The 110097-nt window shown below is 68.6% G+C and carries 115 protein-coding genes and 1 other RNA gene (2 of these 116 only partly in view); 69 read left to right on the top strand and 47 right to left on the bottom strand.

Annotated elements, in window-relative coordinates; all coding sequences use genetic code 11:
* On the top strand, positions 1-363 hold the 3' end of the coding sequence (locus QTI45_RS01410; protein WP_286371322.1) for a SpoVR family protein. 1161 nt of this gene lie to the left of the window's left edge; the window shows 363 of its 1524 coding nt (coding positions 1162-1524); the start codon falls outside the window, past its left edge; its stop codon occupies positions 361-363.
* 12 nt (positions 364-375) lie between these two features.
* Here QTI45_RS01410 and QTI45_RS01405 read toward each other — a convergent pair whose 3' ends face one another.
* From QTI45_RS01405 to aroQ, 3 genes are all read right to left on the bottom strand, one after another.
* Positions 376-1014 carry a DNA-3-methyladenine glycosylase I gene (locus tag QTI45_RS01405; protein WP_286371321.1) on the bottom strand — a complete coding sequence of 213 codons (639 nt, stop codon included), beginning with the start codon at positions 1012-1014 and terminating at the stop codon, positions 376-378.
* A 61-nt stretch (positions 1015-1075) separates the two neighbouring features.
* The gene (locus tag QTI45_RS01400) at positions 1076-2188 is read right to left on the bottom strand and encodes a mandelate racemase/muconate lactonizing enzyme family protein (RefSeq protein ID WP_286371320.1); all 1113 of its coding nucleotides are present in this window, start codon (positions 2186-2188) and stop codon (positions 1076-1078) included.
* Entirely contained in the window at positions 2185-2640 is a 456-nt protein-coding gene (aroQ, locus tag QTI45_RS01395; protein ID WP_286371319.1) for a type II 3-dehydroquinate dehydratase, read from the bottom strand. The genes QTI45_RS01400 and aroQ overlap by 4 nt, the downstream gene beginning before the upstream one ends.
* Before the next feature lie 65 nt (positions 2641-2705).
* Here aroQ and QTI45_RS01390 point away from each other — a divergent pair, with 65 nt between their 5' ends.
* The 4 genes from QTI45_RS01390 to QTI45_RS01375 are packed head-to-tail and all read left to right on the top strand — an operon-like array spanning position 2706 to position 6067.
* The gene (locus QTI45_RS01390; RefSeq protein ID WP_286371318.1) at positions 2706-3812 is read left to right on the top strand and encodes an S-(hydroxymethyl)glutathione dehydrogenase/class III alcohol dehydrogenase; all 1107 of its coding nucleotides are present in this window, start codon (positions 2706-2708) and stop codon (positions 3810-3812) included.
* A gap of 7 nt (positions 3813-3819) precedes the next feature.
* Entirely contained in the window at positions 3820-4731 is a 912-nt protein-coding gene (locus QTI45_RS01385) for an alpha/beta fold hydrolase (RefSeq protein WP_286371317.1), read from the top strand.
* A complete protein-coding gene (fghA, locus tag QTI45_RS01380) occupies positions 4728-5597 on the top strand; it encodes an S-formylglutathione hydrolase (RefSeq protein ID WP_286371316.1) in 870 nt (289 codons plus the stop codon). The genes QTI45_RS01385 and fghA overlap by 4 nt, the downstream gene beginning before the upstream one ends.
* Positions 5594-6067 (top strand): MarR family winged helix-turn-helix transcriptional regulator, encoded by a 474-nt coding sequence (locus tag QTI45_RS01375; RefSeq protein WP_286371315.1) that lies wholly within the window; start codon positions 5594-5596, stop codon positions 6065-6067. Before fghA ends, QTI45_RS01375 begins: the two co-directional genes overlap by 4 nt.
* Before the next feature lie 19 nt (positions 6068-6086).
* On the opposite strand, the gene QTI45_RS01370 is transcribed toward QTI45_RS01375, so the two are convergent.
* Together QTI45_RS01370 and QTI45_RS01365 are read right to left on the bottom strand one after the other, a co-directional pair.
* Complete coding sequence (locus QTI45_RS01370) at positions 6087-7304, bottom strand: aromatic ring-hydroxylating dioxygenase subunit alpha (RefSeq protein WP_286371314.1); 1218 nt, start codon at positions 7302-7304, stop codon at positions 6087-6089.
* Between the two features lie 20 nt (positions 7305-7324).
* Positions 7325-8320 (bottom strand): Bug family tripartite tricarboxylate transporter substrate binding protein, encoded by a 996-nt coding sequence (locus tag QTI45_RS01365; protein ID WP_286371313.1) that lies wholly within the window; start codon positions 8318-8320, stop codon positions 7325-7327.
* 96 nt (positions 8321-8416) lie between these two features.
* Here QTI45_RS01365 and QTI45_RS01360 point away from each other — a divergent pair, with 96 nt between their 5' ends.
* Entirely contained in the window at positions 8417-9025 is a 609-nt protein-coding gene (locus QTI45_RS01360) for a 3'-5' exonuclease (RefSeq protein ID WP_286371312.1), read from the top strand.
* A gap of 1 nt (position 9026) precedes the next feature.
* Here the strand turns inward: QTI45_RS01360 and QTI45_RS01355 are convergent, their stop codons facing one another.
* Positions 9027-9530, bottom strand: coding sequence for a gluconokinase (locus QTI45_RS01355; RefSeq protein WP_286653320.1), 504 nt, complete (start codon positions 9528-9530; stop codon positions 9027-9029).
* A gap of 91 nt (positions 9531-9621) precedes the next feature.
* On the opposite strand from QTI45_RS01355, the gene QTI45_RS01350 reads away from it, so the two are divergent.
* From QTI45_RS01350 to QTI45_RS01340, 3 genes are all read left to right on the top strand, one after another.
* Entirely contained in the window at positions 9622-12822 is a 3201-nt protein-coding gene (locus tag QTI45_RS01350) for an efflux RND transporter permease subunit (protein WP_286653319.1), read from the top strand.
* A 69-nt stretch (positions 12823-12891) separates the two neighbouring features.
* Entirely contained in the window at positions 12892-14109 is a 1218-nt protein-coding gene (locus QTI45_RS01345; RefSeq protein ID WP_286371309.1) for an efflux RND transporter periplasmic adaptor subunit, read from the top strand.
* On the top strand, positions 14106-15599 hold the full coding sequence (locus QTI45_RS01340; RefSeq protein WP_286653318.1) for an efflux transporter outer membrane subunit: 1494 nt from the start codon (positions 14106-14108) through the stop codon (positions 15597-15599). Before QTI45_RS01345 ends, QTI45_RS01340 begins: the two co-directional genes overlap by 4 nt.
* Here the strand turns inward: QTI45_RS01340 and QTI45_RS01335 are convergent.
* Positions 15550-16644, bottom strand: coding sequence for a PA0069 family radical SAM protein (locus QTI45_RS01335; protein WP_286653317.1), 1095 nt, complete (start codon positions 16642-16644; stop codon positions 15550-15552). The two genes, QTI45_RS01340 and QTI45_RS01335, sit on opposite strands and share 50 nt — an antisense overlap.
* A 173-nt stretch (positions 16645-16817) precedes the next feature.
* Here QTI45_RS01335 and QTI45_RS01330 point away from each other — a divergent pair, with 173 nt between their 5' ends.
* Positions 16818-17603, top strand: coding sequence for an AP2 domain-containing protein (locus QTI45_RS01330; RefSeq protein ID WP_286653316.1), 786 nt, complete (start codon positions 16818-16820; stop codon positions 17601-17603).
* Positions 17604-17778: 175 nt separating this feature from the next.
* Positions 17779-18135 (top strand): DOPA 4,5-dioxygenase family protein, encoded by a 357-nt coding sequence (locus QTI45_RS01325; protein ID WP_286371305.1) that lies wholly within the window; start codon positions 17779-17781, stop codon positions 18133-18135.
* Positions 18136-18148: 13 nt separating this feature from the next.
* On the opposite strand, the gene QTI45_RS01320 is transcribed toward QTI45_RS01325, so the two are convergent.
* Positions 18149-18805 carry a glutathione S-transferase gene (locus QTI45_RS01320; protein WP_286653315.1) on the bottom strand — a complete coding sequence of 219 codons (657 nt, stop codon included), beginning with the start codon at positions 18803-18805 and terminating at the stop codon, positions 18149-18151.
* A gap of 104 nt (positions 18806-18909) precedes the next feature.
* Between QTI45_RS01320 and QTI45_RS01315 the strand changes: the two genes are divergently transcribed.
* The gene (locus QTI45_RS01315; protein WP_286653314.1) at positions 18910-20130 is read left to right on the top strand and encodes a polyhydroxyalkanoate depolymerase; all 1221 of its coding nucleotides are present in this window, start codon (positions 18910-18912) and stop codon (positions 20128-20130) included.
* Here QTI45_RS01315 and QTI45_RS01310 read toward each other — a convergent pair.
* A complete protein-coding gene (locus QTI45_RS01310; protein WP_286653313.1) occupies positions 20127-21041 on the bottom strand; it encodes a LysR family transcriptional regulator in 915 nt (304 codons plus the stop codon). The genes QTI45_RS01315 and QTI45_RS01310 overlap by 4 nt on opposite strands.
* 82 nt (positions 21042-21123) lie before the next feature.
* Between QTI45_RS01310 and QTI45_RS01305 the strand changes: the two genes are divergently transcribed.
* Both QTI45_RS01305 and QTI45_RS01300 read left to right on the top strand, forming a co-directional pair.
* Positions 21124-22218, top strand: a complete 1095-nt coding sequence (locus QTI45_RS01305; protein ID WP_286653312.1) for an adenosine deaminase family protein — start codon at positions 21124-21126, stop codon at positions 22216-22218.
* Positions 22215-23210, top strand: coding sequence for a Bug family tripartite tricarboxylate transporter substrate binding protein (locus QTI45_RS01300; RefSeq protein ID WP_286653311.1), 996 nt, complete (start codon positions 22215-22217; stop codon positions 23208-23210). The genes QTI45_RS01305 and QTI45_RS01300 overlap by 4 nt, the downstream gene beginning before the upstream one ends.
* A 38-nt stretch (positions 23211-23248) precedes the next feature.
* Here the strand turns inward: QTI45_RS01300 and QTI45_RS01295 are convergent, their stop codons facing one another.
* Positions 23249-23689, bottom strand: a complete 441-nt coding sequence (locus tag QTI45_RS01295) for a CBS domain-containing protein (protein ID WP_286653310.1) — start codon at positions 23687-23689, stop codon at positions 23249-23251.
* A 135-nt stretch (positions 23690-23824) separates the two neighbouring features.
* Here QTI45_RS01295 and QTI45_RS01290 point away from each other — a divergent pair, with 135 nt between their 5' ends.
* On the top strand, positions 23825-25135 hold the full coding sequence (locus tag QTI45_RS01290) for an O-acetylhomoserine aminocarboxypropyltransferase (protein WP_286653309.1): 1311 nt from the start codon (positions 23825-23827) through the stop codon (positions 25133-25135).
* The gene (locus tag QTI45_RS01285) at positions 25135-25929 is read left to right on the top strand and encodes an alpha/beta fold hydrolase (RefSeq protein WP_286653308.1); all 795 of its coding nucleotides are present in this window, start codon (positions 25135-25137) and stop codon (positions 25927-25929) included. Before QTI45_RS01290 ends, QTI45_RS01285 begins: the two co-directional genes overlap by 1 nt.
* A gap of 8 nt (positions 25930-25937) precedes the next feature.
* Here the strand turns inward: QTI45_RS01285 and QTI45_RS01280 are convergent, their stop codons facing one another.
* From QTI45_RS01280 to QTI45_RS01265, 4 genes are read right to left on the bottom strand one after another with little or no spacing between them, the layout of a single operon-like run.
* A complete protein-coding gene (locus QTI45_RS01280) occupies positions 25938-26861 on the bottom strand; it encodes a DNA-processing protein DprA (RefSeq protein WP_286653307.1) in 924 nt (307 codons plus the stop codon).
* Between the two features lie 16 nt (positions 26862-26877).
* Positions 26878-27540 (bottom strand): NAD-dependent epimerase/dehydratase family protein, encoded by a 663-nt coding sequence (locus tag QTI45_RS01275; protein ID WP_286653306.1) that lies wholly within the window; start codon positions 27538-27540, stop codon positions 26878-26880.
* Positions 27537-27908: a thioredoxin family protein gene (locus QTI45_RS01270; protein ID WP_286653305.1), complete on the bottom strand. Its 372-nt coding sequence runs from the start codon at positions 27906-27908 to the stop codon at positions 27537-27539. Before QTI45_RS01270 ends, QTI45_RS01275 begins: the two co-directional genes overlap by 4 nt.
* Before the next feature lie 43 nt (positions 27909-27951).
* Positions 27952-29166, bottom strand: a complete 1215-nt coding sequence (locus QTI45_RS01265) for a YihY family inner membrane protein (RefSeq protein WP_286653304.1) — start codon at positions 29164-29166, stop codon at positions 27952-27954.
* 51 nt (positions 29167-29217) lie between these two features.
* Here QTI45_RS01265 and QTI45_RS01260 point away from each other — a divergent pair, with 51 nt between their 5' ends.
* Genes QTI45_RS01260 through QTI45_RS01235 form a run of 6 tightly spaced genes read left to right on the top strand, consistent with a single transcriptional unit; the run spans position 29218 to position 32983 of the window.
* Positions 29218-29622 carry a DUF2069 domain-containing protein gene (locus QTI45_RS01260; RefSeq protein WP_286653303.1) on the top strand — a complete coding sequence of 135 codons (405 nt, stop codon included), beginning with the start codon at positions 29218-29220 and terminating at the stop codon, positions 29620-29622.
* A complete protein-coding gene (locus QTI45_RS01255) occupies positions 29619-31040 on the top strand; it encodes an FAD-binding oxidoreductase (RefSeq protein ID WP_286653302.1) in 1422 nt (473 codons plus the stop codon). Before QTI45_RS01260 ends, QTI45_RS01255 begins: the two co-directional genes overlap by 4 nt.
* 50 nt (positions 31041-31090) lie before the next feature.
* Positions 31091-31333, top strand: a complete 243-nt coding sequence (locus QTI45_RS01250) for a type II toxin-antitoxin system CcdA family antitoxin (RefSeq protein ID WP_286371290.1) — start codon at positions 31091-31093, stop codon at positions 31331-31333.
* Between the two features lie 4 nt (positions 31334-31337).
* Entirely contained in the window at positions 31338-31652 is a 315-nt protein-coding gene (locus QTI45_RS01245; protein WP_286653301.1) for a CcdB family protein, read from the top strand.
* A gap of 1 nt (position 31653) precedes the next feature.
* Positions 31654-32487 (top strand): thymidylate synthase, encoded by an 834-nt coding sequence (locus tag QTI45_RS01240; protein WP_286371288.1) that lies wholly within the window; start codon positions 31654-31656, stop codon positions 32485-32487.
* Between the two features lie 4 nt (positions 32488-32491).
* Positions 32492-32983: a dihydrofolate reductase gene (locus tag QTI45_RS01235; protein ID WP_286653300.1), complete on the top strand. Its 492-nt coding sequence runs from the start codon at positions 32492-32494 to the stop codon at positions 32981-32983.
* A 7-nt stretch (positions 32984-32990) separates the two neighbouring features.
* Here QTI45_RS01235 and QTI45_RS01230 read toward each other — a convergent pair whose 3' ends face one another.
* Positions 32991-33467, bottom strand: coding sequence for a YqhA family protein (locus tag QTI45_RS01230; protein WP_286371286.1), 477 nt, complete (start codon positions 33465-33467; stop codon positions 32991-32993).
* Between the two features lie 131 nt (positions 33468-33598).
* Between QTI45_RS01230 and xth the strand changes: the two genes are divergently transcribed.
* On the top strand, positions 33599-34378 hold the full coding sequence (gene xth, locus QTI45_RS01225) for an exodeoxyribonuclease III (RefSeq protein WP_286371285.1): 780 nt from the start codon (positions 33599-33601) through the stop codon (positions 34376-34378).
* Positions 34375-34875, top strand: a complete 501-nt coding sequence (locus QTI45_RS01220; RefSeq protein ID WP_286371284.1) for a hypothetical protein — start codon at positions 34375-34377, stop codon at positions 34873-34875. The genes xth and QTI45_RS01220 overlap by 4 nt, the downstream gene beginning before the upstream one ends.
* A gap of 15 nt (positions 34876-34890) precedes the next feature.
* On the opposite strand, the gene ntrC is transcribed toward QTI45_RS01220, so the two are convergent.
* From ntrC to ompA, 15 genes are all read right to left on the bottom strand, one after another.
* The gene (gene ntrC / locus QTI45_RS01215) at positions 34891-36405 is read right to left on the bottom strand and encodes a nitrogen regulation protein NR(I) (RefSeq protein WP_286371283.1); all 1515 of its coding nucleotides are present in this window, start codon (positions 36403-36405) and stop codon (positions 34891-34893) included.
* A 22-nt stretch (positions 36406-36427) separates the two neighbouring features.
* A complete protein-coding gene (gene glnL / locus QTI45_RS01210; protein WP_286371282.1) occupies positions 36428-37504 on the bottom strand; it encodes a nitrogen regulation protein NR(II) in 1077 nt (358 codons plus the stop codon).
* 4 nt (positions 37505-37508) lie between these two features.
* Positions 37509-38030 carry a hypothetical protein gene (locus QTI45_RS01205; protein WP_444813168.1) on the bottom strand — a complete coding sequence of 174 codons (522 nt, stop codon included), beginning with the start codon at positions 38028-38030 and terminating at the stop codon, positions 37509-37511.
* Positions 38031-38177: 147 nt separating this feature from the next.
* Positions 38178-39593 (bottom strand): type I glutamate--ammonia ligase, encoded by a 1416-nt coding sequence (gene glnA, locus QTI45_RS01200; RefSeq protein WP_286371281.1) that lies wholly within the window; start codon positions 39591-39593, stop codon positions 38178-38180.
* 148 nt (positions 39594-39741) lie between these two features.
* On the bottom strand, positions 39742-40542 hold the full coding sequence (locus QTI45_RS01195) for a competence/damage-inducible protein A (RefSeq protein WP_286653299.1): 801 nt from the start codon (positions 40540-40542) through the stop codon (positions 39742-39744).
* Positions 40539-41411, bottom strand: a complete 873-nt coding sequence (locus QTI45_RS01190) for an EI24 domain-containing protein (protein WP_286371279.1) — start codon at positions 41409-41411, stop codon at positions 40539-40541. Before QTI45_RS01190 ends, QTI45_RS01195 begins: the two co-directional genes overlap by 4 nt.
* Positions 41412-41451: 40 nt before the next feature.
* Positions 41452-42423, bottom strand: a complete 972-nt coding sequence (locus QTI45_RS01185) for a sterol desaturase family protein (RefSeq protein ID WP_286371278.1) — start codon at positions 42421-42423, stop codon at positions 41452-41454.
* 31 nt (positions 42424-42454) lie between these two features.
* Positions 42455-43252 (bottom strand): polysaccharide deacetylase family protein, encoded by a 798-nt coding sequence (locus QTI45_RS01180; protein WP_286653298.1) that lies wholly within the window; start codon positions 43250-43252, stop codon positions 42455-42457.
* Entirely contained in the window at positions 43239-44228 is a 990-nt protein-coding gene (locus QTI45_RS01175) for a YVTN family beta-propeller repeat protein (protein WP_286371276.1), read from the bottom strand. The genes QTI45_RS01180 and QTI45_RS01175 overlap by 14 nt, the downstream gene beginning before the upstream one ends.
* A gap of 30 nt (positions 44229-44258) precedes the next feature.
* Complete coding sequence (locus tag QTI45_RS01170; RefSeq protein ID WP_286653297.1) at positions 44259-45017, bottom strand: 16S rRNA pseudouridine(516) synthase; 759 nt, start codon at positions 45015-45017, stop codon at positions 44259-44261.
* Positions 45018-46835, bottom strand: coding sequence for a gamma-glutamyltransferase (gene ggt / locus QTI45_RS01165; protein WP_286653296.1), 1818 nt, complete (start codon positions 46833-46835; stop codon positions 45018-45020).
* A 92-nt stretch (positions 46836-46927) separates the two neighbouring features.
* Positions 46928-47315, bottom strand: a transfer-messenger RNA (tmRNA) gene (gene ssrA / locus QTI45_RS01160).
* Positions 47316-47327: 12 nt separating this feature from the next.
* The gene (gph, locus tag QTI45_RS01155) at positions 47328-47996 is read right to left on the bottom strand and encodes a phosphoglycolate phosphatase (RefSeq protein WP_286653295.1); all 669 of its coding nucleotides are present in this window, start codon (positions 47994-47996) and stop codon (positions 47328-47330) included.
* A complete protein-coding gene (gene ubiG, locus QTI45_RS01150) occupies positions 47993-48712 on the bottom strand; it encodes a bifunctional 2-polyprenyl-6-hydroxyphenol methylase/3-demethylubiquinol 3-O-methyltransferase UbiG (protein WP_286653294.1) in 720 nt (239 codons plus the stop codon). Before ubiG ends, gph begins: the two co-directional genes overlap by 4 nt.
* A 99-nt stretch (positions 48713-48811) precedes the next feature.
* Positions 48812-49459, bottom strand: coding sequence for an outer membrane protein OmpA (ompA, locus tag QTI45_RS01145; RefSeq protein WP_286371271.1), 648 nt, complete (start codon positions 49457-49459; stop codon positions 48812-48814).
* Between the two features lie 225 nt (positions 49460-49684).
* Between ompA and gyrA the strand changes: the two genes are divergently transcribed.
* From gyrA to QTI45_RS01035, 22 genes are all read left to right on the top strand, one after another.
* A complete protein-coding gene (gyrA, locus tag QTI45_RS01140) occupies positions 49685-52336 on the top strand; it encodes a DNA gyrase subunit A (protein ID WP_286371270.1) in 2652 nt (883 codons plus the stop codon).
* Positions 52329-52910: a DUF2059 domain-containing protein gene (locus QTI45_RS01135; protein ID WP_286371269.1), complete on the top strand. Its 582-nt coding sequence runs from the start codon at positions 52329-52331 to the stop codon at positions 52908-52910. Before gyrA ends, QTI45_RS01135 begins: the two co-directional genes overlap by 8 nt.
* Positions 52911-52960: 50 nt before the next feature.
* On the top strand, positions 52961-54028 hold the full coding sequence (gene serC / locus QTI45_RS01130) for a 3-phosphoserine/phosphohydroxythreonine transaminase (protein WP_286653788.1): 1068 nt from the start codon (positions 52961-52963) through the stop codon (positions 54026-54028).
* Positions 54029-54141: 113 nt separating this feature from the next.
* A complete protein-coding gene (pheA, locus tag QTI45_RS01125) occupies positions 54142-55260 on the top strand; it encodes a prephenate dehydratase (protein ID WP_286653293.1) in 1119 nt (372 codons plus the stop codon).
* Between the two features lie 85 nt (positions 55261-55345).
* Positions 55346-56224 (top strand): prephenate dehydrogenase, encoded by an 879-nt coding sequence (locus tag QTI45_RS01120; protein ID WP_286371267.1) that lies wholly within the window; start codon positions 55346-55348, stop codon positions 56222-56224.
* Between the two features lie 2 nt (positions 56225-56226).
* Positions 56227-58224: a bifunctional 3-phosphoshikimate 1-carboxyvinyltransferase/cytidylate kinase gene (locus tag QTI45_RS01115; protein ID WP_286653292.1), complete on the top strand. Its 1998-nt coding sequence runs from the start codon at positions 56227-56229 to the stop codon at positions 58222-58224.
* Between the two features lie 161 nt (positions 58225-58385).
* A complete protein-coding gene (gene rpsA, locus QTI45_RS01110) occupies positions 58386-60071 on the top strand; it encodes a 30S ribosomal protein S1 (protein ID WP_286371265.1) in 1686 nt (561 codons plus the stop codon).
* A 72-nt stretch (positions 60072-60143) separates the two neighbouring features.
* Positions 60144-60461, top strand: coding sequence for an integration host factor subunit beta (locus tag QTI45_RS01105; protein WP_286371264.1), 318 nt, complete (start codon positions 60144-60146; stop codon positions 60459-60461).
* A gap of 44 nt (positions 60462-60505) precedes the next feature.
* A complete protein-coding gene (locus tag QTI45_RS01100; protein WP_286371263.1) occupies positions 60506-60832 on the top strand; it encodes a LapA family protein in 327 nt (108 codons plus the stop codon).
* A complete protein-coding gene (lapB, locus tag QTI45_RS01095; RefSeq protein ID WP_286371262.1) occupies positions 60822-62006 on the top strand; it encodes a lipopolysaccharide assembly protein LapB in 1185 nt (394 codons plus the stop codon). The genes QTI45_RS01100 and lapB overlap by 11 nt, the downstream gene beginning before the upstream one ends.
* A gap of 103 nt (positions 62007-62109) precedes the next feature.
* The gene (locus QTI45_RS01090; protein ID WP_286653291.1) at positions 62110-62496 is read left to right on the top strand and encodes a ComEA family DNA-binding protein; all 387 of its coding nucleotides are present in this window, start codon (positions 62110-62112) and stop codon (positions 62494-62496) included.
* Between the two features lie 179 nt (positions 62497-62675).
* On the top strand, positions 62676-63644 hold the full coding sequence (locus QTI45_RS01085; RefSeq protein ID WP_286371260.1) for a TRAP transporter substrate-binding protein: 969 nt from the start codon (positions 62676-62678) through the stop codon (positions 63642-63644).
* Positions 63645-63688: 44 nt separating this feature from the next.
* A complete protein-coding gene (locus QTI45_RS01080) occupies positions 63689-64222 on the top strand; it encodes a TRAP transporter small permease (protein ID WP_286371259.1) in 534 nt (177 codons plus the stop codon).
* Positions 64223-64229: 7 nt separating this feature from the next.
* On the top strand, positions 64230-65543 hold the full coding sequence (locus QTI45_RS01075; protein ID WP_286653290.1) for a TRAP transporter large permease: 1314 nt from the start codon (positions 64230-64232) through the stop codon (positions 65541-65543).
* 22 nt (positions 65544-65565) lie between these two features.
* The gene (crcB, locus tag QTI45_RS01070) at positions 65566-65943 is read left to right on the top strand and encodes a fluoride efflux transporter CrcB (RefSeq protein WP_286653289.1); all 378 of its coding nucleotides are present in this window, start codon (positions 65566-65568) and stop codon (positions 65941-65943) included.
* A gap of 42 nt (positions 65944-65985) precedes the next feature.
* A complete protein-coding gene (locus tag QTI45_RS01065) occupies positions 65986-68925 on the top strand; it encodes a monovalent cation/H+ antiporter subunit A (RefSeq protein WP_286653288.1) in 2940 nt (979 codons plus the stop codon).
* Positions 68925-69278 carry a Na+/H+ antiporter subunit C gene (locus QTI45_RS01060; RefSeq protein WP_286371255.1) on the top strand — a complete coding sequence of 118 codons (354 nt, stop codon included), beginning with the start codon at positions 68925-68927 and terminating at the stop codon, positions 69276-69278. The genes QTI45_RS01065 and QTI45_RS01060 overlap by 1 nt, the downstream gene beginning before the upstream one ends.
* The gene (locus QTI45_RS01055) at positions 69275-70975 is read left to right on the top strand and encodes a monovalent cation/H+ antiporter subunit D (RefSeq protein WP_286653287.1); all 1701 of its coding nucleotides are present in this window, start codon (positions 69275-69277) and stop codon (positions 70973-70975) included. Before QTI45_RS01060 ends, QTI45_RS01055 begins: the two co-directional genes overlap by 4 nt.
* Positions 70975-71466, top strand: a complete 492-nt coding sequence (locus tag QTI45_RS01050) for a Na+/H+ antiporter subunit E (protein WP_286653787.1) — start codon at positions 70975-70977, stop codon at positions 71464-71466. The genes QTI45_RS01055 and QTI45_RS01050 overlap by 1 nt, the downstream gene beginning before the upstream one ends.
* Entirely contained in the window at positions 71463-71741 is a 279-nt protein-coding gene (locus tag QTI45_RS01045) for a K+/H+ antiporter subunit F (RefSeq protein WP_286371253.1), read from the top strand. The genes QTI45_RS01050 and QTI45_RS01045 overlap by 4 nt, the downstream gene beginning before the upstream one ends.
* A gap of 34 nt (positions 71742-71775) precedes the next feature.
* Positions 71776-72111, top strand: a complete 336-nt coding sequence (gene mnhG, locus QTI45_RS01040; RefSeq protein ID WP_286371252.1) for a monovalent cation/H(+) antiporter subunit G — start codon at positions 71776-71778, stop codon at positions 72109-72111.
* 15 nt (positions 72112-72126) lie between these two features.
* Positions 72127-72678, top strand: a complete 552-nt coding sequence (locus QTI45_RS01035; protein WP_286653286.1) for a DedA family protein — start codon at positions 72127-72129, stop codon at positions 72676-72678.
* An 82-nt stretch (positions 72679-72760) separates the two neighbouring features.
* Here the strand turns inward: QTI45_RS01035 and QTI45_RS01030 are convergent, their stop codons facing one another.
* On the bottom strand, positions 72761-74104 hold the full coding sequence (locus tag QTI45_RS01030) for an MFS transporter (RefSeq protein WP_286371250.1): 1344 nt from the start codon (positions 74102-74104) through the stop codon (positions 72761-72763).
* 147 nt (positions 74105-74251) lie between these two features.
* Here QTI45_RS01030 and cyoA point away from each other — a divergent pair, with 147 nt between their 5' ends.
* The 7 genes from cyoA to QTI45_RS00995 are packed head-to-tail and all read left to right on the top strand — an operon-like array spanning position 74252 to position 80932.
* A complete protein-coding gene (gene cyoA / locus QTI45_RS01025) occupies positions 74252-75313 on the top strand; it encodes a ubiquinol oxidase subunit II (RefSeq protein ID WP_286371249.1) in 1062 nt (353 codons plus the stop codon).
* Positions 75314-75315: 2 nt separating this feature from the next.
* Positions 75316-77319: a cytochrome o ubiquinol oxidase subunit I gene (gene cyoB / locus QTI45_RS01020; RefSeq protein ID WP_286371248.1), complete on the top strand. Its 2004-nt coding sequence runs from the start codon at positions 75316-75318 to the stop codon at positions 77317-77319.
* Entirely contained in the window at positions 77312-77953 is a 642-nt protein-coding gene (gene cyoC, locus QTI45_RS01015) for a cytochrome o ubiquinol oxidase subunit III (RefSeq protein ID WP_286371247.1), read from the top strand. The genes cyoB and cyoC overlap by 8 nt, the downstream gene beginning before the upstream one ends.
* Complete coding sequence (cyoD, locus tag QTI45_RS01010) at positions 77950-78348, top strand: cytochrome o ubiquinol oxidase subunit IV (protein WP_286371246.1); 399 nt, start codon at positions 77950-77952, stop codon at positions 78346-78348. Before cyoC ends, cyoD begins: the two co-directional genes overlap by 4 nt.
* A gap of 23 nt (positions 78349-78371) precedes the next feature.
* A complete protein-coding gene (locus tag QTI45_RS01005; RefSeq protein ID WP_286653285.1) occupies positions 78372-79118 on the top strand; it encodes an SURF1 family protein in 747 nt (248 codons plus the stop codon).
* Positions 79102-80406: an ATP-binding protein gene (locus QTI45_RS01000; protein ID WP_286371244.1), complete on the top strand. Its 1305-nt coding sequence runs from the start codon at positions 79102-79104 to the stop codon at positions 80404-80406. Before QTI45_RS01005 ends, QTI45_RS01000 begins: the two co-directional genes overlap by 17 nt.
* Positions 80396-80932: a response regulator transcription factor gene (locus QTI45_RS00995; protein WP_286371243.1), complete on the top strand. Its 537-nt coding sequence runs from the start codon at positions 80396-80398 to the stop codon at positions 80930-80932. Before QTI45_RS01000 ends, QTI45_RS00995 begins: the two co-directional genes overlap by 11 nt.
* A 186-nt stretch (positions 80933-81118) precedes the next feature.
* Here the strand turns inward: QTI45_RS00995 and QTI45_RS00990 are convergent, their stop codons facing one another.
* Positions 81119-81310 (bottom strand): hypothetical protein, encoded by a 192-nt coding sequence (locus QTI45_RS00990; RefSeq protein ID WP_286653284.1) that lies wholly within the window; start codon positions 81308-81310, stop codon positions 81119-81121.
* A gap of 184 nt (positions 81311-81494) precedes the next feature.
* Here QTI45_RS00990 and QTI45_RS00985 point away from each other — a divergent pair, with 184 nt between their 5' ends.
* The 3 genes from QTI45_RS00985 to QTI45_RS00975 all read left to right on the top strand — a co-directional run bounded on the left by QTI45_RS00985 (position 81495) and on the right by QTI45_RS00975 (position 82992).
* Positions 81495-81818 carry a hypothetical protein gene (locus tag QTI45_RS00985; RefSeq protein WP_286653283.1) on the top strand — a complete coding sequence of 108 codons (324 nt, stop codon included), beginning with the start codon at positions 81495-81497 and terminating at the stop codon, positions 81816-81818.
* Between the two features lie 90 nt (positions 81819-81908).
* Positions 81909-82706 (top strand): SDR family NAD(P)-dependent oxidoreductase, encoded by a 798-nt coding sequence (locus QTI45_RS00980; protein ID WP_286653282.1) that lies wholly within the window; start codon positions 81909-81911, stop codon positions 82704-82706.
* 70 nt (positions 82707-82776) lie between these two features.
* Positions 82777-82992 (top strand): hypothetical protein, encoded by a 216-nt coding sequence (locus tag QTI45_RS00975; RefSeq protein WP_286371233.1) that lies wholly within the window; start codon positions 82777-82779, stop codon positions 82990-82992.
* Between the two features lie 16 nt (positions 82993-83008).
* Here QTI45_RS00975 and QTI45_RS00970 read toward each other — a convergent pair whose 3' ends face one another.
* Positions 83009-84232 carry an NAD(P)/FAD-dependent oxidoreductase gene (locus tag QTI45_RS00970; protein WP_286371232.1) on the bottom strand — a complete coding sequence of 408 codons (1224 nt, stop codon included), beginning with the start codon at positions 84230-84232 and terminating at the stop codon, positions 83009-83011.
* A 101-nt stretch (positions 84233-84333) separates the two neighbouring features.
* Here QTI45_RS00970 and QTI45_RS00965 point away from each other — a divergent pair, with 101 nt between their 5' ends.
* Genes QTI45_RS00965 through QTI45_RS00945 form a run of 5 tightly spaced genes read left to right on the top strand, consistent with a single transcriptional unit; the run spans position 84334 to position 89550 of the window.
* Complete coding sequence (locus tag QTI45_RS00965) at positions 84334-85473, top strand: FAD-dependent monooxygenase (RefSeq protein WP_286653281.1); 1140 nt, start codon at positions 84334-84336, stop codon at positions 85471-85473.
* A 16-nt stretch (positions 85474-85489) separates the two neighbouring features.
* Positions 85490-87118, top strand: a complete 1629-nt coding sequence (locus QTI45_RS00960; RefSeq protein ID WP_286653280.1) for a (2,3-dihydroxybenzoyl)adenylate synthase — start codon at positions 85490-85492, stop codon at positions 87116-87118.
* Positions 87115-87789, top strand: coding sequence for a glutathione S-transferase family protein (locus QTI45_RS00955; RefSeq protein ID WP_286371229.1), 675 nt, complete (start codon positions 87115-87117; stop codon positions 87787-87789). The genes QTI45_RS00960 and QTI45_RS00955 overlap by 4 nt, the downstream gene beginning before the upstream one ends.
* A 17-nt stretch (positions 87790-87806) precedes the next feature.
* Positions 87807-88655: a hypothetical protein gene (locus tag QTI45_RS00950; protein ID WP_286371228.1), complete on the top strand. Its 849-nt coding sequence runs from the start codon at positions 87807-87809 to the stop codon at positions 88653-88655.
* A 22-nt stretch (positions 88656-88677) separates the two neighbouring features.
* A complete protein-coding gene (locus QTI45_RS00945) occupies positions 88678-89550 on the top strand; it encodes a RibD family protein (protein WP_286653279.1) in 873 nt (290 codons plus the stop codon).
* Positions 89551-89557: 7 nt separating this feature from the next.
* Here the strand turns inward: QTI45_RS00945 and QTI45_RS00940 are convergent, their stop codons facing one another.
* Genes QTI45_RS00940 through QTI45_RS00925 form a run of 4 tightly spaced genes read right to left on the bottom strand, consistent with a single transcriptional unit; the run spans position 89558 to position 92925 of the window.
* Positions 89558-90454 carry a class I SAM-dependent methyltransferase gene (locus QTI45_RS00940; protein WP_286653278.1) on the bottom strand — a complete coding sequence of 299 codons (897 nt, stop codon included), beginning with the start codon at positions 90452-90454 and terminating at the stop codon, positions 89558-89560.
* Positions 90451-91515, bottom strand: coding sequence for a glycosyltransferase family 4 protein (locus tag QTI45_RS00935; protein WP_286371225.1), 1065 nt, complete (start codon positions 91513-91515; stop codon positions 90451-90453). The genes QTI45_RS00940 and QTI45_RS00935 overlap by 4 nt, the downstream gene beginning before the upstream one ends.
* Complete coding sequence (locus QTI45_RS00930; protein ID WP_286371224.1) at positions 91512-91925, bottom strand: 6-pyruvoyl trahydropterin synthase family protein; 414 nt, start codon at positions 91923-91925, stop codon at positions 91512-91514. The genes QTI45_RS00935 and QTI45_RS00930 overlap by 4 nt, the downstream gene beginning before the upstream one ends.
* 25 nt (positions 91926-91950) lie before the next feature.
* Positions 91951-92925 carry a zinc-dependent alcohol dehydrogenase gene (locus QTI45_RS00925; RefSeq protein WP_286371223.1) on the bottom strand — a complete coding sequence of 325 codons (975 nt, stop codon included), beginning with the start codon at positions 92923-92925 and terminating at the stop codon, positions 91951-91953.
* Positions 92926-92996: 71 nt separating this feature from the next.
* Between QTI45_RS00925 and QTI45_RS00920 the strand changes: the two genes are divergently transcribed.
* The 4 genes from QTI45_RS00920 to QTI45_RS00905 all read left to right on the top strand — a co-directional run bounded on the left by QTI45_RS00920 (position 92997) and on the right by QTI45_RS00905 (position 96309).
* Complete coding sequence (locus tag QTI45_RS00920; protein ID WP_286371222.1) at positions 92997-93797, top strand: CDP-alcohol phosphatidyltransferase family protein; 801 nt, start codon at positions 92997-92999, stop codon at positions 93795-93797.
* Entirely contained in the window at positions 93794-94390 is a 597-nt protein-coding gene (locus tag QTI45_RS00915; RefSeq protein ID WP_286371221.1) for a YceI family protein, read from the top strand. The genes QTI45_RS00920 and QTI45_RS00915 overlap by 4 nt, the downstream gene beginning before the upstream one ends.
* Entirely contained in the window at positions 94387-96003 is a 1617-nt protein-coding gene (locus QTI45_RS00910; RefSeq protein ID WP_286371220.1) for an alkaline phosphatase family protein, read from the top strand. Before QTI45_RS00915 ends, QTI45_RS00910 begins: the two co-directional genes overlap by 4 nt.
* A gap of 78 nt (positions 96004-96081) precedes the next feature.
* Positions 96082-96309: a hypothetical protein gene (locus QTI45_RS00905; protein ID WP_286371219.1), complete on the top strand. Its 228-nt coding sequence runs from the start codon at positions 96082-96084 to the stop codon at positions 96307-96309.
* Between the two features lie 13 nt (positions 96310-96322).
* Here QTI45_RS00905 and QTI45_RS00900 read toward each other — a convergent pair whose 3' ends face one another.
* The 7 genes from QTI45_RS00900 to QTI45_RS00870 are packed head-to-tail and all read right to left on the bottom strand — an operon-like array spanning position 96323 to position 103873.
* Positions 96323-97324: an XdhC family protein gene (locus tag QTI45_RS00900; protein WP_286371218.1), complete on the bottom strand. Its 1002-nt coding sequence runs from the start codon at positions 97322-97324 to the stop codon at positions 96323-96325.
* Between the two features lie 37 nt (positions 97325-97361).
* On the bottom strand, positions 97362-97943 hold the full coding sequence (locus QTI45_RS00895) for an SRPBCC family protein (protein ID WP_286371217.1): 582 nt from the start codon (positions 97941-97943) through the stop codon (positions 97362-97364).
* Between the two features lie 39 nt (positions 97944-97982).
* On the bottom strand, positions 97983-99188 hold the full coding sequence (locus QTI45_RS00890; RefSeq protein ID WP_286653277.1) for a vWA domain-containing protein: 1206 nt from the start codon (positions 99186-99188) through the stop codon (positions 97983-97985).
* Entirely contained in the window at positions 99185-100114 is a 930-nt protein-coding gene (locus QTI45_RS00885) for an AAA family ATPase (RefSeq protein WP_286371215.1), read from the bottom strand. The genes QTI45_RS00890 and QTI45_RS00885 overlap by 4 nt, the downstream gene beginning before the upstream one ends.
* A gap of 9 nt (positions 100115-100123) precedes the next feature.
* A complete protein-coding gene (locus tag QTI45_RS00880; RefSeq protein ID WP_286371214.1) occupies positions 100124-100915 on the bottom strand; it encodes an FAD binding domain-containing protein in 792 nt (263 codons plus the stop codon).
* 20 nt (positions 100916-100935) lie between these two features.
* The gene (locus QTI45_RS00875) at positions 100936-103368 is read right to left on the bottom strand and encodes a xanthine dehydrogenase family protein molybdopterin-binding subunit (protein WP_286371213.1); all 2433 of its coding nucleotides are present in this window, start codon (positions 103366-103368) and stop codon (positions 100936-100938) included.
* Between the two features lie 10 nt (positions 103369-103378).
* A complete protein-coding gene (locus QTI45_RS00870) occupies positions 103379-103873 on the bottom strand; it encodes a (2Fe-2S)-binding protein (protein WP_286653276.1) in 495 nt (164 codons plus the stop codon).
* Between the two features lie 182 nt (positions 103874-104055).
* Between QTI45_RS00870 and QTI45_RS00865 the strand changes: the two genes are divergently transcribed.
* The 3 genes from QTI45_RS00865 (at position 104056) to QTI45_RS00855 (ending at position 106902) form a co-directional block, all read left to right on the top strand.
* Positions 104056-105177, top strand: coding sequence for a helix-turn-helix domain-containing protein (locus QTI45_RS00865; protein ID WP_286371211.1), 1122 nt, complete (start codon positions 104056-104058; stop codon positions 105175-105177).
* Positions 105178-105259: 82 nt separating this feature from the next.
* Positions 105260-106429: an ABC transporter substrate-binding protein gene (locus tag QTI45_RS00860; RefSeq protein ID WP_286371210.1), complete on the top strand. Its 1170-nt coding sequence runs from the start codon at positions 105260-105262 to the stop codon at positions 106427-106429.
* Positions 106430-106575: 146 nt separating this feature from the next.
* Positions 106576-106902 carry a thioredoxin family protein gene (locus QTI45_RS00855; RefSeq protein ID WP_286371209.1) on the top strand — a complete coding sequence of 109 codons (327 nt, stop codon included), beginning with the start codon at positions 106576-106578 and terminating at the stop codon, positions 106900-106902.
* 7 nt (positions 106903-106909) lie between these two features.
* On the opposite strand, the gene QTI45_RS00850 is transcribed toward QTI45_RS00855, so the two are convergent.
* The 3 genes from QTI45_RS00850 to QTI45_RS00840 form a co-directional block, all read right to left on the bottom strand.
* Positions 106910-107695, bottom strand: coding sequence for a TOBE domain-containing protein (locus QTI45_RS00850; RefSeq protein WP_286371208.1), 786 nt, complete (start codon positions 107693-107695; stop codon positions 106910-106912).
* A gap of 59 nt (positions 107696-107754) precedes the next feature.
* Positions 107755-108132 (bottom strand): nuclear transport factor 2 family protein, encoded by a 378-nt coding sequence (locus QTI45_RS00845; protein WP_286371207.1) that lies wholly within the window; start codon positions 108130-108132, stop codon positions 107755-107757.
* Positions 108133-108221: 89 nt separating this feature from the next.
* Entirely contained in the window at positions 108222-109532 is a 1311-nt protein-coding gene (locus QTI45_RS00840) for a D-amino acid dehydrogenase (RefSeq protein WP_286653275.1), read from the bottom strand.
* 129 nt (positions 109533-109661) lie between these two features.
* On the opposite strand from QTI45_RS00840, the gene QTI45_RS00835 reads away from it, so the two are divergent.
* Positions 109662-110097 carry the 5' portion of an Lrp/AsnC ligand binding domain-containing protein gene (locus QTI45_RS00835; protein ID WP_286371205.1) on the top strand. Its footprint extends 32 nt past the window's final position, so only the first 436 of its 468 coding nucleotides appear in the window; its start codon is at positions 109662-109664; its stop codon lies off the right edge, out of view.

Below are 110097 nucleotides of genomic sequence, written 5' to 3'. Positions count from 1 at the left end.
CTGTCGCCGAAACTGATGCGTGATTTCCGATTCTTCACGGTCCGCGACCAGGAAAGCGAGCCCGAGCTCGAGGTTTCCGCCATCCACGACGACAGCGGCTACCGGCAGCTGCGCGAATCCCTGTCGCGCCAGTACGACCTGAACCACCGCGAGCCCAACATCCAGGTCTGGAGCGTGAACCTGCGCGGCGACCGCGCGCTCACGCTGCGCCACACCCAGCACAACAACCGCCCGCTGCACGACAACGCCTCCGAGGTGCTCAAGCATGTGGCGCGGCTGTGGGGCTTCGACGTCCACCTGGAGAGCGTCGACAGCCAGGGCCGGATCAGCCATCGCAAGGTGGCCGGGCCCCAGACCGCCTGACCCGCTTCAGCGTCAGCGCGGCAGCTTCAGGCCGACGCGCGCCTCGAGGGCGCCCTTGCGTGCGTGGCAACCTTCGACGTGGTCGTTGACCAGGCCCATGGCCTGCATGAAGGCATAGACCGTGGTCGGGCCGACGAAGCTCCAGCCGCGCTTCTTCAGGTCCTTGGACATCGCGATCGACTCGGCCGAGGTCGTGAAGGTCTGCAGGGCCGCATGGGTGATGCGCTTCGGCCGCGAAGCCGGATCGGGCTCGAAACCCCAGGCGTAGGCAGCCAGCGAACCGAACTCGCGGCGCAGTTCGATCACGCGCCCGGCGTTGTTGATCGCCGACTCGATCTTGCCGCGATGGCGCACGATGCCGGCGTCGGCCAGCAGCCGCTCGACGTCCTTCGGGCCGAAACGCGCCATGCGCTCGGCATCGAAGTCGGCGAAGCCGCGGCGGAAAGCCTCGCGCTTGTTGAGGATCGTGAGCCAGCTCAGGCCGGCCTGGAAGCCCTCGAGGCACAGCTTCTCGAACAGGCGCCGGTCGTCCGTGACCGGAAATCCCCATTCGCTGTCGTGATAGGCCTGGTAGACCGGCGTCGCGGCGCACCAGCGGCAGCGCCAGGCGCCGTCCTCGCCTTCGAAAAGGCCGGCTCGCTCGACGCTCATAAGGCGACCTCCGTGCTACGCACTGCGGTGCGAGCCCCCTTCGGAGCGGCCGGGCGGGGGCTCATGCCGCAGGCTTCCGGAACGACTGCCAGGCGGCGGCGGTCGGCGTGGTGCCGGCGCCGGGCTGCTCGGGCAGGCGGAAATGCCCGTCGACCACCTCGGCCGGCTCGGTGAAGCAGTCCTTGATCCACGGGATGTACTCGAGCACTTCGCAGGCCGGATGCGCGTAGCTCAGGTGCACGTGGACCTGGCTCATGTCGCCTGCGTGCGGCGCCACCGGCAGGCGGAAGGCATGGGCGGCCTCGCACACCTGGAGCACCTCGGTGATGCCGCCCATGCGGGTCACGTCGGGCTGCACCCAGTGGATCGCCTGCTGGGCGAAGAATTCGGAGAAGGCGTCGGCGGTGTAGAGCTGCTCGCCGAGCGCGACCGGAATGCGGGTGGCGCGGGCCAGCGCCGCGTGGCCCTTGACATCGTCGTACCACAGTGGCTCCTCGAACCAGAGCAGGTCGAAGGGCTCGGCGCCGCGGCAAAAGCGCAGGCAGGTGGCGAGATCCCACTTGCCGTTGCCGTCGATCGCCAGCGTGACGGACGGCCCGATGGCTTCGCGCACGGCCTCGATGCGCCGCAGGTCGCGGTCCACGCTCGAGCCGACCTTGATCTTGATGCCCGTGAAACCGTCGTCGACCGCACGCCGTGCGCCGTCGATCAGTTGTTCGTCGCCGATGCTGAGCCAGCCGATGTCGGTGTTGTAGGCCCGCACGCGCGGCCGCACCTGGCCGCCCAGCAGCTTCCACAACGGCACGCCGGCCGCCTTGGCTTTGAGGTCCCACAGGGCGATGTCGATCGCCGCCAGCGACAGCGTCGTGATGCCGGCCCGGCCGATCCATTGCAGCGCGGGGTTGCGCGCCAGTTTCTGCCAGAGGCGGCGCACTTCGCGCGCGTCCTCGCCGAGCAGCAGCGGGGCATGGCAGGTCGCGATGCAGCGGGTGATCAGCTGGTCGCCCGGCAGATCGGCGTGGGTGCCGGTGAAGCCGTGGCCGACGAGGCCGTCCTCGGTCTCGATCCTGGCACCGACGACGCCCCAGTGCGTCAGGGTGTGCGTGCTGTCGGCGATCTGGCTGCCGGTGACCGGCACGTGCAGGATGAAAGGCTCGACCGAGACGATCTTCATTTGATGTCGCTCACGCGCACCAGCGCCTCGATCGCGAGCGGATAGCCCTTGACGCCGAAGCCGACGATGATCCCGCGCGCCGCCGGCGAGACGTACGAATGGTGGCGGAACTCCTCGCGCGCATGCACGTTGGAGATGTGCAGCTCGACCAGCGGCACGCTGGCGCCCTTGATGGCGTCGTGCAGCGCGATCGAGGTGTGGGTGTAGGCGCCGGGGTTCATCACCACGCCGAGCATGCGGCCGGCGGCGACCTCGCGCCCGGCCTCGTGGATCCAGTCGATCAGCTGGCCTTCGTGGTTGGACTGCCGGCATTCGATCTCGATGCCGAGCGCGGCGCCGGTCTCCAGGCACATGCGCTCGACGTCGGCCAGCGTTTCGTAGCCGTACTGCGCGGGCTCGCGCGTTCCGAGGAGGTTCAGGTTCGGGCCGTTGAGGACGAGGATTTTCTTCATGACTTGGGTCTCCGAGTGCCGGGCATCTTATAGTGCCCGATTCCAGAACCGAAACCGCACAACCCATGAAAACCAAAGCCGCCGTCGCCTGGCAATCGGGCCAGCCCCTGACCATCGAAACCGTCGACCTGGAGGGCCCGAAGTTCGGCGAGGTGCTGGTCGAGATCAAGGCCACGGGCATCTGCCACACCGACTACTACACCCTCTCGGGCGCCGACCCCGAAGGCATCTTCCCGGCCATCCTCGGCCATGAGGGCGCCGGCATCGTGGTCGACGTCGGCCCCGGTGTCACCTCGCTCAAGAAGGGCGACCACGTCATTCCGCTCTACACGCCCGAATGCCGCCAGTGCAAGTTCTGCCTGAGCCGCAAGACCAACCTGTGCCAGCTGATCCGCGGCACCCAGGGCAAGGGCCTGATGCCCGACGCCACCAGCCGCTTCAGCCTCGACGGCAAGCCGATCTTCCACTACATGGGCACCAGCACCTTCAGCAACTACACGGTGGCGCCCGAGATCTCGCTGGCCAAGATCCGCGAGGACGCGCCCTTCGACAAGGTCTGCTACATCGGCTGCGGCGTGACCACCGGCATCGGCGCCGTGATCTTCACGGCCAAGGTGGAAGCCGGCGCCAACGTGGTCGTCTTCGGTCTCGGCGGCATCGGCCTCAACGTGATCCAGGGCGCGAAGATGGTGGGCGCCGACAAGATCATCGGCGTCGACCTGAACCCGGCGCGCGAGGCGATGGCACGCAAGTTCGGCATGACGCACTTCATCAACCCGAAAGACACGCCGAACGTGGTCGATGCCATCGTGCAGCTGACCGACGGCGGCGCCGACTACAGCTTCGAGTGCATCGGCAACACGCAGGTGATGCGCCAGGCGCTCGAATGCACGCACAAGGGCTGGGGCCGCAGCATCATCATCGGCGTGGCCGAGGCCGGCGCCGAGATCAGCACGCGGCCGTTCCAGCTGGTCACCGGCCGCAAGTGGGAAGGCTCGGCCTTCGGCGGCGCCCGCGGCCGCACCGACGTGCCGAAGATCGTCGACTGGTACATGGAGAACAAGATCAACATCGACGACCTGATCACGCACACGATGCCGCTGGAGGACATCAACAAGGGCTTCGACCTCATGAAGCGCGGCGAGTCGATTCGTGGGGTCGTTCTCTACTAGTGCCGCCATGACGCGCATGGAGCCGCTGCGAACGATCCGGGCCGGCGTGCTCGAGATCGCCTATTTCGAGACCGGCCCCGCCGACGGCCCGCCGGTGCTGCTGATGCACGGCTTCCCGTACGACATCCACAGCTACGCCGAAGTGGCGCCGATGCTGGCCGCCGCAGGCTGCAGGGTGATCGTGCCCTACCTGCGCGGCTACGGCGCCACGCGCTTCCTGGACGCCGCGACGCCGCGCTCGGGCGAGCAGGCGGCGCTCGGCGCCGACCTGCTGGCGCTGCTCGACGCGCTGGCGATCCCGCGCGCCGTGCTCGCGGGCTACGACTGGGGCGGGCGCGCGGCCTGCGTGGTGGCGGCGCTGTGGCCCGGACGCTGCGCCGGACTGGTCTCGTTCAACAGCTACAACATCCAGGACATCGCGAAGGCGATGCGCCCGGAGCCGGCCGAGAACGAGCACCGGCTGTGGTACCAGTACTACTTCCACAGCGAGCGCGGGCGAGCCGGGCTCGCCTCCGATCGGCGCGGCATCACGCGCCTGCTGTGGCGGCTCTGGTCGCCGACCTGGGCCTTCGACGAAGCGACCTTCGAGCGCAGCGCGGCAGCCTTCGACCATCCCGATTTCGTCGAGGTGGTGATCCAGTCGTACCGCCACCGCTTCGGCCTCGTACCCGGCGACCCGGCCTATGCCGACATCGAGGCGCGGCTCGCCGCTCAGCCGCCGATCGGCGTCCCCACCATCAGCTTCGACGGCGCCGACGACGGCGTGCGCCCCGTGAGCGACGCGTCGGCCCATGCCCACCGCTTCACCGGCCGGCGCTCGCACCGCGTCGTGCCCGGCGTCGGCCACAACATGCCGCAAGAAGTGCCGCGCGTGTTCGCCGACGCCGTGCTCGAACTCATCCTTGCATCGAACCCATGACAGACAGCCTCAAGACACTTTCCGAGCACCGCTGCTTTGGCGGCACGCTGCGCTTCCTCGAACACGAGTCGCGCGAGATCGGGCTGCCGATGCGCTTCTCGGTCTTCCTGCCGCCGCAGGCGGCGCACGGCCCGGTGCCGGCCGTGCTCTACCTTGCCGGCCTGACCTGCAACGAAGAGACCTTCATGGTCAAGGCCGGCGCCCAGCGGCTGGCGGCCGAACTCGGCCTGGCGCTGATCGCGCCCGACACCAGCCCGCGCGGCCCGGCGGTCGAAGAGATCGAAGGCGCGACCGCGAGCTGGGATTTCGGCATCGGCGCCGGCTTCTACCTGGATGCCACCGCCTCGCCCTGGGCCGCGCACTGGCGCATGGAAAGCTGGATCGTCCAGGAGCTGCTGCCGCTGATCGCGCAGCAGCTGCCGATCGATGCCGAGCGCATCGGCATCTTCGGCCATTCGATGGGCGGCCACGGCGCGCTGACCCTCGCGCTGCGCCACCCGGGCCGGTTCAAGTCGCTGTCGGCGCTGGCGCCGATCTGCGCGCCGACGCAATGCCCGTGGGGCGAGAAGGCCTTCGGCGGCTATCTCGGCGCCGACCGTGCCGGCTGGCTGTCGCACGACGCCAGCGCATTGATGCAGGCCCAGGCCTCGGCGCCCTACCCGCAGGGCATCCTCATCGACCAGGGCCTGGGCGACAAGTTCCTCGCCGAGCAGTTGCACCCGCAGCTGTTCGAGGCCGCCTGCGCCGCCGCCGGCCAGCCGCTCACGCTGCGCCGCCATGCGGGCTACGACCACGGCTACTACTTCATCCAGAGCTTCGTGGCGGACCATCTTGCGCATCACCGCGAACGCCTGAACGCGCGATGACCGCCACCCCCGCCTTCCTCTCCTTGCTGAGCTACGAGGTCAACAGCGCCTCGGACGCGCTGCGCCGCAGCGCAGCCCTTCGCTTCCGCCGCGAACACGACGTGAGCCTGATGGAATGGCGCACGCTCGCGCTGATCGAGCATCTGCAGCCGGTCACGCTGCGTGCCCTGACCGACTATTCGAGCACCGACAAGGCCCAGATCAGCCGCATCGTGAGCGCGCTGGTGGAGCGCGGCCTGGTCGAGCGGCGCGCCCACAGCACCGATGCCCGGTCGGCCGAGCTCGTGCTCACCGCGGCGGGCCGCAAGAAGGTCAAGGGGCTGGCCCGCACCGCGCAGCTGCGCGACCGCAGCTTCCGCGGCGAGCTGAACGCGCAGGAGGCCGACCAGCTGGTCGCCATGCTCCGCAAGCTCAAGGCCAAGGCGATCGCGATGATCGAGGAAGAGGATCAGGCGCAGGCCCAGGCCTAGCGCGACGGCGCACTGCCGCTCAGCGGCCCGGTTCCGCCGGCCGCGGATCGTGGAAGTTGCCGGCCTCGAAGCGCACCAGGTCGTCTGCGGGATCGAAGCCGACGCCGGCCGGGTCGCCGCCTTCGGCCACCACCTTCACCTGCTCTGCGACCAGTCGCCGCAGCAGCGCGATGCCGCGATCGCTGGTCGCGAGGTTCTCGTGCGAGTGCCAGGTGATGTCGCCCTGGCTCTTCTGCGCCTCGTAGTCGCCCGGGAAGCTGCGGTGCTCCTGCGGCGTGAGTTCGCTCCAGAGCTTGCCGCCCTGGCGCGACCGGAATCCCTTGAGCTCGCCGGCCGTGCGCACGCGCGCCACGGTGTAGATGCGGAAGTTCGTGTCGTCGATCGGCAGCACGAAGCCGAGCGACTCGACCCGCGCGTACTGCCCCACGCGCGGATTCGGCACCACCCGCCAGGTCGGCACGCAGGCCTCGGTCACGCGGCGGAAGACCGAGCCGTCGTCGAGCGTGCGCAGCGAGGTCACCTTGACGCCGCGCGGCGTGGTGTCGAAGCGGATCGTCGGCGCCCGCAGCATCGCGTCGGTGAACTGCGCGCCCGAGAAGCTGCCGTGCAGCACCATCACATGCCACGGATCGACCACGTTCTCGTAGTGCTGGAACCAGTTGCAATCGACGATCACCGGGCCGCCACCGCCGATGCTCTGGTCGTCTGCCTCCAGGAACTCGCCCTCCTCCAGGTTTTCGAAGGGCTCGAAACGCGGCAATACCGGCTGGCGCTCCGGCGGGCCCATGTAGGCCCAGATCAATCCGTAGCGCTCGGCCACCGGATAGGCCGGCTGCAGCATGCGGCCCACGCGGGTGCCGCCATCGGGCTCGCAGGGCTGTTCCAGGCACTGGCCGCCGGGGCCGAACTTCCAGCCGTGGTAGCAGCAGCGGATGCCGTCGTCCTCGACCTTGCCGTAGAGCAGGGAGGCGCCCCGGTGGGCGCAGCGCGGGTGCAGCAGGCCGGGCTCGCCGTTGCCGGCCCGGAACAGGATCAGGTCCTCGCCGAGCACACGGATCTGGCGCGGCGTGTCGCCGGCATCGCCGGCCAGGCCGACCGGATGCCAGTAGCGGCGCAGCAACTCGCCCATCGCGGTGCCGCGACCGGTGCGCACGAGTTCGTCGCGAATGACGGGCTCCGGCAGCTCATAGGCGCTGCGGATCGGAATGATGCGCAATGGTTCTTGCGGTGCGTTCATGGGGGATTCCTTCGGGTGCTTCACTCCGGCTCGACGCCGGCGGCCTTCATCAGCGCCAGCCATTGCGGCGCATCGCGCTTGTAGACCTCGGCCAGTTCCTCCGGCGTGCTGGCGATCGGGTCCTGGCCCTGGTCGAGCAGGCGCTGCGAGACATCCGGCGTGCGGATTGCCGCGACGAAGGCCTTGTTGAGGCGATCGATCACCGGCTTGGGCGTGCCGACGGGCACGTACACGGCCACGTAACCCGCGAGTTCGAAGCCCGCGAAACCCTGTTCGCCGAAGGTGGGCAGCTCGGGCAGGCCGCCCGAGCGGCGCGGACCGGTCATGCCGAGCGCCTTGATCGCATTGGCGCGCACCAGCGGCCGGGCACTGACCGGACTCGAGAAGGTGGTGTCGAGCACGCCGCCGCGCACGTCGCTGAGCGCGGCCACGTCGCCCTTGTAGGGCACGTGCTGCATCTCGAGCCCGTAGCGGGTGCGCAGCAGCTCGCCGAAAAGATGCGCCGACGAGCCCTTGCCCCAGGTGCCGTAGGAGATCGGGCGCTTCTGCGCCCTGGCCCATTCGGCGAACTCCTTCAGGTTGTTGTAGGGCGCCGTGGCGGGCCCGGCGAACATCACGCTGCCGAGCGAGACCAGCGTCACCGGGGCGAAGCCGGCCACCGGGTCGTAGGGCAGCTTCTTGTAGGCGCCGGCATTGTTGATGGTGGTGCTGCTTGTGGTGACCAGCACCGTGTAGCCGTCGGGCGCCGACTTGGCGGCGGCATCGGCGCCGACGATGGTCGCGGCGCCGGGCTTGGCGTCCACCACCACCGGCTGGCCGACCTCGACCGCCACCCGGTCGGTCATCGCGCGCACCGCGACGTCGATCGCGCCGCCCGGCGAGAACGGAACGATCACGCGGATCGGCTTGGCCGGAAAGGGCTCCTGGGCCCAGGACGCCGGCCAGGCGCCGGCCGCCATCGCCGCCGAGAGCAGGCGGAGCGCATCCCTGCGTCCGCCGTCGAATGTGTGGTGCATCGCGTCTGTCTCCGTGGGTTCTTATATTGTTGATGCTATCAACGATATCGGGGAACGTCAACGAAGCACAATCGACTCCCCCGACCGGCCATCCGAATGAAGAACACCCTCCCGCCCCTGCCCGAACGCGAAGACATCGCCCAGCTCGAACCCTTCGAAGGCCTGGGCCTGGATGCCATCCGGGTGGTCGCCACGGCGCAGGACGCGGCGGACGCCGAGGCGGCGCTGCGGGCCAGCCGCGTGGTCGGCTTCGACACCGAATCGAAGCCGACCTTCGCCAAGAACGAAGTCTCGGGCGGACCGCACGTGCTCCAGTTCGCCACCCGCGACCAGGCCTGGCTGTTCCAGTTGCACCGCAGCGAATTCCACGACACGCTGGCGGCGCTGCTCGGCAGTGCCGAACTGGTCAAGGCCGGATTCGGCCTGGCGAGCGACCTGAGCCTGATCCGCCAGCGCTTCGGCATCGAGCCCCAGGGCGTGCTCGACCTCGACAGCGAATTCCGCCGCCGCGGCTACCGCCGTTCGGTCGGCGTGAAGACCGCGGTGGCGCTGGTGTTCGAGCGCCGCTTCGTCAAGTCGCGCAAGGCGACGACTTCGAACTGGGCCAACCGGCAGCTGACCGACGCCCAGCTGCGCTACGCGGCCAACGATGCCTACGCGGCGATCCGCGTCTTCGACGCTTTGGGACTGGACGCCAGCACCTGATTCAGGCCTTCGGAAGCCAGGCTCGCACCTGGGCCACCAGTTCGGCCATCGGGGCGGTGGCATCGACCGCCAGCACGCCCGCTTCGCCGACCGGCGACTCCAGCGTTGCGAACTGGTTGGCGACCAGGCTGGCCGGGAACATGTGCGCGCCGGCGCGCGAGGCCACGCGGCGTTCGGACTCCTCGCGGGTCAGTTCCATGAAGACGAAGCGCAGGCCCGGCACCGCCGAGCGCAGGCGCTCGCGGTAGTCGCGCTTCAGGGCCGAGCAGGTCAGGACCGCGCCCTGGGGCCGGGCGGCCAGTTCCCGGCCCAGGGTCGCCAGCCAGTCCGCGCGGTCGGCGTCGGTGAGCGGGATGCCGGCGCGCATCTTGCTGACATTTTCGGCCGGGTGAAAGTCGTCGCCCTCGATCAGCGGCAGCGCGCAGGCCTGCGCCAGCGCGGCGCCGAGGCTCGACTTTCCGCAGCCGGAAACACCCATCACCACCATCCAGACCATCGTCGTCATTGAGGGAACGTAAAGCTTAGGCATTCACTCCATTGTGTGTCCATCTCTACTTATGATGGCGGACTTCGCTCAAAAGTAACAAGTCGTTTCCATGGTACAGCTCGCCCTGCGTCGTCCGTACACCTTCATCGTGATGGCGATGCTGATCGTGCTGGCCACGCCCTTCGTGCTGCTGCGGATGGCGACCGACATCTTTCCGGAAATCAACATTCCGGTGATCAGCATCATCTGGAATTACGGCGGCCTGCCGGCGCAGGAGATGGGCCAGCGCATCGCCGGCCAGACCGAGCGCAGCCTGACCACCACGGTGAGCGACATCGAGCACATCGAGTCGCAGTCGCTGGCCGGCGTGACCGTGATCAAGGTCTTCTTCCAGCCGACCGCCAACATCGAGACCGCGATCGCCCAGGTGGTGGCCTCGATGCAGACCCAGGTGCGGCAGCTGCCGCCGGGCATCACGCCGCCGCTGGTGATCAAGTACTCGGCCTCGAGCATCCCGGTGATCCAGCTCGCGCTGTCGAGCCCGACCCGGCCCGAAAACGCGCTGTTCGACGCCGCGATCAACCAGCTGCGGCCGCAGCTCATCACGATCCCCGGGGTGGCGGTGCCCTTCCCCTACGGCGGCAAGAACCGGTTGATCTCGGTCGACCTCGACACCCAGGCGCTGCAGGCGCGCGGGCTGTCGCCGGCCGACGTGGTGAATGCGGTCAATGCGCAGAACCTGATCCTGCCCTCGGGCACGGCCAAGTTCGGCGCCACCGAATACAGCGTGCGCCTGAACGGCTCGCCCGAGGTGCTGGCCGGGCTCAATGACCTGCCGGTGCGCACCGCGGCCGGCGCCACCATCTACCTGCGCGACGTCGCCAACGTGCGCGACGGCTTCTCGCCGCAGACCAACGTGGTGCGCCAGGACGGCGTGCGCGGCGTGCTGCTGTCGGTGCTCAAGAACGGCGGCGCCTCGACGCTGGACATCGTCTCGAACCTGCGCGCGATGCTGCCGGTGGCGGCCCAGGGCATGCCGTCGGACATCAAGGTGACGCCGCTGTTCGACCAGTCGGTGTTCGTCAAGGCCGCGGTGACCGGCGTGGTGGCCGAGGCCGTGCTGGCCGCCGCGCTGACCGCCGCGATGGTGCTGCTGTTCCTCGGCAACTGGCGCAGCACGTTGATCATCGCGCTGACGATTCCGCTGTCGATCCTGGCCTCGATCCTGGTGCTCTACGCCTTCGGCCAGACCCTGAACCTCATGACGCTGGGCGGGCTGGCGCTGTCGGTCGGCATCCTGGTCGACCAGGCGATCGTGACGATCGAGAACATCGAGCGGCACCTGCACATGGGCACCGAGCTGAACCAGGCGATCCTGGTCGGCGCCGGCGAGATCGGGCCCGCCGCCTTCGTCTCGACCTTGTGCATCTGCATCGTGTTCGTGCCGATGTTCTTCCTCTCGGGCGTGGCCAAGTTCCTGTTCGTGCCGCTCGCGATGGCCGTGGTCTTCGCGATGCTGGCCTCCTACCTGCTGTCGCGCACGCTGGTGCCGACCCTGGTGATGCTGCTGATGGGCGACCATGGCAAGGCCGCAGCCGATCCGAGGCCCAGCCTGCTGCAGCGCGTCTACCGCCGCTTCGACCGCCGCTTCGAGCGCGTGCGGCGGGCCTACACGCTGGTGCTGTCGGCACTGCTGGCGAAACGGGGCCGCTTCATCGCGCTGTTCCTGGGCTTCTGCCTCCTGTCGTGCCTGCTGTATCCGGTGCTCGGGCGCGACTTCTTCCCCGGCGTGGACGCGGGCCAGATCCGGCTGCACATGCGCGCACCCACCGGCACCCGCATCGAGGAGACCGCGCGGCTGGCCGACGAGGTCGAGGCGGCGATCCGCGAGCTGATCCCCAAGGACCAGCTCGAGACCATCCTCGACAACCTGGGCGTGCCGAACAGCGGCATCAACCTGTCGTACAGCAACGCCGGCACCATCGGCACGCTCGACGGCGAGATCCTGCTGTCGCTGCGCGACGGCCACCGGCCGACCGAGGAGTTCGTCTCGCTGCTGCGGGCCGAACTGCCCAGGCGCTTCCCGGGCACCGAATTCTTCTTCCAGCCGGCCGACATCGTCACCCAGATCCTCAACTTCGGCCTGCCGGCCGCGATCGACGTGCAGTTCGGCGGCAACGACGTCGCCGGCAACGCGGCGCGCGCGGCCGAGCTGGTGAAGGAGATCCGCAAGATCCCGGGCGCGGTCGATGCGCATGTGCACCAGCGGCTCGACGGTCCCGGCCTCAACCTGCAGATGGACCGCACGCGGCTGCAGCAGTTCGGATTGACCGCGCAGAACGTCGGCCAGAACGTGCTGATCGCGCTGTCGGGCAGCTCGCAGACGCAGCCGGCCTTCTGGCTCAACCCGCAGAACGGCGTGGTCTACAACATCGCGGTGCAGACGCCGCAGTACGCGGTCGACTCGCTCGATTCGCTGCTCAACCTGCCCATCGGCGCCGGCGGCAGCGGCAGCGCCGGCGCGCCGCCGCAGCTGCTCGGCAACCTGGTGGAAGCGCAGCAGGGCCGGCAGCCCGCCGTGGTCTCGCGCTACAACATCCAGCCGGTGGTCGATGTCTATGTCAGCGTGCAGGGCACCGACCTCGCGAGCGTGGCATCGAAGGTGCAGGTGCTGGTCGACGAGATGCGGCCGAAGCTCTCGCGCGGCAGCCAGGTGACGATCCGCGGCCAGGTCCAGACCATGCAGAGCTCCTTCATCGGACTGGGCGTCGGGCTGGCGATGGCGATCGTGCTGGTGTACCTGCTGATCGTGGTCACCTTCCAGTCCTGGCTCGATGCCGCGATCATCATCACCGCGCTGCCCGCGGCGCTGGCGGGCATCGCCTGGATGCTGTTCCTCACCGGCACCACGCTGAGCGTGCCGGCGCTGACCGGCGCCATCATGACCATGGGCGTGGCGACCGCCAACAGCATCCTGCTGGCGGCCTTCGCGCGCGAGCGGCTGGCGGCCGGCATTCCGCCGCTGTCGGCCGCGCTAGAAGCCGGCGCCACCCGCATCCGCCCGGTGCTGATGACCGCGCTGGCGATGATCATCGGCATGATCCCGATGGCGCTGGGCATCGGCGAAGGCGCCGAGCAGAACGCGCCCCTGGGACGCGCGGTGATCGGCGGCCTGCTGTTCGCGACCGTCTCGACACTGTTCTTCGTTCCGGCCGTCTACGCCGAGATCCACAGCCGCCGCGCGCACCGCCAGGCGGCGCGCGATGCGGCCGCATCCCATTCGCTCGGGGCCGCGCCCCAGGAGACCTGAGTCCATGAATGCAGCGCTGGGCCGCCCCAAGCAAGTTCGCACCGCAGTGCGGAGCACGGAGGTCAACCCATGACCGAGCAACGCCACGCGGCGCTGGGCATCCACCCGATCGCCGCCGATGAAGATGGGGGCCACGACGACCTGCCCCGCCGTCGCCAGATCGTGCGCAGCACCCGCATCGCGGTACTGGTCGTGCTGGCCCTGCTGGCGATCGGCGCCGCCCGCACCGTCTATGTACGCACCGCCAATGCCCGCGCGCTGGAAGCCGGCACCGCCGAGCGCGCCACCCAGTATGTCAAGACCGCCCTGCCGCAGACCGCGGGCAGCGGCCAGACGCTGGCCTTGCCGGGCACCTTGCAGGGCTTCACGCAGTCGCCGATCTCGGCCCGTGCCAGCGGCTACCTGAAGCGCTGGACCAAGGACATCGGCAGCCGCGTCGAGAAGGGCGAACTGCTGGCCGAGATCGAGACGCCCGAGATCGACCAGCAGCTGTCGCAGGCGATCGCGGCCCGCCAGCAGGCGGCCGCTGCGCTCGAGCTCGCGAAGAGCACGGTGGCCCGCTGGGAGGGGCTGCGCAAGAAGGACGTGGTCTCGCAGCAGGACCTGGACGAGCGCCGGGGTGCGCTGGCCCAGGCCACGGCCAACCTCGCGGCGGCGGACGCCAACGTGCAGCGGCTGCGCCAGACCGAGGGCTTCAAGCGCGTGCTGGCGCCCTTCGCGGGCGTGATCACGCGCCGCAATGTCGATGTCGGCGACCTGATCGACGCCGGTGCCGGCAATGGCGGGCGGTCTCTTTTCCAGCTCGCCCAGACCGATCCGCTGCGGGTCTACATCAACGTGCCGCAGGCTTACGCCCAGCTCGTGAAGGAAGGCCAGCCGGTGGTGGTGACCCAATCCGAACTGCGCGGCCAGAGCTTCAAGGGCCAGGTGGCGCGGACCTCGGGCGCGATCGACGCGAGCACCCGCATGATGCAGGTCGAGGTGGCGCTGCCGAACCGCGACGGCGTCCTGCTGCCGGGCGCGTACGTGCAGGTCTCGCTGCCGCTGACGCCGAGCCGGGCGCTCACGATCCCTGCCAATGCGCTGCTGTTCCGCGCCGAAGGCACGCGGGTCGCGGTGGTCGACGCCGAGGGCAAGGTCAGGCTGCGCGGCATCAGCCTCGGCCGCAACTACGGCGAGACCGTCGAGGTGATCGACGGCATCACGGCCGCCGACCGGCTGGTGCTCAACCCCTCGGACTCGCTGGCCGAAGGCGACGTGGTCACGGTCGCGAAGGAGCCGGCGTGAGCCTCTGCAGGCTGTCTATCGCCGGCGCGGTGCTGCTGCTGGCCGGCTGCGTGGCCGGGCCCGACTACCGCAAGCCGGAGGTCGAGGTGCCGGTCAGCTGGCAACTGGAGCAGCCCTGGCGCCAGGCCGCCCCCAGCGACGCCGAACCCAAGGGCCCGTGGTGGCTGCGCTTCGGCGATCCGCAGCTCGACGCGCTGCAGCAGAAGGCGCTGGCCAACAGCCCGACGCTGGACCTCGCGAGCGCCCGGCTGGCGCAGGCGCGCGCCACGCTGGCGGGCAGCGAAGCCGGCCGCTACCCGCAGGTGGGCCTCGGCACGCGCGCCTCGCGCTTCAAGATCTCGGCCAACCGGCCGCTCACCAACTACGCGACCAACAATTTCTCGACGGTTCAGAACGACTTCGCGCTGACTTTGATCGCCAGCTACGAACTCGACCTCGCGGGCCGGGTGCAGCGTTCGGTGGAAGGCGCGACCGCTTCCGCCGCTCAGTCGGCGGCCGACCTCGAGAACACCCGGCTGCTGCTGACCGCGGACCTGGCCACGGCGTACTTCAGCCTTCGCGCGACCGATCTCGAGCTCGATGTCGTTGCCCGCTCGATCGAGGTGCAGCGCCGGGCGCTGCAGTTCGTCACCGACCGCCACGAAGGCGGCGCGGTGTCGGGCCTGGACGTCGCGCAGCAGCAGGCGCTGCTCGACAACACGCTGACCCAGGTCGACCTGCTGAAGCGGCTGCGCTCGCAATTCGAGCATGCGATCGCGACCCTGACCGGCACGCCGGCGCCGAACTTCTCGCTGGCGCCGGACATCAGACCGCTGTTGCCGCCGCCGATTCCGCTCGGCGTTCCCTCCGACGCGCTCGAGCGCCGGCCCGATGTCGCGGCCGCCGAACGCGCGATGGCCGCGGCCAATGCGCAGATCGGCGTCGCCACCGCGGCCTTCTACCCGAGCGTCAGCCTGCTTCCGACCGGCGGCGTCGACAGCCGCAGCCTGTCGACCCTGTTCGATGCCCAGAGCGTGCTGTGGTCGATCGGCGTCTCGGCGACGCAGACCCTCTTCGACGGCGGCCGTATCCGCGCCAATGTCGACTTCACGCGCGCCGGCTACGAGGCGACCGTGGCCAGCTACCGCCGCGTGGTGCTGACCGCGATGCAGGAGGCCGAGGACGGCATCACCGGCCTGGCGGCGCTGGAGCGCGCGGCGGCGCAGTCGCAGACCGCGGTGGCCAGCGCGCGCCGGGTGCTCGAGATGTCGGCCAGCCGCTACGAGGGCGGCGCCACCACCTTCCTCGACGTCATCACGGCCCAGCAGGCGCTGCTCAACATCGAGCGCCAGTCGGCGCAGTTGTCGGGCCAGCGCATGCTCGGATCGGTGTTCCTGGTGAAGGCGCTGGGCGGCGACTGGTGCGGCGTCGAGCCGCGTGGCGGCGCGGGCAACGAGGACGCTAGAACAGGCTGCCCTGCCCCGCTGCGCCAGGTGGCCGGAACGCGCTGAGATCGAGCGCGATCCGCTCGCGGTTGAAGCCGATGCGGCGCGTCGCCTTCTCGAAGCGCTGGCGGATCAGTTCGGCCCACAGGCCGCTTCCCTTCATGCGGGTCGCGAAGTCGGCGTCGTAGTCCTTGCCCCCGCGCATCTCGCGGATGCGCGCCATGATGCGATCGGCCCGCTGCGGATAGTGCAGCTCGAGCCACTGCTTGAACAGCGGCGCCACCTCCCACGGCAGCCGGATCACGGTATAGAAGGCGCAGCGCGCGCCAGCCTCCCAGGCGGCTTCGAGCACCTGCTCCATGTCCTCGGTGACGAAGGGAATCTGCGGCGCCACGCTGACGCCCACCGGCACGCCGGCATCGGCCAGGGTTCGCAGCGTCCGCAGCCGGCGGTGCGGCGCGGCGGCGCGCGGCTCGAGCTTGCGCGCGAGATCGCCGTCGAGCGTGGTGATCGTGACGTAGACCGCCGCCAGCCGGTCGGCCGCCATCGGCGCGATCAGGTCGAGGTCGCGCTCGACCGCGCTGGACTTGGTCACGAGGCCGAAGGGATGGCGGGTCTCCTGCAGCACTTCGATCACCGAGCGCGTGAGCCGCAGCTCGCGCTCGATCGGCTGGTAGCAATCGGTCGCGGTGCCGATCGCGATCTGGCTCGGCCGGTAGGCCTTGCGGCCCAGTTCGGTGCGCAGCACGTCGGCGATGTTGCGCTTGGCGATCAGCTTGGTCTCGAAGTCCAGGCCCGGCGACAGGTTGAGGTAGCTGTGGGTGGGCCGGGCGAAGCAGTAGATGCAGCCGTGCTCGCAGCCCCGATACGGATTCAATGAACGGTCGAAGGGAATGTCGGGCGAGTCGTTCTCGCTCAGCACCGATTTCACGTCCTCGAAGCGGACCTCGGTCTGCAGCGGCTGGAGGCCCTCGGCTTCGGCCTCGCCCTCTTCCAGCGTGCCCCAGCCGTCGTCGAAGGCGTCGCGGACATCGCGCTCGAAGCGATGCGGCAGGCGCGTCGCGGCGCCGCGGCCCTTGAGGGCGTGGACGGGGATGAAGGTGTCGGCCATGGCGACTCCGATACTGGATAAAACAACAGTATTTCATGTTTTGCGGATCTGGCAGCAACCAACTGCAACGTTCACTGGAAGTTTCTCCCGCGTGATTCAGCGCGTGCCCGCAGACACCCTGGCGACCGCCCTCTGAAGATTCGAGCGCACAAGAATTTCAGGAGGAGAGTCCCATGCGGTCGATGTATGGAATCACGCGCGGCGGCCGCGGCTGGAGGGTCGAGCTGAAGCGAGGCGGCGTCACGCTGTTCAAGCGCTTCACCTTCAAGATGCACCAGGGCGAGGAGGCTGCGCTGCTGCGGGCCCGGGTCTGGCGCGATCAGATGATCAAGAAGCATCCCCCCGTGCCGCGGCGCCAGAGGGCCGACATGCTCCGCCGCAACAACAGCTCGGGCATTCCGGGCGTGACCTGCCGCACCGGCACCGAAGGCGAGCCCCGTTACTGGATCGTCCAGACCTACATCGGACCAGGCGCAGTGCTGCGCAAGTGCTTCAGCGTCGGGCGCTACGGCCCGGACGCCAAGCGGCTGGCGATCGCCGAGCGCCAGTTGCACCTGCGGCAGATGGCCGGGCTGGCACGGGTGCATCCGGATGAAGCCTGGCTGCGTGCAGCGCCACGACGGCCGCTGCCGCCGGACTGCCCCGCACCCAAGACAGCCAGAGAGCTACTGCGCAGCACGAACAGCAGCGGCATTCCCGGCGTCTTCCATCGCCGGTCCGGGCCGACGGACCCGGGTCGATGGATCGCCTCGACCCGGTCGAAGAAAGGGCCTTCCTTCCACCAGTCGTTTTCGGTCGCGAAACATGGGGATGCCGAAGCGAAGGCGCTGGCCATCGCGGCGCGCCGGATGCAGCTTCGGAAAGCGACCAAGACCGCGGCGGAACCACCCGCAAGGACCCGGCAGCGGCGCGGAGCGCAGTCGGGGCCACCTCGCCATGCCGCCGGAGGCTTGTCTTGAACACGCGTCGCGCCCTGCTCGATGCGCTCGAATGCGCGGGCGCGATCCTGTGGCCGTGGGTGCTTTGCGGACTTGCCTACTTGCTGTTCCTGGCCTTCGACTTCAACTGACGCCGCGAACTCGCTTGACGCTCTCAGGCCCCGAGCTAAGCTGCAGCCTTTCGAGCCAACCCGCCATGCCCCGCCGCCCCGAGAACCTCTACCCCCAGTACCACGCCCACCTCTACTTCGGCCCCGACACGCTCGCCCAGGCGCGCCGCATCGCCGAAGAAGCCGGGCGCGAACTGCTGGTCGTGGTCGGACGGGTGCACGAGAAGCCGGTGGGTCCGCATCCGCGCTGGAGCTGCCAGATCGCCTTCGACGCCGCCGAGTTCGACGAGGTGATCGCGTGGCTGGAGGCCCATCGCGGCGGGCTCGACGTCTTCGTGCACGGCCTCACGGGCGACGACTACAAGGACCACACCGCGCACGCGATGTGGCTGGGCAACGAGTGGCCGCTCGAACTGGGCATGTTCCAGCGGCCCGCCCAGTGAGCCGCCGGCGGCCTCAGAACTCCGCATCCAGTTCGTCGATCTCCTCGGGCTCCTGCTTGGCCGCCTTGATCCACTCCTGCATCGCCGGCAGTTCGATGATGCGCTTGCAATAGGCGGCGCAGACCGTGTCGAGCGTCACGTCGTAGGTGATGAAGCGCGTCACCACCGGTGCATACATCGCATCCGCGATGCAGGGCTGCTTGCCGAACAGATAGGGCCCGCCATAGGCCTTCAGGCATTCGCGCCAGATCGCGACCACGCGGTCGATGTCGGTCTGGGCGCGCGACCAGATCTTAAAGTTCGGGAACCTGGCCTTGACGTTCATCGGCAGCGAACTGCGCATCGAGCTGAAACCCGAGTGCATCTCGCCGCAGATCGCCCGGCAATGGGCCCGGGCCTTGGCGTCGGCTGGCAGCAGGCCGGCCTTGGGCTTGATCTCGTTGAGGTACTCGCCGATCGCGAGCGTGTCCCAGACCTTCACGCCGGCGTTCTCCAGTGAAGGCACCAGCATCGAGGACGACAGCAGCAGCATCTCGGCCTTCATCGCCGGATCGTCGGGCGGGATCACCTTCTCGCTGAAATCCAGCCCCGCGAGCCTGCACATCAGCCAGCCGCGCAACGACCAGGCGCCGTAGTTCTTGCTGCTGATGGTGAGGACGGGTTTGGGCATGGAAACGCTCCTGGGCTGCCGGATCGGCTCTGGATCCGTGCAAGCCCTGTGCCAGAACAGTGCGCCGCCCCCGCCTTGGCCCGCAACTTGCCTGCAGACAGCGAATGCTGTACCGGGCCTATCAAACCAACACCGACCTGCTTTCGCCGTCCCGGCTCGCTGCCCAGTTCCTCGGCAGCGGCGCGTGGCAGGCCACCAGGCCGGACCGCAGCGCCGGGCGCCGCATCGCGGCCGCGCTCGATGTCTATGCCCACATGCGGCTGACCCACACGCGGCCCGACTACGGCATCGAGAGCGTCATGAGCGAGGGCGAGGAAGTGGCGGTGCGGGAAGAAGTGGCGCTGGTCGCGCCCTTCGGCACCCTGCTGCACTTCAGCAAGAACACCAGGACGGTGCAGCCCAAGGTGCTGCTGGCCGCACCACTGTCGGGCCATTTCGCGACCCTGCTGCGCGAAACGGTGCGCACCCTGCTGCGCGACCACGACGTCTACCTGACGGACTGGCACAACGCCCGCGACGTGCCGCTGTGGAACGGCGGCTTCGGCCTCGACGACTACACGCTGCAGATCGTGAGCTTCCTCGAGGCGATGGGCCCGGGCGCCCACATGGTCGCGGTCTGCCAGCCCTGCGTCGCCGCGCTGGCGGCGACCGCGCTGATGGCCGAGGACGACAACCCCGCGGCGCCACTGAGCCTGACCCTGATGGCCGGCCCGGTCGACTGCCGCATCAATCCGACGGCGGTGAACAAGCTCGCCACCGATCGCCCGATCGGCTGGTTCGAGCGCAACCTGATCAGCCGGGTGCCCTGGCCGCATGCCGGGATGATGCGGCGCGTGTACCCGGGCTTCCTGCAGCTCAGCGCCTTCATGAGCATGAACCCGGACCGCCACAAGGAGCAGTTCAAGAAGCTCTACCGCCATCTGGTCGAGGGCGAGTTCGAGCAGGCGGCGACGATCCGCAACTTCTACGACGAATACCTGGCGGTCAACGACCTGCCGGCGGAGTTCTACCTGGAGACGGTGGAACGCGTGTTCCAGACCTACGACCTGCCGCGCGGCGAGCTCACCGTCGGCGAGCGCAGGGTGAACCCCGCCGCGATCCGCCGCACCGCGCTGATGACGGTCGAAGGCGAACGCGACGACATCTGCGCGGTCGGCCAGACCGTGGCGGCGCAGGACCTGTGCACCAGCGTGCGCCCCTACCTCAAGACCCACCACCTGCAGGCCGGCGTCGGCCACTACGGCGTCTTCAGCGGCAGCAAGTGGAACACGCAGATCTACCCGCGGGTGCGGGAGATGATCCACACGGCGCAGGAACTGCACTAGGCCACGGGCGGCACCAGCGCCTGCCGCAGATGCCCGATCAGCGCCTGCGACACCACGTTGCGCATCGGCCCCGGCAGGTAGACCAGCACGACGCGGCGCTCGATGGCGGGCCGGGTCAGCGGCAGAACCGCCAGGTCGTCGTCGCGCAGCGAGGAGGTGTAGAGCTTCGGCATCAGCCCGAGCGCGAGCCCGCCGCGCACCAGGGCATAGAGCGTTTCCGCATAGCTCACGCGGTAGGGCTCGGCGCCCTGCGCGAACTGGGCGCGGGCCGGATCGCCGAGGGCCGGCATGCTGCCGCTCTCGAACAGCACCAGGCGCTCGCCGCCGATGGCCTCCCAATCCGCAGCGCCGGCCGCGGCCAGCGGATGGTCGCGCCGCACCACCAGCACCAGCGGATCGCGGAACAGGTCGACGCAGGCCAGCCCGCCGGGCGGCTCGGTGATGGCCGCAACCGCCAGGTCGAGCTGGCCGCTGCGCACTTCGGCCAGCAGTGTGTTCGACGGTGCATCGCGCCAGGCGAACTCGATGCCGGGCGGGGCGTCGCCGCCGATGAATTCGGCCACCGCCGCCGCGACCCGGGCACTGGCCGAAGGAATCACGCCGATGCGCACGAACGCCCGCCCGCGCTGCACCGTGCTCTCGATGTCGCGCAGGGCGACCTCGAAGGTGTTGACCAGGTAGTCGGTGCGCGCCAGCACCTCGGCACCGATGGGCGTGAGCTCGAGCCGATGGGTCGAGCGGGTCAGCAATTCGGCGCCCAGCAGTTTTTCCATCTGCTTGATCGCGTTGCTCAGCGCCGGCTGGGTGATCGACAACCGCCGCGCGGCGCGGCCGAACTGGCCCTCCTGCACCAGCACCGAGAAGCACTGGAGCTGGCGCAGCGTCAGGGCACGAAGGGGCATGGAAGGCATGGGCCTTGGTTATCGATCGAATGAATGAAATTATAGAAATTCAAAATTTTCCTTATTTCACCGCACTCCCTAGACTGCCGGCATGCGCACTGCCGACATCCCCGTCCCGGGCTCCCTCGAAGCCTTTCTGCGGGCGATCCCGAAGGTCGAGCTGCACTGCCACCTGTTCGGCACGGTCCGGCACGGCACCTTCGCCGATCTCAACCGGCGCGCCGGTTCGCCGCTGGCCAACGACGAGATCGAGAGCTTCTACACCCGTGGCGAGAAGCCGGTCGGCGTGCTGCGGGTGCTGCGCGCGCTCGACGCCCAGCTGGTCCGCAGCGCCGACGACCTGCACCGGCTCGCCTTCGAATACCTGCAGGACGCGGCCTCGCACCAGGTGCGCTACAGCGAGTTCTTCTGGAACCCCACCGGCACCGTGCATGCCTCCGGCATCGGCTACCGCCAGGCGCAGGATGCGATCGTCAACGCGATCCACGATGCGCAGCGGGAGTTCGGCATCGTCGGCCGGCTGATCGCGGCCATCGACCGCGAAGCCAGCCCCGAGGCGGCTGTCGAGATGGTGCAGTGGGTGACCCGGCACCGGTGCGACGAAGTGATCGGCATCGGCATCGACTACCGCGAGAACGACCGGCCGCCCGAGCTCTTTGCCGAGGCCTATCGCGACGCCCGGCGCGCCGGCCTCAAGACCACCGCGCACGCCGGCGAGTTCGGCATGCCCTGGACCAACGTGCGCACCGCACTCGAACTGCTGCAGGTCGACCGCATCGACCACGGCTACACGGTGGTCGACCGGCCGGAATTCGCGCGCGAATGCGCCGAACGCGGCGTGATCTTCACGGTCGTGCCGACCAACTCCTACTACCTGCGCACCCTCCCGCCGGAGCGCTGGGCGCTCGACCATCCGATCCGCCGCATGCCGGGCCTGGGCCTGCGGATCCACCCGAACACCGACGATCCGACCCTGCACCAGGTCACGCCCACCGGGGCCTGGCTGATGATGGTTCGCGACTTCGGCTTCGGCCTCGACGACCTGCGCGGCTTCATGCGCAACGGCCTGGACGGCGCCTGGATCGACGACGCCCAGCGCCGCCAGTGGCAGGCCGCCTGGAACGCCGAATTCGACCAGCTCCGTGCCGCTCTCTCCCAAGACCCTTCATCGCCGCCGACCCCATGAAAGACCCCATCGCCAAGCCCCTGCTCCTCGCCGCCCTGCTGCTGGCCGCGCTGCCCGGCGCCGCCCAGGCCCAGGCCCAGTCGCCGTCCTGGCCCGGCGCCAAGCCGATCACGCTGATCGTCCCGTATTCGGCCGGCGGCAGCGTGGATTTCAACGCCCGCCTGGTCGCCACCCGGCTCGGCGAACGCCTCAAGCAGTCGGTCGTGATCGAGAACGTGACCGGCGCTGGAGGCGCCATCGGCGTCGGAAAGGCGGTCAACGCGGCGCCCGACGGCTACACCCTGGTGGCCGGCCCCGACAGCGCGATCGCGATCGGGCGGCTGATCAACCCCGCCGCCTTCAAGTTCGATCCGCTGAAGGACCTGGCGCCGGTCGGCATGCTGAACACCGCCCCGCTGGTGCTGGTCGCGCGCCCGGGGCTGCCGGTCAAGGATTTCGCCGACTTCGTGAAACTCGCGAAGGCCTCGCCCGGCAAGTACAACTACGCCACCTCGGGCGTCGGCACCGTGCTGCAGCTGGCGATGGAACTGCTGAAGGAGCGCACCGGCATCTTCGTCACCCACGTGCCCTATCGCGGCGGCGCCCAGATCGCGACCGACGTGATCGGCAACCAGGTCGACCTCGCGATGCTGGTCAGCACCAGTGCGATCCCGCATGTGAGCGGCAACCGGCTGAAGCCGCTCGGCGTCACCAGCGCCCGGCGCCTCGACGCGCTGCCGCAGGTCCCTGCCTTCGGCGAGATGGCGGGGCTGAAGGGCTTCGAGATGGTGAGCTGGACCGGCATCTTCGCGCCCGCCAACACCCCGGCGCCGATCGTGAGCCGCCTGAACCAGGAACTCAACGCCGTCCTCAACGACCCTGAGGTGCGTGCCAAGCTGCAGGAGCAAGGCGCGGTCCCCGGCAGCGGCTCGCCCGAGCAACTGGGCCAGTTCGTGAAAGCCGAATACGCCCGCAACCAGAAGATCGTGCAGGCCGCGAACATCAAGGAGTAGGTTCCGACCCGGCCGGCGCAGCCAGGCCGTGTTGCGAGCTATTGCTCTTCGGGCCAGTCGCGGATGTAGGCCTTGAGCATCTTGTTCTCGAAATTCTGGCTGTCGACCACCGCCTTGGCGACGTCGTAGAAGCTGATCACACCCATCAGCATGCGCTTGTCCATCACGGGCATGTAGCGCGCGTGGCGCTCCAGCATGATGCGGCGGATCTCGTCGAGATCGGTTTCGAGGGTGCAGGTGACCGGATGGTCGTCCATCGCCTTGCGCACCAGAGTGCCGCCGATCTGTCCGCCGTTGGCGACGATGGCGACGATCACTTCACGGAAGGTCAGCATGCCGACCAGGTCGCCGTGCTCCATGACCACCAGCGAGCCGATGTCCTTCTCGGCCATGACGTTGACCGCGTTGGCCAGGGGTTCGTCGGGCGTGACCGTGAAAAGCGTGTTGCCCTTCACGCGCAGGATGTCGCTGACTTTCATGTAACTTGCTCCTCTCTTGCTGGCGGCGTGCCGATTTGAATATAGCCCACAATGGCCGCCCGTCCACGACCCGCGACCGCCGCGCCATCCGCAGCGGTAACCGGGCATTGCAGAAACGAATCTCGAAAGGCGCTCATGTCCGGCTACTCAGACCCCGGCTTCGACACGCTGGCATTGCATGCCGGCGCCGCACCCGACCCCGCCACCGGCGCGCGGGCGGTGCCGATCCACCTCACGACCTCCTTCGTCTTCGAGTCCAGCGACCACGCCGCGGCGCTGTTCAACCTCGAGCGCGCGGGCCACGTCTACTCGCGCATCAGCAACCCGACCAACGCGGTGCTCGAGCAGCGCGTGGCCGCGCTCGAAGGCGGCATCGGCGCGATCGCGACCGCCAGCGGCCAGGCGGCGCTGCACCTGTCGATCGCCACCCTCATGGGCGCCGGCTCGCACATCGTCGCCAGCACCGCGCTCTACGGCGGTTCGCAGAACCTGCTGCACTACACGATGCGCCGCTTCGGCATCTCGACCACCTTCGTCAAGCCCGGCGACCTCGATGGCTGGCGCGCCGCGATCCGGCCCGAGACCAAGCTGCTGTTCGGCGAGACCGTGGGCAACCCGGGCCTCGACGTGCTGGACATCCCCGCGGTCAGCGAGATCGCGCACGCGGCCAAGGTGCCGCTGCTGGTCGACTCCACCTTGACCTCGCCCTACCTGATCAAGCCCTTCGACTGGGGCGCCGATCTGGTCTACCACTCGGCCACCAAGTTCCTCTCCGGCCACGGCACCGTGATCGGCGGCGTGGTGGTCGACGGCGGCAGCTTCGACTGGGAACGCTCGGGCAAGTTCGCCGAGCTGACCGAGGCGTACGACGGCTTCCACAACATGGTGTTCAGCGAAGAGAGCACGGTCGGCGCCTTCCTGCTGCGGGCGCGCCGCGAAGGGCTGCGCGACTTCGGCGCCTCGATGAGCCCGCACACGGCCTGGCTGATCCTGCAGGGCATCGAGACGCTGCCGCTGCGCATGGAGCGCCACATCGACAACACGCAGAAGGTGGTCGAGTTCCTGGCGGCGCATCCCTTCGTGTCGCGTGTCGGGCATCCGCTGCTCGAATCGCATCCCAGCCATGCGCTGGCCAGCAAGCTGCTGCGCCATGGCGCCAAGGGCGCGGGCGCGGTGTTCAGCTTCGACCTCAAGGGCAACCGCGAGCAAGGCAAGAAATTCATCGAGGCGCTCAAGCTCTTCAGCCATCTCGCGAACGTCGGCGACTGCCGCAGCCTGGTGATCCATCCGGCCAGCACCACGCACTTCCGCATGACCGACGAGGCCCTGGCCGGCGCCGGCATCTCGCAAGGCACGATCCGCCTGTCGATCGGGCTCGAGGATCCGGCCGACCTGATCGACGACCTCAAGCGCGCGCTGAAGGCGGCGGAAAAGGCAGGTGCGTGATGGAGCTGATCGTCAACGGCCACCCCACCTACTGCTACACCGGCGGCAAGCCGCTCGACGCCGCCAAGCCGACCGTGGTCTTCATCCACGGCGTGCTCAACGACCACAGCGTCTGGATCCTGCAGAGCCGATGGTTCGCCAACCACGGCTGGAACGTGCTGGCGGTCGACCTGCCGGGGCATTGCAGGAGCGAAGGCGCACCGCCCGCCACGGTCGAGGAGGCGGCTGCGTTCGTCGTTGCCCTGCTCGATGCCGCAGGCGTGGCCAAGGCCGCGCTGGTCGGCCACAGCTTCGGCTCGCTGATCGCGCTGGAGACCGCGGCGAGTGCGCCCGATCGGGTCACGCGCCTGGCGCTGGTCGGCACCGCCTATCCGATGACCGTGTCGCCAGCATTGCTCGATGGCGCTCTGAACGACCCGCAGCGCACCATCGCGATGGTCACCACCTTCTCGCATTCGATGCTGGCACCGCCGCTCGGTCCGGGCAGCTGGCTGTATGGCAGTTCGCGCGCGCTGATGCGGCGCGTGCTGGCGAGCAACCGCGACGCCAACGTGTTCCACATCGGCTTCAAGGCGTGCAACGACTACGCCAACGGCGAACAGGCGTTGGCCAAGGTGCAGTGCCCGGCGCTGTTCCTGCTCGGCGAGGCGGACCAGATGACGCCGCCGCGGGCTGCCCGCACGCTGGCGCAGAAGTCGCCCGGCGCCAAGGTCGTCACGGTCAAGGCCGGCCACGCGCTGATGGGCGAGGCGCCCGACGAAGTGCTGTTCGCGCTGCGCGACTTCCTGGCCTGAGCCGCCCCCTATGGCACGGCGCGCAGTTGAGCTGCTCGCCTTGCGACGGCTTCCAGCATTGCCGGGTAGTCCGCGCGCGAAAAAATCGGCGTCGCGCCATGCCGATCGACAAGCATCTTCGGCAGTGCGCTCGCCGTGCTGACCTTGGAGCCAGCTTCGGGAAGTATGGCGAACACCGTCTGCGCGTCGCGATGGCAAAACTCCGCATGGACGGCCGAGGCGCTCTTCTCGGTGCCCTCCACGAAGATGGAGGCGCAGGTCAGGCCCACCTGTATGCGGTGGCACGCGACGAGGCTGTCCGAAGTGGCCGCCACGCCCACCGGATGCTCTGAAACCCATGCCCCGCCATCTTCCAGAATGCGATCCGCCAGCGGCCGAAGCTTGGCCGGGCCGGCCCGCTCGAGCCCATGTGCAAGCACCGCGATCGGCAAGCTCTTGCCTTTCAGCGCGCCGGCGTGCGCTGCGGCATTGATTCCGATGGCCAGCTCGTTCACGATCGGCCAGCCCTCGTCGGACAGGTACTGGGAAATCCGCTCCGCGATCATCAGGCCATGCGGCGTTGCCCTGCGTGTGCCGGCCACGGCCACACCCGGAAGCTTGTCCAGCACCGCCATGTCGCCGCGCACGAACAACACGGGTGGCGCATCGGCGATCCGCCGCAAGCCGACGGGGTATCGATCGGACGACATCGGCACCGGTGCAATGCCGAGCGCCAGGCCCCTCTCGATGTCGCGCTGTGCGTCTCCCACCGACTTGTTCACGGACGGCCTGGAAACACCGACGCGCTCGAGCACCTCGTTGATGGAAAGGGATCCGGCCCCCTCGTCCGCCCGCAGTTCGTCAAGAAGCTGGCGAAGCGCAGCACCTGCCAAGCGGCCAGATCGCTGCAATGCCAGTGCCGCCACACCGATGGCGATCTCGTTGTGACTCATCCTCCGGCGCCCGGCCTCAACGCAATGCGTTGATGTCCGCCATCTCGACCAGCGGATTCGGCGCGCCGCGCTTGGCGACCACCAGCATGGCGCGCCCGACCTGCTCGCTGGTCGTGACCGCATCGGGTCGCCATCGGCGCACCAGCCCGAAGACCGGGTTGGCGACCACGTAGGCCCATCGGTATAGCGCGGTCTTCGAGCGCACGCCGTGCATCGGCTGGATCATGCCCGGGCGGAACATGTAGGCGGCCTTGAACGGCAGCCGCATCAGCGCGTTCTCGGTCGCGCCCTTGACGCGAGCCCACATGCTGGACCCACGCTCGGTGCTGTCGGTGCCGGCGCCCGTCACGTAGACGAAGGTCATCTGGGGATTGAGCCGGGCCAGGGTGCGCGCCGCCCCGAGCGTCAGGTCGTAGGTCACCCGCCTGTAGTCGTCTTCGCTCATCCCGACCGAGGAGACGCCGAGGCAGAAGAAGCAGGCGTCGAAGCCGGACACCTGGGCTTCCACCGATGCCAGCTGGCCCGGGTCGGCCACCACCAGGTCGCGCAGCTTCGGGTGCGTCTCGCCGCTCGGGCGTCGGCCGACGCACACGACTTCGCTCACCTCGCGGTCCAGCAGGCATTCGCGCAGCACGCCCTGCCCGACCATCCCGGTGGCGCCGAAGAGAAGGATCTTCATCGGACCGAGAAGGTCAAGGGCTCGCGCTGCAGCGCCCCGAGCAGGGTCGCCACCTCGGGAACCAGGGCCTGGGCCGGCTGCAGCGCGTCGAGCAGGCGCGCGAGCGTCTCGGCATGCGGCAGCAGAGGCCCCAGGAAGCGGGTGCCGGCATCGTCGGCGATCAGGATCGTGGGAAAGGTCTCGACGTCGAAGTCGTCCGCGATGTCCGCGTGGTCCTCGATGTCGACCCAGGCGAAGCGGAAATCCGGATGCTCGCGCGCCACCTGCTCGAACAGGGGCCGGTACTCGCGGCAGGCGCCGCACCATTCGGCGCACAGGCAGACGACCCAGAGGCGGTCGTCGGGGACGGTGGTTGCGAAGTCGGTCAAGGCGATGGCGAAAGAGAAAGGGGCAGGGAGGTTTCCGGCGCCATTATCGAGTCGCCAGCAGATCCTGCAGCCGCAGGTCCTCCAATGGACCCCGGCTCCACAGGTTGCGCAGCGGCGGCGCCTGCGGCATGAGCAGTTCGCGCAGCAGCGGCTCGAGCGGCGTCGCAGGGTCGGCCAGCAGCACGAATCGCGGGTCGTCGTTGCGCCGCTCCTCCGCCAGCGGCGCGATCCAGTCGAGTGCCACCAGGGTCTCGAGCACCGGCACGAGCTGCAGCGCGTCGACCTTCATCCGGCTGACCAGCTCGCCCGCGCCCAGGCCACTGGCCGGCGTGGACCGGGCGGCATGCAGCAACTGCAGCACCTCGGCCGCCAGCTGCATCGACCAGCCGGCGGCGCCGCCGCGGCGGGCCACGCCTGCCAGCAGGCTCGGCAGGTAGGCCGCGATCACCGCGCCGAGCAGCACCAGCACCCAGGCCACGTAGATCCAGACCAGCAGGATCGGCACCGTCGCGAAGGCCCCGTAGAGCACCGAATAGGTCGGCACCAGACTCAGGTAGTAGGCCAGCACGCGCTTGGCGACCTCGATCGCGGCGGCGACGAAGACGCCGCCGGCCCAGGCATGCGTCCACTTGACGTGGGTGTTCGGCACGAAGCGGTAGAGCGCCGCCACGCCGCCGGCCAGCAACACGAATTCGAAGCTGTCGAACAGCAGCTTGACGACGGCGCCGCCCACGAACTCGCGCGAGGCCGAGAAGAACGACGCCGTGGTGCTGAGGCTCAGCGCCAGCACCAGCGGCCCCAGCGTGATCGTGCCCCAGTAGATCAGCACCCGCTGCGCCAGCGGCCTCGGCTTGCGCACCCGCCAGATGTTGTTGAGCGCCTTGTCCATCGTGAGGATCAGCGCCACCGCCGTGATCAGCAGCACCACCAGGCCCGCCACGCCGAGGCCGCTGGCCTTGCTGGCGAACTGGTTCACGTAGCCCAGCACCTGGCGCGCGATGTTGTCCGGGATCAGGCTGTCGATCAGCCAGCGCTGGACCCGGCCCTGCATCGTGCTGAACATCGGGAACACCGTGAACAGCGCCGCCGCCACGGTGAAGAAGGGCACCATCGCGATGGTGGTGGTGAAGGTCAGGCTGCTGGCGGTGAGTCCCAGCCGGTCCTCGCGAAAACGCTCGCCCAGCACGGCGGCGGTGTTGCCCCATGGAAAGTGCGAAAGATCCCTCCACAGTTGCCGGCGATTCATGGCCGTTATCATGCCACCGGGTCTTTCGCCGCTCCGGCGCAGCCCGCCCGAATTGCCCCCGCCGTGACCGTCTCCACCCTCCCCACCGCCTCCGTTTCCGCCACCCGATGGCTTGCCGTCGGCAGCCTCGTCGGGCTGATCGTGCTCGGCCTGGCCTGGGAGCTCTGGCTGGCGCCGCTGCGCCCGGGCGGTTCATGGCTGGCGCTCAAGGTGCTGCCGCTGGTGGTGCCGCTGGCCGGCCTGCTGAAGAACCGCATGTACACCTACCGCTGGGTCAGCCTGATGGTCTGGCTCTATTTCACCGAAGGCGTGGTGCGCGCCTGGAGCGACACCAACGGCGTCGGCCAGGTGCTGGCGCTGATCCAGGTGCTCTTGTGCCTGGCGCTTTTCACGGCCTGTGCGTGGCATGTGCGGCTGCGGCTGCGCAACGCCGCCGAGGCTCGCAAACTCGAAGGGGCGACGCCATGAGCGTTTTGTTGGACAGGCTGCGCGCGATCGTCGGCGCGGCGAACGTGCTCACCGAAGGCGATCTGAGCGCCTGGGAGCAGGACTGGCGCAAACGCTCGCGCGGCAAGGCGCTGGCCGTGGTGCGGCCCGGCGACACGCAGCAGGTGGCGGCGGTGGTCCAGGCCTGCGCCGCGGCCGGCACCTCCCTCGTGCCGCAAGGCGGCAACACCGGCCTGGCGGTCGGCTCCATTCCCGACGAGAGCGGCAGCCAGGTGCTGCTGAGCCTGCAGCGGCTGAACAGGATCCGCAGCATCGACGCCGCCAACCTCACGATGACAGTCGAGGCCGGCTGCGTGCTGCAGACGCTGCAGGAGACGGCGCGCAACGCCGGCTTCCTGTTTCCGCTGAGCCTGGCGGCGGAGGGCAGCTGCACCATCGGCGGCAACCTGGCGACCAATGCGGGCGGCACGCAGGTCGTGCGCTACGGCAACACGCGCGACCTCTGCCTGGGGCTGGAGGTCGTGACGCCGCAGGGTACGGTCTGGGAAGGCACCAGCGGCCTGCGCAAGGACAACACCGGCTACGACCTGCGCGATCTCATGATCGGCAGCGAGGGCACGCTGGGCGTCATCACGGCCGCGACCATGAAGCTCTACCCGCTGCCGGCGGCGCAGCTCACGGCCTGGGCGGCGGTGCCGTCGCTGGAGCACGCGGTCACGCTGCTGGGCCTAGCGCACCGGCGCCTCGGCCCGGGCCTGACCGGCTTCGAGGTCATGGGCAAGTTTGCGCTGAGCCTGGTCGCCAAGCACTTTCCTGCCCTGCGCGTGCCCTTCGCCGATGACGATGCCGTGCCCTACTGCGTGCTGCTCGAGAACTCCGACAGCGAATCCGAGGACCATGCCCGCGCGCGCTTCGAAGCGCTGCTGGAAACCGCCTTCGAAGACGGCTGCGTGACCGACGCGGTGGTCGCGGAGAACCTCACGCAGGCGCACCAGCTGTGGCACGTGCGCGAGAGCATCCCGCTGGCGCAGGCCGAGGAAGGCCTCAACATCAAGCACGACATCTCGATCGCGGTGTCGCGCATCCCGGCCTTCGTGGCCGAGACCGACGCGCTGCTGGCGCGCGAGATCCCGGGCGTGCGGCTGGTGAACTTCGGCCACCTCGGCGACGGCAACCTGCACTACAACGTGCAGGCGCCGGACGGCGGCGACAACAAGGCCTTCCTGCGCGACCACGAGGACCGGATCAACACGCTGGTCTACGACGCCGTGGAGAAATTCGAGGGCTCGTTCTCGGCCGAGCACGGCGTCGGCTCGCTCAAGGTCGACAAGCTCGAGAAGCACAAGTCGCCGGTCGCGCTCGAGATGATGCGCGCCATCAAGCGCGGGCTGGACCCGCAGAACATCCTGAATCCGGGCCGGGTGCTTCGTTCAGCCTGAAGTTCGGATGCGCGTAAACTATGCGCATTCTTCGTGCACAAGGAATTCCCATGCTTCGATTCGATCCTCACGCACCCAAGAAGCCGACCAACCTGTCGCTCAACAGCAAGGTGCTTGAAATGGCGCGCGAGCTCGGCATGAACGTCTCGCAGACGGTCGACGGCCTGCTGGCCGAGGAAGTGAAGCGCCGCTACTGGGAAAAGTGGAACGAGGACAACAAGGAAGGCATCGCTGCCTACAACGCGCGCATCGCCGAGGAAGGCCTGCCGCTCGCCAAATACCGGACCTTCTGAGCCCATGGCCCGCTACGAGGTCTACCGGCATCCCGATGCCGAGCTGCGCAACAGAACGCCCTATCTGCTCGACCTGCAGAACAACTACATCAGCGCGGTCGACACCCGGGTCGTGGTGCCGCTGCGCCCCGCCAGGACCTTCGGGCGCCCGATGCGCGACCTGAATCCGGCGTTCGTCATCGACGGGCTGGAAGTGATCCTCGACACCGCCGCGCTGGCCGCCTTTCCGGCCGCGGAGCTGCGCACGCCGATCACCAGCCTGCAGCCCCAGAGCGGCCTCATCGCCGACGCCCTCGACACCCTCTTCGGTTCGTACTGACATGACCCCCCGCCCCATCCGCTCCCAATACGAAGACTTCATGCGCCACGTCGACACGGCCGGCGTGCACAAGAGCGACCGCACGGGCACCGGCACCAAGAGCGTGTTCGGCCACCAGATGCGCTTCGACCTCAACGAGGGCTTCCCGCTGGTCACCACGAAGAAGGTGCACCTGAAGTCCATCATCCAGGAACTGCTGTGGTTCCTGACCGGCTCCAGCAACAACAACTGGCTCAAGGAGCGCGGCGTCACGATCTGGGACGAGTGGGCGCGCGAGGACGGCGACCTGGGCCCGGTCTACGGCGTGCAGTGGCGCAGCTGGCCGACGCCCGACGGCGGCCACATCGACCAGATCCAGCAGGTGATCGACACGCTCAGGAGCAATCCCGACTCGCGCCGCATCATCGTCAGCGCCTGGAACGTGGCCGAGCTGTCGAAGATGGCGCTGATGCCCTGCCACGCCTTCTTCCAGTTCTACGTGGCGCCGCCGCAGGCACCCGGCGAGCGCGGCAAGCTCAGCTGCCAGCTCTACCAGCGCAGCGCCGACATCTTCCTCGGCGTGCCCTTCAACATCGCCAGCTACGCGCTGCTCACGCACATGATCGCGCAGCAGTGCGAGCTGGATGTCGGCGACTTCATCTGGACCGGTGGCGACTGCCATATCTACAGCAACCATGCCGAGCAGGTGGCGCTGCAGTTGAGCCGCGAACCGCGGCCCTACCCGACCCTGGTCATCAAGCGCAAGCCGGCCTCGATCTTCGACTACCAGTACGAAGACTTCGAGATCGAAGGCTACGACCCGCACCCCGCGATCAAGGCACCCGTGGCGGTCTGAAGCGATGCGCATCAACCTCATCCTCGCGCGCGCCGCCAACGGCGTGATCGGCCTCGACGGCGTGATGCCCTGGCACCTGCCCGAGGACATGGCGCACTTCAAGCAGCAGACCATGGGCGCGCCGGTGATCATGGGCCGCAAGACCTGGGACTCGATCCCGCCGCGCTTCCGTCCCCTGCCCGGCCGCCGCAACATCGTGGTCACCCGCAACGACGGCTGGCAGGCCGAGGGCGCCGAGCGTGCGGGCAGCCTCGAAGAGGCCATCGCCCTCTGCCAGCAGGCCGCAGCGGCCGAGGCCTGGGTCATCGGTGGCGCACAGATCTACGCCGAGGCCGAGCCGCTGGCGCAGCGGGTGCTGCTGACCGAGATCGAGAAGAACTACGACGGCGACGCCTGGGCGCCCGAATTCGGCGCCGGCTGGCGTCGGACCGCGCGCGCGTCGCAGGTGGCGGCCAACGGGATTCCCTTCAGCTTCGTCACGCTCGAACGAGGCTGAAGCGCGGCTAGCGCCGGCGCGCGTTGTTCTTCATCAGGAAGAAGGTCAGCGCCGCCACCACCAGCGCCAGTCCGGCACCGAACGCGGCGATATCGCTGCTGCCCTCCCAGGCGACGACCTCGCGCAGGAACAGCACGGCCAGAACCGCGATGACGACGCTGACCAGGTTGCCTTTGAGGTCCTCGAGGTTGTGGACCTCCAGCCACTTGGGCAGCGGGAGCTTGTCGTCGATGAACAGCGAATAGAGCCCGATGCTGATGATGTAGACCGCGATGCCGATCAGGAACACATCGACGGCCTCGACGATGCCGACCGCGAATATCTTGACCGACTTGGCCGAGACCGAGCCATCGCGGATCGTGTCGATGAAACTCGAGCACAGCGCGATCGCTTCGTAGAGGATCAATGCCACGGAGCCCAGGAACGTCCCGATCACGGGAATAATCATGATGTAGCGGCTCGAAGCCAGGACTCGTCGCATCATCAGGAAGCCCTCCTATGGTTGGAATTCTGGGTCTGGCAGACGCCGCTGCCGCAAGACTTGCGGCGCATCGTACGGTACGACAGACTCGGCGCACCAGTTTTCCTCACCAGGCCATCCGCTTGCCCCCAACAATGAAAATCGCCACCTGGAACGTCAATTCCCTCACCGCCCGTCTGCAGCATGTGCTCGACTGGCTGATCGCCAATCCGGTCGACGTCCTGTGCCTACAGGAACTCAAGATGAGCGACGACAAGTTCCCGCTTGAAGTGCTCAAATCGGCCGGCTACGATGCGGCCGTGTTCGGCCAGAAAACCTACAACGGAGTCGCGATCCTGAGCCTTGCGCCGGTGCGCGACGTCCTGAAGAACATCGGCGGCTTCGCCGACGAGCACTCGCGTGTCATCAGTGCCACCATCGACACGCCGGCCGGCGAACTGCGCATCGTCAACGGCTACTTCGTCAACGGCCAGGCGCCCGACAGCGAGAAGTTCGTCTACAAGATGAAGTGGCTCGACGGCCTCCACAGCTGGCTGAAGCAGGAACTCGCCGCCCATCCGGACCTGGTCCTGCTCGGCGATTTCAACGTCGCCCCCGAAGACCGCGACAGCTACGACCCCGCAGGCCTCGCCGAGACCATCCACCACACGACCCAGGAGCGGGAGCACTTCAAGGCCCTGCTCCAGCTCGGGCTGACCGACAGCTTCCGCCTGTTCGACCAGCCGCCCAAGAGCTACTCCTGGTGGGACTACCGCATGCTCGGCTACCAGAAGAACCGCGGCCTGCGCATCGACCACATCCTGGTCAGCCAGCCGCTGGTGCCGCGCGTCAAGGGCTGCGTGATCGACCGCGTGCCGCGCAAGTGGGAAAAGCCCAGCGACCACGCGCCCGTGATCCTCGAGCTCGAACCATGAGAAGCGCAGCACTCCTGGCCGGACTGGCGGCGGCCCTCGCGATCGGCGGCTGCAGCGTGCTGAAGCCGGACGCGAAGCCGGACGCCCCCGCCGCCACGCAAGGCGCGGACGCCGGGTCGGCGGCCCAGGCGACTCCGGAGCGGCAGATCACCGCCCAGACGCCCGCGGTCCGCGCCTACCGCAAGGTGGGCGCAGGGGCCATCTACAAGAAGTATCCGCAGCGGATCTACAAGGGCAAGATCCCGCCGCTGGTGTATGCCGTGGTCGTGACCGAGACCGATGTCGATGCCACCGGCCGGGTCGTCGCGGTGCACTTCAGCCGCACGCCCAGCCATGCGCCCGAGGTCAGCGGAATGATCGAGGAACTCATCAAGGGTGCATCGCCGCTGCCGAGCCCGGGCAAGATCGGCGCCCACACCTATGTCGACACCTGGCTGTGGGACCGCAGCGGCCAGTTCCAGCTCGACACGCTGACCCTGGGCCAGCGCAACCGCTGACCCACCGGCCGGCGACTACTCCAGGCCCAGCTCCTGGATCTTGCGCGTGATCGTGTTGCGGCCGATGCCCAGCTTCTGGGCCGCTTCGATGCGGCGGCCGCGCGTGCTGGCCAGCGCCGTCAGGATCAGCCGCGACTCGAAGCGGCGCGACAGGGCGTCCCAGACGTCGGTGCGGCCCTCTGCGAGCATGCTCTGCGCCTCGAGCTCCAGGCCGCTTTCCCACGCCAGCGCGGCCGTGCCGGCCACCGGCGCCGACGCGGCCAGCGGCGACGGGCCGACCGGTGCGGCGGCCAGCGCCGAACTGTCGCGCTCGGCGATCGGCGCGGCCGGAGCGGCTGCCGCATGGGGCTCGGTGACCACGTTCGCCATGACCTCGGGCGGCAGATCCTTGGCCTCGATCAGCTGCGCCGGCGCCATCACGGTGAGCCAGTGGCAGATGTTCTCGAGCTGGCGCACGTTGCCGGGAAAGCCGAAGGTCGCCAGCTGCGCCAGCGCCGCATCGGAAATGCGCTTGGGCTCGACGCCGAGCTGCTTGGCGCTTTGCTGCAGGAAGTGCCGGGTCAGCGCCGGCACGTCCTCGCCGCGCTCGCGCAGCGCGGGCAGCCGCAGCCGGATCACGTTGAGGCGGTGGAACAAGTCTTCACGGAAGCCTCCGAGCTTCACGCGTTGCTCGAGGTCCTGGTGGGTGGCCGCGATCACGCGCACGTTGGCCTTGACCGAGTTGTGGCCGCCGACGCGATAGAAATGGCCGTCGCTCAGCACGCGCAGCAGGCGCGTCTGCAGGTCGAAGGGCATGTCGCCGATTTCGTCGAGGAACAGCGTGCCGCCCTCGGCCTGCTCGAAGCGGCCGCGCCGCATCGTCTGCGCGCCGGTGAAGGCGCCGCGCTCGTGGCCGAACAGTTCGCTCTCCAGCAGGTCCTTGGGGATCGCCGCCGTGTTGATCGCGACGAAGGGGCCGGAGGCGCGCGGCGAATGCTTGTGCAGCGCACGCGCCACCAGCTCCTTGCCCGAACCCGACTCGCCGGTGATCAGCACCGTGACATTGCTTTGCGACAGCCGGCCGATGGCGCGGAACACGTCCTGCATCGCCGGCGCCTGGCCGAGCATCTCGGGCGCGGCCGCCATGCGCTCCTCGGCCACTTCCTCGCGCTGGCTCTCGTCGACAGCGCGGCGGATCAGCTCGACCGCGCGCGGCAGGTCGAAAGGCTTCGGCAGGTATTCGAAGGCGCCGCCCTGGAAGGCCGAGACGGCGCTGTCGAGGTCGGAGAAGGCCGTCATGATGATGACCGGCAGGCCGGGATGCTTGGCCTTGATCTTGTCGAGCAGGTCGAGGCCCGAACCGCCGGGCATGCGGATGTCGCTCACCAGGACCTGCGGGCCCTGCATTTCGTCGTCGGCCGCGGCGTCGAGTGCGGCAAGAACTTCGCGCGTATTCGTGAAGCTTCGGGTCGGCAGGTCTTCGCGCAGCAGCGCTTTTTCCAGCACGAAGCGGATTGATTGATCATCATCCACTATCCAGATCGGCTTCATGCAGCTCCTTGTTGCTTGGCTGCTAGGGCAGCGGTATCAGTATCTTGAAATCGGTCCGTCCCGGGACGCTGTCGCACTCGATCACGCCGTGATGCTGTTGCACAAAAGTTTGCGCAAGCGTCAATCCCAAGCCTGTCCCGCCTTCCCTGCCCGACACCAGCGGGTAAAAAATGCGGTCCTTGATCGCGTCCGGCACGCCCGGTCCGTTGTCGATGACATGCAATTCCAGTGCCAGTCGATACCACTGCTTATTGAAGATAACCTGACGCGCGATGCGGGTCTTGAACGTGATCTGCGCGTCGCCGGCGGCACGCCGTTCGGCCAGCGCCTGAGCGGCGTTGTGAACGATGTTGAGGGTGGCCTGGATCAGCTGCTCGCGGTCGCCGCGGAACTCGGGGATCGAGACGTCGAAGTCGCGCTCGATGTGCAGGTCGCGCGGAAATTCCGCCAAGATCACCGATCGCACGCGCTCGCAGACTTCGTGGATGTTGACGTCGCCCACCACGTGCGGGCGCCGGTGCGGCGCCAGCAGGCGATCGACCAGCGTCTGCAGCCGGTCGGCCTCGTGGATGATGACCTGCGTGTACTCGATGAGGTCGCGCGATTCGACCTCCATCTGCAGCAGCTGCGCCGCACCGCGAATGCCGCCGAGGGGATTCTTGATCTCGTGCGCGAGGTTGCGGATCAGCTCCTTGTTGGCCTGCGCCTGGTCGAGCAGCCGCTCCTCGCGGTCCTGGCGCACCTGCTGCTCGAGCGGCGACATCTCGATGATCAGTTCGCCGGCCTTGTCGCTCTGCGCCAGCGTGACCTGCACCGGCATCAGCTCGTGGTTGACGCGGCGCAGCAAGGCCTCGTAGCGCAGCGTCGCGAAATCGTTGCTGCGGGCACCTTCGATGGCCGTGCGCAGCACCTGGGGCTCCTGGAAGCAGGCCCCGAACTGCGAGCCTTCGAGCGTGCGGCGCGAAGTGCCCAGCGCGTCCTCCAGGCCGGAGTTGGCGAACAGCACCGAACCGTCGACCCGCACCACCGCTATCAGTGTCGACAGCAGGTCGAAAGCCTGGAAGCGCTTGGCCGGTCCCGCCGATTTTCCGAAAGCCATCCGCTCAGCGATTCACCGAGGGAAGACGGCCGATCTCGCGCTGAAGGCCTGCGATGTCGGCCTCGTTGCGCGCGAGCTCGGCCTTCATGTCCGAGACCCGGTCGAGGTACTTCTGGTAGTTCTTGCTTTCGCTGCCCTGCTTCTCGGGCTCGCCGTTGTTGTACTCCCGCAGCAGCTGGGTCTGCCGCTCCTGCGCCTTGCGTAGTTCGGCCTCGAGCACCGAGCGGGCCTCGCCGTCGCGCGCGCGCTGGTCGACGCCCTCGACCCGCGGACTGCCCGCAGGCGACCGCGCTGCGGCCCCGGGGGCGGCTGCCGCCGAGGGCGCCGCCGAGGCGACCGGCCGCGTGCCCTGCACGATGGTCAGGTTGCCGCCTTCCATCACCTTGCAGCCGCGCTGCTGCGCGACCGTGGCGTTGTTGGTGTATTCGTTGCCGCAGCGCCAGACGCGCTCTTGCTGCGCCTGGGCCTGCAACGGCATGCCGGCCGCCGCTACGGCAGTCAGCAGGAAAACGGAAAGAGTCTTCATGGTCTTGGGTGGAGTACGCCGCAAACCGGCATTTTCATGCAATTCGAAACAGATCCGGTACGGATGTTCCCCTCCAAAGAAAAAGGACGGCCGCAGCCGTCCTTTTTTAACGCTCGGGGCCCGGCGCGAACCTGGCCCCGCAAAGCCTCACAGGGAGTAGTACATGTCGAACTCGACCGGGTGCGTCGCCATGCGGAAACGCGTGACTTCCTGCATCTTGAGGTCGATGTAGGCATCGATGTACGAGTCGGTGAACACGCCGCCCTTGGTCAGGAAGGCACGGTCCTTGTCGAGGTACTCGAGCGCCTGGTCGAGGCTGTGGCAGACGGTCGGGATCAGCGCGTCTTCTTCCGGCGGCAGGTGGTACAGGTCCTTGCTGGCGGCTTCGCCCGGATGGATCTTGTTCTCGACGCCGTCGAGGCCGGCCATCAGCAGCGCCGCGAAACCGAGGTACGGGTTCATCAGCGGATCCGGGAAGCGCGCTTCGACGCGGCGGCCCTTCGGGTTCGCCACGAACGGGATGCGGATCGAGGCCGAGCGGTTCTTGGCCGAGTAGGCCAGCTTCACCGGGGCTTCGAAGCCGGGCACCAGGCGCTTGTAGCTGTTGGTACCGGGGTTCGTGATGGCGTTCAGCGCACGGGCGTGCTTGATGATGCCGCCGATGTAGTGCAGCGCGAAGTCGCTCAGACCAGCGTAGCCGTCGCCCGCGAACAGGTTCTTGCCGTCTTTCCAGACCGACTGGTGCACGTGCATGCCCGAGCCGTTGTCGCCGACGATCGGCTTGGGCATGAAGGTGGCGGTCTTGCCGTAGGCGTGGGCCACGTTGTGGATCACGTACTTCTGCAGCTGGACCCAGTCGGCGCGCTGGATCAGCGTGCTGAACTTGGTGCCGAGCTCCATCTGGCCGGCGTTGGCCACTTCATGGTGATGCACTTCGACCGGGATGCCCAGCGACTCGAGCACCAGGCACATTTCCGAGCGCATGTCCTGGAAGCTGTCGACCGGGGGCACCGGGAAGTAGCCGCCCTTGACCGCCGGGCGATGGCCCGTGTTGCCGTGCTCGAATTCCTTGCCGGTGTTCCAGGCCGCTTCTTCCGACTCGATCTTGACCGAGCAGCCCGACATGTCGTTCTGCCAGCGCACGCCGTCGAAGACGAAGAACTCGGGTTCCGGTCCGAAGTAGGCGGTGTCGCCCAGGCCCGAGGCCTTCATGTAAGCCTCGGCGCGCTTGGCCAGCGAGCGCGGGTCGCGTTCGTAGGGCTTGCCGTCCGAGGGATCGACCACGTCGCAGGTCAGGATCATCGTCGTCTCTTCGAAGAACGGATCGATGTTGGCCGTGTTCGGATCGGGCATGAGCTGCATGTCCGACGCTTCGATGCCCTTCCAACCGGCGATCGAGGAACCATCGAAAGCGTGGCCCGACGTGAACTTGTCTTCGTCGAAATGCGAAACGGGCACGGTCACGTGCTGCTCTTTGCCGCGGGTGTCGGTGAAGCGGAAATCGACGAACTTGACCTCGTTTTCCTTCACGAGTTTAAGTACGTCGGCGACGGTCTTGGCCATCAGGTTCTCCTTGATATGGACAGTGGTTGGAAGTACGGGGATCTGTAATGCAGTTTCTGTGCCCATTGTCACTGCCGCGAGAGCGGCAGCGGCACACCGGGCGCCACCCAAAACAAGGCAATTTGTAACCAGTTTGGTGCGTGTTCTTTCAGCGCACCATTTCGGGGCCAAGGCGTGCATCAAAGCCGTGCAGGCCTGCCAGCAGCTGGGCGTAGGCCGCCTCGATGCGGTCCGTGTCGCCCTTGACGCCGAGCTCGATGTGGCGGCCGTGCTGCGGGTGGTCGACGCTCGGCAGGCTGAACACCTTGATGCCCGGATGGTCGCGCTCGACCGCCTGCATGAGCGGCGTCAGCGTGGCTTCCATGGCGCCGTAGACGATCACCGACTTCTCGGCCGCCCGGCCGCGCGCGAACAGCCCGGTGTAGCGCCTGTCGAGCACCGACTCGATCATCGGCCAGGCCATCACGGGGAAGCCGGGCACGAAGTGCACGTCGCCGACGCTGAAGCCCGGGATCTTGTTGTAGGTGTTGGGAATGATCTTGGCGCCGAGCGGGAACACGCCCATGTTGAGGCGGTGGATGTTGTCCGGGCGATCGGGCTCGTAGACCGTGCCCTGCTCGCGCGCCGTGTCCTGCATCCGTTCGCGGATCAGGGCCTCGGCCTCGGGGTGCAGCGCCAGCGGCACGCCCAGGGCCGCCGCGGCGCACTGGCGCGTATGGTCGTCGGGCGTGGCCCCGATGCCGCCGGTGGAGAAGACGATGTCGCCCGAAGCGAAGGCGCGGCCCAGCGCCGCCGTGATGCGCACCGGCACGTCGCCCACGTACTCTGCCCAGCCGAGCTCGAGCCCGCGCGCGGCGAGCAGCTCGATCACCTTGGGCATGTGCTTGTCGACGCGCTTGCCCGACAGGATTTCGTCGCCGACGACGATCAGACCGAACGAACGGCTCATGGGGCACTCCATTGGCTCGCGGCCGCGCTGGCATCCAGCACTTCGACCGCGGAAGAGGAAACGGCAGCTGCGGCACGCTGCGCCCGCAGCTGGGCCAGCGCATCGAGGCAATAGTGGGCGAACCACAGCGCCGAGAAGGCGAACACCAGGGTATAGATCCAGATCGCCAGCGGCGCCAGCACGAAGAAGGCGGCCGCGAACAGCAGGCCCGAGGCCCAGACGATGCTGGGCGCCGCGCCGAGGTAGCCGCACAGCACGCCGATGCCCAGCAGCGGCAGCCGGTGGGTGCGCAGCAGGGTGTCGCGCTCCTCCGGACTGGCATGCTCGGACAGGGCGTCGAAGCTCATCACGCGGTAGGTCAGCCAACCCCAGATCAGCGGCGGGAGGATGAGCACCAGCGGCGGGATCAGCCACAGCGGCATCGACACCACCAGTGCCAGCAGCGCCAGCACGGTCAGGCCGATCGAACGAGCCATGCTGCCGAGGAAGGAGGCGCCCTTCTTCTGTTCCAGGCTCGCGAAGCGCCGCTCGGCCACCAGCCGCGTGAGCGCCGGCGCCATGATGCCGGCCACAACCAGCAGCGACACCAGCACGATCAGCGGCGTGGCGGCGAAGACCACCACCAGCGGCGCCAGCGCGGCCGTCACGTCGCCCGAGAAGAAGTGCCCGATCCAGCTCCAGAAGCTGGCCAGCAAGGGCCAGGCATCGAGCGCCCCGCGGGTCCAGGCGACCGCGGCATCCCAGTAGAAATAGCCGAACACCGCCGCCAGCGCGATCATCAGGCCGAGCGGCAGCAGCGACAGCACGATCACTCGCGGGTGCAGGCAGTAGGCGACCGACCGCCAGAAGGAATCGAGGAGAAGACGCATCGGGTGCCGAGGATAACGCCAGCGGGTGGCGCGGCCTCTTTCAATCCCTGCCGAACAAGCGCCGCAGGCCCAGCCACTGCTGGGCCCAGAAACCGCTGCCGTAGTCGCGCACCCGGCCGCGCTCGTCGGGCTCGACCTGGTCTCGGATGCCGGTGGCGTCGTAGCGGTCTTCGAAATTCACGGTCCTGAACAACATGTCCCACCAGGGCAGCAGCACGCCGAAGTTGTGGCCGCCGAGCGTCTTCGGGCCCGCCGACTCGTGCCCGATGCCGATCGCGTGATGCACGCGGTGGAAGCGGGGGCTGATCCAAAGCCGCTCCCCGAGCGCGCCGAAGCCGAGGCGAAGGTTCGCATGCTGCAGGCTCTCGCTGAGCTGCGTGAAGGCGACGATGGCGATGAACTGTCCCGGCGCGACACCGATCAGCTGCGCGACGACGACGATGATCGTGTCGTGGATCAGGTCGTCCAGCAGGTGGTTGCGGTTGTCGCTCCACATCGTCATCTGGCGCTGCGAGTGGTGCAGCGAATGCAGCGCCCACCACCAGCCGAAGCGATGCTGCCCGCGATGGATCAGGTACTCGACCCCGTCCAGCACCACCAGGTAGATCGCGAACGCGACCCAGGGCACATCGGTGATGCCGGGCCAGAGCTCGTCCAGGTGCATGCTGCCCCAGCCGGCCGCGCGCGCCATGCCGAGCAGTTCGTCGAACAGGGGCTCGACGGCGAAGAACATCGCGAGGCGAAACAGCCCGAGCCGGTGGATCAGCGTGTAGAGGATGTCGACCCGGATCGCACGCCGGTCGGCCACCGGTTCGACCGGCCGCCAGCGCTGCAGCGGCCCGATCACCGCGACCAGCACCGCGATCTGGATCAGGCCGACCAGCAGCCAGCCGGTGGCGTCGAAGGCGTCCTCGACCCAGCCGCCGAGGCCGATGGCGTAGACCAGCGGCTGCACGGCGCTCTCGAACAGCCACTGCTGCACGGCAGCGAAAAGGTCGGTCAACGCATCCATCAGCGTGCGATCCAAGAGCCGGGCCGGAGGTTCAGGGATGGGCCGCGATCCACTCGCGGTAGGCCGGATGCTGGCGCAGCGTCTGGAAGCAGAAGCCCTTGGCCTTGAGGCCGACGATCAGCGGCTCGAGATCGGCCGGCGCCCACGGATCCTTGCGCGACCAGATGCCCAGGTGGGCCAGCAGGATGTCGCCGGGCTGGATCTTCTCCAGCGCCTGGGCCAGCAGCAGTTCGTTGCTGAACTTCTCGCTCGGCAGTTCGTCGCCCAGGAAGCCCGCTGGCGCCCAGGCCACGTGGGCATAGCCGCAGGCCTTGGCCGCCGCCAGCAGCCGCGGCGAGGTCTTGCCGCCGGGCGCCCGGAAGAGCGGCAGGGGTTTCTTGCCGGTGACGAGCTGCAGCCGGTCTGCCGCCTTGGTGACGTTGGCGCAGTACTGCGTCGCGTCCCAGGTGAACTCCCGGCCCGCGAAGGCTCCTGCGGTCGGCCGGATGCGGAACTTCGGCTCGACGCCCTTGATGTCGCCGCGCCAGTAGGCGTGATCGTAGGTGTGGGATGCGAACTCGTGTCCTTCGGCCGCCCTCGCCTTCCACCACGGCGCCCAATGGTTGTCGAGGCTGTCGCCGTCGGTCTGCGTGCGCTCGGCCGCCGCGAAGAAGGTCACGCGCACGTCCTGGCGCTTCAGCACATCGGCCACCAGCGGCGCGATGCCCATGTGGCCGGTGTCGAAAGTGAGGTACACGGGCTTACCGCAGCCCTGGGCCAGTGCGTTGCCCGAGACGGCGGCACAGGCGGCCAGCAAGAACCCCGCGGCCGCGGACTCAGGATTTCGCATGGTCCAAGGTCCAGACCCCATGCGGCGAACGGCCGACATTGACTTGGCGCACCACCTTGCGGCTCGCCAGGTCGATCACGCTGAGCTTCTTGGCCCAGCGCGAGGTCACGTAGAGGGTCTTGCCATCGGCCGAGACGTCCATGCAGTCCGGCCCGCCCGGCACCGGGTAGGTGTCGGTGACCTGCAGCGTGCGCAGGTCGATGCGGCTGATCGTGTTGGCCACCCGGTTGCTCACGAAGACGCTGCGGCCGCCGTCGCCACCGGCGCGGAAGGCATGCGCCCCCTTGCCGGTCGCGATCTTGCCGACCAGCTTGGGCTGGGCGCCGGCGACGTCGAATACCTGCACGCCATCGCTGCCGGTCAGCCCGACCAGCAGCGTCTTGCCGTCGTGGATGCCGAAGATGTCCGCCGGCATCGGGCCGGTGGGAGTGCGCCAGCGGATGGTCTGCGTCGCCAGGTCGACCGCGATCAACTCGTCGCTGTCCTGCATCGTGACGTAGGCCGTCGTGCTCTTGCCGTCGATCCAGATATGGCTGGGCGTCTTGCCGGTCGGAATGCGCTTGACCAGCTTGGGCTCCTTGCCGTCCCAGCGGTAGAGGTCGACGTGATTCAGCCGGTTGCCCGCCGTGACGAACCACTTCATGTCCGGCGAGAAGCGAAGGTGGTAGGGGTCGATGATCCCGTAGACCACGCGCTGCACCTCGGCCGTGCGCGGGTCGAGGAAGGTCAGCGAGTCACCGGCCGAATTGGCGACGATCAGCGAATGCTCGTCCGGCGTGAGATACAGGTGGTGCGGCTCCTTGCCGGTCGGAATGCGCGTCTTTTCGGTCCAGCCCACGGGCTCGATCACGCTCACGGTGGCGTCCAGGGAGTTGAGGACGAAGATCGGCGGCGGTTCGGCGGCGAGGGCCGGAAGCGAAGCGCAAGCGAGCACGAAGGCCGCGAGTCGGCCCGTCAGAGAGGAAATGGAGCGCAAGGGGGAGATTCCGGACGATGAACTCGAATCTTAACGATCGACCCCTACCGCTGGCTGACCGGCGCGCGCGGTTCTCAGTCCGTCGACCTCCTCGGCGCGCAGCCAGCGCCACTGGCCCGGCGCCAGGTCGGCCGGCAACGCCAGGGCGCCGATGCGCGAGCGGTGCAGCGCCTCGACCCGGTTGCCCACCGCCGCCAGCATGCGCTTGACCTGGTGGTACTTGCCCTCCGTCAGGGTCAGGCTCAGGTGCAGCGGTCCGGCCAGCTCGCAGGCCGCGGCCCGCACCGGCTTCGGATCGTCGTCGAGCACCACGCCGGCCAGCAGCCGGTCGACCTGGGACTGATCGACCGGATGCTTGGTCGTCACCTCGTAGACCTTCGGCACGTGGTGCTTCGGCGACCCCATCCGGTGGATGAACTGGCCGTCGTCGGTCAGCAGCAGCAGCCCGGTGGTGTCCTGGTCGAGCCGGCCGATCGCCTGCACGCCCTGCACCGCGCCCTTGTTCGGCCGCAGCCGCAGGGGCGACGGCAGCAGCGTATAGATGCTGGGGTAGGTCGAGGGCTTCTGGGAGCACTCGGTGCCGCTCGGCTTGTGCAGCATCAGGTAGGCCTTCTCGTGGTACTCCCAGGGCGTGCCCTGGACGGTGAAGCGCAGGCCACCGGCCGCGAAGTCCTCGCCGGGGTCGACGACGGACTGGCCTTCGACCGTGACGAAGCCCTGCTGGACCAGCCCGGCGCAGACGCGGCGGGTGCCGAAACCCTGGGTGTAGAGAATTTCCTCGATGTGCATTCAGTAGCCGAGCGCCAGGCCCGTGTTGCGGCGCGGATCATTGGCGCCATAGAAGCGGTTGCTGCCGACCGGCTTGCCGCCCAGCGCCGGCGCGCCGACCAGGATCGCCGCGACATGATTGGCGGGCTGCGCCTCGCCGAGCTTGTGCCCCATGCCGACCAGTATCTTGCGGGTGTCCGGCGACAGCGCGAAGGGCTCGACGTTGGTCAGGTCCGGCAGCCACTGCTGGTGGAAGCGCGGCGCGTCCACCGCCTCCTGCACGTTCATGCCGTAGTCGACCATGTTCAGGATGCTGTGCAGCACCGTCGTGATGATGCGGCTGCCGCCCGGCGTGCCGAGCACCAGCACCGGCCGGCCATCCTTGGCGACGATGGTCGGCGTCATCGAGCTCAAGGGCCGCTTGCCCGGCGCGATGGCATTGGCCTCGCCCTGGACCAGCCCGTACATGTTGGGCTCGCCCGCCTTCGAGCTGAAGTCGTCCATCTCGTTGTTGAGCAACACGCCCGTGCCCGCCGCCGTCACCTTGGCGCCGAACCAGTCGTTGAGGGTGTAGGTCACGGCCACCGCATTGCCCCACTGGTCGAGGATCGAATAGTGCGTGGTGTTGCTGCCTTCGTGCGGCGGAACCCCGGACTTGATGTCCTCGGAGACGCCGGCCCGCTCCGGATGGATGGCGGCCCGGACCTTCTCGGCATAGCGCTTGTCGATCAGGCGGTCGACCGGGTTCTTCACGAAGTCCGGGTCGCCCAGGGCGCTGTTGCGGTCGACGTAGGCGTGGCGCATGGCTTCGATCTGGTAGTGCACGCCCTGTGCCGACCGGTAGCCCAGATCCTTGAGCGGATAGCCCTCGAGGATGTTCAGCATCTCGCAGAGCACGACGCCGCCCGAACTCGGCGGCGGCGCCGAGATCACGCGATAGCCCCGGTAGCTGCATTCGACCGGCAGCAGTTCGCGCGCCTGGTACTGGTCGAGATCGTCCTGGGCGATCAGCCCGCCGCCCGCTTGGCTCGAAGCCACGATCGCGTGGGCCACCGGCCCCTTGTAGAAGCCGCCAGGCCCATGGCGGCTGATCGCCTTCAGGGTCTTCGCCAGGTCCTTCTGGACCAGCTTCTGGCCGACCGAGAAAGGTTCGCCCTTGTTCAGGAAGATCGCGGCCGACGCCGGATCGCTGCTGAAATCGGCGCTGGCGGTCGCCAGCAGGTCGACGTCGCCCTGCTGCAGCACGAAGCCGCGCTCCGCCAGAGCGATCGATGGCGCCAGCAGCGCGCTGCGCTTCATGGTGCCGTACTGCTCGCGCGCCCGCTCGAGGCCGGCGACCGTGCCGGGCACGCCCACCGCGAGGTGGCCCCGGGTGCTCAGGCCCGGGACCAGATTGCCGTCCTTGTCGAGGTACATGCCGGGCGTTGCGGCGAGCGGCGCCTTCTCGCGGAAGTCCAGGAAGGTCTTGCGGCCATCGGCCAGCTGCACGGTCATGAAGCCGCCGCCGCCGAGGTTCCCGGCCGCCGGGTAGACCACCGCGAGCGCATAGCCCACCGCCACCGCCGCGTCGATCGCATTGCCGCCGCGTTTCAGCACGTTGACGCCCACCTGCGTGGCCAGGTGCTGGGCGCTCACGACCATGCCGTTCTCGGCCGCGACAGGCGCCTGCGAGGCCGCCTGGGCGAGCACACCAGCGCAGGCGAAGGCCGCAGCGGCGCCCAGGCGCAGCGCCTTGGCCCAGTGGACGTTCACGAGCGGGCGGGCCGAAGGCGGGAAGGGAGGCGAATCGTGCGCAGGCACGTCGCCGGAACTCGTCAATGTCGTCGCAGATGAATCCATGGGCCTCTTTGCACGGGACCGTTTTTTTCCGTGGAGGGATTGGATCGCAGAAGCGGCGCCGATGCAAAACGCATCGGCGCCGCCTTCTTGAGTGGTGGAGCTGGGGGGATTTGAACCCCCGTCCGCAAGCCTTCGTCGCGCAGATCTACATGTTTAGCGATCTGATTTGAGTCTCGCCACCGGTGTCGCGCAGTCGCACGCTACACCGGCCGCCAGCACCCTATTTTCTCGTCCCGACCCAAGGTACCCGGATCAGGACCAGCCCATGTAGATTATCTTTGCAGCCGGGAGGCGTCAGATTGCTCTAGCGCCCCCTTGCCCAGCCCATCGGCCTGCTGTTGCAAAGCTCACCGGCAATTAAGCGGCGAGTGCGAAACGTTCGTCGTTTGCAGTTAGTTTGTTTGAATCTGTTTTACGAGCGCATTCAGCTCGACATGCCCCGCTGCGATTCCGAACCCACGTCGAAACCAGTGCAGCCCCAAGCCTCGCATTTTAGGCCTGTTTCAGCCATTGCAAGAGTTCCATCGGCGAAGCGATGGCGGCGTCGGCCTCCCAGCGCGCGACTTCCGCCTGCTCGCCCATGTAGCCATAGGTCGCAGCCACGGTCCGCATGCCGGCGGCCCGGCCGGCCATCATGTCGCGCTCGTCGTCGCCCACGTAGACACAGTGCTCCGGCGCCACGCCCAGCCGGCGCGCGGCCTCGAACAGCGGCTCCGGATGCGGCTTCGCATGCGGCGTGGTGTCGCCGCTGACGATCGCGCGCGCACTCTCGAACAGCGCCATCGCGCGGGTCAACGGCACCGTGAAGCGCTCGGACTTGTTGGTGACGACGCCCCACTGCAGGCCCGATGCCTTCAGCGCCTCGACCAGCTCGGCCACGCCTTCGAAGACCTGCGTGTTGAGCAGCATCCGCGATTCGTACTTGACGAAGAACTCTTCCCGCAGTAGCGGGAAATCGGGCGCCTCGGGCGTGATGCCGAACGCCACGCCCAGCATGCCCCTCGCACCGGCGCCCGCCATCGGGCGATAGCGCGCGAGCGGCAGCGAAGGCAGGCCGCGCTCGGTCCGCATCTGGTCGGCCGCGGCGCCCAGGTCGGGGGCGCTGTCGATCAGGGTGCCGTCGAGGTCGAACAGGACGGCTTCGGTGCGGCGCGTGCTCACAGGGGAGCCGCCGGCTTGCGGGTCGCGAACATGTAGTTGACGCTGGTGTCGCCGCTGAGCCAGTAGCGCCGGGTCAGCGGGTTGTGCTCCAGGCCGCAGGTGTGGCGCAGGTCGAGTCCGGCGGCACGGCAATGGGCGGCCAGTTCGCTCGGGCGGATCAGCTTCTGGTATTCGTGCGTGCCGCGCGGCAGCATGCCGAGCACGTACTCGGCGCCGACGATCGCCAGCATGAAGGACTTCAGGTTGCGGTTGATGGTCGAGAAGAAAACCCAGCCGCCGGGCTTGGCCAAGTCGGCGCAGGCCTTGACGACGGAGGCCGGATCGGGCACGTGTTCGAGCATCTCCATGCAAGTCACGACGTCGAAGCTGCCCGGCTGCTCGGCCGCCAGCGCCTCGGCGCTGACCGAACGGTACTTGACGCCGCGGGTACCGGCCTCCAGGGCATGCAGCTGCGCCACCTTGAGCGCCTTGTCGGCCAGGTCGACGCCCAGCACCTCGGCGCCCTTGCGCGCCATCGAGTCGGCCAGGATGCCGCCGCCGCAGCCGACGTCGAGCACCCGGCGCCCGGCAATCGGTGCAATGCCGTCGATCCAGTCGAGGCGCAGAGGATTGATTTCGTGCAGCGGTCGGAATTCGCTTTCGAGATCCCACCAGCGGTGGGCGAGTTCGGAGAATTTGGCGAGTTCTGCCGGATCGGCATTCACGGTATCGGTCATGCAGCGATTATGAAACGTCGTCGCAAATTCAAATGCCGAGACGCGATCGGCCATAAAAAAACCCCGCCGAGGCGGGGTTTCATCAGCGATTCCTGGGAATCACTTGTTGGGGCGGGTACCGACCACTTCGATTTCCACGCGGCGGTTCTTGGCGCGGCCTTCGGCAGTGCGGTTGTCAGCGATCGGCTGGCTCTTGCCCTTGCCTTCGGTGTACACGCGGTTCTTCTCGATGCCCTTGGACACGAGGTAGGCCTTGACGGCTTCAGCGCGGCGGACCGACAGCTTCTGGTTGTACGCCACGGTACCGATCCAGTCGGTGTGACCCACGGCGATGATGACTTCCAGGTTCACGTCCTTGATCTTCGAGACCAGGTCGTCAAGCTTGGCGCGGCCTTCGGGCTTCAGGACGTACTTGTCGAAGTCGAAGAATGCGTCGGCAGCGAAGGTAACCTTCGAAGCAGCGACTGCCGGCGGGACCGGAGCCGGTGCCGGGGCGGGCGCAGCAGCCACAGGAGGTGCGGGAACCAGAGCACCGTCGCAACCAACGGCAGCCGTTGCAGGCGTCCAGTTGGCATCGCGCCAGCACAGTTCATTGGTGCCGTTCTTCCAGACCAGTTCGCCGGTGCCGTTTTGCCAGTTGTCGATCGTCTTGCCACCATCCGCAGCGGTGACACGGGTCTGCGCGCCGGCGGCAGTGGCGAGCGCAGCGACTGCAAACATCATCGCCACTTTATTCAGTTTCTTCATGGTTCTCCTCTTGGGGAAAAAGCCGCAGCCGCGCTGCGAATCAAGGACGCTTTAAGTGACCACCACCCAAAACGTTGAGGCGATTGTGCCATAGGGTCTTTGGCAAACCCCCCCGCGGACGCCCCGGAAACGTAGGACGGAGGCGGAATACCGGCCTTGTGTTGCGGCGGTGCGACACCGTCCACAGCGTAAAATTCCGCCTCCCTTGCCGTCTGCGTGCCGCCCATGACCTCGTTCGCCAAAGAAACACTGCCCATCAGCCTCGAAGAGGAAATGCGCCGCAGCTACCTGGATTACGCCATGAGCGTGATCGTCGGGCGCGCCCTCCCGGACGCCCGGGACGGCCTCAAGCCGGTGCATCGGCGCGTGCTGTACGCCATGCACGAGCTCAACAACGACTGGAACCGGCCCTACAAGAAGTCGGCCCGTATCGTCGGCGACGTGATCGGTAAATATCACCCGCACGGCGACCAGTCGGTCTACGACACCATCGTGCGGATGGCGCAGAACTTCTCGATGCGCCACATGCTGGTTGACGGGCAAGGCAATTTCGGCTCTGTCGACGGCGATATGGCTGCCGCGATGCGCTATACCGAAATTAGGCTGGCCAAGATCGCTCATGAAATGCTGGGCGATATCGACAAGGAAACCGTCGACTTTCAGGACAATTACGACGGCTCCGAAAAAGAACCCGCCGTATTGCCGAGCAAACTGCCGAATCTGCTGGTCAATGGCGCCGGCGGCATCGCGGTGGGCATGGCGACCAATATTCCGCCGCACAACCTGAACGAGGTGGTCGACGCCTGCCTGCACCTGCTGCGCCACCCGGACGCCAGCATCGACGACCTGATGGAGATCGTGCCGGCACCCGACTTCCCCACCGCCGGCATCATCTACGGCATCAACGGCATCAAGGACGGCTACCGGACCGGCCGCGGCAAGGTCGTGATGCGCGCCAAGTGCCACTTCGAGGACATCGACCGTGGCCAGCGGCAGGCGATCATCGTCGACGAGCTGCCCTACCAGGTCAACAAGAAGACGCTCCAGGAGCGCATGGCCGAGCTGGTGCACGAGAAGAAGATCGAGGGCATCAGCCACATCCAGGACGAGTCCGACAAGTCGGGCATGCGGCTGGTGATCGAGCTCAAGCGCGGCGAAGTGCCCGAGGTGGTGCTCAACAACCTCTACAAGCAGACCCAGCTGCAGGACACCTTCGGCATCAACATGGTGGCGCTGGTCGACGGCCAGCCGAAGCTGTGCAACCTGAAGGACCTGATCGAGGTCTTCCTGCAGCATCGCCGCGAAGTGGTCACTCGCCGCACCGTGTTCACCCTGCGCAAGGCGCGCGAGCGCGGCCATGTGCTCGAAGGCCTGGCGGTGGCGCTGGCCAACATCGACGAGTTCATCGCGATCATCCGCAACGCACCGACCCCGCCGGTCGCCAAGGCCGAGCTCATGAGCCGGGCCTGGGACAGCAAGCTGGTGCGCGAGATGCTGACCCGAACGCGCGCCGACGGCGGCGTGATCAACGCTGACGACTACCGCCCGGACGGCCTGGAGCGCGAGTTCGGGATGCACGCCGACGGCCTCTACAAGCTGTCGGACACCCAGGCCCAGGAAATCCTGCAGATGCGCCTGCAGCGCCTGACCGGCCTCGAACAGGACAAGATCGTCGCCGAGTACAAGGACGTGATGGCCGAGATCGACGATCTGCTCGACATCCTGGCCAAGCCGGAACGGGTCTCGGTGATCATCGGCGACGAACTCACGGCCATCAAGCAGGAGTTCGGCCAGAGCAAGCTCGGCGTGCGCCGCAGCCTGGTCGAGCACAGCGCCTTCGACCTCTCGACCGAGGACCTGATCACGCCCACCGACATGGTCGTGACGCTCTCCCACAGCGGCTACATCAAGAGCCAGCCGCTGGGCGAGTACCGGGCGCAGAAGCGCGGCGGCCGCGGCAAGCAGGCCACGGCGACCAAAGAGGACGACTGGATCGACCAGCTCTTCATCGCCAACACGCACGACTACATCCTGTGCTTCTCGAACCGCGGCCGGCTCTACTGGCTCAAGGTCTGGGAGGTGCCGGCGGGCTCGCGCGGCTCGCGCGGACGGCCGATCGTCAACATGTTCCCGCTGCAGGAAGGCGAGAAGATCAACGTCGTGCTGGCGCTCACGGGCGAGAAGCGCACCTTCCCGGCCAACCAGTACGTCTTCATGGCGACCTCGATGGGCACGGTCAAGAAGACCACGCTGGACGAGTTCAGCAACCCGCGCAAGGCCGGCATCATCGCGGTCGACCTCGATCCGGGCGACTACCTGATCGGCGCCGCCCTGACCGATGGCGCGCACGACGTGATGCTGTTCTCCGACGGCGGCAAGGCGGTGCGCTTCGACGAGAACGACGTCCGCCCGATGGGCCGCAACGCCCGCGGCGTGCGCGGCATGACCCTGGAAGACGGCCAGGGCGTGATCGCCATGCTGGTGGCCGAGGACGAGGAGCAGAGCGTGCTGACCGCGACCGAAAACGGTTACGGAAAACGCACAAGCATTACCGAGTACACGCGTCATGGCCGGGGAACCAAGGGCATGATTGCGATTCAACAGAGTGAACGTAACGGCAAGGTGGTGGCCGCGACTCTCGTGCATGCCGACGACGAGATCATGCTCATCACCGACAAGGGTGTCCTAGTGCGCACCCGAGTCTCCGAAATCCGCGAACTGGGGCGAGCGACGCAAGGCGTCACCCTGATCGGTCTCGACGAAGGCGCCAAGCTCAGCGGGCTGCAGCGCATCGTCGAGAATGACGCGAATATCGAGAATGAACCCGGTGCCGACGATCCTTCCACCCCATCTTCAACGGAGAATCCCAGTGAATAAATTCAAACTTGCGCTCGTGACCGCGGCGCTCGCCGGCAGCTCGCTGGCCATGGCCCAGGACAAGGCGGCCATGATCAAGCAGTTCATCGAACTGCAGCGCCCCGGCGTGGAGTCGCTGGCGCGTGGGCTGGTCGAGCAGTCGAGCGCCCCGATCGCGCAGGCCGGCTCGCAGTACCTGCAGACGCAGGTGCCGGCCGAGAAGCGCGAAGCCGCCGCCAAGGCGGCCGACGTCGAGCTCAAGAAGTACTTCGACGAGGCCTATCCGATCGTGCGCGACAAGGCGGTGCAGCTGGCACCGGGCGCCCTGGCGCCGCTCATGGAGCAGAACTTCAGCGAAGAAGAAATGCGCCAGCTGCTGGCCTGGATCAGCTCGCCGCTGAGCAAGAAATACCAGGAAATCAACCCCAAGCTGCAGACCGCCCTGACCGAAAAGCTGGTGGCTGAAACGCGCGCCACGATCGAGCCGAAGATGGTCGCACTCGACGCCAGCGTCGCCAAGGCGCTGGGCGCCCCGGGTGCACAGGGCGGAGCGCCGGCAGGCAAAGCGCCGGCCAAGGCGCCCGCCAAGAAGTGACGAAGCCGGCGGGTCCGCGCCCGTACAACTTCTCCGCCGGACCGGCCGCGATGCCGGAGGCGGTGCTGCGGCAGGCCGCCTCCGAGATGCTGGACTGGCACGGCAGCGGCATGGGCGTGATGGAGATGAGCCATCGCGGCAAGGAGTTCGGCGCGATCTGCACGCAGACCGAGGCCGACATCCGCGCCCTGCTCGCGGTCCCGGCGCAGTTCCACATCCTGTTCATGCAGGGCGGCGGCCTGGGCGAGAACGCGATCGTGCCGATGAACCTGTCGCGCGGAACCCGCGCCGACTTCGTCATCACGGGCAGCTGGAGCACCAAGTCGCACAAGGAAGCCCAGCGCTACTGCGAAGCCAGGGTGGTGGCGAGCAACGCGGCGGACGGACACACCGGCCTGCCGGATCCGGCCGGCTGGCAGCTCTCGGCCGATGCCTCGTACGTGCACGTCTGCACCAACGAGACCATCAACGGCATCGAATTCCAGCAGCTGCCCGATCTGGCCGCACTCGGCAGCAAGGCGCCGCTGGTGATCGATTTCTCGTCGCACGTGGCCTCGCGCCCGGTCGACTGGTCGCGCGTGGGCCTGGCCTTCGGCGGCGCCCAGAAGAACCTCGGCCCGGCCGGCCTGACGATCGTGATCGTGCGCGACGACCTGCTCGGCCATGCGCTCGAGATCTGCCCGAGCGCCTTCAACTACAAGACCGTGGCCGACAACCAGTCGATGTACAACACGCCGCCGACCTGGGGCATCTACATCGCCGGCCTGACCTTCCAGTGGCTCTCGCAGCAGACCGAAGGCGAACTGACCGGCGTCGCCGCCATGGAGGCGCGCAACATCGCCAAGGCACGGCTGCTGTATGACTTCATCGACGGCTCGGACTTCTACGCCAACAAGGTCGACCCCGGCTGCCGCTCGCGCATGAACATCCCCTTCTTCCTGGCCGACGAGAGTCGCAACGAGGCTTTTCTGGCCGGCGCCCGAGAGGCCGGACTGCTGCAACTCAAGGGCCACAAGTCGGTCGGCGGCATGCGCGCGAGCATCTACAACGCCATGCCTTTGGCCGGCGTGCAGGCGCTGGTGGGCTACATGCGAGAATTCGAACGGTCGCGTGCCTGATCTGGCCCCCACGCTCCTCACTGCGTGTGTCGCTGCCCCCCGAGGGGGCCGCAGGCCGCCTTGGGGCGGCCCGGCGCCGGCCTAGGGCCCTGCAGACACCGAGCACTTGACCAATGACCGCACCAGCCACACCGCCCTCCGCCCCCGAAACTTCCCCCGGCCTGGCCGATCTGCGCGTGCAGATCGACTCGCTCGACCAGCAGCTCCTGTCCCTCCTGAACCAGCGCGCCCGCGTGGCCGAGCAGGTCGGCGAGGTCAAGAAGCGCGAGGGAACGCCCTTTTTCCGGCCCGATCGCGTCGCCCAGGTGATCGAGAAGATGCAGCAGAGCAACGGCGGCCCGCTGAAGGCGCTGCACGTGGCCGCCATCTGGCGCGAGATCATGTCGGCCTGCCTGGCACTCGAATCGCCTCAGCGCGTCGCCGTGCTCGGCCCCGAAGGCACCTTCTGCGAGCAGGCGGCGGTCGAGTACTTCGGCGGCGCCGCCGACCTGGTCTATTGCGCCAGCTTCGACGAGGTCTTCCACGCCACCGCCGCCGGCAGCGCCCAGTACGGCGTGGTCGGCGTCGAGAACTCTACCGAGGGCGTGGTGACGCGCTCGCTCGACCTGTTCCTGCACTCGCCCACCCACGTGGTCGGCGAAGTCAGCCTTCTGGTGCGCCATCACCTGCTGCGTTCGAGCAACTCGCTCGAGGGCATCGAAGCCGTGCTGGCCCATCCGCAGGCGCTGGCCCAGTGCCAGACCTGGCTCGCCAAGCACCTGCCGAACGCCGAGCGGCGCGCGGTCTCCAGCAACGCCGAAGGGGCCCGCCTGGCGGCCGGCAATCCGGCCTGGGCCGGCTTGGCCAGCGAGCGCGCTGCCACCCGCTTCGGTTTGCACATCGTCGCCCACGCGATCCAGGACGACTCCTACAACCGCACCCGCTTTGCCATCATCTGCCTGCCGCAGACCCTGGCAATGCCGCCGGCGACCGGCCGCGATTGCACCAGCCTCGTGGTGTCGGTGCCGAACCAGCCCGGCGCGGTGCACGACCTGCTGGTGCCGCTCAAGGTCAACAACGTCTCGATGACCCGCTTCGAGTCGCGGCCGGCGCGCACCGGCCAGTGGGAGTACTACTTCTACATCGACCTCGACGGCCATCCCTCGCAACCCAACGTGGCCGCCGCGCTCGTCGAACTGCGCAAGCTCTGCGCGTTCTACAAGGTTTTGGGCGCCTACCCGATCACGGCATGACAAGCCCCCACGCTCATCGCTTCGCGTATCGCTGCCCCCCGAGGGGGCGCTCAGTGCCCTTCGGGCGGCCGGGCGGGCACTGACGATGATCGAACAGCTGGGCCTGATCGGCTGCGGATTGATGGGCGGCTCGTTCGCGCTGGCGCTCAAGCGCGCGAAGCTGGTGAAGCGGGTGGTCGGCTACAGCAAGTCGCCCTCGACCACCGAACGTGCCCGGCAGCTCGGCGTGATCGACGTCGCGGCGCCGTCGGCGCTGCTGGCGATGTCGGGGGCCGACCTGGTGCTGATCGCGGTGCCGGTCGGCGCCTCCGAGCAGACCTTCAAGGCCATCCGCCACGGCATCAACGACAAGATGTTCGTGATGGACGTGGGCTCGACCAAGGGCGACGTCATCGAGGCGGCGCGGCGCGGGCTGCAGGACCAGATCGGCGCCTTCGTCCCGGCCCATCCGATCGCCGGCAAGGAGCTCGCCGGCGTCGAGCACGCGGATGCCGATCTCTACAAGGGCCGCCAGGTGGTCCTGACCCCGGTCAAGGCCACGCTGCGCTCCAACGTGCAGCGGGCCACCAAGCTCTGGACCGCCATCGGCGCCAAGGTGGTGACGATGACCCCGGAGGCCCATGACAGCGCCTTCGCGGCGGTGAGCCACCTGCCCCATCTGCTGGCTTTCGCGTACATCAACGCGATGGCCGCCCATCCGCAAGGCGGACGCTTCCTCGAACTGGCCGGCCCCGGTTTCCGCGACTTCACGCGCATCGCGGCCAGCGACCCGACCATGTGGCGCGACGTCCTGCTGGCCAACCGCGACCAGGTGCTGCTGCAGGCGCAAGGCTTCCGCGAGGCCCTCGCGCACCTCGAGGCGCTGGTGCGCACGGGCAACGCCCAAGAGCTCGAGGACGCGATCGCGGCCGCGAGCGGCATTCGCTCCCAATGGCAGCCCGGGGCCGCCGCTTCGCCGGACTGACGATGTTCTCGACCCCCTTTCTCGATATCCCGGCACTTTCGGGCGCCGCCGGCACGGTGCGCCTGCCGGGTTCCAAGAGCATCTCCAACCGCGTGCTGCTGCTGGCGGCGCTGGCCAGCAGCACCACCACCGTGCACGACCTGCTCGATTCGGACGACACCCGGGTCATGCTCGATGCGCTGGCCGCGCTCGGCTGCTCGATCGAACGCTCGGACGACGGCACCCTGCGCATCGAAGGCCTGGGCGGCAGGCTCAAGACCCCGCGAGCGTCCCTGTTCCTCGGCAACGCCGGCACCGCGATGCGGCCGCTGACCGCCGCGCTGGCGCTGCTGGGCGGCGAGTTCGAATTGCGCGGCGTGCCGCGCATGCACGAACGCCCGATCGGCGACCTGGTCGACGCCCTGACCCAGCTCGGCTGCCGCGTCGACTATCTGGGCAACCCGGGCTATCCGCCGCTGCAGATCCATCCGGTCGCGCTCGACTCGCTGCAGCTCGACGCCCCGATCCGCGTGCGCGGCGACGTCTCCAGCCAGTTCCTGACCGCGCTGCTGCTGGCGCTGCCCCTGGCCGCCCGGCGCGACATCGTGATCGACGTGGTCGGCGAGCTGATCTCCAAGCCCTACATCGAGATCACGCTCAACCTGCTGGCGCGCTTCGGGATCACGGTCCAGCGCGAGGGCTGGCAGCGCTTCACCATTCCGGCCGGCAGCCAGTACCGCTCGCCGGGCGACATCCACGTCGAGGCCGATGCCTCGTCGGCCAGCTACTTCATCGCGCTCGGCGCCATCGCCGAGGGCTCCGGCATCCGCATCGAGGGCGTCGGCGCCGAATCGATCCAGGGCGACATCCGATTCATCGATGCCGCTCGTCAGATGGGCGCCGCCGTCGACAGCGGGCCGAACTGGCTGGCCGTGTCGCGCGCCGCCTGGCCCCTGAAGGCCATCGACATCGACGCCAACCACATCCCCGATGCCGCCATGACGCTGGCCGTGATGGCGCTCTACGCCGACGGTCCGAGCACGCTGCGCAACATCGCCAGCTGGCGCGTGAAGGAGACCGATCGCATCGACGCCATGGCCAACGAGCTGCGCAAGCTCGGCGCGACGGTCGAGGACGGCCCGGATTTCATCCGCATCCACCCGCTGCCGGCGACCGGCTGGCGAGCGGCCAGCATCAAGACCTACGACGACCACCGGGTGGCGATGTGCTTCTCGCTGGCGGCCTTCAATCCGGACGGCGTCGCAGTGCGCATCCTCGAGCCGCACTGCGTCGCCAAGACCTTCCCCGACTACTTCGAGACCCTGTTCTCGGTCGCCCATGCGCCCGAGGTGCCGGTGATCTGCATCGATGGCCCGACCGCCTCGGGCAAGGGCACGCTGACGGTCGAGGTGGCGCGGCGGCTGGGCTACCACTACCTGGACTCGGGCACGCTCTACCGCGTGACCGGCCTGGTGATGCGCCGCGCCGGGCTCGACGCCGGGCCCGCCCACGAGACCCGCATCGCCGACCTGGCGCGCGCCCTCCCCCTGGTGTTCAGCGAGGGCAAGGTCCTGCTGGAAGGCGAGGATGTGAGCGAGGACTTGCGAACCGAGGCCGCGGGCATGGACGCCTCGCGCGTCTCGGCGCTGCCGGCGGTGCGTGTCGCCCTGCTGGCACTGCAGCGCAGCTTCCGGCGCCTGCCCGGCCTGGTCGCCGACGGCCGCGACATGGGCACCGTGATCTTCCCGGACGCCGAGCTCAAGGTCTACCTCACGGCGAGCGCCGCCCACCGGGCCGAACGGCGCTATAAGCAGTTGATTTCAAAGGGTATTTCGACTACAATCGACAGTCTTCGCGCCGACCTGGAAGCGCGTGACCTTCGGGACTCCTCCCGCAGCGTCGCGCCACTCAAGCCGGCGCCTGATGCCCGCCTCCTGGACAACTCGCACCAGACGATCGAGCAATCGGTCGTGCAGGTGCTTGCCTGGTGGCAGGAAGTACAGCCGTTCGAGTCCTCTTGAACGGTATTTCGATCCAGCAGGGTCCCCGCCGCGCGACAGCGCATCGGCCCTGCTGGTTGTTCAACCCTAACCGGGCTTCATGCCCACACAACCGCCGTCGCCAGATCCAAGCCAGCTGCAATGGTGCAGTTGCAAACCCTGCGTGACGGAAGGAAAAACACATGTCTGAATCTTTTGCCGACCTATTCGAAGAATCCCTGAAGCGTTCGGAGATGCGCACCGGTGAGGTCATCACCGCCGAAGTCGTGCGTGTCGAACACAACCACGTCGTCGTCAACGCAGGCCTCAAGTCCGAAGCCTACGTGCCGATCGAAGAGTTCAAGAACGACAAGGGCGAGCTCGAAGTCCAGGCCGGCGATTTCGTTTCCGTGGCCATCGGCTCCGTCGAAAACGGCTACGGCGACACCATCCTCTCGCGCGACACCGCCAAGCGTCTGGCTTCGTGGCTCGCGCTCGAGAAGGCCCTCGAATCCGGCGACTTCGTCACCGGCACCACGAGCGGCAAGGTCAAGGGCGGCCTCACGGTGCTGGTCAACGGCATCCGCGCCTTCCTGCCGGGTTCGCTGATCGACACCCGTCCGATCAAGGACCTGACCCCGTACGAGAACAAGACCCTCGAATTCAAGGTCATCAAGCTCGACCGCAAGCGCAACAACGTCGTGCTGTCGCGCCGTGCCGTGGTCGAAGCCAGCATGGGCGAAGAACGCGCCAAGCTGATGGAAACCCTGAAGGAAGGCGCAGTCGTGCGCGGCGTGGTCAAGAACATCACCGAATACGGTGCGTTCGTCGACCTCGGCGGCATCGACGGTCTGCTGCACATCACCGACATGGCATGGCGCCGCGTCCGCCACCCGAGCGAAGTGGTGCAGGCCGGCCAGGAAATCACCGCCAAGATCCTCAAGTTCGACACCGAGAAGAACCGTGTCTCGCTGGGTCTGAAGCAAATGGGCGACGACCCGTGGATGGGTGTTTCGCGCCGCTACCCGCAATCGACCCGCCTGTTCGGCAAGGTCACGAACATCGCCGACTACGGCGCGTTCGTCGAACTCGAACCCGGCATCGAAGGCCTGGTGCACGTCTCCGAAATGGACTGGACCAACAAGAACATCGCGCCGAACAAGATCGTCTCGCTCGGCGACGAAGTCGAAGTCATGGTCCTCGAGATCGACGAAGACAAGCGCCGCATCAGCCTGGGCATGAAGCAGTGCAAGGCCAACCCGTGGCAGGAATTCGCGCAGAACACCAAGCGCGGCGACCGCGTCAAGGGCCCGATCAAGTCGATCACCGACTTCGGCGTCTTCGTGGGTCTGGCTGCCGGCATCGACGGCCTGGTTCACCTGTCGGACCTCTCGTGGAACGAAACCGGCGAAACCGCCGTTCGCAACTACAAGAAGGGCCAGGAAGTCGAAGCGATCGTGCTGGCTGTCGATGTCGACCGCGAGCGCATCTCGCTGGGCATCAAGCAGCTCGACAGCGATCCGTTCACCACGTTCACGACCGTGAACGACAAGGGCCAGATCGTGACCGGCAAGGTCAAGACCGTGGACGCCCGCGGCGCTGAAATCGACCTCGGCGAAGACATCATCGGCTACCTGCGCGCCAGCGAAATCTCCCGCGACCGCGTGGAAGATGCACGCAACGTGCTCAAGGAAGGCGACGAAGTCACGGCCGTGGTGGTGAATGTGGATCGCAAGACCCGCAACATCCAGCTGTCGATCAAGCAGAAGGACATGGTCGACGAACAAGGCGCCATGGCCAGCCTGAGCCAGCAGTCGGCACGCGAGAATGCGGGCACGACCAGCCTGGGCGCCCTGCTGCGCGCCAAGCTGGACAACAGCGACAAGTAAGCTGAGTCCGAGGACAGGGCTGGCGCCTGGCGCCGCTCTGTCCTTTTTTTTCGTCTACATTTTTCTCTTGCCATGACCCGCTCCGATCTCGTCGAGGAACTCGCGGCCCGCTTTGCGCAGCTGACGCATCGCGATGCCGAATACGCCGTCAAGACCATTCTTGATGCGATGAGCGACGCACTGGTGCGCGGGCACCGCATCGAGATCCGCGGCTTCGGCAGCTTCACGGTCAACCGCCGCCCGCCCCGCATCGGGCGCAATCCGCGTTCCGGCGAGAGCGTGCAGATTCCCGAGAAGCGCGTACCGCACTTCAAGCCGGGCAAGGCCCTGCGCGAAGCGGTCGACGCCAAGACGGCGTTGCTCGACGCCGAGAAGCACAAGCGCGGCTGACACGCCGGCCCCGGCATAGAATTCCCCGGCCATCGGGGACCCGCATGAAATACCTCCTGTGGCTGCTCAAGGCAGCCATTTTTTTTACCCTCTTCGCCTTCGCGCTGAACAACCAGCACGACGCCACCGTCTACTTCTTCTTCGGCACCTCGTGGCGCGCGCCGCTGGTGCTGGTGGTGCTGGCCGCCTTCACGGGCGGACTCGTGGTCGGCGCGCTCGGCATGCTGCCGGGCTGGTGGAAGCACCGCAGCGCGGCGGCGCAGCTGCCCGGAGCGACGAACGCGCCGGCGGCGAATTCTTCCGTGGCGGCGCCCCCGACGCCGGCCGCGGCCCCCACCGACCTGCCCGCCGTACGCCAACATGGACTTTGATTTCAGCTGGCTGCTGCTCGGCCTGCCGATCGCCTTCGTGCTCGGCTGGCTGGCATCGCGCTTCGACCTCCGGCAGCTCAAGATCGAGAACCGCCAGGCCCCCAAAGCCTACTTCCGCGGCCTGAATTTCCTGCTCAACGAGCAGCAGGACCAGGCCATCGACGCCTTCATCGAGGCGGTCCAGAACGACCCCGACACCCAGGAACTGCACTTCGCGCTCGGCAACCTGTTCCGGCGCCGCGGCGAGTACCAGCGCGCGGTGCGCGTGCACGAGCACCTGCTGGGCCGCGGCGACCTGAGCCGCGCCGACCGCGACCGCGCGCAGCACGCTCTGGCGCAGGACTTCCTGCGCGCCGGCCTGCTCGACCGCGCCGAAGCCGCGCTGCAGAAGCTGGAAGGCACGCGCTACGAGAACGAGGCCCGGCTGTCGCTGCTGGCGATCTACGAGCGCTCGCGGGAATGGGCCCAGGCCGAGGACGTGGCGCAGAAGCTCGACGAATCCGACCAGGCCAGCTACGGCACGCGCCGGGCGCACCACCTGTGCGAGCAGGCGGCCGAACGCGTGGCTGCCGGCGACTTGGCGGCCGCGGCGCGGCTGCTCCAGCAGGCCGTGCTGCTGGCGCCGGAAGCGCCGCGGCCGGCGATCGACCGCGCGACGCTGCAGTTGCGCAGCGGCGACGCGGCGGCCGCCTTCGACACGCTGGCGGCACTGAGCGAAACCGCGCCGATGGCGCTGCCGCTGTATGCCGCGGCGTTGCAGCAGGCCGCGGTCGCCTCGCAGCGCTCGGGAGAAGCGCTCGCCCTGCTGCAGCGACGCTATGTGGCGTCGCCCTCGATCGATGTGCTGGAGGCGATCATCGCGCTCGGCGGCACGCCGGCACTGCCGGACGACTCGCCGTCGGACGCCACCATCGCACCCGAACCGCGCGACGGCTATATCGCCCACCTGGCGCATCATCCCTCGCTGGTGGCGGCCTCGCGCTGGCTCGCGGGCGAGCGCTTCGAGCACGAGCAGTTCCACCCCCAGGTGCAGCGCTCGCTCGACCAGGCCACCCGGCCGCTGATGCGCTATCGCTGCGCCGCCTGCGGCTTCGAGGCCCACCAGTATTTCTGGCATTGCCCGGGCTGCCAGGCCTGGGACAGCTATCCGCCGCGGCGAGTCGAAGAACTCTGACCCCCCCGCGGCGCGCCTTCGCCGCTATCATCTTTCGCGCCGGGCGCACTCGGCGCGCGGTGGGGCGTCCCGGCGCTTCTCACACCATGTCAGGGAGAGAAAAATGATGAAGAAGATCGTGGCCATCGCGGCCATGCTGTTCGCGGCCGCCTCCATTGCGGCCGTCGATGTCAACAAAGCCTCCGAAGCGGAGCTCGATGGCGTCAAGGGCGTGGGCCCCGCGCTCTCCAAACGCCTCATCGAGGCGCGCAAGGAAGCGCCGTTCAAGGACTGGCCGGACCTCATGAGCCGGGTCAAGGGCGTGAAGGAGAAGGCGGCGACCAAGCTGTCGGCCGAGGGCCTGACGGTGAACGGCCAGGCCTTCGGGGCCGCCCCCACGCCAGTCCAGGCGACCAAGGCCGAGGTCAAGGCGGAGACCAAGACGGAGGCCAGGGCCGAGCCGAAGAAGGCGGCCGCCGCCGGCACCGCCAAGCCGGCGCCCAAGCCCTGACGCGAGGCGCGGCGCAAGGGCGCCGCCGCTGATTCCAAGCCGCCTGCGGGCGGCTTTTCTCATGGTGCGCCCACTGGCCGCTGCGCCTCGGATGGCAGGGAAAAGCCCCAAGCGGTGGCCCGATATTTGCACGTATGCTGCCGATCGCCTTTTTCATTTCCGCACGTTCTGGAGAGTCCATGAATCACAAGTTCGGCATTGCGCTCGCAGGCCTCACCCTTGGCGCAGCAGCATTCGCGCAAACCAAATGGGACCTGCCCACGGCCTACCCCGCCACCAACTACCACACCGAGAACATCACCCAGTTCTCGAAGGACGTGGATGCGGCGACCGGCGGCAAGCTCAAGGTCACGGTGCATGCCAATGCGTCGCTCTTCAAGGCCCCCGAGATCAAGCGCGCGGTGCAGAGCGGCCAGGCCCAGGCCGGCGAGATCCTGCTGGCCAACTTCGCCAACGAGAACCCGATCTATGCGCTCGACGGCGTGCCCTTCCTGGCGACGACCTATCCCGAGGCGAAAAAGCTGTACGACGCTTCCAAGCCGGCCATGGAAAAGCTTCTCGCTGCACAAGGAATCAAGGTGCTGTTCATGGTGCCGTGGGCACCGCAGGGCATCTACTCCAAGAAGGAGATCGGCTCGGTGGCCGACCTGCGCGGCATCAAGTGGCGCGCCTACAGCCCGGCCACGGCCAAGATCGCGGAGCTGATCGGCGCCCAGCCGGTGCAGATCCAGCAGGCCGAACTGAGCGCCGCGATGGCCACCGGCGTGATCGAGAGCTACATGAGCTCGGGTTCGACCGGCTACGACACCAAGACCTACGAGAACCTCAAGAACTTCTACGACACGCAGGCCTGGATTCCCAAGAACGCCGTACTCGTGAACCTGAAGTCCTTCGAGGCGCTCGACCCGGCCACCAAGGCCGCGGTCACCAAGGCCGCCGCCGATGCCGAGGCCCGCGGCTGGAAGGTCGCGCAGGAGAAGAACGACGAATACAAGCGCCTGCTGGCCGAACGCGGCATGAAGATCCACAAGCCCTCGCCGAAGCTCGACGCCGACATGCGGCAGGTCGGCGGCATCATGCAGGCCGACTGGCTCAAGGCAGCCGGCGCCGATGGCGCTGCGATCGTCGACACCTACAAGAAGAAATGATGACGCCCCCACGCTCATCGGCGGCCCGGCGGGGGGCCTGAGCGATGCGTCGCTGGCTCGACCGCCTGTACGACGGCGCAGGGGCGCTGGGCGCCTTCTGCGTGTTCCTGATCTTCGTGCTGATGGTGCTGGCCGGCGTCGGCCGGCAGATGAACTGGCACGTCAGCGGCCTCAACGACGTGGTCGCCTGGCTCTGCGCCGCCGCGGCCTTCTTCGCGATGGCCCACGCCTTCCGCCATGGCGACTTCGTGCGCGTCACGCTGCTGCTCGAGGCCGTGTCGCCGAAAGCCCGGCGCGTGCTCGATGTCGGCTGCCTGCTGATCGCTGCGGTCGCGGTGGCCTATCTCACCTGGTCGGCGACCAGCTTCACCTGGGAAAGCTACGAGTTCGCCGAGATGGCCACCGGCCTGGTCGTGATCCCGATCTGGATTCCGCAATCGACCTTCGTGCTCGGCTGCTGGCTGCTGCTGATCGCGATGGTCGACGAACTCGTCGGCGTGGTGCGAGGCGAGAAGCCGAGCTACCAGCGCGCGGTCGAAGAGCGGCACGCGGCCGGCGACTTCTCCTCCGACGTCTAAGGCATCCATGCTCGAAACTCTTCTGATGGGCGCGCTGCTGCTCGCCATCATGCTGGTGCTGCTCGCCGGCGGCGTCTGGATCGCGATGACCCTGGCGATCGTCGGCTGGGTCGGCCAGGCCTTCTTCACCAACACGCTGCCGGCGAAGAATCTCTTCTCTTCCTTCTGGGAGTCGAATGCTTCGTGGGAGCTGGCCGCGCTGCCGCTCTTCATCTGGATGGGCGAGATCCTGTTCCGAACCAAGCTCAGCGAGGAAATGTTCGAGGGCCTGCGGCCCTGGCTCAATCGCGTGCCGGGCCGGCTGATGCACACCACCATCCTCGGCTGCGGCGTGTTCGGATCAGTGTCGGGCTCGTCGGCCGCGACCTGCGCCACGATCGCCAAGGTGGCGCTGCCCGAACTGGTGCGCCGCGGCTACAACGAGAAGCTCGCGATCGGCTCGCTGGCCACCGCGGGCACGCTCGGCATCCTGATCCCGCCGTCGATCACGATGGTGGTCTACGCGGTGGCGGCCGATGCGTCGATCATCCGCATCTTCCTGGCCGGCTTCCTGCCGGGGCTGCTGCTGATGGTGCTGTTCTCGGGCTACATCGGCTGGTGGAGCCTGCGCCACCCCGACCAGGTGCCGCCGGCCGATCCGCCGACCAGCTTCATGGAGAAGATCCGGCTCTCGGGCAACCTGATCCCATGCGCGCTGCTGATCGTCTTCATCGTCTGGGTGCTGGTCGCGGGCTGGGCCACGGCGACCGAATGCGCGGCCTTCGGCGTGCTCGGATCGCTGGCGATCGCGGCCTGGGGCCGGAGCCTAACCTGGAAGAACTTCAAGGACGGGATCATGGGTGCCACGCGCACCAGCTGCATGATCATGTTCATCCTGGCCGGCGCCGCCTTCCTGACCAAGACCATGGCCTTCACCGGCATCCCGCGAGAGCTTGCCGAGTGGGTCGACTCGATGCACCTGTCGCCCTATGCGCTGATCACTGCGCTGGTGCTGGTGTACCTGGTGCTCGGCACCGCGCTCGACGGCATCTCGATGATCGTGCTGACCAGCGCCGTCGTGCTGCCGATGATCCAGAAGGCCGGCTTCGACCTGGTGTGGTTCGGCATCTTCGTCGTGCTGCTGGTCGAGATCGCCGAGGTCACGCCGCCGGTGGGCTTCAATCTCTTCGTGCTGCAGAACATGACCGGCAAGGACAGCAACGTGATCGCCAGGGCGGCGATCCCCTTCTTCTTCTGCCTGGTGCTGTGCATCGTGCTGATCACGGTGTTCCCGAGCATCGTGACCGTGCTGCCGAACCTGGTGATGGGCGTCGAGAAGTAGCCGCCGCGAATATCATCGACCGATGCTGCTGAACGTCATCGTCATCTGCGTCTCCGCCTGCATCGGCGCCTTGATGCGCTGGGGTTTCCAGGTGTGGCTCAACCCGGGCGGCCTGCTGCCCTGGGGCACGCTGGCGGTGAACCTGATCGGCGGCTACATCGTCGGCCTGGCGATCGCCGGCTTCAGTGCGCTGCCCGACATCGACCCGGCCTGGCGGCTGGTCGTCATCACCGGTTTCCTGGGCTCGCTGACCACTTTCTCCAGCTTCTCGGCCGAGGTCGTCGGCATGCTGGTCGGCGGCCGTCCGGGGCTGGCGCTGGGCACGGTGGCCCTGCACCTGGGCGGCTCGCTGTTCCTGACCTGGCTCGGCTTTCGAACAGTGCAGCATTTCATGGCCTGATCAGGGGATATGCCGCAAGGGCGGTCGATAGAATCGACCGCGATGCCCCTTGTCTTCCTCGTTGCACTCCCCTTCGTCGCCAGCGTGCTCGCCGCACTGCTGCCTTCGGATGCGCGCAACCGGGAATCGACGCTGGCCGGCCTGGTCGCGCTGGGCTGCGCGCTGCAGGCGGCGTGGTTCTTTCCGGACCTGGCCAACGGCAACGTGATCCGCCAGCGGATCGAGTGGCTGCCGGTACTCGGGCTCGACCTGTCCTTCCGCATGGACGGATTCGCCTGGCTGTTCTGCATGCTGGTGCTCGGCATCGGCGCGCTGGTGGTGCTGTACGCGCGCTACTACATGTCGGCCTCGGACCCGGTGCCGCGCTTCTTCTCGTTCTTCCTCGCCTTCATGGGCGCGATGATGGGCGTGGTGCTGTCGGGCAACCTGATCCAGATGGTGATGTTCTGGGAGCTCACCAGCCTGTTCTCGTTCCTGCTGATCGGCTACTGGCACCATCGGCGCGATGCGCGGCGCGGTGCCAGCATGGCGCTCACGGTCACTGCCGCGGGCGGCCTGTGCCTGCTGGCCGGCGTGCTGATCCTGGGCCGCATCGTCGGCAGCTACGACCTCGACATGGTGCTGGCCTCGGGCGACCTGATCCGCGCCAGCCCGCTCTATCCCGCGGTGCTGGTGCTGGTGCTGCTGGGCGCCTTCACCAAGAGCGCGCAGTTCCCGTTCCATTTCTGGCTGCCGCGCGCGATGGCGGCGCCAACACCGGTCTCGGCCTACCTGCATTCGGCCACCATGGTGAAGCTCGGCGTCTTCCTCATGGCCCGGCTGTGGCCGGTGCTTTCCGGCACCGAGCAATGGTTCTGGCTGGTCGGCGGCGCCGGCGCGATCACGCTGCTGCTGGGCGGCTACGTGGCGATGTTCCAGCGCGACCTGAAGGCGCTGCTGGCCTATTCGACGATCTCGCATCTGGGGCTGATCACGCTGCTGCTCGGGCTCAACAGCCCGCTGGCGGCGGTCGCGGCGGTGTTCCACATCATGAACCACGCGACCTTCAAGGCTTCGCTGTTCATGGCCGCCGGCATCATCGACCACGAGAGCGGCACGCGCGACATCAGCAGGCTCAGCGGACTGCTCAAGCTGATGCCGATCACCGGCACCCTGGCGATCATCGCCAGCGCCTCGATGGCCGGCGTGCCCCTGCTCAACGGCTTCCTGTCGAAGGAGATGTTCTTCGCCGAGACCGTTTTCATCCAGTCGAACCCCTGGGTCGACCGCGGCCTCCCGGTGATCGCCACCATCGCCGGCATCTTCAGCGTGGCCTATTCGGCGCGCTTCGTGTTCGATGTGTTCTTCGGGCCGCCGTGCGGCGCCGATGTCCCGAAGACCCCGCACGAGCCGCCGCACTGGATGCGGGTGCCGGTCGAACTGCTGGTGCTGATCTGCCTGGTGGTCGGCGTGGCGCCGGCCTGGTCGGTGGGCGCCTTCCTGGCGACGGCGGCGACGCCGGTGGTCGGCGGCGAACTGCCGGCCTACAGCCTCGCGCTGTGGCACGGCTTCAACCTGCCGCTCATCATGAGCCTGATCGCGCTGGCGGGCGGCGGCCTGCTCTACCTGCTGCAGCGGCGCGGCCGCGAACGCGGCGTGCTCTCGACCACGCCGCTGCTGCATCGCTTCGACGGCCAGCGCATCTTCGAGAACCTGATGGCGCGGCTCAGCGAAGCCGGCCGGCGCAGCCGGCGCCTGCTCGGCACGCGCCGGCTGCAAAAGCAGCTGCTGCTGCTGGTCGCGGTCGCGGTGGCCGGCGCCGGCGCGGCGCTGTGGTTCACGCCGGTGGCGCGCGGCACGCGCCCGACCCTGCCCTTCTCGCCGATGTTCGCGATGACCTGGCTGATCGGCGCCACCTGCGCGGTAGCTGCCGCCTGGCAGGCGAAGTTCCACCGCCTGGCCTCGCTGATGCTGGCCTCGGGCGCGGGGCTGGTCTGCTGCATCACCTACATCTGGTTCTCGGCGCCCGACCTGGCACTGACGCAGCTGGTGGTCGAAGCGGTCACCACGGTGCTGATCCTGCTCGGCCTGCGCTGGCTGCCGATGCGCACCGCGAAGCGGGAGCCGATCAGCGCCCGGCTGCGGCCCTGGATCCGGCGCAGCCGCGACATCGCGATCGCGATCGCCGCCGGCACCGGCATGTCGGCCATCGCCTGGAGCGTCATGACGCGGCAGTTCCCGCTCAGCATCTCGCCCTTCTTCCTCGACAACGCCTTGTCCGAGGGCGGCGGCAGCAACGTCGTCAACGTGATGCTGGTCGACTTCCGCGGCTTCGACACCTTCGGCGAGATCACCGTGCTCGGCGTCGTCGCGCTGACGGTCTACGCGCTGCTGCGCCGCTTCCGCCCGGCACCCGAATCGATGGCGCTGCCGATCCAGCAGCGCTTGCAGCCCGACGACGGCAGCAGCGACCTGCTGAACCCGCGCCGCGCCAAGGACACCGCGATCGGCTACCTGATGGTGCCGGCCGTGCTGGTGCGCCTGCTGCTGCCGCTGTCGGTGCTGGTATCGGTCTATTTCTTCATGCGCGGCCACAACCAGCCGGGCGGCGGCTTCGTCGCCGGGCTGGTGATGTCGGTGGCGCTGCTGCTGCAGTTCATCGTCTCGGGCACCGAGTGGGTCGAGGAGCACCTGCGGATCTATCCGCGGCGCTGGATCGCGGTCGGCCTGCTGCTGGCACTGGCCACCGGCGGCGGCGCGGTGGTGCTCGGCTATCCGTTCCTCACCACGCACACCGCTCACCTGCACCTGCCGCTTCTCGGCGAGGTTCACGTGCCGAGCGCGCTGTTCTTCGACATGGGCGTGTTCTCGCTGGTGCTCGGCGCCACCATGCTGATCCTGACCGCGCTGGCCCACCAATCGGTGCGCAGCCATCGCTGGTCGGACGAGCAGGCCGAAAAAGAAGCCGCGCGCGCTGCGGCAGAAGCAGAGGCGGCCGCCTGATGGAAGTCGTGCTCGCCATCGCGATCGGCATCCTCACGGGCTCGGGCGTCTACCTGCTGCTGCGCCCGCGCACCTTCCAGGTGATCATGGGACTCACGCTGATCTCCTATGCGGTCAATCTGTTCATCTTCAGCATGGGGCGGCTCAAGGTCGACAGCGAGCCGGTGCTCGAGCCCGGGCTGGTGGCGACGCTCGCGAACACCGCCGATCCGATGCCGCAGGCCCTGGTGCTGACCGCGATCGTGATCGGCTTCGCGATGACCGCGCTGTTCCTGGTGGTGCTGCTGGCCTCGCGCGGGCTCACCGGCACCGACCACGTGGACGGCAGGGAACGCGAGGAGCCGAACGAATGAACGAGCTCTTCGCCTTCCTCGACCGGCTGCTCGAGTTCAGCATGCCGCACCTGATCGCGGTGCCGATCCTGGTGCCGATGCTGACCGCCGCGCTGATGCTGCTGCTCGGCGAGGAACACCGCCGCAGCAAATCCGCGCTCAGCGTGGTCTCCGGGCTGATCGGCCTGCTGACCGCGCTGGCGCTGCTGCGCTGGGTCAATGCGCCGGACACCGGCGGCGGCCCCGGCTCGATCGGCGTCTACCTGCCCGGCAACTGGCGCGCGCCGTTCGGCATCGTGCTGGTGGCCGACCGGCTGTCGACCATGATGGTCGCGCTGACCGGCGTCGTCGCCTTCGCCGCCTCGATCTACTCGACCTCGCGCTGGGACCGCGCGGGCGTGCACTTCCATCCGCTGCTGCAGCTGCAGCTGATGGGGCTCAACGGCGCCTTCCTGACCGGCGACCTGTTCAACCTGTTCGTCTTCTTCGAGGTGATGCTGGCGGCCTCGTACGGCCTGCTGCTGCACGGCTCGGGGCGGCTGCGCGTGCAGGCCGGGCTGCACTACGTGGCGATCAATCTCGCGGCCTCGTCGCTGTTCCTGATCGGCGCCTCGCTGCTCTATGGCGTGACCGGCACGCTCAACATGGCCGACCTGGGCGTGCGCATCGCGCAGCTGGCGCCCGCCGACCGCGGCCTGGTGCACGCGGCCGCCGCCATCCTCGCGACCGCCTTCTTCGCCAAGGCCGGCGCCTGGCCGCTCAACTTCTGGCTGGTGCCGGCCTACAGCGCGGCGGTGTCGCCGGTCGGCGCCGTGTTCTCGCTGCTGACCAAGCTCGGCATCTACACCATCCTGCGGCTCTGGACCGTGCTGTTCGCGCCCGACACCGGCGCCTCGGCCCAGTTCGGCCAAGGGGTGCTGATCACGATCGGGATGGCGACGCTGTTCTGCGGCGCCCTGGGCATCGTCGGCACCCAGCGCCTGTCGAACCTGGCCGGCTTCAGCGTGCTGGTGTCGGCCGGCACGCTGCTGGCGGCGATCGGCTTCGGCCAGCCCGCGGTCTGGGCCGGCGCGCTCTACTACCTGCTGACCTCGACCCTGGCGGCGGCGGCCTTCTTCATGCTGATCGACATGATCGAGCGCTGGCGCAATGCCGGCATGAGCATCGCGCCGCACGAGGCGGCGGGGGACGCGCCCTTCCTGTCCCGCGACCTGCGCCGCCTCGACGACGTCAACCTCGACGACGACGCGCAGGCGCTCTACGGCCGTGCCATCCCGGCCGGGGTCGCCTTCCTCGGACTCAGCTTCGTCTGCTGCACCTTGTTGATTGCGGGCATGCCGCCGCTGTCGGGATTCGTCGGCAAGTTCGCCATGCTGTCGGCCCTGCTCGACAGCGCGCGCGTGTCGCCGGCGGCCTGGGTCTTCCTCGGCCTGCTGATGCTCTCGGGCTTCTTCTCGCTGCTGGCGCTCGGCCGGACCGGCATCCGCCACTTCTGGACCCAGGCCCACGCCACCTTGCCGGCACTGCCCGCACTCGAGGTGCTGCCGGTCGCCGCGCTGCTGGCCGCCTGCCTCGCGCTGACCATCGGCGGCGGGCCGGTGATGCATCACGCGGCCGCGACCGCCGAGGGCCTCTTCTCGCCGACCGCCTACCGCCAAGCGGTGCTCGGCGCGACCCAGGTGCCGAACCCGGTCGCCCCCAAGGAGGCCGCGAAATGATCAGGCGCTGGCTGCCCTCGCCCGCGCTGTCGATGGCGCTGTTCGTCGTCTGGCTGCTGCTGAACCAGTCGCTCGATGCGGCCACGCTGCTGCTGGCGGCGGTGCTGGCGATCGCGGTGCCGGTGCTGACCCAGTCGCTGCGCCCGGCCCGGGTCCGCATGCGCCGGCCGGGCGTGGCGCTGCGGCTGTCGGGGGTGGTCGCCTACGACCTGGTCCATTCGGCGCTGACCGTGGCGCGCCTGCTGCTGACCCGCCGCAACGACCAGATGGCGCCCGGCTTCGTGCGCGTGCCGCTGGAAATGCGGGACCCGAATGCGCTCGCCGTGCTGGCGATGATCATCTGCCTGACGCCCGGCACCGCGTGGGGCGAGATCTCGCTCGACCGCTCGACGCTGCTGATCCATGTGTTCGATGTCGACGACGTGCCGGCCTTCATCGCCATGGTCAAGGCACGCTATGAAGTCCCGCTGATGGAGATCTTCGAATCATGACACCCGTGCTCCTGTGGGCGCTCAAGCTCGCCCTGCTGCTGCTGGCGGTGGCGATGCTGTGCGCGCTCTACCGCCTGCTGGTCGGGCCCACCGCGCAGGACCGCGTGATGGCACTCGACTGCCTCTACATCAACGGCATGCTGATGATGCTGGTGCTCGGCATCATCTATGCGAGCAACGTCTACTTCGAGGCCGCGATGCTGATCGCCCTGTTCGGCTTCGTCGGCTCGACCGCGATCGCCAAGTTCCTGCTGCGCGGGGAGGTGATCGAATGAGCGCCGCGCCGGGGCGTCGCGCAAGGGGGCGCCGATGACCGAAGCCCTGCCGCTGTGGGCCGAGATCCTGACCGCCGTGTTCGCGGTGGTCGGCGCCGCCTTCGCCGCCATCGGCTCCTTCGGGCTGGTGCGGGTGCCGACTTTCTTCCGCCGCATCCATGCGCCGACGCTCGGTGCCACGCTGGGCGTCTGGTGCATGACGCTGGCCACGATCGTCTATTTCTCGGTGCAAGGGCGCAGCCTGTTCCTGCATGCGGTGCTAATCGCCCTCTTCGTCGCCCTCACGGCGCCGGTCACCACCATCTTCCTGATGCGCGCGGCACTGTTCCGCGAGCGCCAGAAGAAGGGCGACGTTCCGCCGCCGCGCTAAGGGGACGTTTCGCAGATGTTGACCGACTTGCTCCAGCAATACGGCTACATCGCGGTGTTCGTCGCCGGCCTGTTCGAGGGCGAGACGATCCTCATGCTGGGCGCCTTCGCGGTCCACCAGGGCTACCTGTCGCTGTTGCCGCTGATCGCCTGCGGTGCGGCGGCGGCCTTCCTGACCGACCAGTTCTACTTCCATCTGAGCCGCCGCAAGGGGGCCGAACTGCTGGCGAAGCGGCCCGGGCTGCGGGCCCATGTCGAGCGGGTCAACGGCTTCGTCGGCCGGCATCCCGTGGCGACGATCTTCCTGATGCGCTTCGCCTGGGGCTTGCGCATCGCGCTGCCGGCCACGCTGGGCATGGGCCCGATGCGCCCGGCGCCCTACGCGGCGCTCGACGCGCTGGCGGCTTTGCTGTGGGCGACGGTCATCAGCCTGTTCGGCCTCAAGCTCACGGCCTGGGTGCATGCGTCGATCGGCCACCTGAAGCCCTACGAGCATCCGCTGATCGCCGGCGCGCTGGTGATCGCGCTGGCGGTGGCGCTCTTCCGCCAATGGCGCGCTCGGCGCTGAACGCCGGCGCGCCCCCGGGGTTCGATCAGTTGGGGACAGGGCAAAAACTGCTGCGCAGTTTCTTGGTCTGTCCCGCAAGGTCTCAGTCTTTGATTTCGAGCGCGCGGTTGACTCGCAGCGCAGCCAGCGTGCAGAGCGCGCCCGACAGCAGGTAGACGCTGACATAGCCGAGGCCGAAATTGGCCGACAGTCCCAGCGCCACCAGCGGCGCGAAGGCGGCGCCGATGAGCCAGGCCAGGTCGGCCGTGAGCGCGGCGCCGGTGTAGCGGTACCGGGTCTCGAAGTTGGCTGTCACGGCGCCGGCTGCCTGGCCGTACGACAGGCCCAGGATCACGAAGCCCAGCAGGATGAAGACGTCCTGGCCGAGCTTGCCGCCGTCCAGCAGGGTCGGCGCGAAGCCGCTGAAGACGGCGATCGCCAGCGCCAGGCTGCCCAGCGTGTTGCGCCGTCCGATGCGGTCGGCGATGACGCCCGAGGCCACGATGCCGCCGGCGCCGAGCACCGCGCCGATCATCTGGATGACCAGGAACTCGCTGATCGACTGGGTCGAGTACAGCGTGATCCAGGACAGCGGGAACACCGTGATCAGGTGGAACAGCGCATAGCTCGCCAGCGCGGCGAAGGCGCCGATCACCAGGTTGGAGCCCTGCGAACGGGTGATCTCGATGACGCTGGCAGGTTCGAGCTCCCGCTCTTCGAGCAGGCGGTCGTATTCGTTGGTGGCCACCAGCCGCAGCCGGGCGAACAGCGCGACCACATTGATCGCAAACGCAACGTAAAAGGTGTAACGCCATCCCCAATCGAGGAAGTCCTCGGTCGACAGGCTGGAGTACAGGAAGGCGAACAGGGCACTGGCGATGAAAAAGCCCACCGGCGCACCGAGCTGGCCCAGCATGGCGTACCAGCCGCGGCGGTTCGGCGGCGCATTGAGCGCCAGCAGCGAGGGCAGGCCGTCCCAGGAGCCGCCCAGCGCGATGCCCTGGCCGACCCGCAGGATCGACAGCACCACGATCGAGGCGAAGCCCATGCTCGCGTAGCCCGGCAGGAAGGCGATGCCGGCGGTCGAGATGCCGAGCAGGAACAGCGCCGTCGTCAGTTTGGCCTCGCGGCCGAAGCGGCGCTGGATCGCCATCGAGGCCACGGTGCCGAAGGGCCGGGCGATGAAGGCGAAGGAAAAGATCACGAAGGCGTAGAGCGTGCCCTCGAGGCGGTTTTCCATCGGGAAGAAGACCGCCGGGAACACCAGCACCGAGGCAATGCCGTAGACGAAGAAGTCGAAATACTCGGAGGCGCGGCCGATGATCACGCCGACGGCGATCTCGCCCGGGGCGATCGGCGAATGGTCCGAGGCGGCGTCGGGGCTGTCGTGCTGGGTGTCGTGCAGCGGCGAGGAGCCGCTGGGAGGACTGATGCTGGACGTCGTCATTTCTGCTTGGGGGTCGTGTTCAACTGGATACTCCGAGGGTCTCACCGAATCGAGATTGCCGCCATAGGACAAAACGTCCAATATCCCGCAGTCGCCAAACGAAGTAGATTGTGGTCCCTTTTGCGCACCCACCGCTCATTTCCCGGCATGCCTCCCCTCAAGAACTTTCGCGGACTGCTCCTGCTCCCGCTCGCCCTGTTGGCGGGCTGCGACATGGTGCTGTTGAACGCATCGGGCGACATCGCCCGCCAGCAAGGCCAGCTGATCGTGGTTTCCACGATCTTGATGCTGCTGATCATCGTGCCGGTGATCGCCCTCACCATCCTGTTCGCCTGGCGCTACCGCCAGAACAACAAGGAGGCGAACTATTCGCCCGACTGGGACCACTCCACCGAGCTCGAGCTCGCCATCTGGGGCGCGCCGCTGCTGATCATCATCGCCCTCGGCGCGATCACCTGGATCAGCACCCACACGCTGGACCCCTACCGTCCGCTGCGCCGCATCGAGCCGGGCCGCCCGGTCCCGGCCGAAGTCAAGCCGCTGACGGTCGAAGTGGTGGCGCTCGACTGGAAGTGGCTCTTCATCTACCCCGAGCAGGGCATCGCCACGGTGAACGAGCTGGCGGCGCCGGTGGATCGCCCGATCCTGTTCAAGATCACCGCCTCCTCGGTGATGAACTCCTTCTTCATCCCGGCGCTGGCCGGCCAGATCTACGCCATGCCCGGCATGGAGACCAAGCTCAACGCGGTCATCAACAAGCCCGGCGACTTCGAAGGCTTCTCGGCCAACTACAGCGGCGCCGGCTTCTCGGGCATGCGCTTCAGGTTCCACGGCGTGAGCGATGCCGACTTCGCGACCTGGGTGCAGAAGGCCAAGTCGGCCGGCGGCGAGCTCAGCCGCGCCGCCTACATGGAGCTCGAGCGCCCCAGTGAACGCGACCCGGTGCGCCGCTTCGGCACGGTCGCCCCCGACCTCTACAAGGCCATCGTCAACCGCTGCGTCGACCGCAACAAGATGTGCATGGACCAGATGATGGCCATCGACGCCGAAGGCGGCCTGGGCAAGGTCGGCTCCTACAACGTCTCGCCGCGGGCCTGGCAGCCCGAGGCCAGCATTCCGCCCCGTACCTATGTGACGGCCATGTGCAGCGTCAACGATCCCGCCGGACTTTCGCTTCCGCTTTCCACCGCCCGCATCCGAGAAGAATAAAGATGCCCGAACATTTCGACCTGACGAAGCTCATCTTCGGCCGCCTCTCCTGGGAAGCCATTCCCTTCCACGAACCCATCCTGCTGGCAACCTTCATCGCGGTCGCCCTCGGCGGCATCGCGATCCTCGGCGCGATCACCTATTTCAAGGTCTGGGGCACCTTGTGGCGCGACTGGATCACCAGCATCGACCACAAGAAGATCGGCATCATGTACATCATCCTCGGTCTGGTGATGCTGCTGCGCGGCTTCTCCGACGCGATCATGATGCGGGCCCAGCAGGCCTTCGCCTTCGGTGACAACGCCGGCTTCCTGCCGCCGCACCACTACGACCAGATCTTCACGGCCCACGGCGTGATCATGATCTTCTTCGTCGCCATGCCGCTGGTCACGGGCCTGATGAACTTCGTCGTGCCGCTGCAGATCGGCGCCCGCGACGTCGCCTTCCCGTTCCTGAACAACTTCAGCTTCTGGATGACCACCTTCGGCGCCGGCCTGGTGATGGCCTCGCTGTTCGTCGGCGAGTTCGCTCGCACCGGCTGGCTGGCCTACCCGCCGCTGTCGGGGATCGAGTTCAGTCCCGACGTCGGGGTGGACTACTACATATGGTCCCTGCAGATCGCGGGGGTCGGCACGTTGCTGTCGGGCATCAACCTGATCGCGACCATCGTCAAGATGCGCGCGCCGGGCATGACGCTCATGAAGATGCCGGTCTTCACCTGGACCGCGCTGGCCACCAACATCCTGATCGTCGCCGCCTTCCCGGTGCTGACCGCGGTGCTGGCCCTGCTGTCGCTCGACCGCTACGTCGGCACCAACTTCTTCACGAACGACTTCGGCGGCAACGCCATGATGTACGTGAACCTGATCTGGATCTGGGGCCACCCCGAGGTCTACATCCTGATCCTGCCGCTGTTCGGCGTGTTCTCCGAGGTGGTCGCCACCTTCAGCGGCAAGCGCCTGTTCGGCTACGCCTCGATGGTCTACGCGACGCTGGTGATCACCATCCTGTCGTACCTCGTCTGGCTGCACCACTTCTTCACGATGGGCTCGGGTGCCAGCGTGAACTCGTTCTTCGGCATCACGACGATGATCATCTCGATCCCGACCGGGGCGAAGATCTTCAACTGGCTGTTCACGATGTACAAGGGCCGCATCCGCTTCGAGCTGCCCATGATGTGGACCATCGCCTTCATGATCACCTTCGTGATCGGCGGCATGACCGGCGTGCTGCTGGCGGTTCCGCCGGCCGACTTCGTGCTGCACAACAGCCTGTTCCTGATCGCCCACTTCCACAACGTGATCATCGGCGGCGTGCTGTTCGGCCTCATGGCCGGCATCACCTACTGGTACCCGAAGGCCTTCGGCTACAAGCTCGATCCGTTCTGGGGCAAGTGCTCGTTCTGGTTCTGGGTGGTCGGCTTCTACTTCGCCTTCATGCCGCTCTACGTGCTCGGCCTGATGGGCGTGACCCGCCGCGTGAGCCACTTCGAGGACTCCTCCTACCAGATCTGGTTCCAGATCGCGGCCTTCGGCGCGGTGCTGATCGCGCTGGGCATCGGCTCGTTCCTGATCCAGCTGTTCGTGAGCTTCCTGCGCCGCGATTCGCTGCGCGACGAGACCGGCGACCCGTGGAACGGCCGCACCCTGGAGTGGTCGACCTCCTCGCCGCCCCCGGCCTACAACTTCGCCTTCACGCCGCGCGTGCACGACAACGACGCCTGGACCTACATGAAGACGCACGGCTACGTGCGGCCGCTGGCGGGCTTCATTCCGATCCACATGCCGAAGAACACCGGTGCCGGCTTCATCATCGCGGCGCTGTCCGCTGCCTGCGGCTTCGCGCTGATCTGGCAGATGTGGCTGGTGGCCGGCGTCTCCTTCGCCGTCATGCTGCTCGCCATCATCGTCCACACCTTCAACTACAAGCGCGACTACCACATCCCCACGGAGGAAGTCGTCCGCACCGAAGGCGCCCGTACCCGCCTGCTCGCCGGCCATGTCTGATACCACCGTACTTTCCCCTGCCGGCACCATGACCGGCCATCCCGACCCGCGCTTCCACGTGCAGGGCGAGCATCACCCCGAGAACGGCACCCTGCTCGGGTTCTGGCTCTACCTGATGAGCGACTGCCTGGTGTTCGCCTGCCTGTTCGCGATCTACGCGGTGGTGGGCCGCAACTTCGCGGCCGGCCCCTCGGGCGCCGACCTGTTCGACCTCAAGCTGGTGGCGCTCAACACGGCCTTCCTGCTGCTGTCCTCGATCACCTACGGCTTCGCGATGATCGAGATGCAGCGCAAGCGCATGCGCGCGACGCTGGTCTGGCTGGCGATCACCGGCCTGTTCGGCGCCAGCTTCATCGCCATCGAGCTCTACGAGTTCGCGCACCTGATCCACGAAGGCGCGGTGCCGCAGCGCAGCGCCTTCCTGTCGTCCTTCTTCGCGCTGGTCGGCACCCACGGCCTGCACGTGACCTTCGGCCTGGTCTGGCTGGTGGTGCTGATGGTGCAAGTGGCGCAGCGCGGCTTCATCGCCGAGAACCGCCGCCGCCTGATGTGCCTGTCGATGTTCTGGCACTTCCTGGACGTGGTCTGGATCGGCGTCTTCACCTTCGTGTACCTGATGGGAGTGTTGCCATGAGCACGCACAACGACCACGCCGCGCATGGCGGCCATGACGACCACGATCACGAGCACGACGGTGCCGCCCACGCCACCGTCAAGGGCTACGTGACGGGCTTCATCCTGTCGGTGATCCTGACCGCGATCCCCTTCTGGCTCGTGATGGGCAACGTGTTCGACAAGAGCAGCACCACGGCCTTCGTGATCCTCGCCTTCGCGGCGGTGCAGATCGTGGTCCACATGATCTACTTCCTGCACATGAACGCCAGGTCGGAGCACGGCTGGACCATGCTGGCCCTGATCTTCACGGTGGTGATCGTCGTAATCACGCTGAGCGGCTCGCTGTGGGTGATGTACCACCTGAACCACAACATGATGCCGGGCCTGATGCACGAGACGCACAAGATGCCCTGAATGAGCCAGGACGCGGCGCTTCGGTGAGGAGACTTCTTCCGCGGCTCGCACTGGCCCTGTGCGCGCTGCTGGCCTTCTCGGGTTTGTTTGCGCTCGGCACCTGGCAGCTGGAGCGCCGGGCCTGGAAGCTGGCGCTGATCGAGCGCATCGACCAGCGCGTGCACGCCGCGCCCACCGAGGCGCCCGGCCCCGGCGAGTGGGCCGGCGTCGACCGGACGCGCGACGAATACCGCCGCGTGCGCGCCACCGGCACCTTCCTGCACGAGCGCGAGACCCTGGTCCAGGCGACCACCGAGCTCGGCAGCGGCTACTGGGTGCTGACGCCCCTTCGCACGGAGGGCGGCGCCCTGCTGCTGGTCAACCGCGGCTTCGTCTCGCCGCAGCAAAGAGAGCGCGCCGCCCGCGGCGTCCAGGAGCCGGCGGGCCCGGTCACCGTGACCGGCCTGCTGCGCATCACCGAGCCGCACGGCGCGTTCCTGCGCCAGAACGATCCCGACGCCCAGCGCTGGTACTCGCGCGACGTCCAGGCGATCGCCCGGGCGCGCGGCCTCGGCGAGGTCGCGCCCTACTTCGTCGATGCCGACGCGGCCGCACCGGCGCCGCCGCGCGGCGGCATGACCGTGATCGCGTTCCCGAACAACCACCTGGTCTACGCCCTCACCTGGTACGCGCTGGCGCTGATGGTCGCCGGCGCAGCCTGGTACGTCGTCCGCGAGCGCCGCCGGCCGCAGAATGACGGCGAGGAGGCACGCGATGGCGCGCGAGACTGAAGGCGGCGACGCCACCGGCCTGGAGAACATGCAGCAGCTGATCCAGCTGCGCTGGATGGCCGTGGTCGGCCAGGTCGCCACCATCGCGGTGGTGCACTACGGCTTCGGCATCCGCCTGCCGCTCGACCAGATGCTGGCGGTGCTGGCCTTCCTGGCGGCCTTCAACGCCGCCAGCCAGCTGCGCTGGCGCATCCACCGCGACGTCAGCAACGGCGAACTGTTCGTCGCGCTGCTGGTCGACGTCGCGATGCTGACCGCGCAGCTCTACCTGAGCGGCGGCGCGGCCAATCCCTTCGTCTTCCTGTACCTGCTGCAGGTGATCCTGGGCGCGGTGCTGCTGGAAGCCTGGTCGACCTGGACCATCGTCGGCATCACCAGCGCCTGCTTCGCGGGGCTGGCGATCTTCAGCGGCCCGCTCGAGCTGCCGATCGACCACGGGCGCGGACTGCTGAGCCCCTACATCCTGGGCATGCTGATCTGCTTCGCGCTCAACGCGGCGCTGCTGGTGGTCTTCATCAGCCGCATCAGCCGCAATCTGCGCGCCCGCGACGCCCGGCTGGCGGCGCTGCGCGAGCGCGCCGCCGAAGAAGAGCACATCGTGCGGATGGGTCTGCTGGCCTCGGGCGCCGCCCACGACCTGGGCACGCCGCTGGCGACGCTGTCGGTGATCCTCGGCGACTGGCGCCACCTGCCGCATTTCACCTCCGACCCCGAACTGCTCGCCGAGATCGACGAGATGCAGGCGCAGGTTCAGCGCTGCAAGACCACCCTGAGCGGCATCCTGCTGTCGGCCGGCGAGGCGCGCGGCGAATCCTCGCTCGAGACCACGGTCAGCACCTTCCTCGACGACACGGCCGAGGAGTGGCGCACGACGCGGCCGGTGCTGGCTTTCGAGTACGAGAACCGCTTCGGCCACGACCTGCCGATGGTCTCCGACTCGGCCCTCAAGCAGACCCTGTGCAACGTGCTCGACAATGCGCTCCAGGCCTCGCCCGACTGGGTGCGGCTCGAAGCAGCCCACGACGGCGACACCCTTCGGCTCACGGTCACCGATGCCGGCCCCGGTTTCGCGCCCGGCATGCTGGCCGACTTCGGCAAGCCCTACCTGTCGACCAAGGGCCGTCCCGAAGGCGGCCTGGGGCTGTTCCTGGTCGTCAACGTGGCGCGCACTCTGGGCGGCAAGGTCAGCGCGCGCAACCGTCCGGAAGGCGGCGCCGAAGTGACCCTGACCCTGCCGCTGGCGTCGATCATTCTCGAAGAGGAGGAAGACGAGGGAAATGGAAGCTGAACGCCTGCTGCTGATCGTCGAGGACGATGCGGCCTTCGCCCGCACGCTGGGCCGCTCCTTCGAGCGGCGCGGCTACACCGTGCTGCTGGCGGCCAACCGCGACGAAGTCGCCACCCTGCTCCAGACCCGCTCGCCGCGCTATGCGGTTGTCGACCTCAAGCTCAGCGGCGAAGCCTCCGGGCTGGCTTGCGTGCAACTCCTGAACCGGCACGATCCGGCGATGCTGATCGTGGTGCTGACCGGCTTCGCCAGCATCGCCACCGCGGTCGAGGCGATCAAGCTGGGCGCCTGCCACTACCTGGCCAAGCCCTCCAACACCGACGACATCGAGGCCGCCTTCGGCCGCGCCGAGGGCGACACCGACATCGAGCTGACCAACCGCTCGACCTCGATCAAGACGCTCGAATGGGAGCGCATCCACGAGACCCTGGCGGAAACCGGCTTCAATATCTCCGAGACCGCCAGGCGGCTCGGCATGCATCGCCGCACGCTGGCGCGAAAACTGGTCAAGCAGCAGGTCAAGTAGGACGCGCCGGGGGCGCCGAGTTGTGCCGCCCTTCTGTGGATAACACTGTGCGAAGTGCGTGGAGGCCGGCGCAGGAAGCCTGATTCCATGCGGGCTGCCAGTGCATTGCCCGCAAAACAGGCAGCTCGGCGCCCGGGGGACAAGCTTTGGTCCCGGAGCTGGATGAACACCGGCCGGTCGGCGCTTTCAGAGCCCTGCGGCGTACTTGAAGCCGACGCCGAGCGCCACCGCCAACACGACCAGGAAAGCCATGCGCCCCCATCGCACGCGCGGCTGGCTCGACAGATCGTGCAGTTCCGAACGATGCAGGCCGGAAAAAGAGGTCGAATCGGGCTTGTCCCGGGCCCAGTCGTGGAAGTTATCTCTGTCGGTGTTCATGTAATACATTTTAACTAACATTACATGTTTCGACGCAAGCCCCACGATCAGTCGGCGTAACACGGCGCCGTCGCGTTGAAGACGCAGGCGATTCAACACGACACAAGACTTCGCGCCCGCCTTACGCCCGCTTCACACGCGGCGCGCAGCATGAAGTCTTCGAAGCCACGAGAGAGAGACCGCGATGAACAAGCTCCTTGCCGCCGTCGGCGCCGCCGCCCTGATGTCGCTGACCCTGCTCGCCGCCCCGGCCCAGGCCCAGCCCTACGACAACCGCGTCATGGTGATCCCGGCGCCGCCGCCCCCGCCGCGCGGCTATGTCGTGGTGCCGCGGCCGGTCCAGCCTTCCTACGGCTGGTACGCGCAGGGTGGAGAGCGCCGCGAGTACCGGCGCGGCTGGGGCGATCGCGACCATGACGGCGTCCCGAACCGCTACGACCGCGATCGAGACGGCGACGGCGTGCCCAACCGCTACGACCGCCGCCCCGACAACCCCTACCGCTACTGAGCGGGCGAATGGCCGGGCGGCGCCCGATGTGGACGCCGTCCAGAATCTCTGATAGTGTTTGTGGATGCCGTACACAAACAGGAGATTCGCATGCTGCTCGACAACCAGTCCGCGGTGATCCATGGGGCGGGCGGCGCGATCGGCGGCGCGGTGGCGCGCGCCTTCGCCCGTGAAGGTGCGCGGGTCTTCCTGGCCGGACGCACGCAGGCCCGGCTGGATGCCGTGGCCGCCGAAATCCGCGCGGCCGGCGGCCGGGCCGAAACCGCCCAGCTCGATGCCCTCGACGCCGAGGCGGTCGAACGCCACGCCGACGCCGTCGCCGAACAGGCCGGGGGCATCGACATCGCCCTGAATGCGATCGGCGTCGCGCATGTGCAGGGGACGCCGCTGGCCGTGCTCTCGCTCGCCGACTACGAGTATCCGATCCGCACCTGCACCCGGACCAACTTCATCACCGCGAAGGCGGCCGCGCGCCACATGGCCCGCAAGGGCTCGGGCGTGATCCTCACGCTGTCGACGCCCGGGGCCAGGCTGCCGGGGCCGGGCTATCTGGGCAACTGCGTCGCCAGCGCCGCGGTCGAAGCGCTGTCGCGGCATCTCGCGGGCGAACTCGGCGCCCAGGGCATCCGGGTGGTCTGCATCCGCCCGCACGCGATTCCCGAGGCGTTGGGCCTGGGCTCCCACACCCGCGACGTGTTCCGGCCCATGGCCGAACGGGCCGGCCTCGGCATCGAGCAGATGCTGGCAGGCGCCGCCGGCGGCACCTTGCTGAAGCGCTTGCCCACGCTCGACGAGGTCGCCGGCACCGCCGTCTTCCTGGCCTCGCGGCAGGCCGGCGCCATCACCGGCACGGTCGCCAATCTGAGTTGCGGCTTCCTGGTCGATTGAGCATCCAATTCCGACGTAACGTAGGCTTCCGCCTACAGAAATCGGACGCGCAAACGCCCACCATCAAGGCATGAAGAATCCGATCAAACTCGTTATCGACGAGCCGGCGCCCGGGTCTTTTCTCTGGACACTGCTCGAATGCGACGCCGGTGGCGTCCCCCACAAGGTGGTCCGCTCCGCGGAATACGGTGCCGACACCTATGAGGCCGCGCTGGCGGCCGGCACCCGCATGATGGACGCCGAGATTCGAAAGAACATGGCGCCGCGTCCGGCAGGCGTTTCCTGAAGCAGCGCGGGCCTTTTCAGGCCAGGTGCGATTTGAGCGGCACGGCCGGATCGGCCGCGACCGCCGGGTCCGGGCTGCGGCCCGCTTCCAGGATCTTGCGGCTCATCATGTGGTCCATCGGCGCATTCACCGATTCGACGCAACTCAGCACGCCATCCACGTAGTGCAGCAGCGAGAACGAAGCCGGGTTGGCCCCGGGTCGTCGCACCGTGCTGTGGGCCGGCGTGCCAGGCGCCGGAACCAGGCCCGCCATCTGCAGCCGCAGGCTGCCCTGGTCCGACCAGAACCACGGCACGGCATCGTGCGGCCTGGGCGCGCCGGTCAGGGTCGCGACGGCCGTGCGGGCCTGGTCGTTCGCGTTCTGCACGGACTCCAGCCGCAACGCCCGGCCGGCTCGCCGATCGGGGAAGCGCGTGCAGTCGCCGACCGCCAGCACGGCCTCGTCGCTGGTCTGCATGTAGGCGTCGACCACGATGCCGTCGGCGCACTCCAGGCCGGCCGCTTCCGCCAGCGAAGTCTCGGGCACCGCGCCGATGCCGAGCAGCAGCAGGTCGATGGCCTGCGGCACGCCATCGACCTCGACGAAGGCCAGCCGCGGCCCGTCGACCTCCATGACCCCGCACTGCACGCCGACGCGCACGTCCATGCCGGCCGCGCGGTGCGTGGCCAGCACATGCGCCGACAGCTCCGGCGACACCGCCCGGCTCAGCAGCCGGGGCGCGCTCTCGAGCACCAGCACCTGCTTGCCCAGCGCCAGCGCGGTGGCCGCCACCTCGAGCCCGATGAAGCCGCCCCCGAGCACCGTCACATGCTGCGCCGCCGCGAGCAGCGTGCGCAGCTGCGCGGCTTCGTCGGCGGCGCGCAGCAGGGCGACGTTGGACAGGCCGGCCAGGGTCGACAGCCGGCGCGCGCGCGTGCCGGTCGCAAGCACCAGCCGCTCCCAGCCGAGCACCGCGCCGGAACGCAGCGTGACCGTGCGCGCGCCGCGGTCGATCGCCAGCGCCGCGTCGCCGAGGTGCAGCGTGATGCCGGCTTCGGCATACCAGGCCTCGGCCCGATGCTGCTGCAGCTGCTCGTCCGGCCCCTTCAGGAAGGTCTTGGACAGCGGCGGCCGGTGGTACGGGATCGCCGCCTCCTCGCAGACCAGGTGGACGCGCGCGCCCTGCCCTGCCTCGGCGAGGCCGGCGCACAACTGGGCGGCCGCATGGCCGCCGCCGATGATCACGATATTTGAAGTCATTCGCTGTTCCTGTCGTCGATCCGCACAATGTCGCGGTCGTGCCCATGACTGTAGCCTTAGGATGCAGGCAGGAACTCCAACCAACGAGACGAGACAAGACGATGAAGATTCGCATCATCGGCGGCGGCCCCGCGGGCCTGTTCTACGCCTACCTCATGAAGCGCGACGACCCGTCGCACGACATCCGCGTGGTCGAGCGCGATGCCGAGCACGCCACCTACGGCTGGGGCGTGGTGTTCTCCGATGTCGCGCTGGCCTTCGTGCGCGAGCAGGCGCCCGAGCTCTACCGCTCGATGACCCTGAACCAGGAGGTGTTCGACGAGATGGCGGTGGTGCACCAGGGTGTGCAGGTCAGGCTGGCGCACAACACCTTCCACCGCATGGCCCGCATCGACCTGCTCGAGGCGCTGCATGCGCATTGCCGCGAGGTCGGGGTCCAGATCGAATTCGAGCGCCGGCTCGACGACGTCGCGGAGTTCGCCGATGCCGACCTGATCGTCGCGGCCGATGGCGCCAACAGCGCGATCCGCACCCGCTTCGTCGAGCACTTCGGCCCGACGCTCGACGAGCGGCCGAACCTGCTCGCCTGGTACGGCACGACGCAGCTTTTCGATCCGCTGTCGCTGATCTTCCGGCAGAACCCCGACGGCCTCGCGATCGCCCACACCTACCGCTACAGCCGCACGCACAGCACCTTCCTGGTCGAGGTCGACCCGGACACCTTCCGCAAGGCCGGGCTCGACCGCATGGACGAGGCGCACAGCCTGGCCTGGTGCGAGCGGGTCTTCGCCGACGACCTGCAGGGCCACAGGCTGCTGTCCAACAAGTCGAACTGGTTCCGCTACACGATCGTCAAGAACCGCCGCTGGCACTGGAACAACATCGTGCTGATCGGCGATGCGCTGCGCACCGGCCATCCTTCGGTCGGCTCGGGCACCCGGCTCGCGATGCAGGATTCGATCGCGCTCTTCGATGCCTTCAAGGCCTGCGGGCCGGATGTTCCGAAGATGCTCGAGGAGTTCGTGCGGATCCGCCAGCCCGGCTCCGACACGCTGCAGAAGGCCGCCATCAAGAGCTGCGAATGGTATGAGAAGCTCGGCCCCAAGCTGCCGCTCGACCCGGTCTCCTTCGCTTACGACTACGTCACGCGCAGCGGCCGGGTCGACCACGCGGACGTGCGGCAGCGCGACCCGGAACTCGCCGCGGCCTACGAGAAGCTGCACCCCGAACTCGTCTTCTGAAGCGGAGGAACCCACGATGCTCGAAGGCTGCGTCCCCTGGCCCGCCGAGGCGGCGGCCGAATACCGCCGGCTCGGCCTGTGGGAAGACCTCACGGTGGCCGAGATGGTCGAGCGCACGATGCGCTCGGTGCCCGACAAGACCGCGCTGGTCTTCGGCGACCGGCGCATCAGCTACGAGGAACTGGTGCGCGATTCACGCCGCCTCGCGGTGGCCCTGCTCGATCTCGGGCTCAAGCCGGGCGAGCGCGTGGTGGTGCAGTTGCCGAACCTGCCGGAGTTCGTCATCGCCTACCTGGCGCTCAACTGGATGGGCGCGATTCCGGTGATGGCGCTGCGGGCCCACCGGCATGCCGAAGTGCGCCACTTCATCCGCGCCTCGGGCGCCAGCGCCTACCTGCTGCCCGACGTGGTCGGCAGCTTCGACTACCGACCGATGGCCGCCGAGATGGCGGCCGAGTTCCCGTCGCTGCGCCACCTGATCGTGGCCGGCGAGCCGGCGCCGGGGCAGCGCGCCCTCGACCCGCTGATCGCGGGCGATTCGGTGACCGACCGCGAATCGGTGGCGCGGCTGGCCGCCGTGCGGCCAGCGCCCGACGAGGTCTCGACCATGCTGCTGTCGGGCGGCACCACCTCGATGTCGAAGCTGATCCCGCGCACCCACAACGACTACGTGCTCAATGCCCGGCTCTGCGCCCGCGCCGCCGGCTTCGACCGCGACACGGTCTTCATGGCGATCCTGCCGCTGGGCCACAACTACAACCTGGCCTCGCCGGGCCTGCTCGGCACCTTCGCGGCCGGCGGCACGGCGGTGATCGCGAGCGGCACCGACACCGAGGCCATCTTCGCCACGGTCGAGCGCGAGCGCGTCTCGGTGATCGCCAGCGTGGTGCCGCTGATCTCGGGCTGGCTCGACAGCGAGGTGCCCAAGCGCTTCGACCTCTCCTCGCTGAAGGTGGTCCAGAACGGCGGCGCGAGGCTCGCGCCCGAGCTGCGCGCGCGCCTGGCCAGCCGCTTCGGCTGCACGCCGCAGGAGATCTACGGCACCGCCGAGGGCCTGATCAACATGACCCGGCTCGACGACCCCCGCGACCTGCTGCTCGAGAGCTCGGGCGCGCCGGTCAGCGACCACGACGAGATCAAGGTGCTCGACGACGACGACCGCGAGGTGCCCGACGGCCAGACCGGCGAGCTGGTGACGCGCGGGCCCTACACGATCCGCGGCTACTACAACGCGCCCGAGAAGAACGCCGAGGCCTTCACGGCCGACGGCTTCTACCGCATGGGCGACATCGTGCGCAAGCGCGGGCGCCACGTCTTCACCGAGGGCCGGCGCAAGGACCTGATCAACCGCGGCGGCGAGAAGATCAGCTGCGACGAGATCGAGAACCTGATCTTCGGCCTGCCGCAGGTCAAGAGCGTGGCGCTGGTCGGCCTGCCCGACCCGGTGTTCGGCGAGAGGGCCTGCGCCTGCATCATCCTGCAGCCCGGCACGACGCTAGCCTTCGACGAGCTGATCGCCTACCTGCGGGAGCAGAAGATCGCTTCCTTCAAGTTGCCCGAGCGGCTCGAGATCATGGCGGAATTCCCGGTCAGTCCGGTCGGCAAGATACTCAAGCGCGAACTGCGAGAAAAGGTATTGGGATGATCGAGCTCTATCACTGCGTCAACGCCAGGTCCTTCCGTCCGCTCTGGACGCTCGAGGAGCTCGGTGCGCCCTACCAGCTGCACATGCTGCCCTTTCCGCCGCGGGCATTGCAGCGCAGCTACCTCGAGCTCAATCCGCTGGGCACGATCCCGCTGCTGGTCGACGGCGACACCCGCATGACCGAGTCGGCCGCGATCTGCCAGTACCTGGCGCAGCGCTGCGACCCCGCCAACCAGCGCGGCCTCGCCGTGCTGCCGGACGAACCCGGCTACGGCGCCTGGCTCAACTTCCTGCATCACGGCGAAGCCACGCTGACCTTCCCGCAGACCATCGTGCTGCGCTACGGCCGCTTCGAGCCCGACGAGCGCAAGCTGCCGCAAGCGGCGGACGACTACGCCAAGTGGTTCATCGCGCGGCTGCGCGGCATCGACACGGTGCTGCAGCAGCATGCCTTCGTTGCCGCCGACCGCTTCACCGTGGCCGATGTCTCGGTCGGCTACGCGCTGATGCTGGCCCGCGAGATCGACCTGGTGTCGCGCTTCCCGCCCGCGGTGGCCGCCTATGCCGAGCGGCTGCAGCAGCGCGACGGATTCAGGCGCGCACTGGCCGCGCAGCGTGAAGCGGCCGTGGCGCAAGGCATCTCGCCGTCGACCTCGACCGGACCGGCATGAGCAGTTCCTGAACCGGCATGGACTTCCACCACCCGCTGTTCGAGAGTCTGGCGCTGCCGCTCGTGCTCTCGTTCGCGGCGACCGGCCTGCTGCGCGCCGGGCTGGGTGCGGTACACGGCCGGCGCTGGGCCGCGACCGGCGTGGCACCGGCGATCCTCGTTGCCTCCGCCTGGGTGATCGGCTGGCAGCAATGGCCCGGCTCGCTGACCGAGGAACTGCCCTGGATCTACGCCGCCGCCGCGCTGCTGGGCGTCGGGCTCGAAGGCATGCGCGCGCTGCGGCGAACCACCTGGCTCGCCAGCTGCGTGCTGTGGGCGCTGGTGCTGGTCGGACTCAGCGACCAGCCGCTGGCGCTGCAGGCCGTCACCTGGATGGTCGGCGCGCTGGCGATCGCCGCCGTGCTGAGCGCTCCGCCCGAGCGGGCCGACGCGCCGGCCAGCCTGGTGGTCGCCGGCATCGGCCTGGCCGCCGTGGCCTTCCTGTCGGGATCGGCGCTGCTGTTCGAACTGGGCCTGTCGATCGCGGCCGCCATCGCCGGCTGCGCCCTGTGGCTCTGGCCCGTCGCCCGCATCGGCTTCGGTGCCTGCGGCGCGGTGGTTTCCGTCATCGCCTGGCTGGCGATGGCACAGGGCGTGGCCCTGCTCACGCCCGTGCACTCCGGAGTCCTGCTGCTGCTGGCCGGCGCCCTGCTGTCCGGGCCGATGCTGCGGTGGCTGCCCGGCAGCCTGCGCCCTGCGATGCATGCACTGATCGTCGCGGCCTTGGCGGCCCTCTGGGTCGCCGCCGCGGTGATGCTCGCGTTCCACCAGGGCAGCCAGGCCCCGGGCGGCAAGCAGGACGACCTCTACTACACGCCTCGCTGGTAGGCCCACCCCCTCGACGCCCATGATGCCTCCTGCTTCCACCCTGCCCGGCGTCGATGCGCTGTGGCCCCTGTGCCTGAAAATCGCGGCACGAGGCGCGCCATCGCCCGCGGACACCCAGTCCCCGATCGCGTGGAATGCAGCGCAGGGCTGCTCGCTGCAGGGCCTGTGGGACGGGGAGGCGCTCGAGCTGTTCGAGTTGCTCAAGCCCCTGCTCGACGCCCGGCACGCAGGGACGCCCTGGGCGGTCGGCCAGCTCGGACAGAGCCTGGACGGCTGCGTCGCCACCTACGGCGGCGACTCGAACTACGTCAACGGACCCGAGATGCTGGTGCACCTGCATCGCCTGCGCGCCTTGTGCGACGCGGTCATCGTGGGTGCCGGCACCGCGGCCCTCGACAACCCCCAGCTGACGACCCGGCGTGTGGACGGGCCGCATCCGGTGCGCGTGCTGCTCGACCCGGCGCTGCGCCTGCCGGCAACCCTGCGCGTCTTCTGCGACGGCCAGGCGCCCACCCTGCTCGCCTGCGATGCCAGCCGCGCGCACGAAGCGGCGCGGCGTGTCGGTGCCGACCAGGTGCTCGGCGTGCGCGGCCTCGCCCGCCCCGACGGCAGCACCGACCTGCGCGCATTGCGAGCGGCCCTGCTGGAGCGCGGGCTCGGCATGCTGTTCGTCGAGGGCGGCGGGATCACGGTGTCGCGCTTCATCGAACAAGGCTGCCTCGACCGGCTGCACCTGTGCATTGCGCCGGTGATCATCGGCGCCGGCCGGCCCGGCCTGCAGCTGCCTCGCAGCACCGCGATGCGCGACTGCATGCGGCCGCCGAGCCGGGTCTACCGCATGGGCGCCGACGTGCTGTGGGACCTCGACCTGCGCGCACCGGCGGCCACCTGCTAGGAGCGGTTCACGAACCCTCGGGCAAGGTCGCGAGCAGCTCGCGATGGCCGATGCGAAGCCGGGTGCGACCGAGCAGGCGCCTGCGCTCGGCGGCCCAGCCGGCCACCGCCGCCGCGGCTTCCGGGTCCTGCTCGCGGGCGGCATCGGCAGTGCCTTCGATCAGCGCCGCCAGCAGGGCTTGCGCCGGCGCGCCCAGGCTGGCGTCGATGTCCCAGTCGCTGTCCGCGCGAAGCACCCGGTAGCCCAGCGCGCCCATGCGCTCGGCCGCCCGATCCGCTGCCGCAGCGCCGAGTGCCGCGCCGAATCCCTTGTCGCGCCGCTGGTGCGCCTCGAACAGCCGCGCCAGCAGGGCGTCGCCCGCCGCTTCGGGCGTCCAGTCCACCCGGCCGACGACCGTCAGCGCAAACCACAGCGCCGCTCCGGCCGCGCGGGCACGGACCAGCAGGTCGTCGAGCCAGGCAGCCGACACGAGGTCGAGCAGCGCCGACGCCGTGACCAGCCCGACCTCCGACAGGGGCAGTTGATCCAGGCCCCGCGCGAGGTCGATCCGCAGCGGCTGCACCTCGGCGAGCCAGCCCGGTCCCTCGATGCGCAGCCGAAGCCCGTCGGCGCTGAACGCCAAACCCTGCGCCCCGGCCCAGGCCCGGAGCACATCGGGCAGCGCAGCCAGCAGCAGCGGGTCGTGATCGACCAACAGCCAGCGCTGCGAACCACCGAGCCGCGGCGCCAACTCGCGCAGGTTGGCGCCGGTGCCGCAAGCCAGGTCGAGCACGCCGAGGTCGGGCGCAGCGCCGCGCAGGCCTTGCGCCAGCGCCTTCGGGTCGAGGGCGGCGGCCGACGCGCAGCGCGCCGATCGATCGAAGGGCTCGCGCAGCGCCAGCCAGTCCGCGCTGAAGCCGGTCATGCGAGCGGCGCCTGTCGGGCCGCCCGCAGCGCGGCGGCGAAGCGCGCCGCGCTGTCGTCCCAGGTCGGCAGGCTGCGCCGGGCTTCGCGCGCGCCTTCGGCCAGACGCGCCCGCAGGCCGGCATCGTCCAGCACCTGCTGCAACGCGCCCCGCAGCGCATCGACATCGCCCGGCGCGACCAGCAGGCCCGCCGTGGCCGGAACGGTGTCCGGAATGGCGCCCGCCCGCGTGCTGACCACCGGCAGGCCGTGCGCCAGCGCCTCGGCCAGCGCCATGCCGTAGCCCTCGTGGAACGACGGCAGCACGAAGACATCGGCAGCGGCGTAGAGCGCACGCAAGCCGGGCTCGTCGCACTCGCCCAGGAGCCGCACCCGCTCCTTCAAGCCATGGGCTTCGATCGACGCCGCCAAGCTCGCCGAACAGGCCGCATCCATCGTGAGACTGCCGGCACAAAGAAGCGTCCACGGCCGATCCCGCAAGCCGGCCAGGGCCTCGACCAGCACGGCGTGCCCCTTGCGCGGCGTGACCGTGGCGATGCACAGCAACACAAGGCCGGCCGAGCCCGAACCCTGCGCCAGCGCGGCGGGGTCGGTGCCGGGCTCGACCACGGCGATGCGCGCGGCAGCGACATCGAAGGCGGCCAGCGCGCGCGCGGTGGCCGGGCTGGTGACGATCACGCCGCGCGCCGTGGCCAGCGCCTGCCGCTCGCTCTCGAACAGCGCGCGCTGCCGCTCGGGCGCCAGGCCGGTTTCGAGCGACAGCGGGTGATGGACCAGCGCCACCCAGCGCAGCCTCCGCGCGTGCGCAGCCGCCACCTCGGCCATGACGCCGAAGGCCAGGCCATCGACCACCACCAGCGTGTCGTCGGCCAGCGCCTCGACCACGCGGCGCGTGCTGGCCAATGCCGATTGGCCGGGATCCGGATAGCCGGGCCCGAGCGACTGCACCTCGACCTGCCAGCCGGCGGCGCGCAGGCCCTCGATGATCCGCCGGTCATAGCCATAGCCGCCGGTGCGGGTGCCGAGGTCGCCCGGCACCAGGAAGCTGCAGCGCGCGTTCAAGCGGCGCCCGCCGGCAGCGCGGCCTCGTACGCAGCCCAGGCCACGTGCGATTCGTTGAGCCGCACGCGCAGGCCCGACAGGCCGCCCGCGTGCGGCCCGAGATCGCCGGCAGCGATGCGCGAGGCCACGCGGTCGAAGATCACGCGGGCCATGAATTCGGTGGTCGTGTTGCGGCCTTCGAACTCGGGATCGTCGTCGAGGTTGCGCAGGTTGAATTCGCCCAGGACGGTGCGCAGCACCTCGGTGGCCAGCGCGATGTCGACCACCATGCCGTCGGCATCGAGCGCGGCGCGGCGGAATTCGAGGTCGACCACGTAGGTCGCACCGTGCAGGCGCTGGGCCGGCCCGAAGGCCTCGCCGCGAAAGCTGTGGGCGATCATGAAGTGGTCGCGGACGTTGACGCTGTACATGCCTGGACTCCAATCGGTTCCGGTTTCAGGGATAGTCGATGCGCTGGCACAGCGTGTCCGGCGCACCGGTGGCGAGGCGGGCCAGCACCTCGGGCAACTGCTCGAAGGGCGCGCTGTCGGTGACCAGCAGGTCGAGCACCGGATCGCGCAGCAGCGACAGGGCCAGCGCCAGGCGCCGGCGGTGCGACCAGCGGCTGCGCTGCGGCGCCGCAACCTGGCCGACCTGCGAACTGCGCAGCACCAGCCGCCGCGAATGAAAGGCCTCGCCGAGCGGCAGCGGCACGACCCGCCCGCCATACCAGCTGAGCTCGATCACGGCGGCTTCGAAGGCCGCCAGCCGCAGCGCCGTGGCCAGGCCCTCGGGCTGGCCGCTCGCATGCAGCACGAGGTCGGCATCGGGACTCGCGCCGCCGGGCTGCGCGAACGCCACCCCGAGCCGCTCGGCCACCGCCTGGCGCTGAGTCCGCACGTCGACCAGTTCGACTTCGCAGCCCGGCAGGCGCGCCGCCAGCCAGGCCACCAGCAGGCCGACGACGCCGCCGCCCACCACCGCGATGCGGTCGCCCAGCCGCGGCGCCGCATCCCAGAGCGCGTTCACCGCGGTCTCCATGTTGGCGGCGAGCACCGCGCGTGCCGGCGGCAGGCCGTCGGGCAACGGATGCACGGCCTCGGCCGGCACCACGTAGCGGGTCTGGTGGGGATGCAGGCAAAAAACGGCGCGGCCGCGCAAGGCCTCGGGGCCTTTCTCGACCACGCCGACACTCGCGTAGCCGTACTTGAGCGGGCCGGGGAAGTTGCCTTGCTGGAAAGGCGCGCGCATCCGCTCGAATTCGCTCTCCGGCACCTCGCCGCGGAACACCAGCGATTCGGTGCCGCGGCTGACCGCGCTGTGAAGGGCCCGGACCTCGACCTCGCCGGGCCCGGCCGAAGCGCCGGCCTCGAAGCGGATCGCGGCCCGGCCGGGCGCCTCGATCCAGCAGGCGCGGGATTCGACGGACATGGCGCGAGAGGGATATGCTGGCATGCGAAACCAAGTTCGAACCGATGGAGAGCCATCTTAAGGCGATGCCCTTGCAGACTTCCGCTGACGTTCGATCCTCGGCCAGCGCCCAGGCGGTGGCGTTGCGCCGCGACGCCTGGCGCGGTGCGCTCCCCTGCCTCGCCTGGATGGCCCTGATGTCGGCCGGCGCGATGGCCGGTGCCGGCTTCGGGCCGTGGTTCGCCGTGCGCGCGTTCGGCGTCTTCGGGCTGGCCTTCGTCCTGCTGCTGCGCGCCTTGCCGGCCCATGCACCGCACGCGCGCTTCGGCAGCGCGAACCGTTTGACGCTGGCGCGGCTGGCGCTGGTCGCTCTGCTCGCAGCCGGCGTCGGCGAGCGCCTGGACGATCCGGTGGCCATGGCGTGGATCGTCATCGCGGTCGCCGCCACCGCGGCACTGATGGACGCTCTCGACGGCCCGCTGGCGCGCACCCAGGGCCTGGCGAGCGACTTCGGCGCCCGTTTCGACATGGAGACCGACGCGCTGCTGGTGCTGGTGCTGTCGCTGCTGGTCATCCACTTCGGCAAGGCCGGCGCCTGGATCCTGGCCGCGGGGCTGATGCGCTATGCCTTCGTGCTGCTTGCGTTCTTCGTGCCCTGGCTGGCGCATCCGCTGCCGCCGAGCCAGCGGCGCAAGTCGATCTGCGTGGTGCAGATCGCCAGCCTGATCGCCTGCCTGGTCCCGATCGTCACGCGGCCGTGGAGCGACGCGATGGCCGCCGCCGGTCTCGCCGCGCTGACGGTCTCCTTCGGCACCGACCTGGCCTGGCTGGCCTGCCAGCGCCGGCGTGCGACATCGACCCACCGCCGCAAGCGGCCGGAGCCTGCGCCATGAAGCTTTCCCGCACCCGCGCCGCCGGCGCATCCCTGCTGCTGTGCCTGTCGAACTGGGCGATGCCGGCGGCGGCCGAGGCGGCCCACTACGAGCTCGACCCCAACCACCTCACGGTCGCCTTCATGGTCGACCACCTGGGCTACGCGAAGGTGCTCGGCATGTTCCGCGCCGCGCGCGGCAGCTACCAGTTCGACGAAGCCACCGGCGCGCTCACCAAGGTGCGCATCGAAGTCGACACCCAGAGCGTGTTCAGCAACTACGCCCAGCGCGACCGGCACCTGAAGAGCGCGGACTTCCTCAACACGGCGCAGTTTCCGCGCATGGTGTTCACGGCCGACAGCGCCCGGCGCACCGGCGAGCGCAGCTTCGAGATCCCCGGCCAGCTCGAACTGCTGGGGCGGGTGCAGCCGCTCACGCTCACCGCCACCTGGAACAAGAGCGGACCCTCGCCGATCGACAAGGTCTACACCATGGGCGTCTCGGCGCGCGGCACGATCAAGCGCAGCAGCCACGGCATGAACTACGGCGTCGCCAACGAATGGGTCGGCGACGAGGTGCCGCTGCTGATCGAGTTCGAGGCCCAGCGCAAGTGAGACCCGCGACGCGCTGGCCCGGATGGCGCGGCTGGCTGCTGCGCTTCGGCCTGCCCTTCGTGCTGCTCAACGCGCTGCTGACGCTGGAGAACCTCCGCCCGACCTGGTGGATCCTGCCGGGCCTGCGCCTGTCCTTCGAGCTCTGCCTGGCGACGCTGGCGCTGGCACTCTGGATCCGCGTGCGCGGCACCGCGGGTGCGGGGCTGCTGCGCGTGCTGTCGCTGCTCACGGCGTTGTGGGTGGCCACCCGCTTCGCCGAGGTCGCCGCCTCGGCGGTCTTCGGCCGCCAGATCAACCTGTACTGGGACGGACGGCACCTGTTCGAGGTGCTGAAGATGGGCAATGCCGCCGGCTGGCAGATCGCACTGGGCGCGATCGCCGTGCTGGCCGTCCTGGCCGGGCTGTACGCGATCGCGCACCGCTGCTGGTCGAGCCTGGCGCGGACTCTGGCCTGGCGGCGGCCGCTGCCGGCCATCGGCCTGGCCGGTGCCGCCCTGCTCGCCGCATTCGCGCTGCCGGAGGTGGGCGGCATCGACGCGCGCCGGATCTTCTCCACACCCGTTGCGCCGGTCATCGCCGCCCAGGCCCGCCTGCTCGCGGGCCTGTGGACGCCGGGGCGCTCGGCCGCGCGGCTGACGGCGGGCCCCGCCTTCGACGTGCCGCTCGACGGCCTCGGCGGCGCCGACGTGCTGCTGCTGTTCGTCGAATCCTATGGCGTAACGGCGCTCGACGATCCGCGGCAGGCGGCCGGGCTGGCCGCCGCGCGCCAGCGGCTGGCCCAGGCCCTGGACGAAGGCGGGCGCCAGGTGGTCTCGATGCGGGTGCGCTCGCCCACCTACGGCGGCGGGTCCTGGCTGGCTCACGCGGCGCTGCTGAGCGGCATCGATACGCGGGACCCGGGCGACTACGCCCTGCTGCTGGCCAGCGAGCGGCCGACGCTGGTGCGGTATTTCAAGGACCACGGCTATCGCACCGTGAACTGGGCGCCGGGGCTGCAGAAGCCCTGGCCCGAAGGCCGCTTCTACGGCTTCGATCGCTATGCCGATGCCGACGGCATCGGCTACCGCGGTGCCGCCTTCGGCCACTGGCGCGTGCCGGACCAGGCGTCGATGGCGCTGCTGCATGACCAGGAGCTGGCCGCGCCGCCCGCCAGCCGGCCGCCGCGCCTGGTGGTCTTTCCGACCCTGGCCAGCCATGCGCCGTTCCGGCCGCTGCCGCCCTACGTGGCCGACTGGCAGCGGCTGCTGCGCGCCGATGCCTACACCCCGGCCGAACTGGGCGCGGCGCTGGCCCGGCCGGTCTCGTGGCTGGAAGCGGTGCCCGCCTATGTCGAATCGCTGGACTACACCTTTCACTGGCTGGGCGACTACCTCGCCGGCCCCGCGCCGCCGAAGCTGCTCACCATCGTGATCGGCGACCACCAGCCGTGGGCTGCCGTGAGCGGTGCGAACGCCTCCTGGGACGTGCCGGTCCACGTCATCAGCAGCGACGTCCGGCTGCTGGCGCGCCTCCAGGCCGCCGGCTTCAGCCCGGGCCTGTTGCCGATGCAGGCCTCGACGCTGAGCATGCAGGCCCTCACGCCCCTGCTGCTGTCCGCCTTCGCGGCGCGGTGAAACGGGCGAGCGAGGAGCAGCGCGAATTCCGGAACTATTTCACGCGCCGGGCGACCCTTCTCTGATAGCCTTTTGCGCATGCGCGCCCTCCTCCTCCTGACCCATCTCGCGGTCATCGCCCTGGCCTGGTATCTGACCGGTCCGATCGGACTGCTGATCGCGGCGATCGCCTGCTTCGTGCTCATCGCCGGCGCCTTCGCGTTCTCCATGGCCAGGACGGAGGCACGCGAATCGCGCGAGATGCAGCGGGCGATGGGCCGCAACACCACCTTCCTCGCCGAACTCCTCGGCCGGCGAGAGCGCTGAGCCCAGCCGGCGCCTACGCCGCCGACTTGGCCACGGCCACCGCGGCCTCGCGCGGCAGCCTCACCGCATTCTTCACGGCCAGGATCTCGGCCATCACGCTGACCGCGATCTCGGGCGGCGTCTTGCTGCCGATGTAGATGCCGATCGGGCCGCGCAGCCGCGCAAGCGATTGCTCGGTCTGCTCGAAGTGCTCGATCATGCGGTCGCGCCGGGCCTCGGCATTGCGGCGCGAGCCGATCGCGCCGACATAGAAGGCCTCGCTCTGCAGGGCCTCGAGCAGCGCCAGGTCGTCGAGCTTGGGGTCGTGCGTGAGGGCCACCACGCAGGTCCGGCGATCGGGCTTGAAGGCGGTCACCGCGTCGTCCGGCATCTCGGTGGTGATGGCCACGCCCGGCAGGGTCCAGGCCGTGTGGTACTCGGTCCGCGGATCGCACAAGGTCACCGCGAAGCCGCTGAACTTGGCCATCGTGGCCAGGTACTCGGCCAGTTGGCCGGCGCCGATCAGCAGCATGCGGTACTCGGGGCCGAAGGTGTTGACCAGTTCGTCGTCGTCGACCGACAGCTCGGCCGGCGAAGCGGCCTCGGCCAACGCGACCGCGCCGTCCGCCAGCTTCACCGTGCGCTGCATCAGGCGCCCCTGTTCGAGCGCCGCGACCAGCGTCTGCAGCGCTTGGGCATCGGGGTCGTATTCGAGCAAGAGCTCGAGCGTGCCGCCGCAGGGCAGCCCGAAACGATGCGCCTCGTCGGCCGTGATGCCGTACTTGACCAATGCGGGCGCGCCGGTCGGCATCGCGCCGTCGCCGTGGGCGCGGCTGTAGCGCGCGATCAGGTCGTCCTCGATGCAGCCGCCGGAGACCGAGCCGACCACCGCGCCATCCTCGGCCAGCGCCATGATCGAGCCGACCGGGCGCGGCGACGAGCCCCAGGTGCGCACCACGGTGGAGAGCAGCGCGCGGCGGCCGGCCAGCCGCCAGTCGCGCAGGGTGCGCAGCACCATGACGTCGAGGTTTTCCATATCGCTTCTGTCTTCGGTTTCTTTCGCGCCGCTGCGTTCAGTCGGCGTCCTTGTCGGAGTCTGCACCGGACTTCTTCCCGATGCCCAGCTTCTGCATGAAGCCCGCGACCGCGCCGGTTTTTTCGACCGGCGCCGCGGCTTCGTCGGCGGCCTCGGGCGGCGGGCCGTAGCGGCTCTGCATCTCGGCGTCGAAGCGCTTGAAGAAATCGTCGGCGGTCGACTTGGCGGCGCCGTCGATCAGGCGCTGGCCCATCTGCGCGATCTTGCCGCCGACCTGGGCCTGTACCGTGTAGTCGAGCTCGCAGCCCTCGCCGCCGTCGGTCACCGGCTTCAGCGAGACGCTCGACGCGCCCTTGGCGAAACCCGCCACGCCGCCCTGGCCCTCGAAGGACAGCTTGTAGCTGTCGGGCGCCTGGATGTCGGCCAGCGTGACCTTGCCGGCGAACTTGGCCGACACCGGGCCGATCTTGAGCGCCAGCCCGACCGTGTACTGGTTGTCGCCGGTGAGCTCGAAGCGGTCGCAGCCGGGGATGCATTTCTTGAGCGTCTCGGGATCGTTGAGCGCGTCCCAGGCCTGTTGCTGCGTGACGCCGAGACGGCGGTTGCCGAGCATTTCCATGGTGGGTTTCCTTGTGGTCGTTGGGATCGGGTTGCGGCGCTATCGACCGGCGCGCATCAGGGCCGCCAGGCTGGCGGCCAGTTGTTCGAGTGCGCTGAGATTGTGAACCGCCAGCATCGCGTCTGCATGGCGGTGCAGCACCGCCGCGCCGCGCGCCAGGGGCGCATAGCCCTCGTAGCGCAGCAGCGGGTTGAGCCACAGCAATCGGCGCGAATGGCGCTTGAGCCACAGCAGCTCGCCCTCCAGCGCCTCGGGCTCGCCGGTGTCGAGTCCGTCGCTGATCACCAGGACCAGCGTGCGGCGGCCGGTCAGGCGCCGTGCATGGCGACGGCGCAGCTGGGCCAGCGACTCGCCCAGGCGCGTGCCGCCGGCGAAATCGTCGATCTCGGCACTGGCCGCGGCCAGCATCGCGTCGGTGTCGGCGATGCGGAAGGCCGGCGTCAGGTCGGTCAGGTGGGTGCCGAAGGCGAACACGTCGCGCCGGCCGGCACGCCGGGTCGATGCATGCAGGAAGGCCAGCAACAGGCGCGCATAGCGCTCCATCGACCCCGAGACATCGACCAGCACCAGCAGCGGCAGCGGCTGGCGGCGGCGCGAGAGCTTTGGCAGCCGCAGCATCTCGCCGCCGGTGCGCGCCGCCTCGTGCAGCACGCCGGGCCAGTGCATGCGCGAATGCACGGCGCCGTCGCCGGCGACCCGCAGCCGGCGCGAGGGCAAGGTCGGCACCGGCAGCGCGATGTCGCGCGCCAGCCGCTCGACCAGCCGGTACTCGGCGGCGCCGAGCGCGTTGAAGTCGGCGTGGTGGACCCGCTGCCGGTCGCTGGCGGTCATCGCCGCATCGAAGTCGATCTCGCGCTCGGTCTGCGCCGGCTTCACCGCATCGCGCGGGGCCGCCAGCGCCTCGCGCACGCGCGGCCGGCGCTTGGAGGGCTCGGCCTTGCCTTCGGCGCTCGGCAGCATCTGGGCCAGCAGCTTGTTGGCCAGCTCGGGGTCGCGGAACCAGGCGTCGAAGAGCTCGCGGAACACCAGCCGGTCTTCCTCGCGGCTGATCATCACGGCCTCCATCGCCGCAGCCAGGTCGATGCGGCTGTCGACGCCGACCAGCATCGCGGCCTCGGCCGCCAGCCCGATGCGCATCGCGTCGGTGCGCACGCCGGCGCGCCGCAAGGCCCGGCCGAAACCCGCGAGGTTGCCGGCCAGCTTGCCGCGACGGGCATCGCCGAGCTGCTGCACGCGCTCGGTCAAGGCGCGGCCTCCTCCTCGGGCTTGAGCAGGTCCGAGGCCAGTTCGTGCGTCAGCGCAGCGACATCGTCGCGCTGCTTGAACAGGATGCCGGCGGTGTCGACCACCACCTCGGGGTCGAGTTCGACGGTGTCGAGCGCGATCAGGGCCTTGGCCCATTCGACGCTCTCCGCGATGCCCGGCGCGCGCTGGAAGGCGCTCGCGAACGGCGCGCTGCGCAGCCGGCCGACGAAGGCGGCGACCTGCTGCGACAGCACTGCGCCGGCTTCGGGCACCTGGGAGCGCACGATGGCCAGTTCGCGCTCGCGCTCCGGGTAGTCGAGCCAGTGGTAGAGGCAGCGCCGCTTGACCGCGTCGTTGAGCTCGCGCGTGCGGTTGCTGGTGAGCAGCGTGACCGGCGGCACCAGCGCCCGCACCGTCCCGAGCTCGGGGATGCTGACCTGGTACTCGCCGAGGTATTCGAGCAGGAAGGCCTCGAAGGGCTCGTCGGCCCTGTCGACCTCGTCGACCAGCAGCACCGCGCCCGGCGGCGGCGCCTGCAGCGCCTGCAGCAGCGGCCGGCGGATCAGGTAGCGCGGCTGGTAGACCTCGGACTCGATGTCGCTCGATGCGCCATGGGCCTCGGCGGCGCGCATGTGCAGCAGCTGCGCCGCGTAGTTCCATTCGTAGAGCGCCTCGCGCTGCTCGAGGCCGTCGTAGCACTGCAGGCGCAGCAGCTCGCGACCGAGCGCGGCCGACAGCGCCTTCGCCAGCTCGGTCTTGCCGACCCCCGGCTCGCCCTCGAGCAGCAGCGGACGCTGCAGCTTGAGGGCCAGGAACACCGCGGTCGCAAGCCGTCGATCGGCGTAGTAGCCGACGCCTTGCAGCGCCTGCACGACCGCATCGATGGAGGAGAAAGGCGAGGTCGTGGCAGGCGTGGTGTCGGTCATCCCGAAAGCTTAGCCGAGGGCCTTGGCGACCGCGCGCTGGGTTAGCACGCTGATCAGGTTGGCCCGGTAGTCGGCCGAGGCATGCAGGTCGCTGTTGAGATCGGAGGCGTCGATCTTGACGCCGGCCGCGGACTCGGGCGTGAAGGCCTTGTTCAGCGCGTCCTCCAGCCCCTTGTGCCGGAACACGCCGTTGCCCGCGCCCGTGATCGCCACCCGCACGCCGCTCGCGTACTGCGCGAGGAACACGCCGACCAGCGGAAAGTTCGACGCCTTCTGCCGCAGCTTGACGTAGGCGGCGCGCTGCGGGACGGGGAAGCGGATCGCCTTGATCAGCTCGCCGTCCTCGAGCGCGGTGGTGAAGAGGCCCAGGAAGAAATCGTCGGCCGCGATCTCGCGCTTGTTCGTGACGATGGTCGCGCCCGAGCCGAGCACTGCGCTGGGATAGCAGGCGGCCGGGTCGTTGTTGGCGACCGATCCGCCCAGCGTGCCCATGGCGCGCACCTGGCGGTCGCCGATGCGCGAGGCCAGGTCGGCCAGCGCCGGGTAGGCGGCCTTGATCTCGGCGTTGTTGGCGACCTCGAGGTGGCGCGACATGGCGCCGATCACGAAGGCATCGCCGGCCTTGCTGATGCCGGTGAGCTCCTTGATGCCGGCGAGGTCGGCGAGCTGCTCGGGCGCGGACAGCCGCAGCTTCATCGAGGCCAGCAGGGTCTGGCCGCCGGCCAGCGGCTTGGCGCCCGCAGCGGCCAGCTTGACCGCATCGGCCAGGGTGGTGGGACGTTCGAGGGTGAAGGCGTACATGGTGTTTTTTCCTTCGGTGTTCAGGGAGCCGGGCGGCCTTGGGTGCTGGCGGCCAGGGACGGCTGCGGGATCGTGCTGGCGCTGCCTTTCTGCATCGCTTCCCAGACGCGGTGCGGCGAGGCGGGCATGTCGAAGTCCTTGACGCCCAGCGGCGCCAGCGCGTCGAGCACGGCGTTGATCACGGCCGGCGGCGAACCGATCGCGCCGGCCTCGCCGCAGCCCTTGGTGCCCAGCGGGTTGTGGGTGCAGGGCGTGCAGACCGTGTCGAGCTTGAACATCGGGAAGTCTTCGGCGCGCGGCATCGCGTAGTCCATGAAGCTGCCGGTGAGCAGCTGGCCCTCGCTGTCGTAGACGCAGTTTTCCATCAGCGCCTGGCCGATGCCCTGCACCAGCCCGCCATGCACCTGGCCCTCGACGATCATCGGGTTGATGATGGTGCCGAAGTCGTCGACCGCGGTGAAGCGGTCGACCCTGACCTCGCCGGTCTGCTTGTCGATCTCGACCTCGCAGATGTAGGTGCCGCCCGGGAAGGTGAAGTTGGTCGGGTCGTAGAAGGCGGTTTCGTTGAGCCCGGGCTCGAGCTTGTCGAGCGGGTAGTTGTGCGGCACGTAGGCCGTCAGCGCCACCTGGCCGAAGGGGATCTTCTTGTCGGTGCCCTTGACCGTGAACTCGCCGTTGGCGAACTCGATGTCGGCGTCGCTGGCTTCCAGCAGGTGGGCCGCGATCTTCTTGGCCTTGGCCTCGATCTTGTCGAGTGCCTTCATGATCGCCGCGCCGCCCACCGAGATCGAGCGCGAGCCGTAGGTGCCCATGCCGAAAGGCACGCGGCCGGTGTCGCCGTGGACCACGTCGACCGCCTCGACCGCGATGCCCAGGCGTGCCGCGACCACCTGTGCGAAGGTCGTCTCGTGGCCCTGGCCATGGCTGTGGGAGCCCGTGAACACGGTCACGCTGCCGGTCGGATGGACCCGGATCTCGCCGCATTCGAACAGGCCGGCGCGTGCGCCGAGCGCGCCCGCGATGTTCGACGGCGCGATGCCGCAGGCCTCGATGTAGCTCGAGTAGCCCATGCCGCGCAGCTTGCCCTGCGCCTCGCTGGCCGACTTGCGGGCAGCGAAGCCGGCGACGTCGGCCAGCTGCTTGGACTTGTCCATGCAGGCGTGGAAGTCGCCCGTGTCGTACTGCAGCGCCACCGGCGTCTGGTAGGGGAAGGCGGTGATGAAGTTGCGCTTGCGGATCTCGTCCTGGCCCAGGTTCATCTCCCAGGCGCAGCGCGACACCAGCCGCTCGAGCAGGTAGGTGGCCTCGGGCCGGCCGGCGCCGCGGTAGGCGTCGACCGGCGCGGTGTTGGTGAACCAGGCGTCGACCTCGACGTAGATCTGCGGCGTCGTGTACTGGCCCGCGAGCAGGGTCGCATAGAGGATGGTCGGCACCGCGGTCGAGAAGGTCGACAGGTAGGCACCGAGGTTGGCGTCGGTATGCACGCGCAGCGCCAGGAACTTGCCCTGCGCGTCCATCGCCATCTCGGCGTGGCTCACGTGGTCGCGGCCATGGGCATCGGACAGGAAGCACTCGGAGCGCTCGCCGGTCCACTTGATGCTGCGGTTGAGCTGCTTCGAGGCCCAGGTCAGGCAGACGTCCTCGGCGTACAGGTAGATCTTCGAGCCGAAGCCGCCACCGACATCGGGCGCGATCACGCGCACCTTGTGCTCGGGCAGGCCGAGCACGAAGGCGGTCATGAGCAGCCGCTCGACGTGCGGGTTCTGGTTCGACACGTAGAGCACGTACTCCTCGTTGGCGCGGCTGTAGCTGCCGATCGCCACCCGGGGCTCCATCGGGTTCGGCACCAGCCGGTTGTTGACCAGGTCGAGCTTGGTGACATGGGCCGCGTTCTGGAAGGCGGCGTCGACCGCCGCCTTGTCGCCGATCGCCCACTTGTAGCACTGGTTGTCAGGCGCCTCGGCATGGAGCGTGACGCCGCTCTGCTTCTTCGCGGCATCGGCGACGCTGACCAGCGCGGGGTGCACGTCGTAGTCGACCACCACCGCCTCGGCCGCGTTCTTGGCCTGCTCGACCGTCTCGGCCACCACCATCGCGACGTGGTCGCCGACATAGCGCACCTTGTTGATCGCGAGGATCGGGTGCATCGGCTCCTTCATCGGGGTGCCGTCGGGGTTGTTGATCAGCCAGCCGCAAGGCAGACCGCCCATCTTTCCCTCGATGTCCTTGCCGCTGAAGATGCCGACCACGCCGGGCATCTTCGATGCCGCGGCGATGTCGACGGACTTGATCGTGGCATGCGCGTGCGGCGAACGCACGAAGATGCAGTGGGTCTGGTTGGCCAGGTCGATGTCGTCGGTGTACTGGCCGGCGCCAGTCAGGAAGCGGTAGTCTTCCTTGCGCTTGAGAGCCTCGCCGATGTGCGGCAGGCCTGCGAAGTCGGGTGCGCCCATGGTGTGCTCCTCAGACGGTGGCCGTGGTCTTGGCGGGCGCGGCGGACATCGCCTCGCCACCCATCTGGACGGCCTTGACGATGTTCTGGTAGCCGGTGCAGCGGCAGAGGTTGCCGTCGAGCAGTTCGCGGATCTCGGTCTCGCTCGACTTCGGATGGTGGCTGCACAGGTCGATGGCGCTCATCACCATGCCCGGCGTGCAGAAGCCGCATTGCAGGCCGTGGCACTCCTTGAACGCGGCCTGCATCGGATGCATGGTGCCGTCGGGCTGGGCGATGCCTTCGATGGTGGTGATCTCGGCGCCGGCCACCTGCGCGACCAGCACGTTGCACGACTTGACCGCGCGGCCGTTGACGTGGACGGTGCAGGCGCCGCACTGCGCGGTGTCGCAGCCGACATGGGTTCCGGTCAGGTGAAGATGCTCGCGAATCGCTTGCACCAGGAATGTGTTGGGGGGTGCGTCGACCGTGACCTCGCGGCCGTTGACCGTGAATGGAACCTGCATGTGGCTGTCTCCGTTATAGGTGATGGCTGAATCGGCGGATTGAATCTTGGCCGTGCGTAGGGGGCACCATCCTAGGCAAAACCCTAGGCGCTTGCGCGTTGCCCTTGAAATTCTCAAAATGAAACAGCTCGCCTTCCGGCGAAGTCCGAACAGGTGCCGCTTCAGGCCCGATGTCCCACACGATGACGCATCCCTCCGCCTCGCCCCTGCCCGAGCGCTCACTCTCCATCTTGCAGGCGCGCCGCGAGTGGATCGACGGCGAGCGCGCCGCCGATCCGCTGGCCGCACGCGTCGAGCCCTGGCTGGTGCGCTCCTGGCAGCGCTGCCTGGCGGCGGGACACCGGCCGCAGCAGCGCGTCAGCTTCGATCCGGTGTCGGCCCAGGGCATGCGGCGGGCGACCGAGCGCAACCGCGCGCTCGTCACAGCGGCGCGGCCGGTGCTCGAGCGGCTGTCCCGGGCGATCGCCGACACCCGCTACTTCGCGATCCTGACCGACGCCGACGGCATCGTGGTGGATGTCGGCGCCCTGCCCTCGGGCAGCGACCCGGCCGCGCGGCATGCGCGCGACATCGCGCGCATCGGCGTCGACCTGTCGGAACGCGCGGTCGGCACGACCGCGATCGGCGCCGCGCTGGCCGAGCGCGAATCGGTCTGGCTGCATCGCGGCGAACACTTCTTTGACGACACCAGCATCTACAGCTGCGCCGGCGCGCCGCTGTTCGGCCCGCAGGGCGACTGCATCGGCATGCTCGACCTGACCGGCGTGCAGGTGGTCGAGCGGCCGGAGCTGCGCCATCTCGCGGCCTCGTCGGCCCGCAGCATCGAGAACGCCCTGGTGCTGGGTCACCCGTGCGAACTGCTGCTGCAGATCGGCTGGCCGGGCAGCGTCGCGGGAACCGACGCCGAAGGCCTGCTGTGCATCGACGCCGACGGCAACGTCACGGGCGCCAATGCGGCGGCGCGGCACATGCTGCACCAGCCGCTGGCCAACCGGCCGGCACTGCACTGCAACGACCTCTTCGCGCTGCCGCCGCAGATGCTGTTCGATGCCGCTCGGCGCGACGATGCGGTGCTCGAAGTGCCGCTGTGGTCCGGGCTGCGGGTGCAGGCCCGGCCCCGGCTGGCCCGGCCTTCACGCCCCGCTTCGACCGCAGCCGCCAGCCCGCCGCGGCTGCGCGATCTGGAGTCGGCACTGATCCGCAAGGCGGTGGACGATGCCCGCGGAAATGTGGCAGAAGCCGCACGGACGCTCGGAATCAGCAGGGCAACCGTGTACCGAAAGCTGGTTCGGGGAGCGCGCTAGTGACTTCTTTACAAATTGTTGCTATTGTCAGCGTCTGTTAAAACCAGCGCGCCGACCCCGGCGGCTTGATTGGACGTTGACCATGCGCGAATCCGAGGCCAATAGCTTTTCCCTGCCGTCGAAACCCAATCGGCGCCAGGTCATCACCCGACTGGCCGGCGTCGCCGGCCTCGGCGCCGCAGCCGGCTTCGGACTGCCGGCCTTCGCCCAGGCCCGGACGATCCGGATCGGCGCCTCCTTCGACAACAGCAGCGTCGAGAAAGCCAACGGCATCGGACTGTTCACCGGTTCGTCGGCCTACTTCGCCGCGCTGAACCGGGCCGGCGGCCTCAACGGCACCAAGCTCGAGCTGGTGATGGCCGACGACCAGTTCAAGCCCGACATCGCCAAGTCGAACGCCCTGGCCTTCGCCGCCGACAGCTCGGTGCTGGCCATGCTGCATCCGCTGGGCACGCGGCAGACGGCCGAGATCATCGATGCGGTGCCGGGCATGGCCGTGGTCGGGCCGAACACCGGCACCGTCTCGCTGCGCAAGAAGGCAGCGCCGAACGCCTTCTGGGTGCGCGCCAACTACGACCAGGAACTCGACCGCCTGATCGCCACCGCGGCCGTGCTGGGCCAGTTGCGCATCGGCATCGTCTATTCGGAAGATCCGCTCGGCCAGTCGCTGCTGGCGGGCTTCAAGGCCGCCTTGACCAAGGCCAAGCTCGAGCCGGCGGTGATCGCGAGCACCCCGGGCACGACCAGCATGGAAGTCGATCCGGCGGCCGCGAAGATCGCCGCGGCCGCACCGCAGATCGTCATCATCGGCCTGGCCGGCACCGCGCCGGCCTTCGTGCGCGCGCTGCGCAAAGCCGGCGGCAAGAGCAGCGCCTACGGCCTGTCGATCACGGCCAGCGCGCTCGGCGCCATGGGCGAACTGGCGCATGGCCTGGGCTTCGCGATCGTCGTGCCCTCGCCCTTCGCGACCAAGTACGAGATCGTGCGGCGCTACCAGGCCGACATGCTGGCCAGCGGCAACAAGGAGTTCTCGCTGCCCAGCCTCGAAGGCTATCTGGATGCCTGCGTGCTGGTCGAAGGCCTGCGCCGCGCCGGCCCCTCGCCGACGCGTGCCGGCGTGATCGCCGGGCTCGAGCACATCGAGGCCTACGACCTTGGCGGCGTGAAGATCAACTACGGCCGCGGCAACCGCGAAGGGAACCAGTTCGTGGACGTCGCCGTCATCAGCTCGAACGGGCGGTTGATAAGCTAACGCTCGCCCCCAGGTTGCCCGGCACTTCGTGTCCGGGCGCCCACCCCCTGCCGGGGACAACACCAGCGGCCTGGCAGAGCCAGTTCCGCGGTGTTTCACCAACGGGCCTGGCTGCGCCGGCCGCGCGGCTCAAGCAGAATCGACAGATGAATTCAAGCTATGAAACTGTCGGGCCTTCCCGCGCGGAGGTCGATGCGCTACCGGGTTCCACGCTGGTCGAGTTCGGCACCGACTGGTGCGGCTTCTGCAAGGCGGCGCAGCCGCTGCTGGCCGAGGCGCTGGCCGACGCTCCTTCGCTCAGGCATCTGAAGATCGAGGATGGCAGCGGGCGGGCGCTCGGCCGTTCGTTCAAGGTCAAGCTGTGGCCGACATTGGTCTTCATGCGCGACGGCCAGGAGATCGGGCGGCTGGTGAGGCCCGGCAGCGCGGCGTCGATCCGGCAGGAACTCGCCCGCCTCGGCAGCGCGGGCTGAGCGCGGCTCAGCCCGGCAGCGCCACCACCACGGCCGCTTCGTCGACCACCGCGGTCACGCGCTGGCGCACGCGCAGTCCGCTGCCGCTGGCGGCGAATCCGACCAGCTGCAGGCCGCCTTCGAGCGCCACCGAGATCTCGTCGCCGTCCTCGCCGCGGGCCACGCCGGCCACCACGCCGGCCAGTTGATTGCCCTTGGCGCGGCCCTCCGTCGCGGCCCGCTCGACCCGCACCGCGGTCGCCTTGCACAGCGCGATCGCCTCCATGCCGCCGGCCAGCCCGAGCAGCTCGGCACTCTCCAGCGTGATGCGGGACGAAATCCGCTGCGTGCTGCCCAGTGCCATGCGAACCCGGACGGTTCGCCCGGTGGCCTCGACCGCCTCCACCGTGGCCGGCAACTGGTTGCGCATGCTGGTGCGGATCGACAGGCGGGCCACCGCGGTGCCGGCTCCGGCGCCTGGCGAGCCGGCGGCCCCGGCCTGCAGCTGCACCGCGCGGCGGGCCGCGTCCAGGGTCTGCGCGAGTTCGAGCAGTTGCGTCCCGTGCGGCGTCAGCGAGGCGCCGCCGCCGCCGGCGCCGCCGACCGCGCGTTCCACCAGTTGCACCCCGGCCAGGTTGGTCAATGTCGCGACCGCCTGCCAGGCCGCCTTGTAGCTGATGCCGGCGTCGCGGGCGGCCTGCGAGATGCTGCCGGTGCGGCCGATGCCGCGCAGGATGTCGATGCGCTTGTCGCTCATGCCGTGGCCGAGCGCGTCGCCGAAGCGGGGAGATGCCAATGCCTTTGCTTTCGCCATGGCCGGCATTGTGCCGGGGCCCCGCGCGCAGGCCGGCGCCGGCGCGTGGACCGTGGCCGTCAAGCCCCGGCCGGCACCTTGTCCAGGAAGCCGGTGACCGAACGCAGCCGGCCAGCCTCGAGCTGCGCGAAGTCGGTGCCCACGATCAGATCCTCGGCGCCGCTCGGGCCCAGGGTCCACGAAAAGCGCAGCTGGTCGCCGTGCGCGTCGGGCTGCCCCTTGAGCGCGAAGCGAAAGCCCGGAAAACGCTGCTGCACACCGCCGACCAGGGCGCTGATCTGCGTGCGGCCATGGGCCTGCGCCAGCGGATCGACATAGCGCGCGTCGTCGGTCCAGTGGGTTTCGAGCAGCGCGAGCCGGCGCCCGGCATCGGTTTCGTTCCAGACGGCGATGTAGTGTTCGGCGACGCGCAGGGCGTCGGGAGTGGCGGTGTTCATGGCGAATCCTCGGGTTGGTCACGACCCGCAACAGCGCGGGCCGGATCCATGGTCGCCGCGAAGCCGCCGCCGGTCGATGACCCCGGAGGTCAAGTCGCCGCGCCGAGCGGACGGGGCGCGCCGGGCCGCAGGCGGTCGGGCGTGGCGTAGCGGTCGACCGACAAGCCATCGGTGCGGATGTCGGGGCGCCGCCCCATCACCTGGTCGGCCACCAGCTTGCCCGAGCCGCAGGCCATGGTCCAGCCGAGCGTGCCGTGGCCGGTGTTGAGGAACAGGTTGCCGTAGGCGGTGGGGCCGACGATCGGCGTGCTGTCGGGCGTCATCGGCCTGAGGCCGGTCCAGAAGGTCGCGCGCGGCAGGTCGCCGCACGGGAACAGGTCGCCGATGACGCGCTCCAGCGTCTCGCGCCGGCGCGGATTCAGGCGCAGGTCGTAGCCGCCGAGTTCGGCCATGCCGCCGACCCGGATGCGGTCGTTGAAGCGCGTGACCGCGACCTTGTAGGTCTCGTCGAGCACCGTCGACTGCGGCGCCAGCGAGGGATCGACCAGCGGCACCGTCAGCGAATAGCCCTTGACCGGATAGACCGGGATGTCGAGCCCCAGCGGCGCGATGAAGTCGCGTGAGTAGCTGCCGAAAGCCAGCACGTAGCGGTCGGCGGTGAGCACCTCGGGGGTGGCGCCGCCCAGGCGCACACCCGTGATGCGGCCGCCTTCGGTGACCAGGCCTTCAACGGACTGCTGGAAGCGGAAGTCGACGCCCAGCCCGCGCGCGATCGCGGCCAGGCCGCGCGTGAACAGGTTGCAGTCGCCGGTCTCGTCGTTCGGCAGGTGCAGGCCGCCGGCCAGCAGGTCGCCGGTGCGGGCCAGCGCCGGCTCGACGCTCGCCAGACGGCTGCGGTCGAGCAGCGTGTAGGGCACGCCGCATTCCTCGAGCACGGCGAGGTCGCGCTGGACCGCATCGAGCTGCGCCTGCGTGCGGAACAGCTGCAGCGTGCCCTGCGTGCGCTGCTCGTACTGGATGCCGGTGTCGGCGCGCAGCGCGCGCAGGCAGTCGCGGCTGTACTCGGCGACGCGCATCATCCGCTCCTTGTTGAGGGCGTAGCGCTCGGGCGAGCAGTTCTTCAGCATCTGCGCCATCCAGCGCAGCTGGAACAGCGAGCCGTCCGGCCGGATCGCGAGCGGCGCGTGCTTCTGGAACATCCACTTCAGGGCCTTGAGCGGGATGCCGGGCGCCGCCCACGGCGTCGAATAGCCGGGCGACACCTGGCCGGCATTGGCGAAGCTGGTTTCCTGCGCCGGGCCGCCCTGGCGATCGATCAGGGTCACCTCGGCGCCGCTGCGCGCCAGGTAGTACGCGGTGGTCACGCCGATCACGCCACCACCCAGAACGATCACTTTCATCGCGGAACTCCAAGAAAGCAGGAAAGGAGTCAATGTTATGAATTGATCATCGATAAACTCCACTGAATTAATGCCGTTTGGCAGTGTTTTCAGCTGCCGCCAAGCCTCCAGCGGGCCCCAAGGAGTGAAATGACCGACCTCGACCGCACCGACCGCAAGATCCTCGACATCCTGCAGCGCCAGGGACGCATTTCGATGACCGACCTGGCCGAGCAGATCGGCCTGTCGACCTCGCCCTGTTCCGAGCGCGTGCGGCGCATGGAGCGCGAGGGCGTGATCTCCGGCTACCACGCGCGCATCGATCCGCAGGCCATCGGCAAGACGCTGCTGGTGTTCGTCGAGATCACGTTGTCCTCGAAGTCGGCCGATGTGTTCGACAAGGTGCGCAAGGAACTGATGCACGTGCCCGAGGTGATGGAATGCCACCTCGTGTCGGGCGGCTTCGACTACCTCGTGAAGGCGCGCCTGCGCGCGATGAGCGACTACCGCAACCTGCTCGGCGACCTGCTGAAGAAGCTGCCGGTGCCGGCCGAATCGAACAGCTACGTCGTGATGGAAGAGATCA

The sequence above is a fragment of the Variovorax saccharolyticus genome (assembly GCF_030316765.1).
GTDB lineage: Bacteria > Pseudomonadota > Gammaproteobacteria > Burkholderiales > Burkholderiaceae_C > Variovorax > Variovorax saccharolyticus.
The sequence above is the reverse complement of the archived record's forward strand: the minus strand, read 5'-3'. Positions and strand labels throughout refer to the sequence as shown.

Coding starts and splice junctions, on each gene's coding strand:
- QTI45_RS01405 (WP_286371321.1), bottom strand. CDS start 1,014: ATGAGCGTCGAGCGAGCCGGCCTTTTCGAAGGCGAGGACGGCGCCTGG.
- QTI45_RS01400 (WP_286371320.1), bottom strand. CDS start 2,188: ATGAAGATCGTCTCGGTCGAGCCTTTCATCCTGCACGTGCCGGTCACC.
- aroQ (WP_286371319.1), bottom strand. CDS start 2,640: ATGAAGAAAATCCTCGTCCTCAACGGCCCGAACCTGAACCTCCTCGGA.
- QTI45_RS01390 (WP_286371318.1), top strand. CDS start 2,706: ATGAAAACCAAAGCCGCCGTCGCCTGGCAATCGGGCCAGCCCCTGACC.
- QTI45_RS01385 (WP_286371317.1), top strand. CDS start 3,820: ATGACGCGCATGGAGCCGCTGCGAACGATCCGGGCCGGCGTGCTCGAG.
- fghA (WP_286371316.1), top strand. CDS start 4,728: ATGACAGACAGCCTCAAGACACTTTCCGAGCACCGCTGCTTTGGCGGC.
- QTI45_RS01375 (WP_286371315.1), top strand. CDS start 5,594: ATGACCGCCACCCCCGCCTTCCTCTCCTTGCTGAGCTACGAGGTCAAC.
- QTI45_RS01370 (WP_286371314.1), bottom strand. CDS start 7,304: ATGAACGCACCGCAAGAACCATTGCGCATCATTCCGATCCGCAGCGCC.
- QTI45_RS01365 (WP_286371313.1), bottom strand. CDS start 8,320: ATGCACCACACATTCGACGGCGGACGCAGGGATGCGCTCCGCCTGCTC.
- QTI45_RS01360 (WP_286371312.1), top strand. CDS start 8,417: ATGAAGAACACCCTCCCGCCCCTGCCCGAACGCGAAGACATCGCCCAG.
- QTI45_RS01355 (WP_286653320.1), bottom strand. CDS start 9,530: ATGACGACGATGGTCTGGATGGTGGTGATGGGTGTTTCCGGCTGCGGA.
- QTI45_RS01350 (WP_286653319.1), top strand. CDS start 9,622: ATGGTACAGCTCGCCCTGCGTCGTCCGTACACCTTCATCGTGATGGCG.
- QTI45_RS01345 (WP_286371309.1), top strand. CDS start 12,892: ATGACCGAGCAACGCCACGCGGCGCTGGGCATCCACCCGATCGCCGCC.
- QTI45_RS01335 (WP_286653317.1), bottom strand. CDS start 16,644: ATGGCCGACACCTTCATCCCCGTCCACGCCCTCAAGGGCCGCGGCGCC.
- QTI45_RS01330 (WP_286653316.1), top strand. CDS start 16,818: ATGCGGTCGATGTATGGAATCACGCGCGGCGGCCGCGGCTGGAGGGTC.
- QTI45_RS01325 (WP_286371305.1), top strand. CDS start 17,779: ATGCCCCGCCGCCCCGAGAACCTCTACCCCCAGTACCACGCCCACCTC.
- QTI45_RS01320 (WP_286653315.1), bottom strand. CDS start 18,805: ATGCCCAAACCCGTCCTCACCATCAGCAGCAAGAACTACGGCGCCTGG.
- QTI45_RS01315 (WP_286653314.1), top strand. CDS start 18,910: ATGCTGTACCGGGCCTATCAAACCAACACCGACCTGCTTTCGCCGTCC.
- QTI45_RS01310 (WP_286653313.1), bottom strand. CDS start 21,041: ATGCCTTCCATGCCCCTTCGTGCCCTGACGCTGCGCCAGCTCCAGTGC.
- QTI45_RS01305 (WP_286653312.1), top strand. CDS start 21,124: ATGCGCACTGCCGACATCCCCGTCCCGGGCTCCCTCGAAGCCTTTCTG.
- QTI45_RS01300 (WP_286653311.1), top strand. CDS start 22,215: ATGAAAGACCCCATCGCCAAGCCCCTGCTCCTCGCCGCCCTGCTGCTG.
- QTI45_RS01295 (WP_286653310.1), bottom strand. CDS start 23,689: ATGAAAGTCAGCGACATCCTGCGCGTGAAGGGCAACACGCTTTTCACG.
- QTI45_RS01290 (WP_286653309.1), top strand. CDS start 23,825: ATGTCCGGCTACTCAGACCCCGGCTTCGACACGCTGGCATTGCATGCC.
- QTI45_RS01285 (WP_286653308.1), top strand. CDS start 25,135: ATGGAGCTGATCGTCAACGGCCACCCCACCTACTGCTACACCGGCGGC.
- QTI45_RS01280 (WP_286653307.1), bottom strand. CDS start 26,861: ATGAGTCACAACGAGATCGCCATCGGTGTGGCGGCACTGGCATTGCAG.
- QTI45_RS01275 (WP_286653306.1), bottom strand. CDS start 27,540: ATGAAGATCCTTCTCTTCGGCGCCACCGGGATGGTCGGGCAGGGCGTG.
- QTI45_RS01265 (WP_286653304.1), bottom strand. CDS start 29,166: ATGATAACGGCCATGAATCGCCGGCAACTGTGGAGGGATCTTTCGCAC.
- QTI45_RS01255 (WP_286653302.1), top strand. CDS start 29,619: ATGAGCGTTTTGTTGGACAGGCTGCGCGCGATCGTCGGCGCGGCGAAC.
- QTI45_RS01250 (WP_286371290.1), top strand. CDS start 31,091: ATGCTTCGATTCGATCCTCACGCACCCAAGAAGCCGACCAACCTGTCG.
- QTI45_RS01245 (WP_286653301.1), top strand. CDS start 31,338: ATGGCCCGCTACGAGGTCTACCGGCATCCCGATGCCGAGCTGCGCAAC.
- QTI45_RS01240 (WP_286371288.1), top strand. CDS start 31,654: ATGACCCCCCGCCCCATCCGCTCCCAATACGAAGACTTCATGCGCCAC.
- QTI45_RS01235 (WP_286653300.1), top strand. CDS start 32,492: ATGCGCATCAACCTCATCCTCGCGCGCGCCGCCAACGGCGTGATCGGC.
- QTI45_RS01230 (WP_286371286.1), bottom strand. CDS start 33,467: ATGATGCGACGAGTCCTGGCTTCGAGCCGCTACATCATGATTATTCCC.
- xth (WP_286371285.1), top strand. CDS start 33,599: ATGAAAATCGCCACCTGGAACGTCAATTCCCTCACCGCCCGTCTGCAG.
- QTI45_RS01220 (WP_286371284.1), top strand. CDS start 34,375: ATGAGAAGCGCAGCACTCCTGGCCGGACTGGCGGCGGCCCTCGCGATC.
- ntrC (WP_286371283.1), bottom strand. CDS start 36,405: ATGAAGCCGATCTGGATAGTGGATGATGATCAATCAATCCGCTTCGTG.
- glnL (WP_286371282.1), bottom strand. CDS start 37,504: ATGGCTTTCGGAAAATCGGCGGGACCGGCCAAGCGCTTCCAGGCTTTC.
- QTI45_RS01205 (WP_444813168.1), bottom strand. CDS start 38,030: ATGAAGACTCTTTCCGTTTTCCTGCTGACTGCCGTAGCGGCGGCCGGC.
- glnA (WP_286371281.1), bottom strand. CDS start 39,593: ATGGCCAAGACCGTCGCCGACGTACTTAAACTCGTGAAGGAAAACGAG.
- QTI45_RS01195 (WP_286653299.1), bottom strand. CDS start 40,542: ATGAGCCGTTCGTTCGGTCTGATCGTCGTCGGCGACGAAATCCTGTCG.
- QTI45_RS01190 (WP_286371279.1), bottom strand. CDS start 41,411: ATGCGTCTTCTCCTCGATTCCTTCTGGCGGTCGGTCGCCTACTGCCTG.
- QTI45_RS01185 (WP_286371278.1), bottom strand. CDS start 42,423: ATGGATGCGTTGACCGACCTTTTCGCTGCCGTGCAGCAGTGGCTGTTC.
- QTI45_RS01180 (WP_286653298.1), bottom strand. CDS start 43,252: ATGCGAAATCCTGAGTCCGCGGCCGCGGGGTTCTTGCTGGCCGCCTGT.
- QTI45_RS01170 (WP_286653297.1), bottom strand. CDS start 45,017: ATGCACATCGAGGAAATTCTCTACACCCAGGGTTTCGGCACCCGCCGC.
- ggt (WP_286653296.1), bottom strand. CDS start 46,835: ATGGATTCATCTGCGACGACATTGACGAGTTCCGGCGACGTGCCTGCG.
- ubiG (WP_286653294.1), bottom strand. CDS start 48,712: ATGACCGATACCGTGAATGCCGATCCGGCAGAACTCGCCAAATTCTCC.
- ompA (WP_286371271.1), bottom strand. CDS start 49,459: ATGAAGAAACTGAATAAAGTGGCGATGATGTTTGCAGTCGCTGCGCTC.
- gyrA (WP_286371270.1), top strand. CDS start 49,685: ATGACCTCGTTCGCCAAAGAAACACTGCCCATCAGCCTCGAAGAGGAA.
- serC (WP_286653788.1), top strand. CDS start 52,961: ATGCCGGAGGCGGTGCTGCGGCAGGCCGCCTCCGAGATGCTGGACTGG.
- pheA (WP_286653293.1), top strand. CDS start 54,142: ATGACCGCACCAGCCACACCGCCCTCCGCCCCCGAAACTTCCCCCGGC.
- QTI45_RS01120 (WP_286371267.1), top strand. CDS start 55,346: ATGATCGAACAGCTGGGCCTGATCGGCTGCGGATTGATGGGCGGCTCG.
- QTI45_RS01115 (WP_286653292.1), top strand. CDS start 56,227: ATGTTCTCGACCCCCTTTCTCGATATCCCGGCACTTTCGGGCGCCGCC.
- rpsA (WP_286371265.1), top strand. CDS start 58,386: ATGTCTGAATCTTTTGCCGACCTATTCGAAGAATCCCTGAAGCGTTCG.
- QTI45_RS01105 (WP_286371264.1), top strand. CDS start 60,144: ATGACCCGCTCCGATCTCGTCGAGGAACTCGCGGCCCGCTTTGCGCAG.
- QTI45_RS01100 (WP_286371263.1), top strand. CDS start 60,506: ATGAAATACCTCCTGTGGCTGCTCAAGGCAGCCATTTTTTTTACCCTC.
- lapB (WP_286371262.1), top strand. CDS start 60,822: ATGGACTTTGATTTCAGCTGGCTGCTGCTCGGCCTGCCGATCGCCTTC.
- QTI45_RS01090 (WP_286653291.1), top strand. CDS start 62,110: ATGATGAAGAAGATCGTGGCCATCGCGGCCATGCTGTTCGCGGCCGCC.
- QTI45_RS01085 (WP_286371260.1), top strand. CDS start 62,676: ATGAATCACAAGTTCGGCATTGCGCTCGCAGGCCTCACCCTTGGCGCA.
- QTI45_RS01080 (WP_286371259.1), top strand. CDS start 63,689: ATGCGTCGCTGGCTCGACCGCCTGTACGACGGCGCAGGGGCGCTGGGC.
- QTI45_RS01075 (WP_286653290.1), top strand. CDS start 64,230: ATGCTCGAAACTCTTCTGATGGGCGCGCTGCTGCTCGCCATCATGCTG.
- crcB (WP_286653289.1), top strand. CDS start 65,566: ATGCTGCTGAACGTCATCGTCATCTGCGTCTCCGCCTGCATCGGCGCC.
- QTI45_RS01065 (WP_286653288.1), top strand. CDS start 65,986: ATGCCCCTTGTCTTCCTCGTTGCACTCCCCTTCGTCGCCAGCGTGCTC.
- QTI45_RS01060 (WP_286371255.1), top strand. CDS start 68,925: ATGGAAGTCGTGCTCGCCATCGCGATCGGCATCCTCACGGGCTCGGGC.
- QTI45_RS01055 (WP_286653287.1), top strand. CDS start 69,275: ATGAACGAGCTCTTCGCCTTCCTCGACCGGCTGCTCGAGTTCAGCATG.
- QTI45_RS01045 (WP_286371253.1), top strand. CDS start 71,463: ATGACACCCGTGCTCCTGTGGGCGCTCAAGCTCGCCCTGCTGCTGCTG.
- mnhG (WP_286371252.1), top strand. CDS start 71,776: ATGACCGAAGCCCTGCCGCTGTGGGCCGAGATCCTGACCGCCGTGTTC.
- QTI45_RS01035 (WP_286653286.1), top strand. CDS start 72,127: ATGTTGACCGACTTGCTCCAGCAATACGGCTACATCGCGGTGTTCGTC.
- QTI45_RS01030 (WP_286371250.1), bottom strand. CDS start 74,104: ATGACGACGTCCAGCATCAGTCCTCCCAGCGGCTCCTCGCCGCTGCAC.
- cyoA (WP_286371249.1), top strand. CDS start 74,252: ATGCCTCCCCTCAAGAACTTTCGCGGACTGCTCCTGCTCCCGCTCGCC.
- cyoB (WP_286371248.1), top strand. CDS start 75,316: ATGCCCGAACATTTCGACCTGACGAAGCTCATCTTCGGCCGCCTCTCC.
- cyoC (WP_286371247.1), top strand. CDS start 77,312: ATGTCTGATACCACCGTACTTTCCCCTGCCGGCACCATGACCGGCCAT.
- cyoD (WP_286371246.1), top strand. CDS start 77,950: ATGAGCACGCACAACGACCACGCCGCGCATGGCGGCCATGACGACCAC.
- QTI45_RS01000 (WP_286371244.1), top strand. CDS start 79,102: ATGGCGCGCGAGACTGAAGGCGGCGACGCCACCGGCCTGGAGAACATG.
- QTI45_RS00995 (WP_286371243.1), top strand. CDS start 80,396: ATGGAAGCTGAACGCCTGCTGCTGATCGTCGAGGACGATGCGGCCTTC.
- QTI45_RS00990 (WP_286653284.1), bottom strand. CDS start 81,310: ATGAACACCGACAGAGATAACTTCCACGACTGGGCCCGGGACAAGCCC.
- QTI45_RS00985 (WP_286653283.1), top strand. CDS start 81,495: ATGAACAAGCTCCTTGCCGCCGTCGGCGCCGCCGCCCTGATGTCGCTG.
- QTI45_RS00980 (WP_286653282.1), top strand. CDS start 81,909: ATGCTGCTCGACAACCAGTCCGCGGTGATCCATGGGGCGGGCGGCGCG.
- QTI45_RS00975 (WP_286371233.1), top strand. CDS start 82,777: ATGAAGAATCCGATCAAACTCGTTATCGACGAGCCGGCGCCCGGGTCT.
- QTI45_RS00970 (WP_286371232.1), bottom strand. CDS start 84,232: ATGACTTCAAATATCGTGATCATCGGCGGCGGCCATGCGGCCGCCCAG.
- QTI45_RS00965 (WP_286653281.1), top strand. CDS start 84,334: ATGAAGATTCGCATCATCGGCGGCGGCCCCGCGGGCCTGTTCTACGCC.
- QTI45_RS00960 (WP_286653280.1), top strand. CDS start 85,490: ATGCTCGAAGGCTGCGTCCCCTGGCCCGCCGAGGCGGCGGCCGAATAC.
- QTI45_RS00955 (WP_286371229.1), top strand. CDS start 87,115: ATGATCGAGCTCTATCACTGCGTCAACGCCAGGTCCTTCCGTCCGCTC.
- QTI45_RS00950 (WP_286371228.1), top strand. CDS start 87,807: ATGGACTTCCACCACCCGCTGTTCGAGAGTCTGGCGCTGCCGCTCGTG.
- QTI45_RS00945 (WP_286653279.1), top strand. CDS start 88,678: ATGCCTCCTGCTTCCACCCTGCCCGGCGTCGATGCGCTGTGGCCCCTG.
- QTI45_RS00940 (WP_286653278.1), bottom strand. CDS start 90,454: ATGACCGGCTTCAGCGCGGACTGGCTGGCGCTGCGCGAGCCCTTCGAT.
- QTI45_RS00930 (WP_286371224.1), bottom strand. CDS start 91,925: ATGTACAGCGTCAACGTCCGCGACCACTTCATGATCGCCCACAGCTTT.
- QTI45_RS00925 (WP_286371223.1), bottom strand. CDS start 92,925: ATGTCCGTCGAATCCCGCGCCTGCTGGATCGAGGCGCCCGGCCGGGCC.
- QTI45_RS00915 (WP_286371221.1), top strand. CDS start 93,794: ATGAAGCTTTCCCGCACCCGCGCCGCCGGCGCATCCCTGCTGCTGTGC.
- QTI45_RS00905 (WP_286371219.1), top strand. CDS start 96,082: ATGCGCGCCCTCCTCCTCCTGACCCATCTCGCGGTCATCGCCCTGGCC.
- QTI45_RS00900 (WP_286371218.1), bottom strand. CDS start 97,324: ATGGAAAACCTCGACGTCATGGTGCTGCGCACCCTGCGCGACTGGCGG.
- QTI45_RS00895 (WP_286371217.1), bottom strand. CDS start 97,943: ATGGAAATGCTCGGCAACCGCCGTCTCGGCGTCACGCAGCAACAGGCC.
- QTI45_RS00885 (WP_286371215.1), bottom strand. CDS start 100,114: ATGACCGACACCACGCCTGCCACGACCTCGCCTTTCTCCTCCATCGAT.
- QTI45_RS00880 (WP_286371214.1), bottom strand. CDS start 100,915: ATGTACGCCTTCACCCTCGAACGTCCCACCACCCTGGCCGATGCGGTC.
- QTI45_RS00875 (WP_286371213.1), bottom strand. CDS start 103,368: ATGGGCGCACCCGACTTCGCAGGCCTGCCGCACATCGGCGAGGCTCTC.
- QTI45_RS00870 (WP_286653276.1), bottom strand. CDS start 103,873: ATGCAGGTTCCATTCACGGTCAACGGCCGCGAGGTCACGGTCGACGCA.
- QTI45_RS00865 (WP_286371211.1), top strand. CDS start 104,056: ATGACGCATCCCTCCGCCTCGCCCCTGCCCGAGCGCTCACTCTCCATC.
- QTI45_RS00860 (WP_286371210.1), top strand. CDS start 105,260: ATGCGCGAATCCGAGGCCAATAGCTTTTCCCTGCCGTCGAAACCCAAT.
- QTI45_RS00855 (WP_286371209.1), top strand. CDS start 106,576: ATGAATTCAAGCTATGAAACTGTCGGGCCTTCCCGCGCGGAGGTCGAT.
- QTI45_RS00850 (WP_286371208.1), bottom strand. CDS start 107,695: ATGGCGAAAGCAAAGGCATTGGCATCTCCCCGCTTCGGCGACGCGCTC.
- QTI45_RS00845 (WP_286371207.1), bottom strand. CDS start 108,132: ATGAACACCGCCACTCCCGACGCCCTGCGCGTCGCCGAACACTACATC.
- QTI45_RS00840 (WP_286653275.1), bottom strand. CDS start 109,532: ATGAAAGTGATCGTTCTGGGTGGTGGCGTGATCGGCGTGACCACCGCG.